Here is a 115,343-nt window from a genome sequence, read left to right on the forward strand (position 1 = left end):
CAGGACTGGCTGGCCGTCGCCGATGTTGCCCGGGCCGAGGGGCGCGACGCCGCGGGCACCGGTGCGGTGATCCGGTCCGCAGCACCGCTGACCCTGGACACCGCCGAAGCAGCCGCCGAACACCTCGTCACGGACACCGTGGAAGCGGAGTTCGCCGGTGGCCGGGTCACCGCGCGCCGGGAACGCAGGCTCGGCGCGATCCTGCTGGGCTCCACCCCGGTACGCCCGTCCGCCGAAGAGGGACGCGCCGCCGTCGCCCGCGCCCTGACGGTACAGGGGCTGGACCTGATAGGTTTCTCCGCGGCAGCCGACGCACTGCGCCGGCGCCTGGCCCTGCTCCACCGTGAGCTGGGGGAGCCGTGGCCGGACGTCAGCGAGCCGGCGCTGCTGGACCGGCTCCAGGACTGGCTCGGCCCCGAACTGGACGCACTGGCCCGCGGGGCATCCGCCAACAGCATCGACCTCACCGATGCGCTCCGGCGGCTGCTGCCCTGGCCGGACGCTTCCCGGCTGGGCGACCTCGTACCGGAACGGCTCCAGGTGCCCAGCGGTTCACGGGTCCGGATCGACTACCCGGATCCGGAGCACGACGACGGCCGGCCCGTGGTGGCGGTCAAGCTCCAGGAGTGCTTCGGATGGTCCGAAACCCCGCGGCTTGTGGAGGGACGCGTCCCGGTGCTCTTCCACCTGCTGTCCCCGGCGGGCAGGCCTCTTGCCGTCACCGACGACCTCGCGTCCTTCTGGTCCGGCCCCTATGCACAGGTCCGGTCCGAGATGCGCGGCCGGTACCCCAGGCACCCGTGGCCTGAGGACCCCTGGTCTGCCAAGGCCACTGCAAGGACAAAAGCCCGGATGTAACAGCGGGTGCGAGGACCGTCACACGGGAAGCTGCCGGGCGCCGTCGTCCCAGGGTTTTAGGCTTGAACTGCGGCTCATGTGCCTCCGGCCGCAGTGAAAGGTTCTTTGTTCCCCGTGCAGTTCCCCGTGCAGCAGCATCTCAGCAGCTTCCTCACCGTGCCTCCGGGGCGCGGGCACCGGGTGCCTGCCGTCCGCGTGGCGCTCGGGGTGTTCCTGCCGCTGCTGGTCCTGATCCTGCTGGGACGGACCGATCTCACGATGTGCGCCATCTTCGGTTCGCTGACCGGTATTTTCGGCCGTGCGGAACTGCACTGGCGGCGCCTGCAGCACCAGTCCCTGTCGGGCCTGCTGATGGTCCTGACCGTGGTGGCCGGCGTGTTCCTGTCCCTTTCCGGCGCGGATTCCTGGACTGTCGTGGGCGCAGGAACCCTAATTGCCGGCCTCATTGCGGTGGCGGCCAGTTATCTCAGGGTCCGGCCCGCTGGTCCGTTTACCTACATCTTCGCGTTCACCGCCACGTCCGCGGCGCCGTTCCCGGGCCGGTTGTGGGAAGCGGCGCTGACCGTGACGGGCAGCGTACTGCTCGCCGTAGTGCTGGGTTTTGCCGGCCGGCTGCACGCGCGCCGGCATACTCCGCGCCCGCTGCCGCCGTACCGGCCGCCGTCGTGGGGGCGGATCCTGCGTCACTCGGGCCGCTACGCCGTTGCCGTGGCCGCCGCCGGATCGGTCTCGGCCGGGCTTGGACTGGGGCACGGATACTGGGCGATGCTCGCCGCCTGTGCTCCGATCGCGGCGGTGGATGCAGCCGGGGGAGCGATCCGCGCCGTGCACTTCATCCTGGGCACCTACGCCGGTGTGCTGGTCTCTGCAGTGCTGCTCCAGGTCCAGTGGTCGCCGGTCGAGCTGGCGGTGCTGTTGGCCATGCTGCAGTTATGCGGGGAAATCTACGTGGTGCGGCACTACGGCCTGGCCATGGTGTTCCTGACGCCGGTGGCCCTGCTGATGACGGGGTTTGTCACTAGCCAGCCGGTGCTGGCGGTGACCTTGGACCGGGCCGTCCAAACGACCATCGGGGCGCTCGTGGCCGTGGCGGTCATTGCCGCCACCACCCGCAGGGGCTCGACGGCTGCTACTCCCTCGACGCGCTGAAGAGCTGTGCCGAGCCCTCGACGTCGGCCGTCGTCGGGTCACCCAGATAGAGCATGCTGGCACCCTGTTCCAAGTAGGTGCTCACGTCGCCCACCGAAACCATCGCTTCTCCCAGTGCGGCGAGCACAACGGTGAACCGTTCCAGCGGGATGGATGCGGTGCCGCCGTGGATCACGGTCCGGCGCAGGTCGAGATCTTCGCTCCAGAGCGGAATATGTTCCTGGCACTCATCAATACGCTCCACCTCAAGAGGTGCCGGGCCGGGCTGGCCGTTGTCCAGGACCTGCTGCAGCTCGGCAACGTCCACGTAGTCCGTGGTTAACCCGGCCTTCAGGGCATTGTCGGACAGGCCCATAACCACCAGCGCCTGCCCGGAAAGATAAGAGTGGAGGCAACCCGCGGGCGTAACCATGGCCTGTCCGGGCTCCAGCTTGAGGAGGTTCATGCAGATGGCTATGAGAATCCCGCGGTCGCCCGGGAAAAGCGGCTCAAGCCGGCGGAAAACGGCAGCAGCGTCTGCGGCGGGACCGTCCGTTTCCGCCACTCCGGCCATGGCGGCCCTGGTTTCCCTGAGTGCACGCGCAGTCTCGGAAGGCTCCATGCGGAGGAGGGCGTGCACCGGCATCTCATGCCGGAACGTCAATAAGGCGCGAAGCCATGGAAGGTCCACTCCGTCGGCAATGGCACGCAGTTCTTCCCTGCTGCGCTCTCCTGACAGCACGCGAAGGGGAGTGAGCGCTACCGCTACTTCAAACTTGGCGTACCTGTCCTTATAGTTCCGGTTTCCGGCGTTCAAGGGGACCCCGCGGGTCTGTTCACGGACATAACCGGCCAACGCCTGGTCCGGCCGCGGGTGCAGCTGGATCGGCTTGGGCACATCCGCGTCCAGGAGGTGCATCCGGAAAGGGATAGGGCGAGCCGGTACTTCCTCCGGATTGGAGAAATGGCGGGGGTGGGCCGTAAGAAGCCGATTGAGGGCACCGGGGAGGTCATCGGGATCCCAGGTAATGACGGCACCTGTGGCGGAAGGAGAATTTTCCCGGCTGCCCTGGCCGGGCTGCCCGGCGGCCTTGTCCCTCAGTGCATTCATTGCAGCTGCGGGGTTGCGGGTTTCCCTTACCAGACCGTAGACGGCAGTCACGAGTGCAACGCCTCCTTACGGATGGCAGGCGGGGTCAATACAACAAGGCGGGAGCAGGCTACCTTCAACTCAATTCACCGGGACCTTGCCCGATGTCGCTCATGGACACCAGGACGGCTTCCTTGGACACACGGAAAGATTTCCGTTCAAGTTTACCGGGTTTCCGACGCCGTGCGGAGGTTCCCGGGCTCCCGGTTTTCCGTGATCTCAGTTACCGGCCCGTATGACCTACTACTCCACCCACCCTCCTGCGCCATGCCGCCGGACACACAGTGGAAACCTCTCCGTGGTTAGATGCACTCGATGCAATAATTAACGAAATACTTACAAATCCGAAAGAAGCAGGTGCGGGGATGGAATACGCGGCGCGGTCGGTCCGAGGCACCTTCCGAGTGGACGGCTGAGCCGGTGGATTTCCTGATACTCCTGGTCGGGCTGCTTTTCGGAACCGTGCTGGCCGCAGGGATCGGTGAACGCATCCGGCTGCCGTACCCCGTACTGATGCTGATCTCATCGGCCCTGATCGCGTTCCTGCCGATCATCCCCGAAGTGCACATCAACCCTGAACTGATCCTCCCGCTGTTCCTTCCGCCGCTGCTCTTTGCGGCCGCGCAGCGCAGCTCCTGGTCCGTTTTCCGGCTGCGGTGGCGCTCCCTGGTGCTGCTGGCGGTGGCATTGGTGGCAGTCACTGTGGCCGTGGTGGCCGGTGTGTCCTGGATTATGGTGCCGGCGCTCGGGCTGCCGGCCGCGATTGCACTCGGAGCCATCGTTGCTCCGCCCGATCCGGTGGCCGTGGAAGCGGTTGCCGGTAAGGTCCGGATGCCGCGGCGGCTCATCACGGTGCTGCAGACCGAGGGCCTCTTCAACGACGCCATCGCCATTGTCATCTTCCAGGCAGCCGTCGCGGCGAGCACCAGCGGCGGGCACGTGGGCTGGGAGGTTGTGCCGGAATTCCTTATTGCCGCAGCCGGCGCCGTGGTGCTGGGCCTGGCGATGGCGTGGATCGTCGGCAGCCTGAACCGGTTCGTACCGAACCTGGTGGCACGTTCGGCATCCACCCTGGTTGCGCCCTTCGCCGTTTACCTGCTCGCCGAAGAAGTGCACTTCTCCGGAGTGGTCGCCGTCGTCGTCACCGCATTGGAACTCGGCCGGCGCGCCCGCCCCCAGGACTCGGAGGAGCGGCTGACCCGCACCGCTTTCTGGGATGTGGTGGAACTGCTGACCACCGGTGCGGCGTTTGGCCTGGTGGGAATCGAGATGCGGTACATCATCGAGGACGAGGGAGCCCAGCTGCTGAGTTTCATCCCCGGGATCGTGGCAGTGTGCGCAGCCGTGCTCATTGTCCGGTTCCTGTGGATGATGGCGATCTACCGGATGGGCGGGACCGAAAAGAACCATGTCCCGGGTTCGCTGAAAGAGGTCCTGGTCCTTTCCTGGTGCGGGATGCGCGGTCTGGCAACCCTGGCTCTTGCCCTCGCCCTGCCGGGCACCACGCTTGCCGGCGACCCGCTGCCCGGACGCAACTTCGTTGTGGCCTGCGCGTGCGCCGTCCTGGTGGTGACCCTGGTGCTGCCGGGATTGACCCTGCCTTGGCTGATGCGTGCCCTGAAGCTGCCTAACGACCACAAGGAGGCGGACCGGATGGAACGCGAGCTCGCGCTCCGGGCCGAACGGGTCGCCGTCGAGACCATGAAGCGCTCTGCGGCGATCCAGCAGCTGCCGCCGGACCGCCGCGCCGCACTGGCCAAGCGGATGGCCTCGCTGCATTCCATGCTGGAGAGCGACGAAGAGGATGAATCGCAGAAGATGCTGGACCGAAAGGCCACCCTGGAGATCATGGACGTGGTCCAGCGTGAAGCCATGGACGCCGCACGCCGGGAAGTACTCGAGGCCCGCCGGCAGCGCGGCATGGATCCGGAGGCCGTGGACCGTGTACTGCGCCGCCTGGATCTGCGCACCGTCACCATGGACCGTCCGGAACGCCACTAGACTTCCCGTACATGAGCAAGAACGTGGAATCGTGGCCGCATCTCGGCGTTGCCTGGCTGGTGCAGTCGGCTGCGGCCGCGGTGCTGGCCGTCACCGTCGTCGTGCTGCAGCTCTGGGTCTTTCCCGAAACCGTCCAGGCGATAGTGCTGCTGGCCCTGATCCTGGCCTCGGCGGTAATGCTGCTGCTCTCCGCGCCGTTGGTCTTCGAGTGGATCCGCAACCGGTTCCAGCGCAGCTGGGTGGTGCTGGTACTCACGGCAGCAGCCGCGATAGTGGGCGGGTGCTGGATGGTGGTGCTGTTTGTGCTCGGCTTCGGACTGCTGGTCACCGGGTTCTAGCCGCTTCCGGCCTCCGGCCCGGGTGCCCGGTTCAGCGCTGGGCGAATATCCGGCGGAACACGCCGGGCGGACGGGTACCGGCGTCGGGACAGGCAGCTGCCGCCGCATAGGATGGCAGGCCGGGCCCGCTGACGTGCCGTCCGTTTCCGCGCGCCGAACGCATGCGGCGCATCCGCATCATGAATAGGACCCTCCCTCTTTGAGTATCGATCCCTCCGCAAAACCCGTGCCTCCTGCCGGAACCTCCGGGCACGCGGCAACGACGCGGGCTCCGTCCACCCTGGATCCCCGCACCAAGACCGTGATCGGCCTGCTGCTGGTCTCCTCGTTCGTGGTCATCCTGAACGAAACAATCATGAGCGTGGCCCTGCCCCGGCTCATGGCTGACCTGGACATCACTGCCGGAACCGCCCAGTGGCTGACCACGGGCTTTATGCTGACGATGGCCGTGGTCATTCCGGCCACCGGCTTCCTGCTGCAGCGTTTTTCCATGCGCGGCCTGTTCCTGACCGCCATGTCCCTCTTCAGCGCCGGGACGCTGCTGGCAGCCCTGGCCCCCGGGTTCGGCACCCTGCTGGGCGGCCGGATCATCCAGGCCGGCGGCACCGCCATCATGCTGCCGCTGCTGATGACCACCGTCCTGAACGCTGTTCCGGCCCATAAGCGCGGACAGATGATGGGCACCATTTCCATCGTCATCGCAGTTGCACCCGCCATCGGCCCGACGGTCTCCGGCATCATCCTCAACGCGCTCGACTGGCGCTGGATGTTCTGGCTGGTCCTGCCCATTGCCCTGCTGTCGCTGGGCCTTGGCGCGTTGAAGATCCAGAATCTTACTGAAACCAAGCGCCTGCCGTTCGACGTGCTGTCGATCGTGTTGTCCACCTTCGCGTTCGGCGGGCTCATCTTCGGCCTCAGCAGCATCGGCGAGGCCGCTCAGGGCAAGGAACTGATGCCGCTGTGGATCCCGCTGACCGTCGGCGTCCTGGCCATGGCCGGCTTTGTGCTGCGCCAGCTGGTCCTCCAGCGTACCGACCGCGCCCTGATGGACCTGCGCACCTTCACCAGCAAGCCCTTCGTGGTGGCGATCATCATGGTCCTCGTGTCCATGATGGCGCTGTTCGGCTGCCTGATCGTGCTGCCCCTGTACCTGCAGAACGTCCTGGGCCTGGACACGCTTCGCACCGGCCTGCTGCTGCTCCCCGGCGGCGCCGTGATGGCCGTTCTCTCGCCGATTGTCGGCAACCTGTTTGACCGTTTCGGTCCGCGACCGCTGGTGGTTCCGGGCGCCCTGGTGCTCAGCGGTGCCCTGTGGGGGATGACCCTGCTGACGGAAGAAACCCCCGTGGGCCTCGTGATCCTGCTGCACTGCTTCCTGAACGCCGGGCTGGGGTTCATCTTCACTCCGCTGTTCACCTCGGCCCTGGGTTCGCTGGACAAGTCCCTGTACTCCCACGGCAGCGCCATCATCAACACGCTGCAGCAGCTTGCCGGTGCAGCGGGAACGGCCGTCTTCATCACCCTGATGACCACGGGCACGACGGCGGCCCTGGCCGACGGCGCGTCACCGGTCTCCGCTGCGGCCTCGGGCGTGCACACGGCGTTCTTCTGGGGAGCCGTTGTTTCGTTGGTGGCCGTCGCGGCGTCGTTCCTGGTCCGCCGGCCCACCAACGAACTGCCCGAGGGTGTGGCTATCCACTAAGGCCGTCGGCGCCGTCGGGTAGTACGGAGGCCGGTGATTTCCGGCAGCAGCGCTCCCGCCGAGTGTCCCCGGACCGCCCCCAACCACACTCCGGCGCCGTAGGCCAGATCATCCAGGCGGCGGGCCACAGCGAACCGGACGGGATCCAGCTCGGCCCCGGTGCGCCGGTACTCCACGGCAGCGTCCACCATTCCGGCGAGAAGCGCTGCCCGGCGCAGGCGACCGGAAAACAGGCAGCCCACGGCCGTCAGCGGCCACCAGTGCCGCAGCAGCAGCGCTGATCCCTGCCCCAGTGCAGCCAGGACGCCCTGTCCCACGAGGACTGATGCCAGCCGCAGGGGCTTTGGACTGCGCCGGAGGCGTCGGGCCAGTCGCAGGGCGGTGGCCGCCGCCAGAGCGGCGGCCACCGGCAGTGACCAGCGGCGCTGGGCCAAAAGGGCGAGAAGGAACGCGACGCTCCACGGTGCCAGCACCGCAGGGGCCACGTTGCTGCCGTGCCGCCGGGAAAGCTCGTGCGCCCCGGTCCCGTAGAACATCTTGCGTGCAAGCCACGGTACAAGCTCCCGCCGGTGCTCGTGCCGGGCAGCCACCGACGCGTCGTAACGCACGCGCTTGCCCTCACGGACCAGGTTCCAGACCAGATCCACGTCTTCCGCGACCCGCAGTTCGGCGCTGAATCCGCCTCCAAGCGCCTCCACGCGTCCCACCAGACACGCCGCGGGGAGCCATGACACCGTCCCGCGTGGATGCACCAGTGCCGGGCGCCTGCCCAGATCGAGGGAGGACCGGGAATCCTCATAACGGCAGATCCACCCGGCGTCATTGCCCGGATTCCAGCCCAGGATCCGCGGCGCAACAAGCGCTACGCCGGGATCGGCGAAATGCCGCAGCAGTGCAGGAACGGTCCCGGGATCCAGCACCATGTCGGAATCCACAAACGCCACGTAGGGTGTCCGGACCCGTGCCAGCCCGGCATTGCGGGCAGCCGCGGGCCCCGCGTTCACCGCCAGGGGAACATACTCGGCAGCGTAGGCGGACGCGGCGTCGGCGATCGGCTGCGGGGACAGGGAAGCGTCATCCACCACCACCACGCGCTGTCCCGGACCGATACTCTGCAGCAGCCGGCGCAGGTGGTCCGGGCGGTCCCGCACGGGCACCACGAACGTCACTGCCTTGTCGGCCGGTGCCGCAAGGCTGGCGGCCGCGGGGTCGGCCATCCCGAAGGCAAGCAGTTTCTCCGCCAGCTCTGCGGAAGGGCCGTCGCTGACCGAGAAGCCGCCTGTTGCGAGCAGATCCCGTGCCGCCGCGCCTGGGAACAGTACGCGCAGGGGAGAACCGCCGGTGAGCACCTGCGCCCTGCCGCCCACCCGGACGCTGTCGGAGAGCCGGATGCCGAAGCCGATGGGAAGGCCGGTCACGGAACTGCCGCCGGCAGAGGCTGGAGACACCCGTAGCGATCCGGAGCGCCGGACAGGCGGGCGGCCACGGCCCCGGCGGCGCCCGCGAGGAGCTCCTGCCCTTCCGCCGCGGAGGCCCCGGCCGGGTCGCCCAGGACGCCGAGCGGGGAGACAGCCTTCACGCCGCGGGACCGCAGCACCGGCATCAGCTCGGGAAGCGGGCGTATGTTGCCGCAGACTGCCCGGTCCAGGCGGACGTTCCCGGGCGATAAATACAGCATCAGCGACGTTTCCGTCCGGCCCGCATGGGCATCCCCGGGTCCGAAGGTACAGGGCACCCATCCGACCGAGTGGTTCTCGGCAAGCAGCTGCCCCACCGCCCGGACCAGTCCCGCAGCGTTTCCTCCGTGTGCGTTGACGAAGACAATCCGGCGCGCCCAGGTCGAAAGCGAGCGGACCAGCTCCACCAGCATCAGGTTCAGTGCCTCATGTCCCAGCGACACCGTGCCGGGAAAGTCCTGATGCTCCCCGCTGGCACCATAGGCCAGCGCCGGGGCGACGACGACGTCGGCCCGCCGGGTCATCGCGGCAGCCTCCGCCGCGACCGCCGCCGCAATCACGGTATCCGTGTCCAGCGGCAGGTGCGGGCCGTGCTGTTCGGTGGAGCCGGTGGGCACCAGGACCGTGGCCCCCTTGCGGACCTCCGGCCAGGTCCGTGCAGCCAGGCTCCACGACGTCGGCGGCAAGGGCGTGGACGGTGCCACTCAGCTTTCCCTGTCCTTGGGCGGGTCTCCCACTGACCTGGTGAACCCGGGCGGAATGACCAGGTCCTCGGGACGCAGTTCATGGATGGAGGTCTTCCCCAGCCCCCGCAGGGCGGAGTCCAAGCCGCCCTGGAGAATGTCCAGGACGTTCTCCACCCCTGCCTGGCCGTTCGCGGCCAGGCCCCAGAGGTAGGCCCGGCCGATCATCACGGCCCGGGCACCCAGGGCCAACGCCTTGGCCACGTCGCTGCCGCGCCGGATACCCCCGTCGAGCAGCACCTCAACCTGGCCGCCGACGGCCTGGGCGACGGCGGGGAGGAGCCGGATGGTGGCCGGGGTGCCGTCGAGGTTGTTGCCGCCGTGGTTGGAGACAGACAGTGCGGTGACGCCGGCGTCGACCGCCCGGCGGGCATCATCCACGCGTGTGACGCCCTTGAGCATAAACGGCCCTCCCCACGTCTCGCGCAGCCAGGCCACGTCCTCCCAGGTAGGCGGCGGGGTCTGCATCCACTCGCCGTACGCCCCGAAGAAGGTGGGGGCTTCACCTCCCGGCGGGACCAGGTTCGGCACCGTCAGGTCCGGTACCCGGCCGGACCGGGCAAAAGCCAGCAGCCAGCGGGGATGCGGAATGACTTCCGGAGCCAGTCGGGTCATGGCCTTCAGCGTCATCTTTTCCGGGATCACCGGGCTGCCCCAGTCCCGGCCGTTGGAGAAGGACCAGTCCAGAGTGGAGATCAGTCCCGTGGCACCGGCGGCCCGGGCACGCTCCATCCGCTGGACCATCGCCTCCCGCGTTCCGCTCCAGTACATCTGGAAGAACAGCTGGGGAGCAGCCGCTCCTACCTGTTCCACGGGTTTACTGGCGAACGAACTCAGGCTCATCACGGTGCCGCGGTTTGCTGCCGCACGTGCCACTGCTACCTCGCCCTCGGGGTGCACGGCCTGCACTCCGGTGGGGGAGATGATCACCGGCAGCGCGATTTGCTGCCCCATGACCGTGGTGGTCAGGTCGCGCTTTGCGGACTGTCCGACCACGTGCGGGGCGAAGCCCAGCTCCGAAAACGCGGCAATGTTGTCCTCCACGGTGACGCCGCGCTCCGACCCGGCGACCAGGGCTCCGTAGACGGACTTCGGCAGGTTTCTCTTAGCACGGCGCTGGGCCTCGGCAACGGTTTCGAACCAGGGATTGGTGAACATGGCACTGCCTTTCATGGTTGAGACTGGATCTTCAGGTCGCGAACACTGCGCTTACGGCAGGTGCAACGTCCCGGTAGGTATGGATGGTTCGGGCGGTACCGCGTCCTTCCCGGGCGAGCTCACGGCCCAGTTCGACGTCGGTTTCGGCACTGGTGTCGATCAGGACGTCCAGCCGAGGCAGGCGTGCAGCGGCAATCCGGGGATCCGGGCCGGCGTTGTGGACGCAGTCCGAGAGCAGCAGCACCCTCGCGTCCCTGACCGGGATCCGCAGCAGTTCACGATGGGCGAGCTCCAGCGGAAAGCTGATGTTGGTGAGCCCCCGGGCCGGGATGCGCAGCAGCGTGTCCAACAGCTCCATCGGCTTCAGCTCGGAGCCCAGCGGCAGCAGCAGGGCGGCATCGGACCAGAAGGCAATAACTGCCAGCGCGTCGCGGTGCAGTTCGGCGGCCAACGCCCCCACAGTGGCGGCGGCCGTCTGCAGGCGTTCGCCCTTCATCGACCCCGAAACGTCCACCGCGAGCACCACGGACCGGCGGGTGCGCACCCGGTCCCGGACCACGATGTCTTCATCTTCGGGGACCGGCCGTTCGGCCAGCACTTCCAGTGTCCGGTCCAGATCGATGTCATCGCTGCCGCCCCGGTAGGGCAGACTGGCGAGCGATCCGCTGCCGCGGCGCGGCACCGCGTCCGCCCGCGGTCGGGGCACGGACAGCAGGGCGGCGATATGCCGCACCCGTGCGCGGACCGCCGGGTCCACAGGCACCGGGGTTACCTCGGCAGCGGCCGATGCAGCGGCATCATCGGTGAATCCCGGGCGGGATACCCCGGGAGGGGCCGCGCCGCCCGGACTGCGGCGGCGTGCTCCGGCAGGCTGGATCACCGCGCCCGGCCCACCGCCGGGCACCGGCTCAAACACGGAGGGATCCTCGGTCAGCTGTTTCGGGGCGCGGCGCAGCGGCGGGCGCCGGTCCGGCCTGCGCCCGGTGCGTCGCGACACCGGCGAATCGGCGGAAACCTCTCTTCAACCCGGTGCCGCCGCGGCAGGATTAAGGATGAAGTGGTCTTCCCAGATCTCCCGCAGCACCCGTTCAGGAGTCGTCTCGGCCGCTTCGTCCAGGTGGATCCGTCCCGAGAGGGAAACCGCCATCGCGTCATAGACCAACTCGCGGTAGCCGGCGCCACCCGGATCGGAGATCCTGCGGAGTCCGGCGAGCTGGCCGGACACCAGGACGCAGTCAATGGCGCCGCGGACGCTGGAGCCCTGGCGGATATCCGGATGGTTCCGGGTGGCGCGCGTCAGTGCCACGGCGTCGGCGATGAGGGCTTCTCCGAGTACCCCCGGCGCGCTGGTGCGCAGTGCCACGATGCCGCGCTCGGCGTCGTCGTCCTGATAGCCGACGGCGAGCCGGTTCAAACGGTCATGCACGGAAGTGGAAAGCCGGGTGGTGCCCTGGTTGTCGTAGGGATTCATGGACGCGATCACCCGGAATGTGTCCTGGGCCGGGATGTTGCCGACACGCGGGACCGCGATGGAACGGTCCGCCATGGCAGCCAGCAGCGTGTTGAGCGTGTCCTCCGGAGCCCGGTTGAATTCTTCGATGTAAAGGAATCCGCCGGTCTGCATTGCTTCCACCAGGGGACCGGCAACGAAGTTGTCCGCACTGTAGTCCTCGCGCAGTACCCGTGCCGGGTTGTGGTGTCCTACGAGTTTGGACGGGGTCAGATCCGCGTTCCCCTCGACGAAGAGCAGCGGAATGCCCCATTCGGCAGTGATGGCCTTGAGCATGGTGGTTTTGCTGGTGCCCGGAGGGCCCTCCAGGACAATGTCGCGGCCGGCGGCGACGGCCGCGAGCGTAAGTTCCAGCTCACGCTCGCGGCCGACGAGGTGCGCGGCGATGCGGTCCCGGGTGGCCCCGATATCCGTGGTCTGCACAGGGTTCCTTTCCCGGCCGGTCAGTGAACGGCGCCGCCGGCGTCGACCGGGATCTGGCCGCCGGAAACGTAGTAGGACTGGTCGGAGGCCAGCCATGCCACGGCGTTGGACACATGCTCGGGCTCGATCCACGCCTTGCCCATGGGATTGGTGCCCGCGAACGCCGCTTCGGCGTCCTCGGCCTGCGGATCGTCCAGTTCGGGCCGGAACAACTGATAGGTCTTCCGGTTCTTCACCATCGGGGTGTCCACGGAGTTCGGATGGATGGTGTTGACCCGGATCCCGAACGGGCCGAGCTCGTTGGCAAGCACCTTCATCAGGCCCACAACTGCATGCTTGGTGGTGGTGTACGCCGCGACGTTTGCCAGCCCCTTGAACCCGGCCAGCGAGGAAATGATGACCACTGAGCCGCCGGGGCCGGACGCGATCAGGTGCTCGGCGGCCGCCTTATAGGTATGCCAGACACCGGTGACGTTGATGTCCATCAGGTCCTGCCAGGACTGCTCGTCAACCTTGTGCGTGGCAGAACCGAAGGTGAAGATCCCGGCGTTGGCCACCACGATGTCCAGCCTGCCCAGCTGCGCCACCCCCTCGTTCACGGCCGCAGTGAGCGCCTCAATGTCGCGGACGTCGGCCTCCACCGCAACAATGCGTCGGTCCAGGGCTTCGACCTGCTGCGTTGTTTCCTTGAGATCCTCCGGGGTTGCCGGGGGATAGAAGTCCGTCACGGTGTCCACCGGTCCGCAGAGATCGACGGCGATGATGTCCGCCCCCTCCCGGGCCAGACGCAGCGCGTGTGCCCGTCCCTGGCCGCGGGCCGCACCGGTGATAAACGCTACTTTTCCTTCTAGGTTTCCCATGGTGCTTTCCTTTTCTGGGAGTGTGTTGCCGGTCGGTTTAGTACTGGGTAACCCCTGCATCCACGGTCATGGCCAGGGATGTCACGTAGCGGGCCTCGTCGGAGGCGAGGAACAGCACCGCATTGGAAATATCCGCCGGCTGTACGGCCTGGACGTCCAGCAGGTTGGTTGACATGGCGGCCAGCCGGGCGTGCTCCTCCAGCCAGACGGGAAAGGACTGCATGTCCTCGCCGCTGATCATGGTGGTCATCACCCCAGTGGGATGGATGGAATTGACCCGGATATGGTGTTCGGCCAGCTCCGTGGCAAAGGCCCGCATCAGTCCCACCACGCCGTGCTTGGCGGCCACATAGGGGGTCAGGAAGGGCAGTCCCTTCAGCCCTGCGGCGGAGCTGGTGAGAATGATGGAGCCGCCGCCCGCTTCCACCAGATGCGGGGCCGCCAGCTGTACCGTGTTCCACACCCCGGTGAGATTGATGCCGACGGTTTCCTCCCACATGTCCGGGGTGGTTTCATCCCAGGGCTTCATGATCATGATTCCGGCGTTCGCGACAACGATGTCCAGTCTGCCCAGCTCGGCCACGCCGGCGTCGAGCACCCGCTGCATGGCGGCCCGGTCCCGGACGTCGGCTTTCGCGGCCACGATCCGCCGGTCCAGGGCCTCCACCTCCTTGACCGTCTGCGCCAGGTCCTCTTCCGTGGCGGCCGGGTACTTCACACCCGGGACGGAGTCGCAGAGATCGACCGCGATGATGTCCGCGCCCTCCTGTGCCAGCCGGATGGCGTGGCTCCGGCCCTGACCGCGGGCGGCACCGGTGATGAACGCTACTTTTCCTTCGACACGCCCCATTGCGTGCTCCCTTCGATTGGTTTTAGTACTGGGTGTTGCCGGCGTCGACGGCCATCGCGAGCGAGGTCACGTAACGGGCCTCATCCGAGGCAAGGAAAAGCACGGCGTTGGATATGTCCACCGGCTGCGTAATGTCCACCGGCAGCAGGTTGGTCATCATGCCGCCGACCCGGGGGTGGGCTTCCAGCATTGAGCCCATGGCCGCCATCCCGTCGCCGGAAGCCATCGCCGTGTCGACACCGGTGGGATGCACCGTGTTGACCCGGATGTTGTGCTCGGCCAGTTCCGTGGCGAAAGCACGCATAATTCCCACCACGCCGTGCTTGGCTGCGACATAGGGGGTCAGGACCGGCAGTCCCTTCAGCCCCGCGGCGGAGCTGGTAAGAATGATGGAGCCGCCGCCCGCTTCCACCAGATGCGGGGCCGCCAGCTGTACCGTGTTCCACACCCCGGTCAGGTTGGTGCCCACGGTGTCGTTCCAGATCTCCGGGGTGACCTCGTTCCACGGCTTCATGATGCAGATGCCGGCGTTGGCCACCACGATGTCCAGCCGGCCGAGCTCCGCGACGCCGGTGTCGATGGCTTTCTGCAGGGCGGCCCGGTCCCGGACGTCGGCTTTGGTGGCGATGATGCGCCGGTCGAGTGCCTCAACTTCCTTGACGGTCTGGGCCAGATCTTCCTCCGTGGCCGACGGGTAGCCGACCCCCGGCAGGGTGTCGCAGAGGTCCACGGCGATGATGTCCGCGCCCTCCTGTGCCAGCCGGACTGCATGGCTGCGGCCCTGCCCCCGGGCAGCTCCGGTAATAAAAGCGACTTTTCCTTCTACACGCCCCATGGCATGCCTCCTGATTTTCGAAAGGGTTATTTCGCGGTTGATCCGGCGTCGATGGGAAGGGTCACGCCCGTGATGTACCGGGCCTCATCGGAAGCGAGGAACAGGACCGCGTTGGAAATGTCCACCGCGTCCACCCACTTGATGGGCAGCACATTCAAGGCTTGGAACCGTTCCCCGATCTGCTCGCGCGTCGGATTGTCCAGATCGGGTGCGAAGAGGTTGTAGGTGGCACTGTTGTGGATCATGTCCGTATCCACACTTGTGGGGTGCACGGAATTGACCCGGATCATGTCCGGCGCGAGCTCGAGCGCCAGGGCGCGCATCAACCCGACGACACCGTGCTTCGCAGACACGTAGTGCGCCAGGTTTGCGATGCCCATCAGTCCGGCGGTGGAGCTGGTCAGGATGATGGATCCGCCGTTCCCGCCGGCGCGCAGATGGGGGATGGCGGCCTTCGCCGTGTGCCAGACACCGGTCAGGTTGATGTCCAGCATGTCCCCCCATTCCTCATCAGTCAGCTCATCGACGGCGCCGAATCCCGCAATCCCTGCGTTGGCACTGACGATGTCCAGCCGCCCCAACTGGGCCACGCCGTCGTCGACCGCGGCCTTGAGCGCGCCGTAATCCCTGACGTCGGCTTCGAGAGCCACGATGCGGCGGTCCAGCGCCTCCACATCCTTGACGGTCTGCGCCAGGTCCTCAGGAGTAGCCATGGGATAGTGGACGGTGCCCACCTGGTCGCAGAGGTCGACGGCGATGATGTCCGCCCCTTCCTGCGCCAGCCGCAGCGCGTGGCTGCGTCCTTGCCCGCGGGCGGCTCCGGTAATGAATGCGACTTTGCCTTCAACACGCCCCATTGCGTGTACCTTCTTTCTTTTTTGCGAGCCGCCGGCTGCGGCCCGGATCTTAGGTGCCGCAGCTCCCGCCGCAGCCGGATGGAACAGGTGCAGGGTTGAAGCCCGCGAGCGGATCTTCAGCACAGGCACTGACCGGCGCGGTATCGGGCCGGCGCCGGGAGATGGTGACCGGCACGGGCCCGGTCCGAGGACGCGGGGGAGAGGTGCGGTGGGAATGGTCTCCGTCGGGGCGGGGCAGGGCTTCCCCGGCCCGCGCCTCGAGGGCTGCCTCGCCCAGTCCCCGGACGCACTCCGGGTCCGGTCCGTCCAGCGGCAGCCCCGTGAAGAACTTGGCCGCCATGCACCCGCCGCGGCACGTGTCGAAAAACGGGCAGCCGGAGCAGGCCCCGCCGGTCTGCGGGGAACGCAGCCGGGTAAAAAGCTCCGAGTGCCGCCATACCTCGGAGAACCCGCCGGGATTGCGGATGCTGCCGGCCAGGAACTCGTCGTGGATGGCAAAGGGACAGGCGTAAACGTCGCCCACCGGATCGATCAGGCAGACCACCCGGCCGGCACCGCACATATTCAGCCCCGGCAGGGATCCGCCGTACGCGGACAGGTGGAAGAAGGAATCGCCGGTGAGCACGTCCTCGCCGTGTTCCACCAGCCAGTCGTAGAGCTCCCGCTGCTGCGCGGCTGTAGGGTGCAGGTCGTCCCAAACATCGGCGCCGCGGCCGGACGGCCGCAGCCGGGTCAGGCGTAGCTGGGCCTGGTACTTGTCCGCAATGGCCTTGAACGGGTCCAGCTGGGGAATGTTCTGCCGGGTACAGACCACGGAGATCTTGAAACCGGTGAACCCTGCGTCGGCCATGTTCTGCATGGCGCGCAGCGCGGTGTCGAACGAACCGGGACCGCGGACGGCGTCATTGACGTCCGCGGTGGCCCCGTCAAGGGAAATCTGCACGTCGACGTAATCGCTCGCCGCGAGCCGGGCTGCCACGTCGGGAGTGATCTTCACGCCGTTGGTCGAGAACTTCACCCCCACGTGGTGGGCGGTGGCGTAGTCGACGAGCTCCCAGAAGTCCGGGCGGACCGTGGGCTCCCCGCCGCCGATGTTCACATAGAACACCTGCATTCTTTCGAGTTCGTCGATCACCGCCTTGCACTCCAGCGTGGTCAGTTCCCGGGGATCCCGCCGGCCGGAGCTGGAGAGACAGTGGACGCAGGAGAGGTTGCAGGCGTAGGTCAGTTCCCAGGTGAGGCAGATCGGAGCGTCGAGGCCGGTCTCGAACAGATCGACCAGGGTCCCCGGCCGGGGAGTGGAGAGCACCGTCATGGCGTCCTCTCGATCACCATATTTGAGGAGGCCAGTGCGCCCAGGGCCCGCTGGTAGCGGGGCAGGTCCGCGAGGTCGACGCCGGCGGACGCACAGGCCGCGCCGGCACTCGGCTCCGTACGCAGCTGCTGCACGATCGCCAGGAGGGTCGTGTCCTTGAGAAAGGACAGCCGGCGGGTGCCGAAGTGGTACAGCAGCGCGCCGAAAGGTTCCGGACGGACCGAGACCTGGGGGTGCAGCCGCCAGGGGAGGTTGAGATCAAACGTCTGCATTCCGCGCCGGTCCTAGTAAACGCCGCACATACCGTCGATGGAGACTTCCTCCACCAGCAGGTCCTCCGTGGCTTCCGGTTCCGCGCCGGTGCGTACGGGTCCTTCGGGGACGGAACCGGTGAGCGGGGTTGCAATCGGGTCTTGTGCAGCTCGCATTGGTGCTCCTTCTGGCAGAATCCGGCTTCGGCGGCGATACTCTGTGTGCCGGCGAGAGTAACGGCACCGAGTGCCATTGGGAAGAGGTAATTTCGTGGCAACTGCAGCGGCGTTGGGGAAATCGGAACGAGCCGGCAGGAAACCGGTCACTTCCAAGGCAGAGCTCAGCCATACGGCGCTGGTCCTCTTTGACCGGAAGGGTTTTGACCAGGTCACCGTGGATGAGATCGCTGCCGCAGCGGGGATAGGCAGGCGGACCTTTTTCCGGTACTTTCCGTCGAAGAACGATTTGCCGTGGGGAGACTTCGAGGAGCTCCTGGCCCGGATGGACGGGTACCTGGATTCGCTGCCGGAAACCGTGCCGCTGGCCAGCGCACTCTGCAATGCGGTCATTGAGTTCAACCGGCTGCCGCCCGAGGAGGTTCCGTATCACCGGCAGCGGATGGAACTCCTGCTGGGCGTTCCTACGCTGCTGGCACACTCCACATTGAGGTACGCTGCCTGGCGGCAGGTGGTGGCCAGGTTTGCCGGCAAGCGGCTGGATCTGCCGGAGAGCAGCCTCAAGCCCCAGGCGATCGCCTGGGCGCTCCTGGGCTTGTGCCTGGCGGCGTACGAGCAGTGGCTGGAAACAACGGACACGGAACTTACCGGGATCCTGCAGGAGTCTTTGAAGCTGTTTCCGGATGTTCTGGAGGGGCAGACCGAAGAATAACCGGTGCGGATGGGGGTGGACATGCCGGAGCACTACGACGTGGTTGTGGTGGGTGGCGGAGGTAGCGGAGTACCCCTCGCTGCCCGTGTGGCTGAGGATCCGGACCGCCGGGTGGCGCTGATTGAGGCAGGTCCGGCTCCGGGCGACCGGGCCGGGTACCCTTCAGAGCTTCTGGACGCGGGCACTGTGCAAGGCGCAATGCCCGGGCATCCCAACAACTGGTCCTTCCTGGCTGAACTCACTCCAGGCAGGCCGTATTCAATTGCCCGGGGCAGGATCCTCGGAGGATCGACGGCACTTAACGGGGGCTATTTTGTCCGTGCACCCAAGGAGGATTTTGACCAGTGGGCCCGAGTGGGAGGGCCGGCGTGGTCCTTTGCCGAGGCGACGAGGCTGTATTCGGCACTCGAAGCGGACCAGGACTTCGGGGCCGTGCCGGGGCACGGATCGGCGGGCCCGGTGCCGGTGCAGCGGCCGCCGCAGTCCCACAGCATCACCCGTGCCTTCCATCAGGCCGCCCGGGAACTAGGGTTCCCCGAGGAACCGGATAAGAACGCCGACGGTGAGCCCGGCGTCGGGCCGGTACCCATGAACGTGGCAGGAGGCCTCCGATGGAATACGGCGCTCACCTATCTGGTGTCCAGGGGTGTCCCCGCGAACCTGACCATTCTGGGGCAGACCAGAGTCCGCCGGGTCCTCTTCGAGGGCGCCCGTGCAGTGGGCGTCGAGGTGCATTCAGACGGGAAAGTATCGGTAATCCAGGGCAACGAGATAGTGCTCTGCGCCGGTGCCATCCAGTCGGCGCACCTGCTGCTGCTCTCAGGCATCGGGCCGGCAGCGGCCCTGCGGGCGCAAGGCATCCCTGTCACAGCCGACAGACCCGGCGTGGGAGCCGGTTTCACCGACCATCCGGAAGTCGCGGTCCGGTGGACCCCTCGGCGGGGCGTGGTGGACACCACGGTTCCACGCATCATGGAAAGCTCCCTGAATTTCAATGCCGGCGGGCAGCAGGCGAGCGGTGCGGGTGACCTGGAAATTCTGCCCATGTTGAAGCCGATGAGTTATCTGCTGTCAGCCGGCACCTCGCGGGTGGGCCGGGCGGGTCACCGCGAGGACCTGGAGTTCCTGGTTGCCCTCCAGGAGGAACATGCCAGAGGCCGGCTCACAATTTTGTCCGCCAATCCGGACGTCCAGCCGCGGCTCGAGTACAACTACCTGGCCGTGGAATCCGACCGGCAGCGGATGCGTTACGCGGTACGGACAGCCGTAGCCCTCCTTTCGACCCGCGCGTTCCGGCCACTGGTCGCCCGGATCACGGAACCATTGCCGGCCGTCTTGGCTCATGACCACCTCCTTGATGAGTGGATGCAGTCAAACCTGGGTACGGCCCTGCACATGAGCGGAACGGCCAGAATGGGACCGCGGCACGATCCGGATTCCGTTGTTGACTCTTTCGGCCGCGTCCACGGTATCCACGGACTCCGGGTGGCGGATACCTCGATCCTGCCTACGGCACCGCGGCGCGGACCGGCTGCCACAGCTGTCCTGATCGGCGAACTGGTAGCCGGCCATCTGCGCACCGGCGCATCCGGCCGCCCGGACCGCGCACCGGGCCAACCCACCACCCGGTAAAAACCGTCATTGACCGCTAATGTGATCCGCGCCATACTAAATGAACGATTAGTTAGCCCTTCCGTCAGGAGCCCCCATGACCGTCACGCAGACCGCGCGCCCAGCCTTCGACCCCACCGCAGTGGGCGACGTCGACGCTGACCTTTACCTTCTCGACGAACTGCTGGACGACGAGGCCCGCGACGTGCGGGACCGGGTCCGGGCGTTCGTTGACAACGATCTGCTGCCGGTCATCAACGACTACTGGGAGCGGGCAGAGGTCCCGTACGAGCTGGTGCCCAAGCTGGCCGCATTGAACATCGCCGGCGGCACCATCAAGGGGCACGGCTGCCCGGGGATGAGCCGGCTGGCCGCCTCTACCGCCGCGGCCGAGCTTGCCCGCGGCGACGGCTCCATCAACACGTTCTTCGGCGTGCACTCCGGCCTGGCGATGGGCAGCATCGACATGCTTGGCAGCGAGGAGCAGAAGCAGCGCTGGCTGCCCGCCATGGCCAGGTTCGAGAAGATCGGCGCGTTTGCCCTGACCGAGCCCACCCACGGGTCCGATTCGGTGTCGCTGGAAACCACCGCCCGCCGGGAGGGCGATTCCTACATTCTGAACGGCAACAAGCGGTGGATCGGCAACGCCAGCTTTGCCGACATCGTGATCATTTATGCCCGCGACGAAGCTGACGGTGCAGTCAAGGCGTTCGTGATGGAAAAGGATGCCGACGGCAACCACCCCGCCGGCTACCAGGCGACCGTAATCACCGGCAAGATCGGCAAGCGGGCCGTGCTGCAGCCGGACATCGTCATTGAGGACCTCCGCATTCCCGCGGAAAACCGCCTGGTAAACTGCAACTCGTTCAAGGACGTCAACAAGGTGCTGGCGGCCACCCGCGGGGGAGTCGCGTGGGAAGCGCTGGGGCATGCCGTGGCCGCCTACGAGATTGCCGTGGCGTATGCCAAGGACCGGGTGCAGTTTGGTCAGCCCCTTGCCGGGTTCCAGCTGGTGCAGAACAAGCTTGCGAACATGCTTGCCCAGGTCACCGCGATCAAGCTGACCTGTTTCCGTCTCAACGAGCTTGGCGACCAGGGAAAGATGACCGGCCCCATGGCGTCGATGGCCAAGATGTTCGCCGCCCGGCAGGGCCGCTGGGTCTGCTCGGAGGCCCGCGACATCATGGGCGGCAACGGCCTGCTCCTGGAAAACCACGTGGCCCGGCACCTGACCGACATGGAGGTGGTGTTCACCTATGAGGGCACCGATTCCATGCAGTCACTGATCCTGGGCCGGCACATCACCGGGCTGTCCGCGTTCGCTTAAGGCGGCTCGGCGGGTCAGCGGCGTCAGCGGACCCGCAGGCCCAGGACCTGCCCGGTGCCGGGGGTGGCCGGATCCATCACCTCCGGCCACTGGGCGGTCAGCATAAACAGCAGGCCGCCGTCGTTGCCTCCGATGGCGCAGGAGAAGCAGCCCTGGTCCAGCTGCACCGTTTCCACCACGCTCCCGCCCTCCCGGACCCGGACGCAGCGTTCGCCGGGCACCTCGGCAAACCAGATGCCCCCGGTGCCGTCCCAGCAGATGCCGTCGGGTGCGCTGCCCGAGACCGCTGCCCATTCCCCGGCAGGCGTGAGGGCGCCGTCGTCGGCAATAGCGAAGGACGTCAGGCGGCCGGCGTGGGACTCGGCGACCACGAGGCTGGCGCCGTCGTCGGAGACCAGCATGCCGTTGGGGAATGCCAGGCCGTCAGCCACCTGCACCACTGAGCCGTCCGGCCGGATGAGCGCGACGATCCCGCTGCTCTGCGGGTCGGCCGAATAGTCGTAGCCCAAGCCGTTCACATAGATGTTGCCGGAAGGGTGCACGGCAATCTCGTTCCAGGGGTGGTCCGACAGGCCGCTCAAATCCGCGTGCGGGACCAGCCCCGCATTGGGGATTTCCAGGAAGACGGTTCGGTCCGTCCCGGAGACCACGGCCATCCGCCCGTCCGGCAGCCAGTCAAAGCTGATGGGGAAGGACGGCACCGCCGTCACCCGCCGCACGTCCCCGTCCGGGCTCAGTGCGGAGATGGTCCCCGCCGTCCAGTCCGCGAACCAAAGTTCGTCGGCGTGCCAGCGGGCGGATTCACCCATGCCGATCCCGGAGACCAGCGTTGTCGGTTCAGCCATGCTGCACCTCGCTTGTTGAGGTTCGGGCTTCCAGTATGCCGGGCAGCCCGAAGCGGTCAACAGGGCTAGGGCTCCGCGGGTACGGCGGCGCCCAGCATCCGCAGCGCCAACCGGCTGTGGTGTTCCCCGATGCCGGCCGCGGTCTGCCGTCCGTCGCTGCGGTACCAACGCGCCACGTCCACGCAGAGGGAGAGCAGGGCCAGGACGGCAAGGCCGGTGTCCTCGATATCGAACAGGCCTTCCTGCCGTCCGCGGTCGACGACGGTCCGGAACTCCGCGTCCACGGACCGGCGGATCTTCAGCACCTCGGCCCGGTGGTCCTCCGTGAGGGCGGCAAGCTCGAAGTTCACCACGCTGGACTTGGTGCGGTTGGCTGCCTGCCACTGGACGAAGTCGCGCACCATGGTCGAGATCTGCTGCACCGGATCGCTGCTTGAGGCGGCACCGGAACGGACCAGTTCCAGGGTGCGCTCGTGCCCGAGGCGGGAAATGCTGTAGAGCAGCTCTTCCTTGGAACGGTGGTGGACATAGACGGCGCCGGGAGTGACCCCGGCGGCCGTGGCGATGTCGCGGGTGGTGGTGCCGTGGAATCCCTTCGCCGCGAAGGCCTCCGTGGCGGAATCCAGCAGGCGCTGGCCCGTACCTGTTGCGGGCACCTGTACCTCCGGATGATCAGCGGAATGAGCGTTCAGCAACCAGAGTAGCAGTGGGACCGGCTGCCGCTAGGCGAGTCGGGAACGGACGATCTCGCTCACGGTCTTGCCGTCAAACCGTCCGGCCACCTTCGCGGTGACGGGCTTCATGACCTGTCCCATCTGCCGCATCGACGGCTCTTCCCCGCCGGCACGCAGATCCGCGATTGCTTCATCCACAATGGCTTCCACGTCGGCCCGGGTCAGGGGAGCGGGCAGGTAGGCTTCGATGATTTCTGCCTCGGCCGCCTCCGCGGCAGCACGCTCGGTCTCACCGGCCTCCGTGTAGATCCCGGCGGTATCGCGGCGCTTGGCTGCTTCCTTCTGCAGCAGGGACACGATCTGGACGTCGTCGAGCTCCACCGGCGTCTTCCCGGACTTCTCCCGGGTAGTGATTTCGCCCAGTACATTGCGCACGGTGGTCAGGGCCACACGGTTGCCCGATTTCATGTGCGTCTTCATGTCCGCCTGCAGCTGCTCTTTCAAAGTGCCCATGGTCCCTCGTCCTTACGGTGATGTACTACTTTCCTTTCCATCGTCCCCTATCCGGGCGGGTCGAGCTCCACGGGGCGCCCGGACACGGTGAGCAGCAGGTCCAGGGCATCGGCTTCGATCTCGGTGCCGGCGCCCCACGCCGTCCCGGTGCGCCGGTCGACCAACCGCAGGCCCGCAGCCCGCTCGCGTCCTCCGCCGAACGCAACCGGGGTCCGGACCTGGTAGGCAAGGGCCTGGACAACCGCGGGTTCCGGATAGCTTCCGACGAGGCCGAGGGGGCGGCGGATGTCCTCACCATGCACGATCGCTTCAACCAGGCGGGTTGCCGGATTGACCGGCGGCGTCCGGGTCAGCTCCGACACCTCCCGCAGTGCGCGGAGGGTGCCCTGTGGGTCCTGCCGCTTTTCCCGCAGGACACCGTACTGGTTCAGGCGGTCGAAATTCAGGCGTGCGCCGAGCATGCCGCGTACGAAGCCAACCCTGCCGGTGCGTGCCGTGTCAACGAGATGGGCCAGGACATCATGGACGCTCCACCCGGGACAGAGCGAGGGCACCTCCCACTGTTCGGCCCGCAGCGGGGAGAGGTCCGCAGCGAGACGCCGCCGCTCAGCATGTACGGCCTCCCAGACTGCCGCCGTGGACTTCCGCAAGTCGGCTCCTTTGGTTGATAAGCACTCGGTACCTAAGGAAACTAAAGCATTTCGCCAGCGTCAACGCCTTCTTGCGGCGGCGGTCACAGCGTCCGGAATCACAGCGCAAAAGGGCCATAGTTGTCTTGAGGCAATCAAAACAACTGTTAGTGTTTTAGGTATGCAGAACGCGGCGGAAACAGCAGAAACCCTGGCCGGAAACATCCGGTCAGCGGGGCTGAAAGCCACGTCACAGCGCGCTGCAGTGCTGGGAGCGCTGCAGCGGGAACCGCATTCCAGCGCCGACAAGGTTCTGGCTTCCGTCCGAGCGGAACTGCCGGGCATTTCCGCGCAGGCCGTCTACGGCATCTTGTCCGCCTTTACCGAGGCCGGACTGGCCAGGCGGGTGGAGCCCGCCGGTTCGCCGGCACTGTACGAGTCGCGGGTGGGGGATAACCACCACCACCTGGTCTGCATCCGCTGCGGAGCCATCAAGGACGTCGACTGCGTGATCGGCCAGGCACCCTGCCTGACCCCGTCGGACGACTCCGGCTTTACCGTACTGGCTGCCGAAGTAACCTTCAGCGGCATCTGCAGCACCTGCGCCAAGCAGGCGGATTCCTCCGCCCGCTAACGCGCACCACCGCCCATACCTACGGCGGGCACCAATCAACGGCGACACATCCCGGGCTGAACGCTGCCCAAAAACCTGCCGCCGCGGCCCGAGTCTCACCCCAAGCGTCAACTGAGGAGACACCCATGACTACCTTGCTCAACCGAAACACCGCCGCGGCCACCACCGAAACCGCCGCCCCCCGCACAGCCGCCGCCGAAAGCACCCCGGCTCCCACGGCTTCTGCCGAACATGCCGCTTCGGCAACCCAGCCCCGTCGAGTGGGCACCTACACCAGCCGCTATGACTGCCCGCTGGGCACCCCGCGTGCCGAGGGGACCTACGTCTCCACCGGCCGCCGGGCGCTCACCCGCCCCCGCAACCTGGGCAGCTACGTGGACACCTCCACACACCTCAACCGCCGCCCCCAGAGCAGCTACACCCTGCGCGGCTAGTCCGGGCCGGCAGGCCGGCCTCCCGCCGCTGCGGCCGGCAGCAGCGGATAGGATGAATGGTCGTTGTCCCGCGGGGCGAGGAAACCAACCCCTTTGAGAGGACACCATGAGCCTGATCCGGCTGCAGGACGTCAATACTTCCTTCGAGAACAAGCAGGTGCTGCGTGAAGCGTTCCTGCGGCTCGAGCCCAAGGACCGGATCGGCCTGATCGGCCGGAACGGTTCCGGCAAATCCACCATCCTGAAGCTTGTCCTGGACCAGGTGCAGCCCGACTCCGGTACCGTGACCGTGGAACCGGGCGTGAAGATCGGCTACTTCTCCCAGTTCTCCGAACTGGACGGACAGGCGAGCATTGCCGAGGTCCTGGACTCCGTCTTCACGGAAATCAAGGACGTCGAGGCTGAGCTGGCGGGCATCGATGAAGCTATTGCTGCAGATCCCTCCGGCAAGGAAATGGACCGGCTCATCCGCCGCCAGTCGGAACTGTTCGAAACCATGGACCGGCTTGACGGCTGGGACTATCCGCGCCGCATTGACAGCGTGCTCACCACCCTCGGCTTCACCGCCGCGCACCGTGTCTGCCCCATCGACGCCCTGTCCGGCGGCTGGCGGAACCGCGCGGCACTGGCGAAGATCCTGCTGGAGCAGCCCGATGTGCTGCTGCTCGACGAACCCACCAACTACCTGGACGTGGCCGGCGTCGAATGGCTTGAGGGCTGGTTCCGCGACTTCCGGGGAGCGGCCATCATCGTCTCCCACGACCGGAAGTTCCTCGACGCCGTCGTAACCCGCATCATCGAGGTGGAGAACTTCCACCTGCACGAATACCCGGGGAACTTCGCCGAGTACGTGGTGCAGAAGCAGTTCCGCTTGAAGAACCTCCAGGCCCAGTTCGTCCACGAGGCGGAACTGCTGGCCTTTGAAGCCGAAGGCATTGCGGACCGCCGCGAGGCGGCCAAAGCCGGCGGGCGGCTCAGCACCCAGCTGGCCCGCATCAAGAAATCCCGCGCGCCCCGGCCCGTGGATGAAATCATCACCGGCATCTACGACGGCCTGCACGTCAAGGACGTACTCGGCCGCGTCCGCGGTGTGTCCAAGTCCTACGGGGAAAAGGTGCTCTTCGAGGACCTGAGCTTCGAGGTGAACAAGGGGGACCGCATCGCCGTCACCGGAACCAACGGCAGCGGCAAGACCACGCTGCTGCGCGTGCTCACGGGCGAAGAACAGCCCGACGCCGGCGACGTCACCTGGCCGAAGGGGCCGGCCATGGTTTCCTACAACAAGATGCTGGCGGAGCTCGACGACGCCGACACCGTCACCCACGCGGTGAACTCGCTGCCGGGATCCCTGGCCTTCAGCGCCACGAAAAAGTCCGTCAACCGCTTCCTGACGATGTTCCAGTTCTCCGAAGCGGACCTGGTGCAGAAGATCGGCAACCTCTCCGGCGGGCAGCGCGCCCGCGTCGCCATGGCCCAGTGCCTGCTTTCGGGCGCTCCCGTCCTGCTGCTGGACGAACCCACCAACCACCTGGACATGTCCAGCACGCAGGTCATGGAACGCGCCCTGCTGCATTTCCCGGGCGCCGTCATCGTGGTCAGCCACGACCGGTTCTTCACCGAAAAAATCGCCACCCGCTGGCTCGTCTTCGGTGCCGAGGGAGCGGAGCCCGGGCAGGTCACCATCCGCGAAGCCTAGGGGAGCCGACGCCGGTTCGGCGCGGCACCTGTCGGGGCGCCCGATGCCGAAGGTAATGTCGGGGGGTGTTTGACGGACCCAGCCTTGTCTTCCTTGCAGCCGGCCTAGCAGTTTTCCTTGCAGCAGTGCTGCCCAAGGTGCTGCGCAACGTTCCGGTTTCCATGCCCATGGTGTTCCTTGGTGCGGGCATGCTGACGTTCAGCCTCCTGAAGGACCTGCCGGACCCGGATCCGGTGCGCTATGGGGAATTCACCACGCACCTGACCGAGGTGTGCGTGATCATTTCCCTGATGGGCGCGGGACTGGCACTGGACCGGCCGGTCGGCTGGCGGCGGTGGTCCACCACCTGGCGGATGCTGGGCATTGCCATGCCGCTGAGCCTGCTGGGCCTGACCCTGCTGAACCTGTGGATCCTCGGACTGGGCCTGGCAGCGGCCGTCCTGCTGGCCGCGGCGCTGGCCCCGACCGATCCGGTCCTGGCCTCCGAAGTGCAGGTGGGCGAACCGGCCGACGACGAGGAAGAGGACTCGGAGCACGAAGCCGAGGACGAGGTCCGGTTCGGCCTGACTTCCGAAGCCGGGCTGAATGACGGCCTGGCCTTCCCGTTTGTCTACCTGGCCATCGGCATGAGCCTGGTGGGGACGGCGCCGTCGGACTGGTTCCCGCACTGGATCGCCGTGGACGTTTTCTGGCGGATCGGGATGGGTGTCCTCCTCGGCCTCGTCACCGGCAAGGTCCTGAGCCGCCTCTTCTTCTCCGCACGGCTGGAAAGCATCCGCCTTTCCAACCACTCCGAAGGCTTTGTGGCCCTGGCGGCCACGTTCCTGGCCTACGGCATCACCGAGATGCTGGACGGCTACGGTTTTGTTGCCGTCTTCGTCTGTGCCGTCACCATCCGGGCCGCTGAACGCACCCACGGCTACCACCGGGTGCTGCACAGCTACGTGGAGCAGCTGGAGCGGCTGCTGACAGTGGTCCTGCTGCTGCTGCTCGGCGGCGCCATTGCCCGCGGACTACTGTCAGGCGTCGGCTGGCGCGAGGTGGCGGTGGCCGCCGCATTCCTGCTCTTGGTCCGGCCCCTCGCCGGATGGGTGGGTCTGCTGGGCGGCCGGCCCGGCCCCCGCGAGCGGATGGCTATCGCCTTCTTCGGAGTCCGCGGCATCGGCTCCCTCTATTACCTCGGTTACGCGTTGGGCAAGGGGAACTTCGACGGCGCGGAGCAGCTGTGGGGCCTGCTTGGCCTGGTGGTGGCCTCATCCATCGTGCTGCACGGGATAACGGCAGCACCGGTGATCAACCGGTTGGACCGCATCCGCCGCAAGACGGCCGTGGAACGCTTCGGCGAAGAACGGCCGGATACGGCGGTCTAGCCCGAGCCTGCCCTTTCCGCCCGGCCGGCGCGCTGTTACCTTGGCGCCATGGGTACCCCCGTCCACGGCACGGAGGATCCCTGGCCCGCGGGACCAAGGGTGACGCCGCCGATACTGATGGCCCAGACCTGGGCCGGCACGGTTTTCCTCCACTGGCGCATTCCCGCGTCTGCTGCCGCCCCGTACATGCCGCCCGGCGTCGAACCGGATGTCTTCCACGGTTCCACCTGGGTGGGGCTCATCGGTTTCCGGGCGCCGCAGACCGAGCTCGGCAGGGTCTCCGTGCCGTTTTTCGGATCCTTCACCGAGGTTAATGTCCGCCTGTATTCGCGCGGCAGGGACGGCAGCCGGGGAGTGCTGTTCCTGAGCCTGGATGCCTCGAGGCTCGTCCCGGTGCTGGCCGCCCGTTCGCTGCGCATCCCGTACGTCTGGTCCCGCTGCCGTCCCACCCGTTCGGGGTGGGGGGTGGGGTACGACGTCGAGCGGTTCGGGAGGCAGGCCCGCTCGTCTTTCGCGGTGGTGCCGGACTATGCCCGGCAGGCTGACGATGAGCTGTCCGTCCTGCTCACGGCACGCTTCGGACTGCACGCGGCTTTCGCCGGCCGGACAGCGTTCATTCCCATCTCGCACCGGCCGTGGCCGCTGCATCCGGCACGGCTGACGCACTTTCACGATGAACTGGTGCCTGCGGCCGGACTTCCCGTCGAGGGGCCGCCGGACACGGTGCATTACTCGCCCGGGGTGCGGACCTTGTTCGGCAGTCCGCGACGGGTGGCCTGAGCCAGCTCCCGGCGCAGGCCGCGTTCGCCCTGCCGCATCAGCAGCGAGTGGGCGGCAGCGAAGGCCGGCCGTGCCACGGGGGTGAGCAGGCGCATCCAGCGCCGTGTGGGCCGTACCCGCCAGTCGATGTCCATCCGGGTCTGCGCTGCGTCATCGGGGGCGTTCCCGGGGGTGGCTGCCGCTATGGGGAACAGGCGGATCCTGCCGGTGCCCGCCAGGTCTCCGCCGGCGTCGAACTCTATGATCCGTGGCCGGACCGCGGCGGTGGGTTGGATGGTGATGGACAGGTCGTAGCCCAGGGCGGCACGGAAGCGCAGACGGACGGTAGTGGCCAGCAGCTGCGACGTTGGGTCTGCGGTATCGGCGCCCGGATCGGTGGCGAGGTCCTGGAGCGTGCAGCCGGGCCACCAGCGCGGCCAGCTCATTTCCGGGCTGGCCACGGTCTCCCACACCGCCTCGGGGGTCGCATTGAGCAGCCAGCTGGAGGGGAGGATGTAGAGACCGGGCATTAGTTCAGCATGCCATCCGGAATCTGTCCTGCCGAAACGGCACCGTACTTGGACAGCGCCGTACTTGGACAGCACCGTGCCGGGACCGATGCTTCGGTCCCGGCACGGTGTCCGGTGTTTAGCCGTTCTTTGCTGCCGGAGTCCTTGAAGGAACTCAGGGGCGGTAGGCCCGGGGCAGGTCGAAGCCCCGCTCCTCCATTACCGCGCGCAGCCGGGTGGGGTAGTCGGTGATGAGTCCGTCGACACCCAGGTCAATGAGCCGGTGCATGTCTGCCAGCTCATTGACGGTCCAGGGAATGACCGGCAGGCCGAGTTCGTGTGCCTCGGCGATCATCTCCGCTGTGACGGTGGTGTAGATGGGGGACAGCACGTCGTAACCCTGGGCATGGGCGGCACGGGCCACGGACCCGCCGAAGTCATCTATATCGATTCCGCCCAGCTGCGGCGCTGCGCCCGGCTGGCCTACGCCGAGGTCTTCCGGCGTGCTGGCCAATGCCACCCGCGTCAATTCCGGGGCGATCCGCTCGAGCAGGTTCAGGGTGGACCAGTCAAAGGACTGGATGGTGGTGCGGCGTTCCCGGTTCGCATCCCGGACCACGTCCACCACCGCCTCGGTCAGGGCCACACTGCCCGGCCCGCCGGCCTGGCCCTCCTCGACCTTGGTTTCGACATTGAACTGGATTTTGCGTGCACCGTATTCCCGGGCGAGGCGGTAGACATCGCTCAGCTCCGCAATCCGGTTGCCCTCCGCGACATCCTGCTCCGGGTAACCCGGCAGCTGCTGGTAGCCGCAGTTCAGGGTCTGGAGCTGCAAAAGGCTCAATTCCGCTACGCGGTCGCCCACGTAGGGGAATTCCGGATCCCCGGAAGTGGCAGGGGCCGTATCAGCGCATTTTGTGGTCAGGATGATGTCGTCGTGCCAGACGATCACCCGGCCGTCCTCGGTCAGGTGCGTGTCCAGTTCCAGGGTGGTGACGCCCAGTTCCAATGCGTGTGCGAAGGCTGCCAGGGACTCTTCGGTTACTTCGCCGCGTCCGCCGCGGTGCGCTTGGAGGTCAAAGTCCCGTTCCGTGCCGGAGCGCATCACCGAAACCATGACATCGAAGATGTTGGTGTTCTCGTAGACGCCCGTCAGCATTTCTGCGCCGGGTCCCATCGCGGTCAGGGGTACGTCGTCGCCCGTATGGCCGCCGGTAGTCCAATCGATCTGGAACTGCTGGTCGGAACCAGCGACGTCGAACGGACCTTCCTGCACCGGGCTGTCCGGGTTGGAAGCATCCCCCAGCGGTTCGATGGTCATACCGCCGGTCTGGTGGTCGCCGACGGTGATCAGCAGGGTATTGCCGTCCTGCTCGGCGAACTCCTTGGCCAGGGCGACGGAGTTGTCGAACTGGATGCCGGACTCGATGGTCAACGCCCCGTTATTGACATGGCTCATGGCGTCGATGCCTTCTTCCTCCACCATGAGGAAGAAGCCGTTGTCATCCTGGTTGTTATTCAGGACGTCAATGGCTTTCCGGGTCATTTCGGTCAGCGGAACCGTGGGCTCGTAAGCCTCTTCGACGTCGTCCCCGTACTGGAACATCTCCTCGTTCGCGAAGAGTCCCAGGAGCATGTCGCTATCTGCCGCCTGCAGGCCGGGCAGATCCCAGACGTATTCATACCCCTGGTCTTGGGCCTCTTCCACCAGGTTGCCCTCGGTGCCGGCACTTTCCTCGGATTCGTCCTCTGCGGGATTGTCGGGGTACCTGCCCGGATTGCCCGCCGGGTACCAGTAGTCCTCGCCGCCGCCCAGGATCACTTCCGGGTGGGAACTGCGCAGGAACTGGGCAGCGATGGCGCTCTGCTCATCCCGGTCCAGTACATGCGAGCCGAAAGCGGCGGGGGTTGCATCCGTAACCTGGGCGGTCGTAACCAGTCCGGAGGACTTTCCGAGCCGTTCGGCGATTTCCAGCGCCGAGGTCACGGGCTGCTGCTCCAGATCCACACCGATGGCGCCGTTGTAGGTTTTCACCCCGGTGGCCATGGACGTGGCCGCAGCGGCCGAGTCGGTGATGAAAGTGCCGGGATCCGCGGAGTTGGTGTGGACCCGGCCCACCTCGGGCAGCGAATCCATGGCCAGTTCCCCGCTCAGGCCTACCGAGGCCAGCCGGATGGCGTCGCGTTGAGCCGTCCCCATCCCGTCGCCGACCATCAGGATCACGTTGACGGCGTCGTCGTTCCCGTGCCCGCCGCCGTCGTCTGTCGGTGAGGGGGTCGGGGTCTTCGTTGGTGTGGGTGTTCCCGTAGGGGACGCGGTGGAGGTGGAAGTTGCGGTGGGAGTGGGTGTGGAAGTCTTGGTGGGTCCGGGGGAGCCGGTGGGATGGCCGTTCCCGCCGCCTATGCCCGGAAGCCCGGTACCTACGCCGCATCCCGCCAGGACGCAGATACCCAATATCGCCGTCGATAGTGTTTTAGCCGTCTTCTTCATGTGGTTTCCCCTGCGAGTGCCTAGCGATGGTTCCCCCTGACGCGTGCCAGACTTCGTGCACGCCAGGGGAGAGTCAACCGCAGGAACCGATAAAGGTTCCGGGCTGCAGGGGTTACTCGAAGGGCGTCGGATCTCCGGTTCCGCGCCGCACGATTTCCGGCGAGTCACCGGAGAAATCGATGACTGTTGTGGGCTCGGGGCCGCAGAACCCGGAATCGATGACGGCATCCACCTGGTGGTCCAGACGCTCCTTGATTTCCCAGCCCTGGGTCATGGGATCCTCATCGCCGGGCAGCAGCAGTGTGCTGGAGAGCAGCGGTTCGCCGAGGCCGTCCAGGATCGACTGCACCACCGTGTTGTCCGGGATGCGCACGCCGACGGTCCGCTTCTTGGGCTGGAGCAGCCACTTGGGCACTTCCTTCACCGCCGGCAGGATGAAGGTGTAGCTTCCGGGGGTGGCGGCCTTGATGCTGCGGAACACCGAGTTGTCCAGCTGCACGAACTGGCCCAGCTGCGCGAAGTTGCGGCAGACCAGGGTGAAGTGGTGCTTCTCGTCCAGCTGACGGATCTGCCGGATGCGTTCCAGTCCCTCCCGGTTGCCCAGCTGCACTCCCAGCGCATAGCAGGAGTCGGTGGGGTAGGCGATCAATCCGCCGGATTCGAGCAGGTTCACAATCTGGCCGATGGCCCTGGGCTGCGGGTTTTCCGGGTGTACGTCAAAGTATCTGGCCATCTCCACAGCCTACCGGTGGCGGCCGCTGACCGGGACTGACGGGGACTGCCTGCGAGCGCTCGCTGTCCGACGACGCTGTCCGACGACGCCGCCCGGCTATGCAGCCCGGATCAGATCCACCACTATCCTTTCGACGGCAGAGAGGTCCGCCTCAACAGGAGCACCTGCCAACGGCGGCGCAGTGGAACGATATGTGTGTCCGGTTGGGGTGGAGGTCTCCACCGTGTGGGCGGGTAGTGCGGGTGAGCCTTCCCCGGCCACGCCCGCCACGCCGGTTTCTGTGCCGGTTGCAGATGTTGCGCCGGGAGGTTTGATTACCTTCGCAGACCAGCCCGGCGCTTCCTTGGCGTGGTTGCACGCTTCGCAGAGTCCTTGTCCGTTCATGAGGCTGGTGGGACCTCCGTCGCTGTGCCGCCGGACATGGTCGAACGCTCGGATTGGAGCACCACACCACGGCATCCGGCAGGTGGCGTCCCGTGCAGCGATGAACCGGGCCAGGGAGGTGGGGAACAAGCGTGCCCGGGCGTCCATAGCGACCAGCTCGCCGGTTTCCGGAGCCGTGTACAGCCTGCGGATGAAGGTCTGGACATCCTTGGCGGGTCTGTCGCTCCGATCCCGAGGACGGCCCCTGTTCGTGCCGCCGGGCGGGGCGTCGCCGGTGCCATCGGCGTCACGACCGGCGTTCTCCCTGAACCGGCTCTCGCCCTTGCCCTTGCGGTTACCGTCATCGCGAACGCCCTTGGCCCCATCCCGACTGCGGACCAGATCCCTGGCCCATTGCGCCGGAACCGGACCGTAGCCAGGAACGAAAGCCGGTTCTGATTCTCCGGCCAGCAGCGTCCGGTCCGTCATCACCAGCTGGACCTCCACCTTCATGGCGTCCGCCTGTGTCTGACCGGTGATTCGGCCTACAAGTGTGTCCGCCATGATCTGGCCGCGGGTACGCCCGTCCCCGGCTGCGGCCAGCCGGTCTGCCTCACGGGAGAGGGCAGCGTAAACGCCTACACCTTGGGCGACCGGCAGAAGTCCCGTCAGGTACGTCATGGTGTCCGGCGCGGGACGGCAGGAAACGAAACGTTCGGATGCAGCCTTGGCCGCCCGGTTCACGGCAGCTTGCGGGTCCAGCCGGTAAGAGGCACCCCTGGCGCGGGAAATCAGCTGCCGATCTCCCAGGGTTTCCAGCAGCTCCGGATCCCCGGCCACTTCCGCATCCACGCGCTGCCGATCTTCTTTGCTTAGGCACGCGGTTTCACGCACCAGCAGTGTGGCCCGCCATTCGTTGATCTTTCCGTGGCTCAGGGCGTAGAGGGTGCAGGGCATGTCCTGCGTCAGGGCCTTGGCGAACCCCAGCAGGCGCCCGCCGCGGTTCGCCGAGTCCCTCCGGGCCAAAGCGATCTGCGAAGCTACGCCCCATCCCTGCTTGTCCCTAGGTACTCCCTCCAACGCCTGCTTCCGGCGCTGCGAGGCGTCAAACGCCGCGGCGGCCCGGGCCTGCGCTGCCGATGCTGCTGCCTTCAGCTCTTCAAGGGCACGAATCCGGTCGATCAGCTCTGTGTCCGGCTCTGGGGCATTCTCAGCGTCGCCATCCTCACTCAAAACGCCCACCCATGCGTTCACTAAGGCGCTGCTGACACGGGAGGGGTCAGCTCTAAAGTGGTGTTCCGCCGGACGATATTCGAACATGTGTTCGAGTCTATCGACGGTAAGCGGCAAGGAGAAGGAAGGAAATACCTGAACTACTACCTGTCTTTGCGGTCCGCTTAGCCGGGGTCAAATGCCTGGCCGGTTGCTGGTGCCGGGCGCGCGTTTCGGCCCTGACGGAGCCTCGGCCGCCAGATGTGGGGCGCGGGCTTCCGAGCGGGACCCGGGGGGGCTCACTCTCGGCTTCGGTGCTCGGCGGGATGGCTCCAACCAAGCCCTTATGTGGGCTCATAGGCGGAACGTGTGGGTTAGGTTCCCTGCCGCGGGTGCTCGCAGGTTGGTCCAACACTCCCGGGGGTGTGCTCACAGGCGGAAACTTGTCCTGAGGTTAGGCCCCGGAGTTCAGCACTCGCAGGCGGGCTCCCGACTCACCCTGGAGTTGTGCGCTCGCAGGACGAAGACCCAACCCGGCTTACCCCGACCTTCGGCGCTCGCAGGTGGAAGCCCCCCCCGAAGAGCCCCTAACCCAACCCCCGAAGCTCCCGGATCCGGCGCACCGAGTGCGCAGCCATCCTCAGTCGCGCACCTGAGTAGGGGATGCCGCCCCGCAGCCGCCAATACACGGCCAGCCAGACACACAAGGCCCGCTCAACCAGCCACAGTGGAGCCCACAGCGCCGACGACGGGCCGAACACCTGCCGGCCGCCGTCGCGCCGTCGCCCGTATTCTGCGGCTGCAGCGGCGGAAACGGCCAATGCCGCCAGGCGCAGAGGCTTCCGGGCACTCCAGCACAGCACCGGAAGCAGCGACAGCTCGGCAGCCAGCCGCAGCGGCTGGGCAAAATCGTCGTAGGCCTGACGCACGCGCTGCCGGAAGAAGAGCGCTGTGGAGGAGGGGAGCCGGGCGACAAACAGGTCATTGGCACGCACCTCCACACCGCCGGCCGCCCGGACGGTACGCAACAGTTCGAGGTTCTCGAACAACACGTCCCCGCTGTAGCCGCCGGCCTGCCGAAGGACCTCGGTCCGCACCGCGAGCGTTCCCGGGTAGTCGGCACCGAACGCACGGTTCAGGAGGATGCGGCCGGTATCCCACCGGGCATGCCACGGCAGGGGAGAGGGCGAGGAAAAGTAGTTCTGTGGACGCACGACGTCGGCCGCCTCCAACAGCGCGCAGATCCGTTCCAGCTGCTGCGGCGTGTAGCGGACGTCGTCGTCGGCAATGATGAGCTGCTGCCCCTCGGCCAGGTCGACGCCGGTGAGGACGCCGTCGACTTTGCCGTTCCGGCACTCGGGGTGCTTGGGTCGACAGTGGAACACTCCGGCAGGGAGGGCCCGCTCGTGACGGGAGTACAACTCGTCGCCGGAGCCGTCCACCACCAGGACCCGCACGTGCCTGCTGAGCAGTTCCAGATATTCCACCAGCTCGTTCAGGCCGGTGTCCTCTGCCCACTTCAGCGGCAGCAGGTACTCCAGTTGGGGGAGGCGGCGTTCCATGCCCGAAAGATATCCAACACCCCTGTTCGTAAGCAACCTTAGTAAAAGCCGCGTGTCCGCATGCCCCGGCCTGCCCGCCCGACGTAGAGTGGTCGGATGTTCGTGCTCATTGGATTCAAGACCGTGCTCTCATCACTCTTTTCGCGGCCGGCCACCTGCCAGTACTGCGGCGTCTACGCAGAGCAGTATGTGGAAGAGCGCGCTAACCGGTTGACGCTTTTCTTCATCCCCGTCCTCACCACCAGCCGCCGCTACGCCTTTACCTGCTCCAACTGCGGCCGCAGCACCGGGATCAACAAGTCGCAGAAGAACGCCCTGCAGCGGGGCTGAGCCGTTTCCGCACCGAAGGAATCAGGCCGCCGAACACCCTCCGGAACCGCCCGAGACTCTCCGGGAGAGCCGGGTGTCCCCGGCGCGCCGGAAAAGTCAATAGAATGAAAGAAGCACAACAGCTGTCGGCCCTGTTCTGGCCGCACCACAGACTTCCGGAATGCCGCCGTACGGCTGCCGTTCCACCCTGCAATCCGCTCCCCAACGAAAGAACCCTCATCCGTGAATAGAACACCTGCCGTCCTGAAAGCCCCCCGGGAACTCGCCAAGGGAACCATGCGTGTCATGAACCTCGGCGGCCTTGGCGAAATCGGCAGGAACATGACCGTTTTCGAATTCGACGGCAAGCTGCTGATCGTCGACTGCGGCGTGCTCTTCCCCGAAGAAGAACACCCGGGCGTAAACCTGATCCTGCCGGACTTCACCGCCATCCGCGACCGCCTGAACGACGTCGTCGCCGTGGTCCTGACGCACGGCCACGAAGACCACATCGGCGGCGTGCCGTACCTGCTTCGTGAGCGCTCCGACATCCCCATTGTCGGCTCCAAGCTGACCCTGGCGTTCATCGAGGCCAAGCTGAAGGAACACCGGATCAAGCCCAAGCTGATCCAGGTCAAGGAAGGCGACCGCCGCACCATTGGCGGCTTCGACCTTGAGTTCCTCGCCGTGAACCACTCCATCCCCGACGGCCTGGCCATCGCCATCCGCACGGCGGCCGGCATGGCGCTGCACACCGGCGACTTCAAGATGGACCAGTTCCCGCTGGACCGCCGCATCACCGACCTCACCGGCTTCGCCCGGCTGGGCGTGGAGGGCGTGGACCTGTTCTTGACCGACTCCACCAATGCCGAGGTCCCCGGCTTCATGGCTTCGGAGAAGGAACTGGCCCCGGCCATCGACACCGTGTTCCGCACCGCCCCGCGCCGGATCATCGTTTCCAGCTTCGCCAGCCACATCCACCGCATCCAGCAGGTCATCGACGCGGCATCGCGCTACAACCGCAAGGTCTCCTTCGTGGGCCGCTCGATGATCCGCAACATGACCATCGCCGAGGAACTGGGCTACCTGAACATCCCCAAGGGCATCCTGGTGGACTTCAAGTCGCTGCAGCGCACCGATGACCACAAGGTTGTGCTGATCTGCACCGGTTCGCAGGGCGAGCCCATGGCTGCCCTGTCCCGCATGGCCAACAAGGACCACCAGATCCGCATCCACGAGGGTGACACGGTGTTGATGGCCAGTTCGCTGATCCCGGGTAACGAGAACGCCATCTACGGCATCATCAACAACCTGACCAAGATCGGCGCCAATGTGGTGCACAAGGGCAATGCCAAGGTGCACGTCTCCGGTCACGCCAGCGCCGGCGAGCTCGCCTACTGCTACAACATCGTCAAGCCGCGCAACGTGATGCCGGTGCACGGGGAATGGCGCCACCTCAAGGCCAACGGAGCCATCGCAGAGGCGACCGGAATGGATCCCCGCGACGTGGTCATCGCGGAAAACGGCATGACCGTCGACCTGCGCCGCGGCCGTGCCACGATCTCCGGCAAGCACCAGGTGGACCTGGTCTTCGTGGACGGCGACAGCGTCGGCCATACCACTGAGGAGACCCTGAAGGAACGCATGCAGCTGGCCGAGGAAGGCGCCGTCACCGTCCTGGCCCTGGTCGACGCCGACACCGGCACCATCGCCGAGCCCGCCGAGTTCTTCACCAAGGGCTTCACCTGCAAGCCCGAGGACCTGCGCAAGGCGGAGGAAGCAGTGGAGAAGGCCCTGGCCAACGCCGCCGCGGGCAGCCGCCGCGGACCGAAGAGCGAGGACCTCGAAGACGTCATCGAGCGCGCCGTCGCCAACTGGATGCGCCGCTTCTACAACCGCACGCCGGCGATCACCGCGATTGTCGTTGACGCCTAAGCCGCCGCAGCTGTGAGGCTTTAGCCAGCACACCAAAGGAGGGGCCGTAAGTCGCACCAGCGACCTGCGGCCCCTCCTTTTGCACTGCCCGAAGTGCGGGTTTGCTGTGATCTTGTTCTCGCAGGGCTTCCGGGTCGGCCCCGCTGCGGGTTGCCCGGAGCGCGGAGCGGCACCGGCCCGATCCCAGTGCTGGAGCGGGATTCCGGCCCGCTTCGGGGACGCCGGATCCACCCGCCATTACCCGATGTGACTCATTCGGTCAAGACCCTTCACAGACAAACTCGATAACTTGTAGGGATGCGTCCCCCCACATCCTCATTCCTCGAGAGACTTTCCGTGCCCGGACGGTTAGTCGCGTTCCTCCTCGTAAGCCTGCTGGCCGGCGTGTTGGCCGCCAGCACCCTGATCCCCATGGCGGCAGTCGCAGCCACGGGCACGGACATGGCCGTCGGAGTGCTGGACCAGCTGCCCGACGAGCTGGAAACCGGCCCCCTGGACGAGGGATCGAAGATCTACAGCGCCGACGGCGTGCTGCTGGCCACCTTCTATGCCCAGAACCGGGTTCCGGTGGAGCTGGACGAGATGTCGCAGAGCATGCAGGACGCCATAGTCTCCATCGAGGACGCGCGCTTCTACGAGCACAACGGCATTGACTTCATGGGGATTGCCCGTGCCGTGGCCTCCAACGCCTCGGGCTCGAATACGCAGGGCGCCTCGACCCTGACCATGCAGTACGTGAACAACGTGCTGATCAGCCGTGACATCGCCTCCGGCAAGGGCGGCAGCGACCTTACGCTCAGCGGTACCAAGGACATGGGGGACAAGCTCCGGGAAGCCAAGCTCGCCGTCGCCGTGGAAAAGGAGTACTCGAAGGAGGAGATCCTCGAGGGCTACCTCAATATCGTGCTCTTCGGGGGACAGACCTACGGTGTGGAGGCTGCGGCCCAGAGCTACTTCGGCATCTCCGCCTCGGAGCTCAATCCGGCACAGTCGGCCATGCTGGCCGGCATGGTGCAGTCGCCCAGCCATTACAACCCGTTTACCAACCCCGAGGGGACGCAGGCACGCCGGGACACCGTGCTTGCGGCCATGCTGAAAAACGACAAGATCAGCCAGGCCGAGTATGACGAAGCGGTGGCAAGCGGACTGGACCTGAACCCGCAGACGGTGACCTCCGGATGCACGGGAGCCGAGATGGCGCAGTACTTCTGCAGCTATGTGGAACAGACCATCCTGCAGTCGGAAGCCTTCGGCGCCGACGTCAAAGAGCGCGCCAAGCTCCTGGCACGGGGCGGGCTGACCATCAGGACCACTCTGGACTCGAGGCTGCAGTCGCAGGCACAGAAGCAGATCGAAGCCCAGGTTCCGGTGGGGGATCCCTCCGGGGCCGGCTCTGCCATAGTTTCCGTGGAACCGGGTACGGGCAAGATCCTTGCCATGGCCCAGAACACCGAGTACACGCCGGAGCTTGGCAACGGTAAGACCCAGCTCAACTTCAACGTGGACGCGGACATGGGCGGCACCCCCTACGGTTTCCAGCCCGGCTCCACCATGAAGCCCTTCACCACCGCCGCCTGGCTGGCGGCCGGCCACGGACTCAACGACACCATCGACGCCACGCGCACGTCCTACCCGGCAGGCTTCGACTGGAAGGCCAGCTGCCTCGGCCCGAATGCGGAGTTCGACGAATGGAAATTCAAGAACGCCTCCGAGGGCTTTGAGAAGAAGATGACCGTTGCGGAGGGCCTCCGGCAGTCCGTCAACACGGCCACCGTGGCGCAGGCAGCCCAGCTCGACCTGTGCGACATCCGGGATACCGCCACCAGCATGGGTGTCCACCGAGCAGTGGACGGGGAACCCCTGGAAGTCACCAGTCCCTCCTTTGTCCTCGGCGGACAGGAAGTCTCCCCGCTGACCATCGCTTCGGCCTACGCCACCTTCGCCAGCGGCGGCGAGTACTGCAAGCCCACCGCCCTCACCGAGGTGACCGACGGTTCCGGCAACGCCTACGACGTCGACACAGCCGAATGCACCCGCGCCATCAGTGCGGACGTGGCCGCCGCCGTGACGCAGCCGCTGCAGAAACTGGTCGAGGGGTCACCGGGCAGCATCCACCCCATCGGCGTACCGGCCGCTGCCAAGACCGGCACCACCGACATGTCCGAGCAGACCTGGACCGTCGGCTACACCACCGGCATTGCCACGGCGTCCTGGGTGGGGAACTGGAACTCCTACTCCTCCCTGAACAACCAGGAGATCAACGGCGTCACCCGCTCCTACGTGGACGGATCCGCCATTGCCGGTGCCCAGTGGACCGACTACATGAGCGCCGTTGCCAAGCTCTACGAAGCGAAGGACTTCCCCTCCGTTCCGGACAGCATGCTCTAGGGCTAGATGCAGGTGCCGGTGTAGGGATCACACAGGGACTGGCCGGTGGGGACGGCGGCAACGCCGTCGCCGCCGGAGACCAGCCGGAGCGCACCCATCTCTTCGAGGGCGGTCAGCACGTTGAGGGTTTCAACCCCGCCCAGGTCAAACTCCTCCGCGATGTCCTGCGGCTGGACCCTGCCGTAGCGGCGGACGTAGTCAATGACGCGCTGCTGGGTGGAAAGCTCGGGCTTGGAATCGGCTGTTGAGGCCATGGTGTCCTTCTCTTGTCCGGTTGGTTCTCCTCTTTTAAGCGCCGCCGGCCGGGAGGAAATTCCCGAAGGTAAGCGTGCTGATGGCAGACTGTAAGAGGCATTACTCCACCACGCGAAGGGAACTAAACGCATGACGACGCCGGACTGGGTGGAGCACGTGGTGTGGTGGCAGGTCTATCCGCTGGGCTTTGCCGGAGCGGAAAAGTCTGCGCTCCCGGAGCAGGCCCCGGCACGGCACGGGCTGGCGCAGCTGGTCCATTGGCTCGATTACCTCGTGGAGATGGGGGCCTCCGGGCTTGCCCTCGGGCCGGTGTTTGCCTCCGAAACCCACGGGTACGACACCACCGACTATTACCGGATCGATTCCCGGCTCGGCGACGATGCCGACTTCGACGAACTGGTGGCCCAGGCGCACGCACGCGGGATCAGGGTGCTCCTTGACGGCGTCTTCAACCACACCGGCCGCTCCTTCGCCCCCTTCCGCCAGGCGCTCGAGCAGGGCCCGGGGGCGACGACGGCGGACTGGTTCAGCTTCACCTGGCCGGACGGCTGGACGCCGGGCACGGAGCCCGGGTATCGAGACTTCGAGGGCCATCACCACCTGGTGGCCCTGAATCATGCCGAGCCGGCGGTGGCGGACTTCGTGGCCGACGTGATGAAGCACTGGCTGCGCCGAGGTGCCGACGGCTGGCGGCTGGACGCTGCTTACGCCGTGCCGTCGTCGTTCTGGGCGCCCGTGCTGGATGACGTCCGCACGGAGTTCCCCGACGCCTACTTCGTGGGGGAGTACATCCACGGGGACTACCCGGCGGAGGTACGCGCCGGGCACCTGGATTCGGTGACCCAGTACGAACTGTGGAAGGCCGTCTGGAGTTCGCTGGCGGAAGCGAACTTCTACGAACTGTCCGCGGCGCTGGAGCGGCACAACACGTTCCTGGACACCTTTGTGCCGTTGACCTTTGTCGGCAACCATGACGTCACCCGCATCGCCAGCCGCCTGGCGCCGTCGGGCCGGCTCGCACACGCACTGGTGCTGCTGTTCACCCTGCCGGGCACCCCGACGGTGTACTACGGTGACGAGCAGGGCTACCGGGGCGACAAGGAGGACCGTGCCGGAGGGGACGACGACATCCGTCCGTCCTTCCCGGCTTCCCCCGGGGAGCTTTCCGCCGTGGGGCAGCCGCTGTACCACCTGCACCAGGAACTGATCGGCCTGCGCCGCCGGCACCACTGGGTGCATGCCGCCCGCACGCGGGTGCATTCGCTGGCCAACGAGCAGCTGGTCTACGAGGTGTTCGACGCCGCCCACTCGCTGTTCGTGGCCATGAACCTTGAGGACGCGTCGGTCACCGTACAGGTGCCCGAAGCTGCCCGGGACGTCCTGGCCGGCGCGGGCGGGCTGGACGTTCCGGGCAGGCGGCTGGCCCTGCCGGCGAACGGCTGGGCAATCCTGGCGCCGACCGGCGGCTAGTACAGCTTGATGGTTCCGCCGTCGGCCATGAGGGTCTGGCCGGTCAGGTACTGCGAATCCTCGCTGGCGAGGAACACCACGATGGGGGCAATGTCCGTTTCGGGATCGCCCAGGCGGCCCAGGGGTACGCCGTCGACGACTTCCTGGTAGGCCTCCGGGAAGGCCTGGCTCCACTGGACGATGCCGGGCGTCAGGGCGACGGGGGAAACCACGTTGACGCGGATGCCGTCCACGGCCCATTCATTGGCGGCCGTGCGGGAAATGGCGCGGATGGCTTCCTTTGCCGCGGCGTAGGCCACCTGGTTCGGCAGGCCCTTGATGCCGGCGCCGGAGCCGAAGTTGATGATGCTGCCCCGTGTCTTCTTCAGTTCCGGGTATGCCGCACGCATCAGGTGGAAGGTTGCCATGGTGCCCGTATTGAAGGACAGGTCCCAGATCTCCGGCGTGGTTTCCATGATGGGCGCCTGCTTGGACGCGTGCGCGTTGTTGACCAGGATGTCCAGGCCCCCGAAACGCTCGACGGTTTCGGCAACGATGGCAGCGGCGTTCTCGGGCTTGGAAATGTCCTTGGCGATGAAAATGACCTCGCCCTTGCCCTCAAGATCGGCCAGCAGCTTGTCGCCCTGCGCCTGGTCGATGTCCACCACTGCGACTTTGGCGCCTTCGGCAAGGAAACGGCGGACAATGCCCTGGCCGATTCCGCCGGCCCCGCCGGTGATGATGGCGGTCTTATTGCTGAGTTTCATTTTCTTCCTTCCATGAAACCGGGCGGGTAGGGCCGCCCGGAGCTTTGTTGAGGTCCTGTTCGACGCCGGCAATGAAGCTGGCGACGAAGAAGTCCAGTGAGCGGCGCGAGCCCGAATAGCTGATTCCCCGGGCCTGGAACCGGGCCGCCTGCGGGTGCTGCGCGACGGCGTCCGGCGCCCAGCGGAGGTGGCCGTCCGGCCCGGGGCCGTCTGCCTTCCCCGGGGGACCGAAGTGGGCAGCAGCCGTGATGGACGCAGTGCCGATCACGGCCGCGGAAATGCCCAGCAGGCAGTCGAAGCCTTCGTCCTCGGTCAGGCCGGCCGAGACCAGCCGGGAGAGCACCAGCTCCACCTCGGCCGGGGTGGCCATGTTCACGAGCCGGCGCGGAGTCAGCACAATGCGCAGCAGCCACGGGTGGGCGGTGAAGGCCCGCCACTGGGCATCGGCCAGGTGGCCCAGGGTTTCCTGCCACGACAGGTTCCGGGCAGGCAGGAGCGCGTAGTCCTTGGTGGCGGCATCGGCCATCAGCAGCAGCAGTGCGCTGCGGTCCGCCACATGGCGGTAAAGTGCCATTGCTGAAACCCCGAACTCCGCCGCAACCCTGCGCATGGAAACGGCATCCAGGCCGTCCGCGTCCGCTATCCGGACTGCGGCCGCAGCTATCGCGGCGGGGCTGAGGGGGTGGTTCCTGGACACGGCAGTTCCTTCGGTGGTTGTCAGTTTACAGTGTATACCGCGCCGGCCCGGCCATGTCCCGCCTCGGTGTCCCGGCGTCGCAATAGGCCGTTTGCATGGGCATTCCGTAAGGGTTTGGAGTGCCGGCGTGAGGAAACCGTGAGGATGGCCTTTTACGCCCGGGCCAGGGCATCTAATCGAATGCGGCACAAGGTGTGCCCGTGCTGCCAAAGCGGCGGCACGCTCAACGGCTGGGGGCAATTCCCGTGCTTGACGTTTTATTTGTAGTGGGCTTCGTAGGGCTTTTCGCTGCGTTTGTCCTGATGGCCGGGGCGGTGGAAAAGCTGTGATCGTTTTCAACGTCCTTGCACTCTGCCTCGGGGTGGCGGCCGTCGGCTATCTCCTGGTGGCACTTGTCCGACCGGAGCGGTTCTGATGGGCGGCTGGGTAACGGCCGCACAGGTACTCAGCCTGGTGGTCCTGCTCGCGGCGGTCTACCGGCCGCTGGGCGACTACATGGCCCGGCTTTACTCCTCCGAAAAACACCTCCGTGCGGAGCGCGGCTTCTACCGCCTGATCGGAGTGGACGGTTCCTCCGGCCAGGCCTGGCAGAGCTACCTGCGCGGAGTGCTGGTCTTCTCCGGGGCCAGCATGCTCCTGCTTTACCTGCTGCAGCGCCTCCAGCACCTGCTGCCGGGCTCGCTCGGCCTTCCGGCGGTGCCCGAGGCCCTGTCCTTCAACACTGCGGCTTCCTTCGTGGCCAACACCAACTGGCAGTCCTACTCGCCCGAGGTCACCATGGGATACGCGGTGCAGATGGCCGGCCTGGCGGTGCAGAACTTCCTGTCCGCAGCTGTGGGCCTGGCCGTGGCCGTGGCACTGATCCGCGGCCTGGCCGGCCGCAACTCATCCACCATCGGCAACTTCTGGGTGGATTTGACCCGCAGCGTGCTGCGGCTGCTGCTGCCCGGGGCTTTCCTGGGCGCCGTGGTGCTGATCCTCGGCGGCGTGATCCAGAACTTCAACGGCTTCACCTCCGTCACCAACCTTCTCGGCGGAACCTCCACGATCCCCGGCGGGCCGGTGGCCTCCCAGGAAGCCATTAAGCTGCTGGGCACCAACGGCGGCGGCTTCTTCAATGCCAACTCCGCGCACCCGTTTGAAAACCCCAGCGGGTGGACCAACCTGGTGGAAATCTTCCTGATGCTCGTCATCCCGTTCAGCCTGCCCCGCACGTTCGGCACCATGGTGGGGGACCGCAGGCAGGGTTACGCCATCCTGGCGGCCATGGCCTCCATCTTCACGGTTTCCCTAGCGGCCATGACCGCTTTCGAATTCGGTGCCGCGGACGGTGCAGCCGGTTCCATGGAAGGCAAGGAACAACGGTTCGGCATTGCCGCGTCGACGCTCTTTGGCTCCACCAGCACGCTGACGTCCACCGGTGCGGTGAACGCCATGCATGACAGCTTCAGCCCGCTGGGCGGCATGATGGCAATGCTGAACATGATGCTCGGCGAAGTGGCGCCGGGCGGCGTCGGGTCCGGGCTCTACGGCATGCTGATCCTGGCGATCATCACCGCGTTTGTGGCCGGGCTCCTGGTGGGACGCACTCCCGAGTACCTCGGCAAGAAAATCGGCCCGAGGGAAATCAAACTCGCCAGCCTCTACATCCTCACCATGCCCACCCTGGTCCTGGTCGGGACGGCGCTGAGCTTCGCGGTTCCCGGCATCCGGGCAGACATCGAGGGCACCTCCATCCTGAACACCGGACTCCACGGCTTCAGCGAGGTCCTGTACGCCTTCACGTCGGCAGCCAATAACAATGGCTCCGCGTTCGCCGGACTCACGGCCAACACACCGTGGCTAAACACTGCACTCGGCGTGGCCATGCTTGTGGGCCGCTTCCTGCCGATGGTCTTCGTGGTCGCCCTGGCCGGAGCCTTCGCCGAGCAGGGCAAGGTCCCCGCTTCGGCCGGCACCCTGCCCACCCACCGGCCGCAGTCCGTGACGCTGCTGTGCGGCGTCACCGTGATCGTGACTGCACTGACCTTCTTTCCCGTACTCGCGCTGGGTCCCCTGGCGGAAGGACTGCAATAACCATGTCCACACTTACCAAACCCCTGGAGTCCGAAGCGGCTTCGGAAGGGGCTCCCGCCGCCCGCGGCATAACCGCAGGCTCGCTGGCCGCCGCCCTGCCCGGAGCCTTCCGGAAACTGGACCCGCGGCTGATGGTCCGCACCCCGGTGATGTTTATCGTCGAAGCGGGTGCAGTACTGATCACCGCGATCGCCGTCGCAGAGCCCTTCCTCGGCGGCCCGCAGGACTCCGGCGGCACCCCCGTCCCCGGTGCTTTCTCCTGGCTGATTGCCGGCTGGCTCTGGGCCACCGTCATCTTTGCCAACCTCGCTGAAGCCGTGGCCGAGGGCCGCGGGAAGGCGCAGGCGGCCAGCCTGCGCAACAGCCGGGCCACCACCACCGCCTACCGGCTGGAGGGTTACGACTCCGGCCGCGATCCCGCCGGCCTCGGGGCAACCATCTCGGAGGTCCCCTCGGCCGACCTTGGGCTGGACGACGTAGTGGTGGTCGAGGCCGGGCAGATCATCCCCGGCGACGGCGACATCATTGACGGCATCGCGTCCGTGGACGAGTCGGCAATCACCGGCGAATCCGCCCCGGTCGTCCGCGAATCCGGCGGCGACCGCTCGGCGGTTACCGGCGGTACCCGGGTCCTGTCCGACCGGATTATTGTCCGGATCACCAGCAAGCCCGGGGAAACCTTCGTAGACCGGATGATCCGGCTCGTTGAAGGCGCCGCGCGGCAGAAGACGCCCAACGAAATTGCCCTGAACATCCTCCTGGCCACGCTGTCGCTCATCTTCATCGTGGTGGTGCTGACGCTGAACCCGCTGGCAAGCTACTCCTCCGCCACGGTCAGCATCCCCGTCCTGGTGGCCCTGCTGGTCTGCCTGATCCCCACCACCATCGGCGCGTTGCTTTCGGCCATCGGCATTGCCGGCATGGACCGCCTGGTCCAGCGCAACGTCCTGGCCATGTCCGGCCGTGCGGTGGAGGCCGCCGGTGACGTCACCACGCTGCTGCTCGACAAGACCGGCACCATCACGTACGGCAACCGCCAGGCCGCCGGGTTCATCCCGATCAACGGCACCGACAGCACCGACCTGATCGACGCCGCCGTGTTGTCCTCCTTCGGTGATCCCACCCCGGAGGGCAAGTCCGTTGTGGACCTGGCCGCCGCGAAGGGCTGCCGCCCGGAACCGCCGGCGGGCTCCACCAGTGTTCCCTTCACTGCCCAGACGCGGATGAGCGGCATGGACTTCCCCGACGGGGCGAAGATCCGCAAGGGCGCCTCCGCCGCCATCCTGGACTGGACGGCGGAGTCCGGCGGCATCGACGTCGACGTCCTGATCGCGGTCGAGGACCAGGTCAAGAAGATATCCACCGGCGGCGGTACTCCGCTGCTGGTGGCCGTTCGGGACGCCGACGGCGGCACCCGGGTGCTCGGTGTGATCCATCTGAAGGACGTGGTCAAAGACGGCCTGAAGGAACGCTTCACGCAGCTGCGGGCCATGGGCATCCGGACCGTGATGATCACCGGCGACAACCCTTACACCGCCAAGGCCATTGCCGCCGAGGCAGGCGTGGACGACTTCCTGGCCGAAGCCACCCCCGAGGACAAGATGGCCCTGATCCGCCGCGAACAGGCGGGCGGGCATCTGGTGGCCATGACGGGCGACGGCACCAACGACGCCCCGGCACTGGCCCAGGCCGACGTCGGCGTGGCCATGAACACCGGCACGTCCGCGGCCAAGGAAGCCGGCAACATGGTGGACCTGGACTCGGACCCCACCAAGCTGATCGACATTGTCGGGATCGGCAAACAGCTGCTTATTACCCGCGGCGCCCTGACCACCTTCTCGATCGCCAACGACATTGCCAAGTATTTCGCCATCATCCCGGCGATGTTCGTGGGAATTTTCCCCGGCCTTGCCGCACTGAACCTGATGCAGCTCCACTCTCCGGCCTCGGCCATCCTCTCCGCAGTGATCTTCAACGCGGTGATCATCGTGGCGCTGATTCCGCTGGCGCTGCGCGGCGTGAAGTACCGGGCTGCCGGATCCTCCTCGATCCTCAGCCGCAACCTGCTGATCTACGGGGTGGGCGGCGTAATTGCGCCGTTCATCGGCATCAAGCTCATTGACCTGCTGATCAGCCTGGTCCCGGGGTTCTGACATGGCAACCATCATCCGCACCATCCCCTTTACTAGGAGCAGGAAATGAACCCCGTCCGCAGCAGCATGCGCCAGCTTGGCGTCTCCCTCCGCGCCCTGGCGGTGCTTACGCTCCTGCTCGGCGTCGTATATCCGCTGGCAGTGGCCGGGATCGGCCAGGCCGCTCTGCACGGCCGGGCCAACGGTTCGATGGTCAGCAGCGGCGGCAGTGAAGTGGGATCCGAGCTGATCGGCCAGCCGTTCACGGACGCCGACGGCGCGGCGCTGCCCGAGTGGTTCCAGTCCCGGCCTTCCGCAGCGGGGGACGGGTACGACGGCGGTGCCTCCAGCGGTTCCAACCTCGGCCCGCTGAGCGAGGACCTGGCCGCCGCCGTAACGGAGCGCCGGGCCGCCGTGGCGGAGCTGGAAGGTGTGGCTCCGGAAGATGTCCCCGCCGATGCCGTCACGGCATCGGGGTCCGGACTGGATCCGCACATCAGCCCGGAATACGCCCGGATGCAGGTAGACCGGGTGGCCGCCGAACGCGGACTGGATCCGGAGCAGGTGCAGGCCCTGGTGGACGAGGCCACGCAGGCACCGTTCGCCGGAGTTCTCGGGAGCAGTACCGTCAACGTGTTGCTTTTGAACATTTCGCTGGCGGAGCTGGACACTTAGTCCATGACGCGAGGACAACTGAGGGTTTTTCTGGGGGCGGCACCCGGCGTGGGCAAGACCTACGCCATGCTCGAAGAGGGGCGCCGCCTCCGGGATGAGGGATCCGACGTCGTCATCGCACTGGTTGAAACGCATGGACGTGCCGGGACGGCCGCCGTGGCCGAAGGCCTGGAGACCGTCCCGCGCGCCGTCCTGCGCCACCGCGGGCTGGAACTGCAGGAGATGGACCTGCCTGCCGTCCTGGCCCGGGCGCCGGAATACGCGCTGGTGGATGAACTGGCCCATACCAACGTGCCCGGGCTGCAGCACGAGAAGCGGTGGCAGGACGTGCAGGCCCTGCTCGACGCCGGGATCAACGTCCTGTCCACCGTGAACATCCAGCACATCGATTCCCTGAACGACGTGATCGAGCAGATCACCGGCACCCTGCAGGCCGAAACCGTGCCGGACGCCGTCCTGCGCGGAGCCGAACAGGTGGAGCTGGTGGACCTCACGCCGCAGTCGCTGCGCGGGCGCCTGGCCGACGGCGTCATTTATCCCGCCGAACGGGTGGACGCGGCCCTGTCCAACTATTTCCGCCTCGGAAACCTGACGGCGCTGCGCGAACTGGCGCTGCTGTGGCTGGCCGACGAGGTGGATTCAGCCCTGAACCGCTACCGCGAAGAGCACGGCATCAGCAGCAAATGGGAGGCACGGGAGCGGGTGGTGGTGGCGCTCACCGGCGGCCCCGAAGGGCGCACCCTGCTGCGCCGCGGGGCACGGATTGCCGCCCGGTCCGCCGGCGGCAAGCTGCTGGCCGTCCACGTCTCCGGAGCCGACGGACTGCGCGGGCCGGAACCGGCAGAGCTGGCCGCACAGCGGCTCCTGGTGGAAAAGCTCGGCGGCAGCTTCCACCAGGTGGTGGGCAACGACGTTCCGCGTGCACTGGTGGACTTTGCCCGCAGCGTCAATGCCACCCAGCTGGTGGTGGGCGTCAGCCGGCGCCCCCGGATCGCCGCCCTGCTGTCCGGGCCGGGAATCGGCGCCACGGTCATCCGTGAGTCCGGCGACATTGACGTGCACATGGTCTCGCATTCGGCCGCCGCCCGGACCCTGGTGCTCCCGCATTTCGGCAGTGCCCTCTCGGTGCGCCGGCGCCTGCTGGGCTTCGCCTTCGCCCTGGTGGGCGGCCCGCTGCTCACGGCCGGACTGGTCACGGCCCGAAGTTCCGAAACGATCACCGGCGACGTGCTGAGCTACCAGCTGCTGGTCATCCTGGTGGCCCTGGTCGGCGGCATCTGGCCGGCGCTGTTCGCCGCCCTGCTCTCGGGCCTGACCCTGGACTTCTTCTTCATCCAGCCGCTCTACACCGTTACCGTGGCCACGCCGTCGCACATGCTTGCGCTGGGACTCTACGTCGTAAACGCGATGCTCGTCAGTTACGTCGTGGACGCCGCCGCCCGGCGCGCCCGCACCGCCCGGCGTTCGGCGTCGGAATCCGAGCTGCTGGCGTCCGTCGCCGGCAGCGTGCTGCGCGGGGAGGACGCACTGGGTGCCCTGGTGAGCCGCACCCGCGAGGCCTTCAATGTCAGCGCCGCACGTATCCGGTCAGAGGGTGAAGACCTGTATGCCGACGGCGACTGGCCGGCCTCCGTCTCGCCCGACGACCCCGCCCTGACCCGCCTGCCGGTCGGGGAGCGGTGCTTCCTGGACCTGTGGGGGCGCGAACTGGCGGCGTCTGACCGGCGGCTGCTGGCGGTCATCACCGCGCAGATGGAGGCAGCACTGGAACACCGGGAACTGACAGAAACCGCCAGGGGACTGGGCTCCCTGGCCGCGGCGGACAAGGTCCGCACGGCGCTGCTGGCCGCCGTCGGGCACGACCTGCGCCGTCCGCTGACCGCCGCGACCGCGGCCGTCACCGGCCTGCGGGCCACGGACGTCACCTGGTCCGAGCAGGACCGCAGCGAACTTCTTGCCACCGCCGAGGAATCGCTGGCCTCCCTTTCCGGCCTGGTCACCAGCCTGCTGGACGTGAGCAGGCTGCAGGCCGGCGTCGTCGGGGTGAGCCTGGAGCCGCTGAATGTCGTGGATGCGGTGCTGCCCGCGCTCGAGGAGCTGGAACTGGGCCCGGCGGACGTGGAACTGGAGATCCCCACGGTTCCCCGCGTGGTCCTGGCGGATCCGGTGCTGCTGCAGCGGGTGCTGGTCAACCTGCTGGCCAATGCGGTGCGCTTCAGCCCGGACGGCGTCAAATGCGTGCTGTCCGTCAGCGAGTTTGCCGGCCGGGTGGAAATCCGCGTCATAGACTCGGGACCGGGCGTTCCGGAGCAGCGGCGGGGTGAGATCTTTGTGCCCTTCCAGCGGCTCGGGGACATCGATAATTCAACCGGGCTCGGCCTGGGCCTGGCCCTGGCCAAGGGATTTACGGAAGGAATGGGCGGAACACTGGAAACCGAAGACACCCCCGGCGGCGGACTGACCATGGTCCTCTCACTGCCGGCCGCCAGGCACCGCGTCCCCGCGGGTGGACAACACTCCCCGGCGGTGGCCGGATGAAGATCCTGATCGCCGACGATGACGTGCAGATCCTCCGGGCACTGCGGATCACCCTGAGCGCCTACGGCTATGAGGTAGTGACAGCGGAAAGCGGCAGCGCCGCAATCCGGAAGGCCGTGGACACCCATCCGGACCTGTTGGTGCTGGACCTGGGCATGCCGGGGCTCAGCGGCATGGATGTCATCGAGGCCGTCCGTGGCTGGAGTGCCGTGCCCATCCTGGTGGTCTCGGGCCGGATCGACCCGGCGGACAAGGTCCGGGCGCTGGATCTGGGGGCGGATGACTACGTCACCAAACCCTTCTCCACCGAGGAGCTGCTGGCCCGGATCCGGGCGCTTTCCCGCCGATCGCCCGCGGCTGCCGGCCCCAGCGAAATCACGTTCGGAACGGTGCGGGTGGACCTCGCCGCGCGGCGCATCGCCCGGCTCGACGACGGCTCGGACATCCGCCTGACGCCCACCGAGTGGCGGTTCCTGTCCGAACTGCTCGCCCATCCGGGGATGCTGGTCACCCAGCAGGCGCTGCTGACCAATGTCTGGGGGCCGGGCACCACGGACTCGGGCTATCTGCGGCTGTACATCGGACAGCTGAGGCGGAAACTGGAGCGTGACCCTGCTGCTCCGGAGCACCTGCTGACCGAACACGGCATGGGCTACCGGTTTGTGCCCTGATGCGTCCGGGGGCTGACCGCTTAACGCAATGAGCGCCCGGCCCTTGCGGGTCGGACGCTCATTTTGGCGCTGTGGGGCTAGGAAGCCTTATGCGCGGTAGAACACGGGGCCGGAGCCGACGTTGACGGACTGGACTACGGTCTGGTTGCCGTTCCAGCCGCTGTGGATGGCCTCGCCGTTGCCGATGTAGATGGCAATGTGGGCCAGGCCCATGCCGCCGTCAGCGTAGTAGACCATGTCACCGGGCTCCGGGGTGGAGACCTGGGTGCCGTAGGCGGCCAGCTGTGCGGGACCGAGGTCTCCGACGCTGTGGCCTGCGGCGCGCAGGGCAACCTCAACCAGAACGGTGCAGTCCTGGGCTGCGCCCAGCTGCGACTGTGCCGAAGCCAGCATGATGGCATTGGTGCCGCTGGCTGCGGGGGTTGCTGCAGCCGGCGTGATGTTGGTGGACTGGGTGGTGACCACGCCGGTGTTGGCGGGCTCAACCGGTGCAGCTACTGCAGCTGCCGGAGCGGCGTAGAACGCAGCGGGTGCGGCAGCCGGAGCAGCTTCGCCGGCAACGGTGATGACGTCGCCGGGGTAGATGATGGATGCCAGGGACAAGCCGTTGAGTGCCAGGACGGAGTCCAGGCCAACGCCGTAAGCGGCGGAGATCTGGCCCAGGGTGTCACCGGATACAACGGTGTGGGTGGCGGCAGCAGCTGCGGGGGCAGCTACCGGTGCGGCTTCCACCGGTGCGGCAGCTACCGGAGCAGCCGGTGCAACGGCCTGTGCCGGGGTGTAGTTGTCGTTGGCGACAACACCGGCGGAGGCCGGTGCGGCCATACCGAGCATGATGCCGGAGCCGGCAACGACGACGGCTGCGGTGCTGCCGATGGTCCGTGCACGGCCTGCTGCGACGGTGTTCTCGGCGCGGTGGCGTCCACGAGTCTTGTTGAAAGTCATGTAATAACCTCTCCCGATACCTGCGAGGTGAGCTGTCGGATTCGGATGGGAGACACCCGGCCGCCGGTGAAACCGGAGACTTAACCCCAAGGATTCAAGGAACCCATAATTGGTTCCCCCGCCTCTGCCGTGGTTGTGCGTTCTGTGGACCCCGGGACCAGCGGCAGAGCTAGGTAACAAGCCCGGGGGAGCCGCATCAGAAAGCGGCATGGGTATAACCGTACAAGATAGTTACGGTTGGATAACCATTGTGTGATCTGCTTCTCTCAGGCGTGTGATCGGGGGCGCGATATGCTACCCGAAATAGGCCTCAACGGCCACTTCGGCCTGCTCCAGTCTCAATATTAACAGCGTCGCCCTTTATGCCGATCGGCCCGCAGTTTCCAGGCGGCGTGGCAGGTGTTACGCGTGTGATCCCACTGGTAACAGCTGTATCACTACTCCGGAAACGGCGTCCAGCCCGGGGCGACTTGGGGTCGGAGAAGTCCACCCTCCGGTACAGGAGTGACTGATGTTTTCCCCTGCGTCACAACCGCACCAGGGCACGGGCAAAAAGTGTCCGGGATCACTGAAATTTCCTCCAATCCAGCCCGCGGACGGAGGCAGCAGGCCGATTTCCCGGCCGGCGGAGACGGCGCGTAAGGTTGTTAGGCGGCCTTTCAATATGGGTCGTTTGTTCCGAGCAAACAGGAGAAGGCAGTGGCTGGCAGCGGTTCTAAATTATGGACTAGGGGATTTGTGCTGGCGATCATCACCAATCTCTTTATCTCACTGGTGTTTTATCTGTTGATGACCACCATGGCGCTCTATACGGTGCAGGAGTTCTCCGCATCCGACAGTGCCGCCGGATTCGCTTCCGGATCCTTCGTCCTCGGTGCCTTGGCGGCAAGGGTGTTCGCCGGCAAGTTCCTGGACTTCGTGGGGCGGCGGAGGCTGCTGGTCGTGAGCCTTGCGGTGTTCGTGGTCGCGTCGCTGCTGTACATCCCCGCGTCCAGCCTGGCGCTGCTCCTGACCGTCCGGATCCTGCACGGCATGGCATTCGGAGCGGCCAGCACGAGTATTTCCGCCTCCGTAATGGGATTGATTCCCGTCCACCGGCGGGGTGAGGGCACCGGCTACTTCGGCATCTCCACCACGCTGGCCACTGCAGTGGGCCCGTTCCTGGCCGTGTTCCTGGCGGAGTCCGTCAGTTACCGCGCGCTGTTCCTGTTTGCTGCCGGCTGCGCTGCCGTCGCACTGGTGTTGTCGCTGGTGCTGTCCCTGCCTGAACGCACGCCAACGGCCGAGGAACAGGAGAACAAGTGGCGGATGCACCTGACGGACATCATCGATCCGTCGGCCCTGGCCATTGCATCGGTGATGTTTATTGCCGGCGCGGCTTATGCCGGCATCCTCTCCTTCCTGAACTCCTACGCGCAGACAGAAGGCCTGGTGCTCGGCGCCAGCCTCTTCTTTGTGGTCTATGCGTGCGTGGTGCTGGTTTCACGGCTGTTTGTGGGGCGCATCCAGGACCGGCACGGCGACAACGCCGTGGTCTATCCCACGCTCGTGTCCTTCGCCGTCGGCCTGGCGCTGCTGGCCTACGCCCCCAATGACACGGTGCTGGCCCTGGCCGGCGTGTTCGTGGGGTTCGGCTTCGGTGCGCTGATGCCGTGTGCGCAGGCGATTGCCGTGACGACGGCGCCGCCGGCTCGAATCGGCCTGGCCACGTCCACGTTCTTCATCCTGATGGATGCCGGGGTGGGCCTTGGCCCGCTGCTGCTGGGAATGCTCCTGCCGCTGATGGGATTCCACGGCATGTACTGGGTGCTGGCCGCCGTCCTGCTGGCCTCCACGGTGCTGTACCACTTTGTCCACGGGCGGAAGAACTACCGGCCCGGCGCACCGTCGGAACCGGTACCGGCGAAGCCTGCCGCCTGACACGGTAACCTCTTTCCCACACTGTCCGATGAGGGAAAGCAGAGCCATGGCACGCGAGGAAACCACCTTGACCGTTCCCGGCCCGGAGGGGGAGCGGCAGGTCCGCATCTCCAGTCCAGGACGGGTCCTCTGGCCGAATCCCGGAATTACGAAACTGGATCTGGCCCGTTATCTCGCGGAGGTGGGCGAGGCATTCATCCGGGCCAACGGCGGCCGGCCCGTCTCGCTGGAGCGCTTTCCGGAGGGCATCGACGGCGAGGTGTTCTTTTCCAAGAATCCGCCGCGTGGAATGCCGGACTGGATGCGCGCCGTCACCGTGAAATACCCGAGCGCCCGTTCACACCCGCAGGTGGTGCTGGATGAGCCGGCCGCCGCGGTTTGGGCGGCCCAGATGAACACGGTGGTTTTCCATCCCTGGCCGTCACGGGCGGAAGACACCGACAACCCGGACCAGCTGCGGATCGACCTGGATCCCCAGCCGGGCACGGATTTCGACGACGCCGTGCGTCCGGCCCGGGAACTGCGGTCCATCCTCGCGGAGGCCGGGCTCGACGCGTTCATCAAGACCTCGGGCAACCGGGGCATCCACCTGTTCGCCCCGATCCGGCCGGAGCGTGAATTCCTGGACGTCCGGCACGCGGTGATTGCGGCGGCCAGGGAGGTGGAGCGCCGGATGCCGGACAAGGTGACCACGGCCTGGTGGAAGGAGGAGCGCGGCCAACGCGTGTTCGTGGACTTCAACCAGGCCAACCGCGACCGCACCATGGCCGGTGCGTACAGCCCCCGCGCGCTCCCGAACGCACCCGTCTCCTGCCCGATCACCTGGGATGAACTGGAACGGGTGCATCCGGGGGACTTCACGATGCAGACCGTCCCGGAGCGGCTGCGCACTGTCGGGGACCCTTGGGCGGAAATGTCAGCCCGGCCGGGGTCCATCGACGTCCTGCTGGACTGGTGGGAACGGGACCTGGCCGACGGGCTGGGCGAGCTGCCCTTCCCGCCGGACTATCCGAAGATGCCGGGAGAGCCGCCGCGGGTCCAGCCCAGCCGTGCCCGTCGGAAGGACTAGGCCTTCTGCACGGTGATGGACCACTCCGCGGGACCGCGCTTGGAGAAATCCGTGACCGGGTAACCGCTCTCCGCAGCCCAGCGCGGAATGGCGTCCGTGGCCTGGGTGCAGTCGAAGTGGATGACGAGTTCGTCGCCGCTCGTAAGCGTTGTCATGGCCTGCTTGGCCTCCACGAGGGGGAAGGGGCAGACGGATCCGTTGGTTTCCAGGGTGACCTGTGCCATGGTGTATTTCCTTTTCTAGCTTTTGGTGGGGGAATTAGACGCCGACGGGAACGCGTGCGGAGGCAGGCGCCGGGCGGCGGTTCATGATGGTGAGTTTCGCAGCCACGCCGGTGCCGAGGATCATGAAGATCAGCGCGGTCCAGCCCTGGAAGGTGAACTGGGCCGTCTGCACCATGGCGTTGCCGATGGTGCAGCCGCCGGCCAGGGCGGCGCCGATGCCCATCAGGGCACCGCCGCCGAGGCTCTTGACTGCCGTGGCGGCGTCGGGGACCCGGACCCGGAATTCGCCGCTGCCCTTGGCTGCGATGAAGGAGCCGAGCAGGATGCCGATGACCAGGTACACGCCCCAGTCCACGAGTTCGGCGTCGCCGGTGACCAGGTAGCTGACCAGCTTGGAGGAGGGGGTGGTGATGCCCAGGCCGTCCTCCCGGCCGGTGGCCCAGCTCAGCGGCCAGGCTGCCGTGGCAATGAGCCCGATGACAACGGCAGTGGCGAAGGCGTTCCACGGCTTTTCGAACAAGAGGTGCGCCAGTCCGGTTTTCGACGCCGGCAGGGAGGCCATGGCGAATTTCGGCTTGGCCAGGTGGTGCCGGACGGCCAGGGCCACCGCAGCCACAAGTACCGCCACGAACAGCCACGGGGAGATACCCAGGACGGAGTAGAAATTGCTCTGCTCCACGGTCACGGAGCGCATGGCGGTGTTGAAGCCGGCCAGGGGCCCGGTCTTCATGATCGCCGCGAACAGTGCGTAGGAGATCAGCGCCAGCCAGCTGCCGACCAGGCCCTCACCGGCGCGGTAGTAGGTTCCGGTGGCGCAGCCGCCGGCCAGCACGATGGCAAAGCCGAAGATGAAGCCGCCCACGATGGTCGCCAGCCAGGGGAACGCCTCGGCCTGCAGGGTAATGACGCCGGCAGCGTCCAAGGCGAATACGCCGACGCTCTGCACGGCCACAACCACCAGGAACGCGGTGAGCCAGCGGGTATTGCGTGTGACCCAGACATCCCGGAAGGCACCGGTGACGCAGAAGCGGCCCCGCTGCATAACGAATCCGAGTGCCAACCCGACCAGCAGGCCTGAAATAAGCATTGAAACTGCTCCTAGGAGAAAGGGGAGATGCCGCGGCAACGTGCCGCAGTTGAGCAACGCTAGTCCGGGTGCTTTCGGGCCGCCAAGGAATATGGCCCCGCATGTCCGCGGATTAAGCGCCGTGACGGCTTAGGTGGACAAAGGCGGCACCGGAGTGCACCACTTGACCGTGCCGCCCGCCTGCAGCCTTCCCGTCCGTGGCCGGGGGAAGCATGCGGTGGCAGAATCGGAGGGCAACGGACAACCGGCAGCCAGGACGCGATGTCGACTATTACAGTGGTGATCCCCTCCCATAACGACGCCGCCATGCTTGCTGCGTGCCTGCGCGCGGTGGCCCGGCAGACACGGCAGCCGGACGAGGTGCTGGTAGTGGACAACGCCAGTACCGATGCGACGGCGGACGTCTGCCGGGCAGCGGGCGTCCGCAGGATCTACGAGCCCGACGTCGGTGTCGCCTCCGCTACCTTCCGCGGCTTCGATGAGGCGGGCGGTGAATGGCTGGCCCGCCTGGACGCAGACTCGGTGCCTCCGCCGCACTGGCTGGAGCATCTGGAAGCGGATCTCCTCGAGGCCGGCAAAGACACCGCTGTCACCGGACCGGGGGAGTTCTACGGCTCCGGGCCGGTGGTCCGGTGGATAGCGGAAACCCTCTACATCGGCGGCTACCGCTGGTCCATGAACCTGTTGCTGGGGCACCCGCCGCTCTTCGGGTCCAACTTCGGCCTGCACCGGAGCATGTGGATACGGCTAAGGAACCGGGTGCACCGGGGAGATCCCCGCGTGCATGATGACCTGGACCTCTGTTATCAGCTTCGTCCCGGGATGTGGATCCGCTGGGACCCGGATCTGCGCGTAGGTGTATCCGCCCGGCCCTTTGACACGTGGCGCGGACTGGGGCGGCGGGTTTCCATGGCCTGGACTACGTTCAAGCTCGACTTCGAGCAGGAGCCGCCGTGCCGGCGTCGGCGGGAGCGTGCACGCAGCCTCAGCCGGCGGAATTGAACAGGTGCAGCAGGTCCCGCGTGAACTGGTAGGGCGATTCCTCGCTGGGGCTGTGTCCGCTGCCGTAGGACGCAAAGGATGCTCCGATACCGGCGGCGAACTCCCGGTGCAGCCGCAGCGGCCAGACATCATGCTCGCCCACGGCCACGAACTTCGGGAGGCGGGCCGCTCGAAGGTCCGCCCGCAGGTCCGGGGCGTGCCGCATCAGCCCCACCATGTCCCGGATGGAGTCCTTCCGGGTGCGGGTGAACCGGTGCGACACAAACGCCATCCGGCCGGGGGATGCCCCAATGAAGTTACGCTGCACGCCCCAGACAATCAGGTCCGCGCTGATCCGGTCCCCGACGAACGGGGCGGCCCAGCCGATACGGCTTACACCGCGGAAACTCTGGCCGCCGCCGGGCGGACAGCCAAGCAGGGTGATGCTGCGGAACAGGTCCGGCCGCTGCAGCAGGGCCAGTTGCGCCACGATGCCGGCGAACGAGTAGCCAACCACGTGGGCCGGGCCGCAGGCAGTCAGCACGGATATCAGGTCACCCGTGAACAGCTCGTAGTCGTACCGGTCCCGCGGCGGCCGCAGCTGCTCGGGGCCGGCGTCGGCGGACTCGTACTGGCCGGCGAGGTCGAAGCTGAAGGCGAAGTATCCCGCCGCTGCCAGCTCCGGCAGCATCAGTGAGAAGTCTTCCTTTGATCCCATGGCCCCGGGCACCAGGACCACCGCCGGACTCCCTGCGTCTCCCATGCTGATGGCCGCGAGGGACCCGCTGGGTGCCGGAAACCGGGAACTGACGCAACCGGCAGGAAGTGCGGACCAGTCGATGTCGCCGAGTTGCGCGTCTCGGGCGGCAGCAGGATCAGCCGGGGCAGCCGGTTCGGTGCGCAGCCTTGCACCCGGCCCCCGGCCGGCGAACCTCCCGCGTATCACCATGGCTAAAAGATAGCCGCCAACCTGGTCCGCGTCTGCTGAACCCGGGCCCGGGGAGCGCGGGGCGGGTCATTTCCGCGCGGCGCGGACAAGCAGGACAGCAGCCATCGGCCGCCGCGGTAGAATTTCGTTGCCTGCCCCGAAAATCCGCCCGACTCAGGAGCCGACGTTGCCCGCAAAGCGTAACCCCAACAAGTTCGTCTATCGAGGCATCGTATTTACGGGCCTCACTGCCCGCAGCCTCTTTAGGGTCCCCGTGATCCCCTCCGGCCTGGAGAACCTTCCGGCAGAGGAAGAAATCCGCGGCCTGAACCGGACCGTCGTCCCCGGCAAGGGCGCAGTGGTGGCCATCACGCACTTCGGCTACCTGGACTTTGCGTTCGCGGAGCTCCTGATGTGGAGGAAGCTGAAGGTCCACATGCGGTTCCTCGTCACCAAGAAAGCCACCAAGAAGAAGTTCGTCAAGGCTGTCTGTGACTGGTGCGAGCACGTGGTCGTGGACCGTGCCGACGGCGCAGCAGCCTACAAGGAATCCGTTGAAAAGCTGCGCGGCGGTGATTACCTTGCGGTCCTGCCCGAGGCAGGCGTCAGCCGCAGCTTCACCGTGCGGCAGCTGAAGACCGGCGCCGTGCGCATGGCCGCCGAAGCCGGTGTGCCGATCATTCCGGTATCGGTCTGGGGCGGTCACCGCATGCTGACCCGCGGACACGGCCTGAGCATCAAGGCCGCCTGGAAAAATCCGGTGCGCGTGCACGTAGGGGAAATGATCCGCGTTGAAACGGATGCCGACGTCGTCGAAGAGACCCGCCGGCTGCAGGAGGAACTGCAGGAGGGAATCGACTACTGCATCGATACCTACCCGGTGACGCCCGAGCCCGGAGCCTGGTGGATGCCGCGGAGCCGCGGCGGCAGCGCCATGGCCGTTGAGGAACAGCAGATCCTCGACGCCGCGGACCGAGAAAAGTACAAGATCACCGGTTAACACCGCAGAAACGACAACGGCAGCCGCAGGTGCGGCTGCCGTTGTCGTTGGTGGACCGGCTACAGGATCGGGTTGCCGCCGGTGACGGCAATCCGGGCACCGGAAATGTAGCTGCCGTCATCCGACGCGAGCAGGACGTAGGCCGGCGCCAGTTCGGCCGGCTGTCCCGGGCGTCCCAGCGGGGTGTCGGCCCCGAAGGAACCCACCTTGTCCGCGGGCATGGTGGCGGGAATCAGCGGGGTCCAGATGGGGCCGGGGGCCACGCTGTTGACGCGGATGCCCCGCTCGCCCAGCAGCTGGGACAGGCTGGCGGAGAAGTTGGCGATGGCGGACTTCGTGGCCGAGTACGGTGCCAGGGTGGGCACCGGCATGTCCGAGTTCACCGAGGAGGTCCCGATGATGGACGAACCCGGTGCCATGTGCGGCAGTGCAGCCTTGACCAGGTAGAACATCGCGTTGATGTTGACCTTGAAGGTGTACTCCCATTCCTCGTCCGGGATCTCCTCGATGGTTTCGTGATCCATCTGGAACGCGGCGTTGTGGATCAGGATGTCCACCTTGCCGAATTTTTCAACGGCCGTGCTGATGACCTTGCGGCACTGCTCGGCCGTGTCCAGGTCGCCCCGGACCAGGACGGCCCGGCGGCCGGCCTCTTCCACCAGGCGTGCGGTGTCCTGCGCGTCCTCGTCTTCACTCAGGTAGGAAATCAGGACGTCGGCGCCTTCGCGCGCATAGGCGATGGCCACAGCCCTGCCAATGCCGCTGTCGCCGCCGGTAATGACCGCCGCTTTGCCCTGGAGCTTGCCGCTGCCTCGGTACGAGTCTTCGCCGCAGTCGGGAACGGGCGTCATCTGCGCCTGGGTTCCGGGTACTTCCTGCTGCTGTTCCGGTTGGTTCATGGGGGAATCCTTCGGTTTGGCGTGGATAGGGGGACTATAGGGACGGCCGTGGCTGCAGCGCCGGAGAAGATCCCTGCCTAGGCGAGGGAATCCAGGGCCTCGGCAACCGGCGTCGAGCCGTTGTTGAACTCGATCGTTTTGCCGGCGGTGTCGGGGCGCTCGAGGACTTCGGCGGCCACGTGGGCAACGTCTTCGCGTGAAACGGACGTGCCCTCAACTCCTGCTCCCGTTTCGATCCGGCCGGTGCCGGGATCCATGGTCAGCGCGCTGGGGCCAAGGATGGTCCAGTTCAGGCCGCTGGCCCGCAGGTGCTCATCGGCGTCGGCCTTCGCTTCGGCGTAGGCAAAGAACCCGTCGTCTTCGGGAACCCCATGGTCCTTGCCGGCACCGAAGTAGGAAACCATCACATAGCGGCCGGCTCCGGCGGCTTCTGCGGCGTCCATGGAGCGGATCGCGGCGTCCCGGTCCACAGCGAAAGTGCGTTCGGGGGTGCCGCCCCCGGCTCCGGCGCTCCAGACGACGGCGTCCTGCCCGCGGAGCAGTTCGGTGATCTGGTCGGTGGAGAGGTTTTCCACGTCGGCGACGATGGCTTCCGCGCCGGTCTTTTCAACATCGGCTGCATGTTCCGGATTGCGGAAGAGCGAGGTGACGGTGTGACCCTTGTCGGTCAGCCGGCGGGCCAGGTGCAGGGCTACTTTTCCGTGACCTCCGATAATGGCGATGCGGGACATATGTTTCTCCTTTAGGTTGGTGACGGTCCTTCCACCATAAGCATGCTGTCGAATTTTTGCAGGGTTTCTGCCCCTGCCGTCCGCCAAGGGCTTAGCAGTTCGTGTGAATAGCATGGGCGGGGATAGCGGCGGCCTCCGGCGCTTGGTTATGATCGCGCTGGGCTCGAAAAACCGCGGAAGGAACGCTGTGGCAACAACTACGGCTCAGCCGGACCTCACTGTTTCGACGTCGGACGGAATGGTGCAGGGAATAGTGGTGAACGGTGTGCGGGCGTGGCGCGGAATCCCATACGCCGCCCCGCCCGTCGGCGACCTGCGGCTGCGCCTGCCCCGTCCGGTACAGCCGTGGGAGGGTGTCCTGGACGCAGGCCGGTACGGTCCCGTGCCGCCCCAGGAACCCGGACTGCCGTCCATGGGTGCGGGCCGGAAAACTCCAATGGACGAAGACTGCCTCACCATCAACGTCACCGCACCGTTGGACAATGCTCCGCCGCGCCCCGTCCTGGTGTATTTCTACGGCGGCGGATTCACCATCGGGGCCGCTTCTGCCGCAGCCTATGACGGCACGAATCTCGTGGAGCGCGGGGACGTGGTGTACGTCTGCATGAATTATCGGCTGGGAGCACTGGGGTTCATGGATTTCCGCCGGTATTCGACGCCGGAGCGGCCCTTCGACGTCAACGTCGGATTGGCGGACCAGGTCGCGGCCCTGCGCTGGGTGCAGCGCAACATTGCCGGCTTCGGAGGGGATCCGGAGAACGTGACGGTTTTCGGCGAGTCTGCCGGCGGCATGTCGATTACTGCGCTGATGTGCGTTCCGTCTGCCGAGGGGCTCTTCCACCGGGCCTTCGTGCAGAGCTCGGCACCGGCTACTGCCTACGGCCCCGGCCTGCCGGAAAAGTGGGCGGGCAGCCTGATCGAACTGCTGGGGGTCTCCGATGAGGAAGCACCGAATGCCTTGGCCTCGTTGCCTGCGGAGCGCCTGGTGAAGGCAGTCGGCCGGCTCACCCGCAAGGTCACACCGGAATCCGAGCCCGGAGCCCTGGCCGTGGCGCCGGTAGTCGACGGGGAATTCCTGCCGCTGCATCCCATCGATGCCTTCCGGACGGGCAAGGCACACCGGATCCCGCTCGTCATCGGCAATATGTTCCGCGAAGGTGCGTTGTTCGACCGGGTCCAGGACGTTCTCCCCACCACGGAGGAACGGATTGACACAATGTTTGCCCGCACGGAACCGGAGCTTAAGGCACGCGTCCTCGCCGCCTACCCCGGCTACCCCTCAAAGCACGCCGCCGTGGACGTAGGCGGCGATGTGGTCTTCTGGCTTCCCAGTGTCCAAGTGGCGGAAGGGCACTGCGCCTATGCGCCCACGTGGTCCTACCGGTTTGACTACGCCCCGCGGGTGGCGGGCCTGCTGGGGATCGGCGCCACCCACGGTATGGACACCCCGGCGGTGTTCGGCAACTACACCACCGGGCTTGGCCGTTTCCTGACGCTGCCGGGCAGCAAACGCACTACCGTTTCCGTTGGCAACCGGTTCCGCGGCGCGCTGCTGCGCTTTGCCCGCACCGGAAATCCGGGACTCTGGCCGGCCTACGGAATCGGGACGCGCGCAACCAAGGTCTTCGACGACACCGACCGTGTTGTGCAGGATCCCCACCGGAACCGCCGCGAGGCTTGGAACGGCTACCGCGGCTACCGCTGACCTAGACCGGCAGGTCCCGCAGCAGTCCGCCCAGGCGAAGAAGCTCCAGCGGTGCATGCTGGGCGAGCGAGAGGCCCACTATCTCCCCGGCATCGCCCAGGGCATCCATAATCCGAAGCAGGTCCGGCACCCGCACGCCCCGGGTGCCGTTACCCGTTGATCCCGTGAAATCCCTCCGGTCCAGCACATCCAGATCCACGTGGATGGCCAGCCTGGTTGCTCCGGTGAGTGCCAGCCAATCCAGGATGCGGCGGGTGTCCTCCGGGGTGTCCGTGATGCCCACGCTGGAAATGCCCAGCCGGTGCTTATTGGCCATGCCGGGATCCTGCCAGTCCTGCAGGCCGATGTGGAGGACGTTCGACGGCGCCACCATAGCCGGCAGCGCGGCCAGGAATTCGCCGTCGCCCGCCCCGGCGAGCGTCGACAGGGACATGGAACGGAACCCGGTATAACTGTCGCCAGGGATCCCGGTATCCGGGTGCGCGTCCACCCACAGCACCGCAAGGTCCGGTCCGTACCTGGCGGCCAGGTAGCTGAACGGCGCCACACTCACCGAACATTCCCCGCCGAAGGTCACCACTGACGCCGGATCGACTTCCGACACCAACCGGAGTCCTTCCCGCAGCTGGCGCAGGACCGCCTCGCGGGCATAGATGCCGTCCACCGTCTCCACTGCCTCATCCGATGTGTCGGTGCTGACCGGCACAAAGGCGGTGGGTCCTTCATGGGCGGGGGAGAGCAGCTCGAGCAGGGCCGGTCCCAGATGGTACGAAAGCTGGGTCTGGTGCGGCTGGCCCGCAGGCAGCGAACCGACGGCGCCTGCTCCGGCGGCGCCCTGCCACTGCGGAAAGATCAGCCGAAGGGCCCCGGGCCCGGATGGATGCATGGAGGTCATGATCGTCCTTAGGTGCGGAACAGGTGATTACCTTACCGCCGGCGACCCGGGCCGAGACAGGTGCGTGCACAAAATAGAATGGAGGAATGACTGCAACCCTCGTCGCCCGGGACCTTTCCGGCGGCCACGCCCACCGCACCCTTTTCGAGCATCTTTCCCTCACTGTCGCGCCGGGGGACGTCGTGGGCGTGGTGGGCGCGAACGGTGCCGGCAAATCGACGTTGCTGCGGTTGCTCGCCGGAGCGGCCGAACCGCAGGCCGGCACGGTCAGCACATCTCCCGCGGACGCCTTCGTGGGCTGGCTGCCGCAGGAGCACGAACGGCTGGCCGGGGAAACCGTCGGCGCGTATCTGGCCCGCCGTACCGGGGCGGCGGCTTCCACCGTTGCCATGGAGGCTGCTGCCGAAGCGCTGGGATCCGGACTCCCCGGAGCGGATGACACCTATGCGGCTGCACTGGACCGGTGGTTGGCGTCCGGTGCAGCCGACCTGGAAGACCGGGCACCCGCCGTACTGGCAGACCTTGGCCTGCAGCTCGGCCTGGACACCGAGATGGCCGGGCTTTCGGGCGGGCAGGCGGCACGCGTGGCGCTGGCCGCCCTGCTGCTGAGCCGCTTCGACATTGTCCTGCTCGACGAGCCCACCAATGACCTTGACCTGGACGGCCTGGCGCGCCTGGAACAGTTTGTCCGCGGACTCCGCGGCGGCGTCGTACTGGTGTCCCATGACCGTGAATTCCTCGCTCGGTGCGTAACCACCGTGGTGGAGCTGGACCTGGCGCAGAACAGCGTGGCGGTCTACGACGGCGGCTACGAGGCGTACCTGGAGGAACGCGCCGTCGCCCGCCGGCATGCCCGCGAGGCCTACGACGAGTTCGCTGACAAAAAAGCCGACCTGGTCTCCCGTGCCCGGACCACCCGGGAATGGAGTTCGCAGGGCGTGCGCAACGCCATGAAGAAGAACCCTGACAATGACAAGATCAGGCGCAAGGCCAGCACCGAATCATCCGAAAAGCAGGCACGTAAAGTCCGCCAGATGGAGTCACGCATCGCCCGGCTGGACGAGGTGGAGGAACCGCGCAAGGAATGGCAGCTGCAGCTGCGCATCGGATCGGCGCCCCGCTCCAGCTCAGTGGTGTCCACGTTGAACGACGCCGTGCTGGCCCGGGGCGGATTCACCCTCGGTCCGGTATCGGTACAGGTGAACGCCGGGGAGCGGATCGGCATCACCGGTCCCAACGGTGCCGGCAAGTCCACGCTGCTGCGGCTGCTGCTGGGACGCGAGGTGCCCGACGCCGGCACGGCCTCCCTGGGTGCCTCAGTCGCCGTGGGGGAAATCGATCAGGGCCGCGGCCAGCTTCCGGCCCATCTGCCGCTGGGGGAGGCCTTTGAGGCGGCCGTTCCGGAACTCTCGTCCGCGGAGGCACGCACCCTGCTGGCCAAGTTCGGACTCAAGGCCGATCAGGTGGCCAGCCGCGTCGACGCACTCTCCCCGGGGGAACGTACCCGCGCTTCGCTGGCCCTCCTGCAGGCCCGGGGCGTGAACCTGCTGGTCCTGGACGAGCCCACCAACCATCTGGACCTGCCCGCCATCGAGCAGCTCGAAGAGGCGCTGGAAAGCTACGAAGGGGCCCTGCTGCTGGTCTCCCACGACCGTCGACTGCTGGAAAATGTCCGCCTCGACACCCGCTGGGAAGTCACGGACGGAAAGGTCAGCGCAGCCTAGCCCCGGTTGCCGCCGGGTGTCGGTCGAATCCCGCGCCGGGCTTCGACCCGGCAGTACGGTGCCGGATGTGATACAAAGTATGCTGTGACGCATCCTTGGGAGGTGCGGAACGTAGGTCTCGGGCGATTTCACGGAAGAAGTGTCCTCATGGCTCCACGGATGGAATACCGCAGTGCCGCCTCAGCGGCCCGCGGAAGCGTCGGCAAAACGGATCAGCGCGGGTGCGCAGGGAATCCGGGCGCGCAGTTTGGCCGCGTCGGAACCGCCCTGTGAAGGCGTTAAGGTCGGGGGAAGTTCCCGTCCTGATCCTTGTCTGGATGTTGTGCGTCGGAACCGATTGGTCAACCGGCACAAAGATCGCCCTCAACGTCGCAGCAGTTGCTGGGTTCTGCCTTCGGGAAGCCATTGTGCACCGCCGCCTGGCGGCGAGGCCCGCCCATGGACGGCGCAGCGCCGGTTCCCGGCAGCTCGTCACTGCAGCCTAGGCGCCATAGCCTCGTCACCACAGCTTAGGCGCCTGCTCGTACAGCAGGACCAGGATGTTGGGCCGGGGACGGCCGGCAGCGGGTCCTGATCTGGTGGCCCCATCGACGCACGCCTATCGTAGGTAGTCGCAAGGCAGGGGTTCCCCGGCTGAAATGAGTCGATTGTGGCTATTGACGTTGCGTCACTGGTGGTTGAAACCGGCAGCGGGCTGGTACAGGGCATAGTGGACGACGGCGTGCGCACGTGGCGCGGCATTCCCTACGCGGCCCCGCCGGTCGGTGACTTCCGCCTCCGTGCACCGCAGCCGCCGCAGAGCTGGAGCGGTATCCGCGACGCCGGCAGCTTCGGGCCGGTTCCTCCTCAGTCCAAGGCGCCGAGCCTCACCGGAACCCGGCGCCGGGTGGCCATGGATGAGGACTGCCTGTCCCTGAATGTCTCTGCACCGCTGGAACCCGCGGACGGTCTGCTGCCGGTCCTGGTCTACCTCTACGGCGGGGCCTTCAGTTCCGGATCCTCGGCCGAGCCGACGTACCGGGGAACAAGACTGGTCCGGGACGGCGGCGTGCTCTACGTTTCGCTCAACTACCGCATCGGCGCACTGGGGTTCATGGACTTCCGCGCGTATTCGACGCCGGACCGACCCTTTGATACCAACATGGGCCTGCGGGACCAGGTCGCCGCTTTGGAATGGGTGCAGCAGAACATCGAAGCTTTCGGCGGAGACCCCAACAACGTCACCCTCTTCGGGGAATCCGCAGGCGGGCTCGCGGTCACCTCCCTGATGTGCGTTCCGAGCGCCCGGTCCCTGTTCCACCAGGCCTATGCGCAAAGCCCGGCACCATCGGCAGCCTATTCTCCGGAAATGCACGCCGGCTGGGCGGCTGACCTGCTGGAAATCCTCGGCGTCCCGCCCTCTGCTGCTGCCGACGCCCTGACCCGCCTGCCCGCGGCGAAACTGGTCAACGCCACCCGGAAACTGACCACGAAGATCGGCCCGGTCAAGCAACCCGGGTCCCTGAGCGTCTCACCGGTCATCGACGGCGACTTCCTGCCCAGATACCCCGTTGACATGTTCCTTTCCGGAGACTCGAATCCGGTTCCCCTGGTGCTGGGCACCATGGCCCGGGAAGGTGCGCTGTTCGCGAAGGTATCCAACATCCTGCCGTCCACGCCCGAACGGATCGAGAAGATGTTTGCCGGCACCGATCCGCAGGCCCGGGACCGGGTGGTGGCCGCGTATCCCGGCTATCCGTCCCGGCAGCGTTCAGTGGATATCAGCGGCGACCTGGTGTTCTGGTATCCCAGCCAAATGGTTGCCGAGGGACACTCACGCGTTGCGCCCACCTGGGCCTACCGCTACGACTACGCGACACCGGCAATGAACCTGCTGGGGTTCGGCGCCACCCATTCCTTCGATGTGCCGGTGATGTTCGGGGACATCGGCATCGGAACCGCAAAGGCCCTGACTCTGCTGGGTGGAGCAGAAGAGCTGAGAGCCCTGTCCAAACGCTTCCAGGGCTCGCTGCTGAGCCTGGCCCGGCATTCCCACCCCGGCAGCGACTGGCCGGCCTACGACGAAGCCCACCGGCAAACCCGCGTGTTCGACAAGCTGGACCGGATTGAGTCGGATCCGTTTCCCGAACGGCGCCGGGCCTGGACCGGCTACCGGGGCTACAACTGAACGTTCCCGGCACCCGTGCCCTCGGCGGCAGCCTCGTGAGAGCCTTAAGCCGGCTTAGAAAATTTTCCCGCACCCCCAGGCAAGGAGAGTTGGTTCCCATGAGCGAACATTACGACGTCGTGGTCCTCGGGGCCGGACCGGGCGGTTATGTGGCCGCCATCCGCGCGGCCCAACTGGGCTTGAAAACGGCAATAGTGGAGGAGAAATACTGGGGCGGCGTCTGCCTCAATGTCGGGTGCATTCCGTCCAAGGCGCTGCTGCGCAATGCCGAACTGGCCCAGATCTTCACCAACCAGGCCAAGACGTTCGGCATGAGCGGCGATGTCAGCTTTGATTACGGGGCGGCATTTGACCGCAGCCGACAGGTGGCCGACGGCCGGGTCAAGGGCGTCCACTTCCTGATGAAGAAGAACAAGATCACGGAATACGACGGCCACGGCGTCTTCACCGACGACCACACCCTCGAGGTGGACCTGTCCAAGGGCGGCAGCGAGACCATCACCTTCGACAACGCGATCATCGCCACCGGAACCTACGTACGGCTGCTGCCCGGCGTCGAACTGAGCGAGAACGTGGTCACCTACGAAGCCCAGATCATGGACCGGGACCTGCCGAAGAAAATGGTGATCGTCGGTGCCGGGGCCATCGGGATGGAATTCGGCTATGTGCTGCGGAGCTACGGCGTGGATGTCACCATCATCGAATTCCTGGACCGTGCCCTGCCCAACGAGGACGTGGACGTCTCCAAGGAAATTACCAAGCAGTACAAGAAGCTCGGCATCCCCATCCTCACCTCCACCAAGGTGGAAACCGTGAAGGACAACGGATCGTCCGTGACGGTGGCCTATACGGATAAGAACGGCCACCAGGGCAGCATCGAAGCTGACCGGGTGATGATGTCCATCGGCTTTGCCCCGCGTACCGAGGGTTTCGGCCTGGAGAAAACCGGGGTGGAACTCACGGAACGCGGCGCCGTCGGCATCGACGAGTACATGCGCACCAATGTCCCGCACATCTACGCCATCGGCGACATCACTGCCAAGCTCCAGCTTGCCCACGTGGCGGAGGCCATGGGCGTGGTGGCGGCAGAAACCATCGGCAAGGCCGAAACCCTGCCGCTGGGCGATTACCGCATGATGCCCCGTGCCACCTTCTGCCAGCCGCAGGTGGCAAGCTTCGGGCTCACCGAACAGCAGGCCCGCGACGAGGGCCATGACGTCCTAGTCAGCACCTTCCCGTTTACGGCCAACGGCAAGGCCCACGGGCTGGGCGAACCGGTGGGCTTCGTGAAACTGGTGGCCGACGCCAAGTACGGGGAGCTGCTGGGCGGGCACCTGATCGGCCCCGATGTTTCGGAACTGCTGCCGGAACTGACCCTGGCACAGAAGTGGGACCTGACAGCTGCCGAACTCGCCCGCAACGTGCACACCCACCCAACCCTCAGTGAGGCACTGCAGGAAGCTTTCCACGGACTGACCGGCCACATGATCAATTTCTAGCCGGGTACCGCTTTCCAGCGAGCGAAGGGCAATGCCATGAAGGCAGGCAGAATCGTTCTGGTCATCATTGGTTCCCTGCTGGTCCTTGCTGGACTGACGGCCGGGGTCGGTGCTGCTGCCTTGGGGATCCTCGCCGCGGCCCAGCGCGACGACGGCTACCTGTCCGTTCCCGAAGAGACCTACAGCGTCGGTTCCTACGCTCTGACCAGCCAGAGCTTCGAGGTGAGTCCGGGCGTCCGGCCGGAAGACAACGTCGCGACGGTCCAGGTCCGGGGAACCGACCCCGACGGCGAGCTGTTTATCGGGATTGCGTCCGAGGCCGACGTCGACCGGTACCTGGCCGGCGTCGCCCATTCGGAACTCGGGGACGTTACGTTCGAACCGTTCTCCGCGGAGTACGAGGAGATCGCGGGCACCGCCGCACCGGCCCAGCCGGGGGAGCAGGACTTCTGGGCCGCCTCTTCCGCAGGAGCCGGCACGCAGGAGCTTGCCTGGCCGCTGCAACAGGGCGAGTGGACCGTTGTCGTGATGAACGCCGACGCCACCCCCGGGGTCAGGGCGGACCTGCAGGCAGGCATCCGGTCGGATGTCCTGGGACCGCTCACCCTGTGGCTGGTCATCGGAGCCGTCATCCTGGTCCTCGGCGGCACGGCAGTGATCCTTGCTGCCATTCTGACCGGCCGGAAGCATGGCGGAGAATACCCCGGACCCAGCGGCGGGCACGGTCCCTACGGTTACGGAGCAGCCCCGGTTCCCGCTTCCGCACAGCTGGCCGCCGGAGGCACCGGGGCGCCGTATCCCGCCCGGCTCTACGGGGAACTGGACCCCGGGCTCTCCCGGTGGTTGTGGCTCGTGAAGTGGTTCCTGGCCATTCCGCACTACATCCTGCTGGCTTTCCTGTGGATCGCGTTCTGGGTAGCCACCGTCATTGCGGGTTTCGCCATCCTCTTCACTGCCCGTTATCCGCGGGCGCTCTTCGACTTCAACGTGGGGGTGCTGCGCTGGAGCTGGCGGGTGGCGTTCTATGCCTCAGGAGTGCTGGGCACGGACAGGTATCCGCCCTTCAGCCTGGAGCGGACCGACTATCCGGCCGATTTCGACGTCGCCTACCCGGAACGGCTTTCGCGGGGGCTGGTGCTGGTGAAGTGGTGGCTGCTGGTTATCCCGCAGGCGCTGATCGTGGGGGCGTTCACCGGGTCTGGCTATGTCATTGTGCGCCAAAACGGCCCGTTCGGCGGGTGGGACCGGAGCATGGGCGGCGGCGACGGCGGCTCAGCGGTGAACTGGGCAACGGACCCGGCCGGCGAAGGCCTGCGGTCCGCCGGCGGCTGGACAGTGGGCATATCCCTGCTGTCCCTGCTGGTCCTGGTTGCTGCAGTGGCACTGCTGTTCACCGGACGCTATCCGCGTCCGCTGTTCGACTTCGTTATGGGCCTGCAGCGGTGGTCCTACCGCGTCCTGGCGTACGCGGCGCTGATGCGTGACGAATACCCGCCGTTCCGGCTGGACCAGGGACCGGCTGATAGCCGCGACCTGCCGGCTGTCGGGGACGCGGCACGTTCCGGCTAGCCGGCCAATCCGCCGCCGGCGAGGCAATCCCTTGCAGCAGCAGCACCCGCTGCGGGACCCGGTAGGGCATACTGGCCGCATGACGAGCTTGGAAGGGCCGCTTTCCGACCCGCAGTCCGGAGTTTGGATCGCGGAGCGGCTTGCTGAGCCCGGTACGGTTGCGGGCACCGTCCCTGGCGGGTTTGAGGCCTACGCGCGGGTTTTCCACCCGATCCGGGCGCAGCTGCTGGGCTGGCAGCAGGACGGACCGGTGCGTGTTGAGTCCCGCCCCATGCGCTGGGAGGAGCTGGCGGGGGTGCGCGGCACGGTTGCCCACCCGATGATGCAATGGGCCGCCATTCTGGCCGGCTACCGCAATCCGGTATCGAACGAACCGGGGTGGCACTACGAAGACCCGCTGGTCGGCGCGCTCCCGGCGGGCACGCTGGCCGAGGTCAGCCGCGTCCTCGGCGCCCACACGCAAACCCCCGGCAGTTGCTTCGCCGGGCTGTGGGACGGGTACGGCTGGGTGGCCGGCAGCGGGGAAACCCTTTCCCGGTCCGGCGCCGGCGACCGGGAGGCGCTGCCGCAGCCCTTCCGGGGCTACGATTCCGTGGAGACGGTGCGCCGCCTCGAACTGCCGCTGCGCGACTACCTGTTGTTTACCGGCAGCCTGGCGGTCTTTGCCGAACCGGGCTGGCAGGAGCACAACGGCTGGGACCCGATCCAGAGCCCCAACCTGCTCTGGCCGGCCGACGGCGCATGGTTCCTGGCTTCCGAGATCGACTTCGACTCCACGATCGTGGGCGGGTCGGCGGACCTGATCCGGGACCTGCAGCAGGCCGCAGGGCTCGAAGCCATGGAGGTTCCGCCGGACGGTGACCTGACCCACCTCGGCGACCAGCTGAATGAGGCCCCGGACTGAAGCGGCGGCACCGCGCCCGGGAGCGCCGTCACAGCAGCGTCAGACACCTAACAGGGGTCTGTGAGCAAGGCATCCATCGATCCGGCCAACGGGCAACAGTCCTGTGGATAAGCTGAATATATGCCCCTTGAGAACATCAATTTCCATACCCGCAAGTGGGTCCGCCCCGAGGACCTGAACGCCAACGGCACCCTGTTCGGCGGCAGCCTGCTGCGCTGGATCGACGAAGAAGCCACGGTCTACGCCATCCTGCAGATGGGCAACGGCCGGGTGGTCACCAAATTCATGTCGGAGATCAACTTCGTCAGTTCCGCAGTTCAGGGCGACCTGATTGAAATGGGGCTCACCGCAACCAAGTTCGGCCGTACGTCGCTGACCATGCAGGCAGAAGTGCGGAACATGATCACCCGCCGCAGCATCCTCACGATCGACAAGATCGTGTTCGTCAACCTGAATGAGGAAGGCAAGCCCGTCCCGCACGGGTACACCACCATCAGTTACGACCGCGACCGGCTGCCTTCCCACCACATCCCGCCGGTGCCGTTCGGCGCGGAACCCTTCTCCGCCTAGCGCCCCGCCTGCCTGTTCCGGCCTGCCGCTGCCCGGGCCCGGCGGAAAATACTAAGGCATACTTAGTAATATGAGTCTTGAATTCCCCCTGCCGCAGGGGCACGCGGCAGACGGGAAACCACTGCGCATAGCCGTCCTGTCCCACCTGCACCACCCGATCTCCAGCCCGTTCCAGGGCGGGCTCGAAATGCACACCTCGCTGATGGCGGACGAGCTCGCCTCCCGCGGCCACGAGGTCACGCTCTTCGCCAAGGCCGGCTCCGTGTCCGCCGGCCGGGTGGTGGAGGTCCTCCCGGAAAACTTCGAATTCCGGCGCGGGTTGGCACCCGAACGAATGCAGCGGCAGCAGCAGGCCCTGGACGCCGCGCTGGGCTCCGCCGTTGCCGCGGTCCGGGACGGCGGTTTCGACGTCGTCGTGAACAACTCCTTGAGCCTGCTGCCCTACCTTCTGCTGGCGGATACGCCGATGCTGACCATCCTCCACACCCCGCCGCTGCCGTGGATTGTGGACGCCGTAGAGGACGGACGCGCGCCGCTCTCACCGCTGCACCGCTTCGTCAGTGTTTCGGCCCGCAACGCCACCGGCTGGTCCCCGTACCTGCCGGACCTGCACGTCGTCCACAACGGCATCCGGCTGGCGGACTGGCCCGCCGGCACCGGACGCAGTACCGGAACCGTAGTCTGGGCCGGACGGGTCACCCCCGAAAAGGGCCTTCACATAGCGATCGATGCGGCTCGGATGGCAGGCATGGAACTGCACTTTGCCGGGCCGATCAGCGATGCGAAGTATTTCGAACGCACCGTTGCACCGCACCTCGGCCGCGGGGTGCAGCACGTTGGCCACCTCGACCACCGGGAACTGGCCGCCTTCCTCGGTTCCGGAGAGGTCTTCATTGCCTCGCCTGTCTGGTCCGAGCCCTTCGGATTAACCGCGCTGGAGGCGATGGCCTGCGGTACGCCGGTGGCTGCCCTGCCGCTGGGTGCCATGCCCGAGATCATCGACGCCGACGCCGGCCGGCTCGCCGAAGGCCTCGGTGCAGATGCCCTGGCCGCTGCCGTCACGGATGCCCGCCGGCTCGACCGAGACCGGGTACGGAAATCCGCTGCGCGCTTCAGCGCGTCCGCCATGGTGGATTCCTACGAGGAACAAATGCGGTCACTGCTCGAGCCGGACGGACTACCGTCGGGCTCCGCCCTGCCCGCCGCCGGTCATCCCGACGCCGCCCTCGTGCCGTAACAGGAGCAGTACTTGCCTTCCTCCCGCATGCCGCGCGTGGCCTACTATGCGCACCATCACGGCACCGGACACCTGCGTCATGCCGCCAACATTGCCCGGCTGGGAGCCGTGGAGCTGCTTGTCACCGGCACCGCCCCGGCCGGAGGACCCCCGCGGCTGCCCGGTGGTGCGCGGTTTGCGCCGCTGCCGCCCGACGTCGGACCCGACGGTCCGTTCGCGCCCGGACCGGGGGAGTTCCTGCACTATGCGCCGGCTGGATCGGCGCTGCAGTCCCGCTTCAGCCGGCTGCACCGGCTCTGGGAGGAGTTTGCCCCGGACGTAGTGGTTGTGGATGTGTCCGTGGAGGTTGCCGCCTTTGCCCGGCTGGCGGGTTATCCGGTCATCCACCGCCGGATGCACGGGGAACGGACCGATCCGGCCCACCGTCTGGCCTACGACTCCGTTCACCGGCTCATCGCCTACTTCCCGGAAGCCATCGAGGATCCGGCGCATCTGCAGGCTTACGGCTCCAGGAGCACCTATCTGGGCATGCTCGCTCCGGACACCGCTCCCTCCGCCGGGCTCGTGCCGGTGCGGCCGCGGACCGTCGCGGTGCAGACCTCCCTGGGCGGAACCGGCGTGGCGCTGGCGGACGTGCTCGCCGCCGCCCGGCAGACCCCGGACTGGCAATGGGACGTGATGGGACATACCGCCGGCGCCCCGGGCGAGGTTCCCGCGAATGTGGCGCTGCTGGGCGTGGTGGCGGATCCGGGACACCGGCTGGCGGCCGCGGACGTGGTGGTTACCTCGGCCGGGCACAATGCTGTGGCCGCTGCGGCTGCCGCCCGCCGGCCGGCGCTGCTGATTCCCGAACCCCGGCCGTTCAGGGAACAGGCCGTGTTCGCCTCTTCGCTCGCTGCGGCCGGGGCCGCGGCCGCCGCAGGCTTCGCCTCAGTGGCGGACTGGCCGAGCCTGCTGGAAGAGCTGCGCGGATCCGATCCGCAGCTGCTGGCAAGGACCCTGCTGGTTTCTCCCGACGAGTTCCGGGACCGTTTCCTGGCCGCAGTTGGCTCGGCCGTGTCCGGTGTGGATTTGCAGGGGGAGGACGTTCCCGGCGGCGGGAACGTCAGTACGGTGCATTGACGCGGGCCGCGGCGAGTTCGTCCGGCGCCGGACGGCGCAGCAGCCGCAGGTCCCCGCCGTCGCGGTCCCAGGACACGTAGCCGTCCCGGGCAAAGGCATCGAGCCAGCCGGTCATCGGCCAGCTGCCCCATTTGCCCCGGAACGCCTTGGCGTTAATGACAATGGATTCCAGGTGCTGCAGCGGCGGCCGGTGCACGCCGTGGTGCTGGTGGAACATGGTTGCCCCGGAGAACGCCAGCGGGACCGCCTGCCGCTGCGCCGTGAAGGCGAAGTCGGTATCTTCGCCTCCGTACCCGGCAAAGGACTCGTCAAAGCCGCCGATCCGTTCGAAGGTCTCCCGGTGCACGGCAAACCCCAGCGACCAGAACAGCGCGTATTCCCGGGAAGCAATTGCCGGTTCCCCCTGCGCCGGTGCCAGGGCGGCACGTGCGTGGTGCGGCACGGAGTCCCGGATCAGCACCTGCTCGTCGCCGTCGGACACCCATGCCGGCACGTCCGCGTCCGCCGCGAGGTAGCGGGGGCAGGCCATGACCAGGCCGCCGGTCCGGTCCAGGTCCGACAGCAAATGCTCGAACATCCCGATACCGGGGATGCAGTCCACGTCGAGGAAGACCAGTGTCTCGCATTGCGCCGCAGCAGCTGCGGCATTCCTGCCTGCTCCCAGGGGCAGCGGTTCGCCGGGTCCCGACGCCGCATGGACCACCCGCAGCGGCACGTCACTGGGCGGGGGAACAGCCTCGGGCTGGTTCAGGTAGCAGACCACTATCTCGGTGGGCCGGCGGGTGGAGCGGCTGATCCCGCGGACGGCATTGGCCAGGTGGGCATCGCGTCCCGAGCTGATGATGAGCACCGAAAACGCCTGATCCGGGCCGGTCTGCTGCGGCTGCATTCGTTCCTTCCGCCGGGGGTGCCCTCCGCGGGCACCGCAAAATACTAAGTATACTGAAGACGGTTTTTTATCAGCGGCGAAAGAGGATGCGTGGGCAGGGCTGAAGGATCGAACATCAGGGTGGCGTCAGTGCCGCACAGCCAGGTCTATATCCGGCATACCGGCGCCGTCCCCGGTGAGCGGAACCCGGTGGTACGCCTGCCGGACCCGGACCCCCGCAACCCCGGCCAGTCCACGGAGGCGACGTGGTGGCCGCCGGTCATGCTGGACGCAGGCTGGATCCGGGAGAGCGCGGACAGCTTCGACCTGATGCACATCCACTTCGGCTTCGACGCCATTTCGCCCCAGGATCTGCAGGCGGTCACCGACGAGCTGAAGGCCCAGGGAAAACCGCTGGTCTACACGGTCCACGACCTGCGCAATCCGCACCACCTCACGCCGGAGGCACACGACGCGCAGCTGGACGTGCTGATCTCCGCAGCCGATGCGTTGATCACGCTCACCCCCGGGGCCGCGGCCGTCGTCGAGCGCCGGTGGGGCCGCCGCCCGCAGGTGCTGCCGCATCCGCACGTGGTGGATCTCGAGGAACTCGAGCGGCGCCAGGCCGTGCGGCTGGCAGCCGGTCCGCGTGAGGAGTTCCGCGTCGGGGTGCACCTGAAGAGCCTGCGTCCGAACATGATGGAGGGGGCGATTCTTCCGGACCTGCTCGACGCCGTGGAGCAGCTGCCCGGTGCCGTGCTGCAGGTGAACGGGCATCCGGACATCCTTACTCCCGGAGGGGACAAGTACCGCCCGGAACTGCACCGCTGGCTGTCTGAAGCCGCCGCGGCAGGACGGCTCGAACTGCAGGTCCGGGACTACTTCGACGAACCGCAGCTCTGGGACTACCTGTCGAGCCTGGATGTGTCCGTGCTGCCGTACCGGTTCGGCACCCACTCGGGCTGGCTGGAAGCGTGCACCGACCTGGGCACGGCCGTGCTGGCCCCGTCCTGCGGCTTCTACGCCCAGCAGCGCGCCGGTGTCACCGAATTCGTGCATAACGAGGACGGGCTCGATGCCCAGTCCCTGGCCAACGGCCTCAAGCAGGTGCATGCCGCCCGGAACCGGCCGGGAATGAGCCGGGCGGAGCGGACCGCCGAGCGCCGGATGGTCGCCGCAGCGCATGAGGAGCTCTACCGGTCCCTGCTCACGGACTAGGAGGATTCCCCGCCCGCCGGGCCGGCGCCGCGCAGTGCCTGTTCCAGTCCGGCCAGCAGGTCCGGCGTAAGGGGCGTGCCGGGGAACCGGGCCAGCCGGCGCAGCGGCATACTGCCCATGAGCGCCAGCGCGTCGGCCATGCCGCCCGTGCCGGTTCCGCCCGCAGCATCTGTGCTGCTGCGGTCTGCGCCGCCCAGCAGCGTACGCCCCAGCGGATGGGCCAGCCACTCCGAGATGGTCGAATCGAGGGTCAGCGGGGCCGCCGTGCCGTCGGTGCCCGGCAGGTCAATGGTTCCGCTGAGCCGGATATCCCGGGAGGAGGATCCGACGTCGATCCGGTAGGTTCCGGCGTCGGTAATCCACCGGTGCGACGCCGGGTCGAACCTCGCCAGGTCCGGCAGCGGTACCGTCAACGCAACAGGAGCCGAGGCCCCGGGTTCGAGGAAGAGCTTGCGGAAGGCCCGGAGCTCGCGGGGCGGCCGTACCGCGGGTCCCGCGGGAGCGCCCGAGTACACCTGCAGGACTTCGGCGCCGGCCCGGCTGCCGGTATTCGTGAGCGTTGCCTCGACTGCCAGGACCGGCCCCATGTCCGTGTCCGCTAGGCGGAGGGCCAGGCCGGTGTAGTCGAAAGCGGTATAGGACAGCCCGTGGCCGAAGGCGAAGGCCGGTTCGATGGCCCGCGCGTCGTACCAGCGGTAGCCCACCAGCACCCCTTCGCCGTAGCGGACGGTGCCCGCCTCGCCGGGATAGTTTCCAAAGGCCGGAGTATCTTCGATCCGCCGCGGAAAGGTTTCGGCCAGTTTTCCGGAGGGGTTGACGTCTCCCAGCAGGACATCCGCCAGTGCTTCGCCTCCGGCCTGGCCGGGCAGCCACGCCTCCAGTACGGCCGGCACCTGCTCCACCCACCCGGTCTCCACTGCCCCGCCGTTGAACAGGACCACCACGGTCCAGGGATTTGCGGCGGTCACCGCCCGCAGCAGCGCCAACTGGTTCTCCGGCAGTGCCAGGTCCGGTCGGTCGAATCCCTCCGACTCCTTGTCCTCGGGCAGGCCTAGGAAGAACAGCACCGCGTCCGCCGCGGCGGCAGCGGTCTCCGCTTCGGTCACCAGCTCCGGGTCGGGCGTTCCGTCGAGCCGGTAACCGGCGGCAAAGACGGCTGCAGCGGTCCGCTCGGACAGGACCTCCAGCGGGACGCTCACCCGTGTGGGGGTCACCTGCGAGGAACCGGCCCCCTGGTACCGGGGGGTGCGGGCCAGCTCGCCCACCACGGCCAGCCGCAGGTCGGGGGAGAACGGCAGGATTCCGCCCTCGTTTTTCAGCAGCACCATGGATGCCGCAGCTGCCTCGCGTGCCAGCTGGTGGTGTCCGTCCAGGTCCGCATCGTTGTGCGCCGGCGCGGCGGTGCGGTCTGCCAGCTGCAGCAGCCGCGCCACGGATGAATCCACCATCTGCTGGTTGACGGTGCCGGCGACCAGGCCGGCCTGCAGTTCCGCCAGCCCCAGCCCGCCGCTGGCGGGCATCTCCAGGTCCAGTCCGGCGTCGAGTGCGGCCGCCCGGTCGGTGACCGCACCCCAGTCGGACATCACCAGGCCGTCGAAACCCCACTCACCGCGCAGGACCGTCTCCAGCAGCCAGGCGTTCTCCGCGGCGTGGATGCCGTTGACCTTGTTGTAGGCAGCCATCAGGGTCCACGGGTGCGCGGTCCGGACCACCGTTTCGAAAGCCCTGAGGTAAATCTCGTACAGGGTACGTTCGTCCACCGCCGCGTTAATGCGCATCCGGTCCGCTTCCTGGTTGTTCGCGGCGAAGTGCTTGGGGCAGGCCGCCACCCCCTCGGCCTGGAGCGCGCGGATCCAGGCAGCCCCCAGGGCGCCGGCAAGCAGCGGGTCTTCGGAGAAGTACTCGAAGTTGCGTCCGCACAGGGGAGTGCGCTTGATGTTCAGCCCCGGTCCCAGCACGACGTCGACATACGCGGCTGCCGCTTCCCTCGCCGTCGCGGTGCCGAGACGGGCCAGCAGGTCCGTATCCCATGAGCACGCCGTCAGGCATTCGGCTGGGAAGCAGGTGGCAGGAAGCGCGTCGCCGATTCCCGGCTCGGTGTCGCTGCGCGGACGCCGGATGCCGTGCGGCCCGTCGGAGAGCACCAGGGGCCGGAGCCCTGCCGCCGGGGCAGCGGCGGTGCTCCAGAAGGAGGCTCCGGACAGCAGGACGGGTCTTTCGTCCGGCGGGAGAGAGGACACCCGCTCCCGCAGCGAGGCAGCGGACGGCTGGTCAGGTGAGGACATCGGCATGTGCCGGAGTCTAGGTCCCGGCCGCGGCCGGGAGAAGAGCACCGGACGGCTGAAGCGGTACAGGTGCCGTACAGGTGCGGAGCCTGTCGGCGGAACCTGCCCTGCCGCTAGTGTTTCGGTAACGAACAGCACCGGCAGAACCGGAGTCCTCGTGGACGGAGCAGACCAATGATCAGCCAGCTGGACCGTTACCGGCAGATCGCCGAAATCCTCTCCCGCAACGGCCTCGGCTTCCTGGTGTCCGCCCTCGGCCTGGAGGGCAGGCTGCCGTTCCGCCGCCAGCAGGCAGCCGAGCCGGGGGCGAAGCCCCGCACCCGTCCGGAGTACCTGCGTACGGCCCTCGAGGAGCTGGGCCCCACGTATGTGAAAATGGGCCAGCTGCTCTCCACCCGCCCGGACCTGCTGCCCCCGGAGTACCAGCGGGAGCTGGCGAAGCTGCAGGATGACGCCGAAGCGGTCCCGTGGCCGCAGATCGCCGACGAGCTGCGGCAGGAACTGGGCGGAGACCCGCTGGAGGTCTTCCGGTCCTTCGACACCACGGTCATGGCAAGCGCCTCGATCGGACAGGTCTACGCCGCCGTCCTCAAAGACGGCACCGAGGTGGTGGTCAAGGTGCGCCGGCCCGGCATCGCCGCCCAGGTGGAGCAGGACCTGGAAATCCTGCAGAACCTGGCCAATGCGGCCGGCAAGCGCTGGGAAGCCGCCCGCGACTACGATCTCACCGGGCTGATGGACGAGTTCGCCGCCACGCTCCGCTCGGAACTGGACTATCTCCAGGAAGGCCGCAATGCGGACCGGTTCCAGGCCAACTTCCAGGACGACGCCGCGATCACCATTCCCGCCGTCTATTGGGACCACAGCACCTCCCGGGTCCTCACGATGGACCGGATCCGGGGAATGAAGGTCACGGACGTTGCCGCGCTCGACGCCGCCGGGATCGACCGACCGGCGCTGGCGGTGTCCGCGGCACGCGTTGAAATGAAGATGGTCTTCGACGACGGGTTTTTCCATGCGGACCCGCACCCGGGAAACCTTTTCGTTCAGCCCGGCGGCCGGGTGGGGCTGATCGACTTCGGGATGGTGGGCGAGGTGGACGAGAAGCTGCGCAGCCAGCTGTCCGCCCTGTTCATCGGCATCGTGCGCAAGGATCCCGAACGGATCACCAATGCGCTGGTCCGGATCAACGCCTCAGGGATGCGGGTGAACCGGGTGAAGCTGAGGATGGACCTTGGTCCGCTGATCCGCCTGTATTCGGGCAAGGATCTGGCTTCGGCACCGGTGGGAACCATCATCACCACCGGGCTCGGCATCCTGCGCACGCACCACATCCAGCTGCCGCGGGAAATGGCGCTGCTGCTGAGGATGCTGATCATGACCGAGGGAATGGGCGAGGTATTGGATCCCCGGTTCCGGCTGGGCCCCACCCTGGGCCCCTATGCCCGCAGGATGGCGGTTCACCAGCTGAACCCGGTGAACTACGCCCGCAGGCTCGGCCGCGCCGGAACCGAGGTCCTGGAGCTGGGTGCTGAACTGCCGGACCAGGCGCGCCGGCTGCTCAGCACCCTGGAAATCGAGGGAGTGGAGGTCCACCTCCGCGGCGAGGAACTGCTGCCGCTGGTAATGCGGCTGGAGCGCGTGGGAAACCGGCTGGTGGCGGCAATCTTCGCATCGGCGTTTATCCGTGGCGTGGGGGAGCTGACACTGGGTGATTCGTCCCGCTGGAAATCGTGGCAGGCACCGCTGATGAGTGCCGGGCTCGCATCGACGGGGGCATTGGGCGGATACATCGCCTGGACTTCGCGCCGGGCCCGGCTGCGCGGCTTATGACACTGCGGAACGTGACACCGGCGGCGCATACGACGCAGGGCCGGGGCGGGAAATGTTCCCACCCCGGCCCTGCGGGTAATGCGGTTGCCGCCTCCTATGCAGTGGCCGGGCGCACCGGGGCGGCGGTCTTGTCCAGGTGCAGACCCAGTTCCGCTGTCGGGGTGTGTGCGGTCTCCTTGGCGGTGAGGGCGGAAATCGCGGCGATGGCGCAGATAGCGCCGGTGAACATGCTGGTGACTACCCATCCGCCGGGTTCCAGTCCGCCGATGGCAGCAACGATGGACGGTGCAAAACCGGCCATCAGGAAGCCGAGCTGCGTGCCGATGGCGAGGCCGGAGAAGCGGACCTTGGCGCTGAACATCTCTCCGTAGAAGGACGGCCAGACGGCGTTCGCCGCCGCGTAGCCGCAGGAGAATACCGCCACGGAAAGGGCGAACTGCAGCAGGGTGTTACCGGACTCCATGGACAGCAGGTAGAACGGCATGATCACCGCACTTGATACCGCACCGTAGATGAAGACCGGACGGCGCCCGATCCGGTCGGCCAGCCGGCCGAACAGCGGCTGCGTGAACAGCGCGAAGACGTTGCCGGCGACCACGAGCCAGAGCGTAATGTTCGCGTCCACGTCGCCCACCTCGGTGCCGTACTTGATGGCCAGCGTTCCGTAGACGGTGGAAACCGCCGCGATGAAGGCGCAGCAGATGACCCGCAGCACGTCGCGCCAGTGGTCCTTCAGCAGGACGCCCACCGGCAGCTTCACGATCTCGTTGCGTTCCTTGGCCTCCGTGAAGGTGGGGGTTTCATGCAGGGAGCGGCGGATGAAGTAGGTGACTACGACAACCACGGCGCTCAGCCAGAACGGAATGCGCCAGCCGATGCCGTACTTGATGTCGTCCGGCAGGGCAACCACGGGAATGAACACCAGTGCGGCAAGGATCTGTCCGCCCTGGGTGCCGGTCAGGGTCCAGGACGTGAAGAACGAGCGGCGGTTGTCCGGCGCGTGTTCCAGGGTCATGGAACTGGCGCCGGCCTGCTCGCCGGCGGCGGAAAGCCCCTGCATCAGGCGGCAGAAGACCAGCAGGACGGGAGCCCACCAGCCGATCGTGTTGAAGTCCGGCAGGCAGCCGATCAGGAAGGTGGACCCGCCCATCAGCAGGAGGGTGAACATCAGGACTTTCTGGCGGCCCACCCGGTCGCCGAAGTGTCCGAGGATAACGGCGCCGACCGGACGGGCAATATAGGCGAAACCGAAGGTGGCGAGCGACATAACGCTGGCCTGGGTGTCGGCGTCCGGGAAGAACACGCGCGGGAAAATGAGCGCGGCAGCGGAACCGAAGATAAAGAAGTCGTAGTACTCGACGGCACTGCCCATAAAGCTGGCAGTGGCGGCCTTGCGCGGGGTCTTGCCCGTTGCTGGTCCAGCGGGGGCGGATGCGTCCATTGCATCTCTCCTGACGTGGGCTGAGGTTGGGGGGGTGGGCGACGTGTGCGGTATTGGATTGTGCGGCGTTTGTGTACGGCATCGACTTGTGCGGCATCACTTGTGCGGAATGCGCACTTGTGTGCATTCTCCGTACGCTTGAAGTAATGTAGCCCACAGTTAAGGGTCCGGCAAGCAGCGACGCATATGAGTCCTGCGTGGTCGAAAGGGCACCGCCGCCCACAGTTAGGCACCGGAAGGAACAGCGCCATGAGCGGCACCGAGGAATCATTCGTTGTCGGGTTGATCGGGGAAGGCATCACCGCTTCCCTCACCCCGCCCATGCATGAAAGGGAGGCCGATCATCAGGGGCTGCGCTACATTTACCGGCCGATTGACCTCACAAAGCTGGGCCGTCCGGGCACCGACGTCGGAGCGCTGCTGCGCGCCGGCCGGGACCTGGGCTTCAACGCCTTCAATGTGACGCATCCCTGCAAGCAGCTGGTCCTGGCCGAACTCGATGAAGTGTCCGACGACGCCGCGCGGCTAGGCGCAGTCAACACCGTCCTGATCCGCGACGGCAGGTTCATCGGGCACAACACCGATTTCTCCGGCTTCGGCGGAGCACTGGCCGGCGGATTGCCGGACGCCAAGCTGGACGCGGTGGTCCAGCTCGGCGTAGGCGGGGCAGGAGCGGCCGTGGCCTATGCCCTGCTCAAGGCGGGCACCGGCCGGCTGACCCTGCTGGACCTGGACCCCCTGCGCGCTGCGGAACGCGCCGCAGCACTGTCCGGGCTCTTCCCGGACCGGGAGATTATCTCCGGCACGCCGGCAGACCTTGCAGCCGTCCTGCCCGGAGCCGACGGCCTGGTCCATGCCACACCGGTGGGGATGCATTCCCATCCCGGCCTCGCCGTGGACCTGGACCTGCTCAGCCCCTCCCAGTGGGTGGCCGACGTCGTCTACCGTCCGGTGGAAACGGAACTGATCCGCGGCGCACAGGCGCGGGGCTGCAGTGTGCTGGACGGCGGCCGGATGGCCGTGGGCCAGGCCGTGGACGCCTTTGAGCTGATTACCGGCATCCGGCCCGACGCGGCGCGGATGCTCACCCACTTCCACGAACTGATTAGCCAGGGCCGCTGAGGGCCGGGGACCGGAGCACCATGCGCACGTCAATTGCCACCGTCTGCCTGAGCGGGACGCTCGAAGAGAAAATGCGTGCCTGCGCCGATGCAGGTTTCGACGGCATTGAAATCTTCGAACCGGACCTCTTAGTGTCCCCGTCCAGCCCGGAGCAGATCCGCGCCCTGGCGGACACCCTGGGCCTGACCCTGGACCTGTACCAGCCGTTCCGCGACTTCGAAGGCGTCGAAGCACCCCTGCTGGAAGCCAACCTGGACCGGGCCCGGGCAAAGTTCGAACTGATGAACCGCCTGGGCATCGAAACCATGCTCCTGTGCAGCAACGTGGGCACTGCCACCATCGACGACGACGCCGCGGCGGCGGACCAGCTGCGCCGGCTGGGTGAACTGGCGGCCGGCTACGGGGTGAAGGTTGCCTACGAAGCACTGGCCTGGGGGCGCTACGTGAATGACTTCGAGCATGCCCAGCGCATAGTGGACCTGGCCGACCACCCGCAGATCGGCACCTGCCTGGACAGCTTCCATATCCTCTCCCGCGGCTGGGACCCGGCCGCGATCGAAAAAATCCCGGCGGAGAAGATCTTCTTCGTCCAACTCGCCGACGCGCCGGAACTGTCCCTGGACGTCCTCTCCTGGAGCCGGCACTACCGGGTCTTTCCCGGGGAGGGCGCGTTCGACCTGGTGCGGTTCATGGCCCACCTGGTCCGCAGCGGCTACAACGGGCCCGTCTCCCTGGAGATCTTCAACGACGTCTTCCGGCAGACGGCCGAGGACCGCACGGCGGTGGACGCCATGCGGTCCCTGATCTGGCTGGAGGAGCGTACGGCGTCGTACCTCAAAGAGCACGACGGCGGCACGCACTATCCGATGTCCCTCGCGACCCTGCCGAGCGTGGCCGAGCCCACCGGGTTCAACTTCGCCGAGGTCAAGGCCGGGAACCCGGACGCCGTCTCCGCACTCCTGTATCAGCTGGGCTTCAGCTTCGCCGGCGGACACCGGACCAAACCAGTGCAGCTGTGGACCTCCGGCGCGGCCCGCGTGATCATCAACGGGCAGCAGGCCGGCGGCATGGAACCGGGGATCTCGGCACTGGGCCTGGACGTGCAGGACCCGCAGGCCGCTGCCTCCCGCGCCGTGCAGCTGCGGGCACGGCCGGTAAGCCGGCGCAGCCAGGCGGACGAGCAGGTTCTCCAGGCCGTGTTTGCTCCGGACTCCACGGAGGTCTTCCTCTGCGAAGCCACCGCCGACGGCACTGCCGCGTGGGCGGACGAGTTCGGACCCGCGGTGCAGCAGGGGCCCGGGGGAACCGCCGGGCAGCCGGCACAGCCGCTGATTTCGGCCATTGACCACATCAACCTGTCCCAGCCCTGGCAGCACTTCGACGAAGCGGTGCTCTTCTACGAGTCCACGCTTTCCCTGACCCCTATCGCCTCGCAGGAGGTCCCCAGCCCCATGGGGCTGGTCCGCAGCCAGGTGATGCGCAGCGCCGACGGCGGGGTGCGGCTGGCGTTGAACATTGCCCCGTTGATCGTGGAATCCGGGCCCGGCGGCGGGGAATACCCCCAGCATGTGGCTTTCACCTCCACCGACCTGGTCGCCACGGCCCGTCAGGCCGCCGAAAGGGGCCTGCAGTTCCTGCCGGTTCCTGCCAACTACTATGAGGACCTGGCAGCCCGCTTCCGGCTGAATCCGGGCTTCCTGGCGGAACTGCAGGAGCTGAACCTGCTCTATGACCGTGACGGTGACGGCGAATTCCTGCACTTCTACACGGGCACGGTGGGTAACGTGTTCTTCGAAGTGGTGGAACGGCGCGGCGGGTATGAAGGTTACGGTGCACCCAACGCACCCGTCCGGCTGGCTTCCCAGTACCTGGCGTCCCGGGGGGAGCCGAAACGGAAGGCGGGTTAAGTGGAGGGCGCAGACGGCTATTACGTGAAATCAGTGGAGAAGGCCTTTGCCGTGCTGGGCGCCTTCACGCTGAACGTGCCCGAACATACGGTCAGCTCCGCGGCCGCGGCCGCAGGCATCAGCCGGGCTGCGTCGCGCCGCTTCCTGCTCACCCTCCGGGACCTGGGCTACCTGGGCTTTGACGGAACCACCTTCCGCCTGGCGCCGAGGACCCTCGACATCGGGTCCTCGTTCCTGGCGCATCTCGCCCTGCCGCACACCGCGGAACCGCACCTGAAGCAGCTCTCCGCAGACCTGGGTGAGACGACGTCGCTGTGCATCCTGGACGGGACCGACGTCGTTTATGTTTCGCGCATCACTTCCCCCCGGCTGGTGCGGGTGGCGGTCAACGTCGGGACCCGGTTCCCAGCCTGGGCCACGTCGATGGGCAGGGTGCTGCTGGCGTCCCTGCCCGAGGCGGAGCAGGAAGACTATTTCAGCACCGTGGAGCTGCTGCCTTACACCGGGCGCACCGTCCGCAGCATCCAGGAGCTGAGGGCGTCCGTACGCGAGGCCGGCGAGCGGGGCTGGTCACGGGTGGCTGATGAACTGGAGGACGGCCTGCGGGGCGTGGCCGTTCCGGTCCGGAGCGGCGACGGCACAGTGGTCGCGGCCGCCAACGTGTCGCTGCAGCTGCACAGCGCCGAGCGCGTGGAGGAGACGGTGCTTCCGCCGCTGCGCGCCGCCGCAGACCGGATAGGCCGGGACCTGGGCTAGTCGCTGTACTCGCTGGCCTTGTAGATGCTCAGGCCCAGCGCCGCGGCAACCTGGGCCACCGCAGCCTGGGCCTTGACGCTGTTGCCCACCTCGTCCAGCGGCGGCGCAAACCCGGCAATCGCCAGCTTGCCGGGCATGATGGCCAGGATTCCCCCGCCCACGCCGGACTTTCCCGGCAGTCCCACGCGGTAGGCCCAGTCACCGGAGGCGGTATACATCCCTTCCATGGTCATCTCGGCCAGCATGGCCGGGATGTTGGCAGCCTGCACTACCCGGTCCCCGCTCAAGGGATTGATTCCCTTGTTGGCGATGGTGGCTCCCATGGCGGCCAGGTCCCGGGCGGTGACGAGGGTGGAGCACTGCCGGGTATACACATCACAGGCTTCCATCGGATCCGAATACATGGTGCCGCCCGAGTACAGCAGCCAGGCAATCGCCCGGTTGTGGAAGTTAGTGGACTGCTCGGAGTTATTCACCTCGTCACTCAGCGTGATTCTCCGGCCGGCAAATGCGCTCTGGACCTGCAGGATCGCCTCCCACCGATCCTCGGCGTTGTCGCCGGGAATCAGGGAAACCGTAGACATGGCCCCGGCATTGACCAAGGGCGAAACCGGTGTGTCACCGTGCAGTACAACGGAGATCACCGAGTTGAACGGTTCCCCGGTCGGATCCGCACCCACCTTTTCCTGGAAGGTTTCCAGCCCCACCTGTTCCATGGCCCACGCCATGGAGAACACCTTGGAAATGGATTCCAGGGCGAATTCGAAGCCTGTGTCACCGGCTTCGAACAACGCTCCGTCCGCGGTCATCGCACAAACCCCGAAGAGGTCCGGGTTCACGGACGCCAGGTACGGGATGTAGCTGGCGTTCCTGCCCCCGGAGTCGTTACGGTGGTCTGCGTACGCCGTCCGGACCGCCGATTCAATGGCGGCATCATCGAGTTTCATACCGCCGAGCTCCCGCCGCGCCCGCCGCCGTCGTCGTGCGAGAACATCACCGGCGAACCGGAGGATTCCGCTTCCCGGGTCAACTGCTGGGTCGAAACACTCGACTCGGTGACCGTCCCGGGATGCGAATGCTCAATCTGCCACGTGAACGGAACGAACTCGCTGGTCGGGTCCCGCCAGTGCGGCTTGCGGAAGGCGTAGATAAGGAACGGCAGGATTACCATCACCACCGCCCCGCCCACCAGGATGCCCACGTACACTTCCGGGGATCCCACAGTGATTTGGTCGGGCGGGATGAAGCTGAAGGCGAAAGCCATCAGTGAACCAAGGAAACCCACGCCGCCGATAATCCACATCCCGACGTCGCCTCCGGGCACCCGGTAGGGCCGCGGACGGTTCGGCTGGCTGTAGCGCAGGTAAATCGCGGCAGCGAACATCAGCATGTACATGATGAGGTACAGGATCACTGTCAGCTGGCTCAGGATCTGGTAGGCGGCCTGAACCGAGGGCAGCACCACGTAGGTCAGTCCCAGGCCGGTGACCATAAAGGCCTGGAAGAACAGGATGTGGGTGCCCATTCCGTTCTTGTTGGTGTGCTGCCAGAAGCGGGGGAGGTAGCCTGCCTTCGCCACGGCGAGCATGCCCGTTGACGGACCTGCCACCCAGGTCACCACTCCGGCGAGGACACCGATCAGGAGCATAAACGCGACTATGGGTCCTGCCCAGCCAATGCCGGCCCATTCAAACATGTCGTTGTAGGAGGTCAGCAGGCTCTGGGTGAGGTTGATATCGGCCTGGGGCACCACGAACGCGATGGCCAGGGTTCCCAGCACGAAGATGATGACCGTCCCTGCCGCCGCGGTCAGCACCGCAATCGGGTAGTCGCGGGTGGGGTTCTTGACCTCTTTGACGTGGATCGCGTTCATTTCCATGCCGGCGTAGAAAAGGAAAATCGATGCTGCGAGCACCACGTTGGAGAAGTTGCCGAAGTCGGGAATGAGTTCGCCCCAGCCCAGCTGGATCTGCGGGGTGTTGCCGGCAAAGAAATAGGAGAAGCCAAGGATGATCAAAATGGCGGCCGGAATGATGGTTCCGACGATGCCGCCCCACTGGCTCACCCGGGAGAAGGCCTTCGCGCCGCGGAAAGCAATGAACGTGGCCAGCCAGTAGACCACCAGGACCACTGCGAGGACAAAGAATTTATTTCCTGCCAGCTGCGCATCCAGGCTCTGGCTGTCCCCGGTGTAGGCGAGTGAAACCGCGCCGAACGTCAGCACGGTGGGGAACCAGATGGTGACCTCGATGAAGAGCATAAACATGGCAAGGAACGCCCACCGTGGTCCGAAGGCCTCGCCGACCCAGCGGAATACGCCGCCCGTTTCCGGCCATCCGGTGGCCAGCTCCGCAGCCACAATCGAGACCGGAATCAGGAAGACGACGGCGGCCAGGACGTAGTAGAAAATCGAGCTCAGGCCGTACTCGGCCTCGGACGGAAGTCCGCGGAGGCTGACCACGGCCACAATGTTCATCACTGCCAGGGCACCGATGGTGATCTGGGCGTTCTGCTTCGACTTCGCCCGCTGCCGGCCCGATCCGGACGGATTTGCTGCCTTCGAATCGCTCATTCAGCCCACCTCTTTGATTAGTGATGGAATCCGGGGTGCTCCGCCTCGCGGGGCATGGGGGCGCTCAGGTGTTCCAGATACGTCGTTTCCCGACGGATGTCTGCCAGCAGTTTCTCGGCCAGGTCCATGCTCAGCCCGTTGCGGACCACAATCCGTTCCACCGTCAGGTTCGAGAGGTTGTCCGGCAAGGGATAGGCGGGCACGAGCCACCCCCTGGTGCGGAGCCGCTCCGCCAGGTCATACAGGTTCCACTTGTCCGTGTATCCATCCTTCAACCGCCAGGCGAACACCGGAATGTCGGAGCCGTCGTTCCACAGTTCGAAGGGGCCAAGCTCCGCGATCGCGCCCGACAGGTGCAGAGCCACGTCCTGCGATGCCTGCTGGATCCGTGCATAGCCCTCGCGGCCCAGGCGCAGGAACAAGTAAAACTGCAGGACGACCTGCGCACCGGGGCGCGAGAAGTTGAGGGCAAAGGTCGGCATATCGCCGCCCAGGTAGCTCACGTAGAAAATCAGGTCCTCCGGAAGCCACTGCCGTTCCCGCCAGACCACCCAGCCGAGGCCGGGATAGACCAGTCCGTATTTGTGGCCGGAGGTGCTGATCGAGTGGACCCTTTCCAGCCGGAAGTCCCACTCCAGATCCTGTTGGATAAACGGAGCGATCATGGCGCCGGACGCCCCGTCCACGTGGATGGGAATGTCGAGGCCGGTGGAGGACTGGATCTCGTCGAGCTTGGCGGCGATCTGCTTCACCGGCTCATACATGCCGGTGTAGGTCACGCCCATGATGGCGACGACGCCGATGGTGTTTTCATCGACGTAGTTCTCCAACTCGAAGCCGTCCAGGCATTTGTGCTCTTCACTGATGGGCACCAGCCGCGGCTCGACGTCGAAGTAGTTGCAGAACTTCTCCCAGCACACCTGGACCGCTGAACTCATCACCAGGTTCGGCTTATCAGTGGGTTTTCCCTCGCTGCGGCGCCGATGCTGCCAAAGCCGTTTGAACGCCAGCCCGCCCAGCATGCAGGCTTCGGAAGAACCGACCGTCGAGGTGCCGATGGAGTTCTCCGGGGAAGGGGAATGCCACAGATCGGCGAGGATCCGCCAGCAGTTCTGCTCAATCTGGGCAGTCTGCGGGTATTCATCCTTGTCGATCATGTTCTTGTCGAACGTCTCGCTGTAGAGCCGGTTCGCGTGGTCGTCCATCCAGGTGCTGACAAAGGTCGCCAGGTTCAGGCGTGCATTGCCGTCCAGCATGGTTTCGTCGTGGACAATCTGGTACGCCGTTTCCGGCAGCATTTCACTGTCATTCAGCCGGAACTTCGGGGCGGCGGTTTCCTCGCCCGGCCGGGCAAAAAGTGGATTGACGGAAAGTGAATCAGGATCATTCTGCGCCATTTTTGTCAGCCTCTCATCGACGGTATGCCTACTGCCATCAAGCCGTAGTGAACGGCGGTGGGGTCCTCACAGGGCTGCGCGCAGAAAAAACTCTACGCGCGCCGAAAATCCATGACTAGGGTTCGGATGCCGGGGGCCGGGACCACAAGCAAAACGGCGGCGAAACCCTGTCCCCGGCCCGGGTTTTGCCGGTTTTCCATTGAGGACCGCCGGGCAGCGGACGTACCCTTGCGGCACCGTTCATTCCGCCCGGCGCCGCAGCGCCCCGGCAGCTCCAATTAGCTCCAGCGCCGCCGGACCGGGCAACAGAGAAGGAGATATCCATGGCTTCCCTTGCACGCCGCGAGCGTTTTGAACTGCCCGACCAGGTCCGCAAATTCTTCGAGGGGGACTGGGAGGTTCCGGCCTTCCCGGTCGAGGAATACCAGGACGGTTCGGCCATGGTGATCCGGGCCGAACTGCCCAACATCAATCCCGAACAGGACCTGGACGTCACGGTCAGCGACGGTGTCCTGCACATCAAGGGGGAGCGGAAGGAGCAAACGGAGCACAAGGGACGGCACGGCTATCGTTCGGAGTTCCGTTACGGGTCCTTCACCCGGGAAATAGCCCTGCCCTCCGGAGCCAGCCAGGACAATGTCACTGCCACCTACAACGACGGTGTGCTGGAAATCCGCGTGCCGGTCCCGGAGGTTGGACCGACATCAACCAAGGTTCCCATCTCGCGGGGCTAGGGCCCCCGCCGAGCTGAACCCGAAGGACCGGCATGACTGCCCCGCATGCGGCACGCAAGGGCGCGCGCAGGTTCCCCGACTGGCTGATGATTGCCACGCTGGGATGCGGGGGCATAGTTGTCTCGCTCGAAAAAACGGCAGTGGTTCCGCTGCTGCCGGAATACCCCCGGATCTTCGGGGTCACCTCCGACGACGTGTCCTGGCTGGTCACCGTAACGCTGCTCTCCGCGGCGGTGGCAACGCCCATCGTCTCCCGGCTGGCGGACATGTACGGCAAACGCCGGATGCTGCTGGTGGCCATGGCCCTGATGGTTGCCGGCGCCTTCACGGCCTCCATCGGCGGGACTTTCGCGTGGGCCCTGGTGGGCCGCGGGCTGCAGGGTTTCGCCGGTGCGGTCATACCGGTGGGGATCAGCATCCTCCGGGATGCCCTGCCGCAGAAGAAGATCGCCGGCGCCGTGTCACTGATGAGTGCCAGCTTCGGCATCGGCAGCGCCTTAGGCCTGCCCCTTGCCGGGCTGGTCTATGAGCGGTTGGGCTGGCAGGGCACCTTTTGGGTAGTGGGCGTGATCGGCGCGGTGCTGATTGCCGCCGTCGTCGTCTTCGTCCCGGAGTCGAAGGTCCGCAGTCCGGCACCGTTTGACTACGTCGGGGCCGTGCTGCTGTCGGCGGCCATGACCGCCGTATTGCTGGCCATTACCAAGGGCGGGGTCTGGGGCTGGACCAGTTATCCGGTCCTGGGCCTTTTTGCCGCCGCCGCCGTCTGCTTCGCACTCTGGTTTCCGGCGGAGCTGCGCAACGGACAGCCCCTGGTGGACCTGCGGACGTCTACCCGCCGTCCGGTTCTGCTCACCAACATCGGGGCCGTTCTAGTGGGCTTCTCCATGTACGCGAACATGCTGGTCACTACGCAGCAGCTGCAGCTCTCGAAGGAAACCGGCTACGGGTTCGGGCTGAGCGTGCTGACGGCCGGGCTCACCATGATCCCGTCAGGGCTGGCGATGGTGGCGGTTGCCCCGGTTTCGGCGCGCATCACCAACACCTACGGAGCAAAGGTCACCCTGGTGACCGGCTGCGCCGTTATGGCTGCGGGGTATCTGGCACGCGTCCTCTTTGTACAGACGGTTCCGGAAATCATCACCGGGGCCGTGATTGTGTCGGTCGGCACGGCAATCTCCATGGCCGCCATGCCCACCATCATCATGAGCAACGTCCCACTGACCGACACTGCGGCGGCCAACGGCCTCAACACCCTGCTCCGGTCCGTAGGCACCTCCACCTGCAGCGCAGCAGTGGCCACTATCCTGGCCTCGCTGACAATAAGCACCGGCGGCAGCACATTCCCCGCACTGGACGCGTTCCGGACCATCTTCGTTCTGGCAGGCCTGGCCGCCCTGGCCGCCACCGGCGTCGCCTGTCTGATTCCCCGGTCCCGCCGGCATGAGGCCACGCATCCGGACCTGCATGCCGTTGCGGGACAGGGGCAGCCGCAGCCGGAGGAAAAGCGGGAGCTCATGGTCCGCGGACGGCTGCTGTCGGCCGCGGACGGCAGGCCCGTGGGCCGGGGGACCGTCACTGTGCTGGACAGCGCGGGCGGGCCGGTGGACTGGGACCGCGCGGACCAGGACGGCGGTTATGCCGTCCTGCTCCCCGGCGACGGCCAATACGTCATGGTCGCGAGCCAGGCCCGCTGGCTGCCGGTTTCGGAGGTACTGGCCATCCGGGGCACGGCCGTACACCACGACATCCACTTCCGCCGGCAACTGGCCCTCACCGGACGGATCCGGCATGCCGGCCGTGCCGTCGCGGATGCGCTGGTGATTCTGGTCCGGCCGGGTGGAGAGGTATCTGCCTCGGCCCGCTCGGACAGCAGAGGCAACTACGAACTGCCCCTGCCCGGACCCGGCGAGTATGTCCTCAGCATCATTGAACCGGACGCTCATACCACGCACACCCGGAGCGTGGTCCTGCCCGCACCGGACACCGTGATCGACGTCGAACTCGGAGGGCGTGAGCCCCGCACCGGCCTGAGGATCTGACCCTGGCCGCCCATCAGGGAGAGCAAGGGCACATCCGCCGCTTTGGTACGCGCCTGTCCGAGCGCATACGATCAATCTGGCGTAAAGCGGGCGTCGGCAGCGAAACACGTGCCGAGGGATGTCCCGCTGCGCGGATTCTTTCACTCGTCTTTAGTTAGGGTATGCGGTGGACCTCACCCTTATGGTCGCGCTGGTGATCGCGCTAGCACTATTCTTCGACTTCACCAACGGCTTTCATGACACCGCCAACGCGATGGCTACCCCCATCGCCACCGGCGCCATCAAGCCAAAAACCGCCGTCGCTCTGGCGGCCGTGCTCAACCTGGTAGGTGCTTTCCTCTCAACGGAGGTAGCCAAAACCATCTCCGGCGGACTCATCAAGGAAGGTGAGGGCGGGATCCAGATAACCCCGGTCATGATCTTCGCCGGCCTGATGGGTGCAGTCATCTGGAACCTGATCACCTGGCTGCGGGGACTGCCCAGCAGTTCCTCCCACGCCCTGTTCGGCGGCCTCATCGGTGCCGCCATAGTCGGTGCGGGATTCGGTTCGGTGGATTACTCCGTGCTGATGTCCAAGGTTGTCCTGCCGGCGCTGATCGCTCCGTGCATCGCCCTGTTCGTGGCCTACCTCGCCACCAAGCTGGCGTACCGGATCACCCGCCGGCATGATCCCGATTCGGGCAACAAGCTGCCCCGCAAGCGCGGCGGCTTCCGCTACGCCCAGATCTTCTCCTCCTCCCTTGTCGCCCTGGCTCACGGCACCAACGACGCCCAGAAGACCATGGGTGTGATCACCCTTGTCCTCGTTGCCGGCGGCCTGCAGACTTCCGGAACCGGCCCCGAGTTCTGGGTGGTCGCAGCCTGTGCCATTGCCATTGCCGCCGGAACCTACGCCGGTGGCTGGCGCATCATCCGCACCATGGGAACCGGCCTGACCGAGGTCAAGCCGGCACAGGGCTTTGCTGCCGAAACCAGTACGGCCGCTGCCATCCTGGCGTCGTCCCACCTGGGCTTCGCACTGTCCACCACACAGGTTGCCTCCGGCTCCGTCATCGGTTCGGGCCTGGGCCGCAAGGGCGCCGAGGTCCGCTGGGGCACCGCGGGTAAGGTCGGCGCCGGCTGGCTCCTCACGCTTCCCGCCGCCGCCGTTATGGGTGCCATCGCGGCGCTCATCGCGTCCCTGGGCACTGCAGGTGTGGTTGCAATCTCCATCCTTGGCACCCTCACCATCCTGGGCATCTTCCTGTGGTCCCGCCGCAGCCCGGTCAACCACGACAACGCCGTAAGCGACATTGAAAATGCCGGCGAAGTAGTCCGCATCAAGAAGCGCCGCGGCAAGAACAACCGCAAGGGCAAGAACGGCAGCACCGGCAAGAACAACAACTCCGGTAAGGGCGGAAACACCGCTGCCGGGGTCAAGGTCAAGGAAGGTTCCAAATGAACATCCACTGGATGGACTACCTGACGGTTTTCGGCGTCACGCTCCTCGCCGCGCTGACCGTGGTCTGCATCTATTCGTTCGGGGTTCGCCTGTACGCGGTCTCGCTCGATGCGGAGACCGGCTCCACCCCGCGCAACCGCGTTGCCCTGGCGAAGGCAGGGGCGTTCGCCTGCTTCGCGCTCAGCGCTGTAGCCGTACTGTTCGGTATCTACCTGATCGTTCCCGCGCTGCACGGCTAATACTTCAGCACCACAGAAAAGGCCCGCAGGATCAGTTGATCCTGCGGGCCTTTTACGTTGGCGGTGCTTAGTTCTGCGAAGCAGCCTCGTAGAACGGGTAATCCGTGTAGCCCTCGGGTCCAAAGGAGTAGAAGGTCGTCGCGTCAGGGGTGTTCAGCGGCAGGTCTTCCTGCCAGCGGCGCACCAGGTCCGGGTTGGCGATGGCGGGACGGCCAACGACGACGGCGTCGCCGAGCCCGTCGTCCATGATGGCCAGGGCTTCCTCGCGGGTGGTGAGGGGACCGAAGCCGGTGTTGAGCAGTACCTTGCCGCCGAAGCGGGTGCGGAGGGCCTGCACCAGCTCGCCGGCGGGATCACGGTGCAGGATGCTCAGGTAGGCGAGGCCGAGCGGGGCGATGGCATCCAGCAGGGCGCCGTAGGTGGCAAGCACGTCCTCCGGGTCCATTTCCAGGCAGCCCTGGACATTGTGTTCGGGCGAAATACGCAGGCCCACCCGGTCGGCGCCGATCTCGGCCGCGACTGCCTGAAGCGTTTCGATGACGAACCGTGCACGGTTCTCCGGGCTTCCGCCGTAATTGTCCGTGCGCCGGTTAGCTACCGGAGAGAGGAATTCGTGCAGCAGGTAGCCGTTGGCTCCGTGCAGCTCCACGCCGTCGAACCCGGCGTCCACCGCTGCCCGGGACCCGCGCACGAAGTCCGCGGTCACGGAAGCCAGTTCCTCGGTTTCCAGTGCGCGCGGCACTGTGTAGGCCTGCTTGCCGTCATATGTGTGGGACATGCCGTCCACGGCGATGGCACTCGGGGCTACCAGGTCGACGCCGCCGTTGATGTTCGGATGGGTCACCCGGCCGGCATGCATGACCTGCGCGACGATCCGGCCGCCGGCGTTATGCACGGCGTCGGTGACACTGCGCCAGCCTTCCAGCTGCTCGGGGTCCACGAGCCCGGGCTGTCCGGGGAATCCCTGCCCTTCACGGCTGGGATACGTTCCTTCGCTGACGATCAGGCCCAGCGAGGCGCGCTGGCTGTAGTGCTCAACCATCATCGGACCCGGGATGCCTTCGCGTCCGGCCCGCTGGCGGGTCAGCGGCGCCATCACGAGGCGGTTGGACAGTTCAAGGCTGCCGGCGGTCATCGGGGAAAACAGGCTCACTAAGTAACTCTTCCTATAGGTCGCCGCTGACCTGCGCCCGCGTAGGCGGTGCTGACAGCGGCAGTGTGGTTCCGTAGGCGGCAACCCGGCGCCCCGCAAACCTATTCCTCGGGTGGCGCCGACTGTGGCGGAGCCCATACCTGTCTGACCATCGGCTGGCTACCATGGCGGCATGGTGAGGACTGTCTACTACGCCTCGATATCCCTTGACGGATTCACCGCCGACAGTGCGCCCGGCGGCGAATCCGCCAAGGCGGAAAATGACCGGTTCCGGGTGGCCGAATCGCCGGCGAACGCCGGCGCCGTCGTGATGGGGGCGGGGACCTATGCCCGGCTGCAGCGGCAGGTCGGGGAGGGCGGCGCCGGCGCGTGGGACTGTCCGCCCGGGCCCGTCTGGGTCTACACGCATCACGAGTTTCCCGCGGTCCCCGGCGCGGACATCATGTTTGTCCGCGGTCCGGTGGGGGAATTCGCGGCGGACATCGCGGACTCGGCCAACGGTTCAGACGTGTGGCTGCGGGGCGCGGACCTGGCCGGCCAGTACCTGCATCACGGACTGCTGGACGAACTGCGCCTGATGGTGCATCCGGTCCTGCTCGGGCAGGGCCGTCCGCTGCTGCCCCTTGCCGCGGAACGGCCGGCGCTGCTGCTCAGCGCCCGCCGGTCCGCCGACGGCAGCATGCGGCTCTGTTACGGATTCGGTGCAACTGAAGAGCCCTAGCGGGACTCGCGGATCATGTTCGTGATGCGGGCCGTGGACAGCCTGCGGCCCTCCTCATCGGTCATGACCACTTCGTGCGTGGTGAGGGTGTTGCCCAGATGCACGGCGGTGGCCGTTCCGGTGACCAGCCCCGAGGACACGGACCGGTGGTGCGTGGCACCGATTTCTATCCCGACGGCGTGCCGCCCGGGTCCGGCATGGATACCGGCTCCGAAGGAGCCGAGGGTCTCCGCGAGGACAAGGTGCGCGCCGCCGTGCAGGATGCCCGCCACCTGTTCGTTGCCCTCGACCGGCATGGTGGCCACCAGCCGGTCCGCTGACATCTCGAGGAAGCGGATGCCCAGCTTCGCCACCAGCCGGCCCACGCCGTGCGCAGCCAGCCAGTCATGCATCTCCTCCGGGACACCGGCGTCGATAAGTTCCTGCTTGTGGGGGTTGGTGTCCGCCTGACGGCCGGCAGGGCCCGGCGTGAAAATCTCGCTCATGGCAACTAGGCTTGCATTTGTGAGTGAATCTACCAAACTGGCCACGACCCCCCTTAGCGGCAACATTACGAGCGACACGGAAGACGGCGGCAAGAGCAGCGTTAATAACGGCACCACCGCCGTCGAAAACCCGGCCACCCCGGGTACAGCACCCGCCTCCCTGGGAACCGTGAATGCCGGGGGACACAACCGGCTGCTGGTGATCGACGGGCACTCCATGGCGTTCCGGGCCTTCTACGCGCTCCCGGCCGAGAACTTCTCCACCGACACCGGCCAGCACACCAACGCCGTCTACGGTTTCACCTCCATGCTGATCAACCTGATCAAGGAGGAGAAACCCACTCACGTGGCCGTGGCCTTCGATCTGGACACCCCTACATTCCGGTCAGAGGAATACACCGAGTACAAGGGCGGCCGGAACAAGACGCCCGAGGAGTTCCACGGACAGATCGACCTGATCATCAAGGTCATGGAAGCCATGCGCATTCCCACGCTGTCCATGGACGGCTACGAAGCGGATGACATCCTTGCAACCCTGGCCGAGAAGGCGTCGGCCCTCAACTGGGACGTCATGGTCGTCTCGGGGGACCGGGATGCCTTCCAGCTGGTGGATGACCACGTCACGGTGTTCTACCCCAAGAAGGGTGTTTCCGACCTGCCGCGCATGGACGCCGCAGCTGTGGAAGCCAAATACCTGGTTCCGCCGGACAAGTACTCCGACCTCGCCGCACTGGTGGGCGAGAGCGCGGACAACCTGCCCGGCGTCCCGGGCGTGGGGCCCAAGACCGCTGCCAAGTGGATCAAGCTTTACGGCGGGCTCGAAGGCATCCTCGAGAACCTCGACTCCATCAAGGGCAAGGTAGGCGACTCCCTGCGCGAGAACATCGAGGACGTGAAGCGGAACCGGCGCCTGAACCGGCTGCTTCGTGACCTGGACCTGCCGGTGGACCTGGAGGCCATGGCCGCCCAGCGGCCGGACCGGGAGGCCATTGAGGAACTCTTTGACGCCCTGCAGTTCAACGCGCTGCGCAAACGGCTCTTCGACGTCTACGGGGAAGATGAGGGCGAGGCCGCCGCGCACCCCGAAGTGGCCGCCCCTGAACACAGCATCATCACCGACGCCGCGGAACTGGACGGCTGGTTCCGTGCCGGCAACCAGGCCCGCACCGCGGTGCAGTTGGTGACGGAGGGTGCCGCCGGGGCGCGCGACGTCGTCGGCCTCGCCCTGGTGACGGACGCATCGGCGGCCTACGTACCCCTTGCCGAGCTCGACGCCGCCGCCGAACAGGTGCTTGCGGCCTGGCTGGCGGACCGAGATGCACCCAAGGTGGTGCACGATTTCAAGGAAGCCTACAAGGCACTGGCAGCCCGCGGCCTGCACCTGGCCGGCGAGGTCGATGACACCGCAATCTCGGGCTACCTGATCCAGCCGGACCGCCGCAGCTACGAGTTGGCGGACCTGGCCCAGTACCACCTGAAGATGAACATTGTTCCCGCGGCGGCCGCCAGCAACCAGCTGGAACTGTCCCTCGGGGACGAAGACGCGGCAACACCCGCCGTGTCCAAGGCGTTTGCCGCCCTGCGGCTCAGCGAGCACTTTGCGGGCCAGCTCGTGGAGCGCGGCGCCAACCAGCTGCTCGGCGGGCTGGAACTTCCGTTGTCCGAGGTCCTCGCCGAAATGGAGCTTGCCGGTATTGCGGTGTCCTCCGAGAAGCTGGACCGGCTGCTGGACGATTTCAGCGCCACCATCACCCGCGCGAGTGACGAGGCCTTCCGGATCATCGGCAAGGAAATCAACCTCGGGTCCCCGAAGCAGCTGCAGGCCGTCCTCTTTGACGAACTCGGCCTGCCGAAGACCAAGAAGATCAAGACCGGGTACTCCACCGACGCCGATGCGCTGACGGACCTGATCGTGAAGACCGGACATCCGTTCCTGGAGCAGCTGCTCGCCTTCCGCGACGCGTCCAAGCTGCGCTCCACCGTAGAGGGCCTGCGGAAGTCCGTCGCCGACGACGGCCGCATCCACACCACCTATGCCCAGACAGTGGCCGCCACCGGACGGCTGTCCTCGGTGAACCCGAACCTGCAGAACATCCCGATCCGCTCCGAAGAGGGCCGCCGCATCCGCGAAGTCTTCGTGGTCGGTGAAGGCTACGATTCGCTGCTCACCGCGGACTACTCGCAGATTGAAATGCGGATCATGGCCCACCTCTCCGGCGACGAAGGGCTGATTTCCGCCTTCCAGGCGGGCGAGGACCTGCACCGCTTCGTCGGGTCGCACGTGTTCAACGTGGCCCCCGAAGAGGTCACCAGTGCTATGCGCTCCAAGGTCAAGGCAATGTCCTACGGCCTGGTCTACGGGCTCAGTTCCTTCGGCCTGTCCAAGCAGCTGGCCATCCCGGTGGACGAGGCCAGGACCCTCATCCGTGACTACTTCGAGCGGTTCGGTGCCGTGCGCGATTACCTGCGCGGCGTCGTCGAGCAGGCCCGCAAGGACGGGTTCACCTCCACCATCGAGGGCCGCCGCCGCTACCTGCCGGACCTGTCCAGCGACAACCGGCAGCTGCGCGAAATGGCCGAACGGGCAGCACTCAATGCCCCCATCCAGGGATCCGCGGCGGACATCATCAAGAAGGCCATGCTCGGTGTGGACAGTGAGCTGAAGGCGCAGGGGCTGAAATCCCGGATGCTGCTGCAGGTCCATGATGAACTGGTCCTCGAAGTCGCCGCAGGGGAGCGGGACGCGGTGGAGAAGCTGGTGCGGGCCCAGATGGGCTCCGCGGCGGACCTGTCCGTTCCGCTGGATGTCTCCGTCGGCGAGGGCATCAGCTGGCACGAGGCCGGGCACTAGGCGCTGCCGCCTAAACACAGGGGGAACCATGGGTACGGACCACAGCACGGACAGCACCACGGACGGGCTGCGGTTCGCTTCCTTCCCGGCCGGGTACGACGCCGCGGACCCGGCCAAGGCGGACGAGCGGACCGCCGGGTGGTTCGACGCCGTTAACCTGGGCTTCCACGAGGACCGCACCAAAGAGGAGCGGCTGCCTGCCCAGGTGGACGGTTACCTGCGGGACGGCCGCATCCTGACCGCGGTGTACGACGATCGCCTGCCGGAGTACGCCTGGAACCCGGCAGTGCCCGTGGCGACCTACGGGACCATGGTCAATGACCTGAACGTCGGTGGAAGTGAATTGCTGCCCACGCACCTGGTCACGGCGGTCACCGTCCGGCCCACGCACCGGCGCCGGGGTATCCTGCGGCGGATGATTACCGCGGACCTCACCCGGGCCAAAGACTCCGGCCTGGCGCTGGCCGCCCTCACGGCGTCCGAGGCAACCATCTACGGGCGCTTCGGGTTCGGAGCTGCCACCTCCACCGCCGGCGTCGAACTGGACACCCGCGGCGGCCTCGAATTCACGGCCCCGCCGCGTGGCAGCATCGCGATTGCCGACGCCGATAAGCTCCGGGGGCTCGTGCCGGAAATCTTCCGGGCACACCTGGAACGCACGTTCGGCGCCCTGGGGCGGCAGTATGCGTACGCCATGCGTGCTGCCGGGAAGTGGAGCGGGGAAAACACTGAACCGGACACGGCCGTGCGCAGTGTCCTCCGGTACAACGCCGACGGCGTCCCGGACGGATATGCGGCCTACAAGTCGCTGGGCTGGCAGAACGAGCCGCATACGGTGAAGATCACCGACCTGGTGGCGGCCAGCGACGAGGCCTACCGCGAGCTGTGGCGCTACCTCGGATCCATCGACCTGGTGGACCGGCTGACCTTCTCCGAGGCCCCGGTCGAGGATCCGCTGCCCTGGATGCTGACTGACCGGCGGCGCTACAAGGTAAAGCACGTCGAGGACGTCCTGTGGCTGCGGATCCTGGATCCCGCGGCCGCACTAGGGGCCCGCGGATACTTCGGCGACGGCGCCGTAGTGCTCGACGTCGAAGATCCGATGGCGCTGGCAGCGGGAACTTTCCTGCTCGAGGTACGCGGCGGCGTCGGAACCGCACGTCCGGCCGCAGCCGGGGAACACGCGGATACGCCGCGGGTGCAGCTGACTGCCGCTGCACTCGGTTCCCTGTACCTGGGGGCCGTGAGTGCGCGGACCCTGGCGGCAGCCGGATCAGTGCAGGCCGGGGACGCTGCCCTAGGCGTACTGGACGAGCTGTTTTCGGCCGGGCCGGCGCCTTACTGCAGCACGCATTTCTAACCACTTGCGTGGCGGGCAGGTATTTTTCCACCGCGGCCCAGCTGTTCCCTTTGACCTGCGTTGGCGGGTCCGGCTAGACTGATCGGGCGCGTAATAGCGCAAGTTATAACCAATCCTGTCCATCTCCGGGCAAACAAGCTGTTCGTCCTCGGCACTTTCGTGCCTTTGGCATTCACTTGGGCAAGTATCTTGCCTGCGGGGGCCACCCGGCCCAACCGCCGGTTAGTGGAAACCAGTCCGGAATACAAAACAACTTCCACATCGGAGTCCCAACTACATGACCATCACCACCAACGAGAAGTCCGGTACCCCGCAGGTCGCCATCAACGACATCGGTACTGCCGAGGACTTCCTCGCCGCGATTGACGCAACGATCAAGTACTTCAACGACGGCGATCTCGTCGAAGGTACCGTTGTCAAGGTTGACCGCGACGAGGTCCTGCTCGACATCGGTTACAAGACCGAGGGTGTCATCCCTTCCCGCGAGCTTTCCATCAAGCACGACGTTGATCCCGGAGACGTTGTCTCCGTCGGCGATCAGGTCGAAGCCCTGGTGCTCACCAAGGAAGACAAAGAAGGCCGTCTGATCCTCTCCAAGAAGCGTGCTCAGTACGAGCGTGCCTGGGGCGACATCGAGAAGGTCAAGGAAGAAGACGGCGTCGTTACCGGTACCGTCATCGAGGTTGTCAAGGGTGGTCTTATCCTCGACATCGGGCTGCGCGGCTTCCTGCCGGCATCCCTCGTGGAGATGCGTCGCGTCCGCGACCTGGCTCCGTACATCGGTCAGCAGATCGAAGCCAAGATCATCGAGCTGGACAAGAACCGCAACAACGTTGTTCTGTCCCGCCGTGCCTGGCTCGAGCAGACCCAGTCCGAGGTTCGTTCCACGTTCCTCAACAAGCTGGAAAAGGGCCAGGTTCGTCCCGGCGTTGTTTCCTCCATCGTCAACTTCGGTGCGTTCGTGGACCTTGGCGGCGTAGACGGCCTCGTTCACGTTTCCGAGCTGTCCTGGAAGCACATCGACCACCCCTCCGAGGTTGTCGAAGTTGGCCAGGAAGTCACCGTTGAGGTTCTGGAAGTTGACCTTGACCGCGAGCGTGTCTCCCTGTCGCTGAAGGCTACGCAGGAAGATCCGTGGCAGACCTTCGCCCGCACCCACGCCCTCGGCCAGGTTGTTCCGGGTAAGGTCACCAAGCTGGTTCCGTTCGGTGCGTTCGTTCGCGTCGAAGACGGCATCGAAGGCCTGGTCCACATCTCCGAACTGGCTGTCCGCCACGTGGAGCTCGCCGAGCAGGTTGTCTCCGTTGGTGACGAACTGTTCGTCAAGGTCATCGACATCGACCTCGAGCGTCGCCGCATCTCGCTGTCCCTCAAGCAGGCCAACGAGGGCGTCGATCCCGAGGGCACCGAGTTCGATCCGGCTCTGTACGGCATGGCCGCAGAGTACGACGAAGCCGGCAACTACAAGTACCCGGAGGGCTTCGACCCCGAGTCCAACGAATGGCTCGAAGGCTACGAAACCCAGCGCGCCGCTTGGGAGCAGCAGTACGCTGATGCCCAGGCACGTTGGGAAGCCCACAAGAAGCAGGTCGCCCAGCACAACTCCGAGGACATCGCTGCTGCTTCGGAATCCACCGATTCCGGCACCACCAGCTACTCCTCCGAGCCGGCCGTTGCCGAGACGGGTGCCGGCACGCTGGCTTCCGACGAAGCCCTGGCTGCACTGCGCGAGAAGCTCACGGGAAACTAATTCCCACTGGTTCCGCTGTCCGGTAAGCCGGACCGTGTAACTGCCTAAAGCGGGCCTCCACTTCGGTGGGGGCCCGCTTTTGCGTGTGCGGGCGTGTCTGTGTGCGGACCAGCCTGCGGCCACCCTAGGGTAGGCCGGAGAACGGTTTTTCGATGTCGATCAGGGGGAGATCATGGCGGAACAAGGGGACCGGCCGGGGCAGGGGCCGTTTGTGCCGCCGCAGCAGTCTTATCCGCAGCAGTTTTCCCCGCAAACGCCTTACGGCCACCCGGCGAAGGCCAGATCCGGTGCCGAGTTTGCTGCCCTGATGACCGCCTCGGTACTCACCGTCTTAGTTGGTGCCTATACCACGCTCGTGGCATTCGTTGTCTTTATCAATCTCGGCATGACGCAGGGCGCTTCCGATGAGTCCGGGGAACGAGCGAAATACGAGGTTATGTCCCTGTTTCTGTGCCCCGGCCCGTTCGTCGCCTTGGGCCTTGCGTGGGGCGGCTATGCCGTGCTCCGCCGGTTGAAGCATCCGACGGCGGCGCGGTGGTGGTTCGGTGCGGCACTGCTCGTCTGGTTCATGCTGTTCCTGTTCTGGCTGGGTCCGGAAGTGGCGTTCCCCATGACGGGTTCTGTATGAGGAACTTCAACATCACCGCGGAGAATTACGACCAGCTGGTGGCGCAGGCCCTGTCCGCGGCGAGGGCCTACGAACAGACCGACATCGAGGAAATGCCGGACGACCGGTTCGACATTCTGCTGGCAGCTATCCTGGCCTACGAAACGGCCAACGGCATCTCCGCCTCCCACGGGCTGCACTCGGCTGTCGGCCATGGGGGAGCCGAAGGCGGGAACGTCGAGCATGCCTCGCCGGCCGGGTCGTTGGAAAAGCCCGGCGAGGAGAAGGTCATCGAGTTCGCCGCTGCGCATCCCGATGCAGTGGTTGAACCGAAAATCGACGGTATGGCAATTATCGTCCGCTATAGGGACGGGCGCCTCTTTTCCGCTGCCACGCGGGGCGACGGCTACACCGGTGAAGACGTCACCGTCAAGGTCCGCGGCGTCGAAGGGCTGCCGGAAGCCGCCGGTACAGGCGACTTCGAAGTCCGCGGGGAGCTGTACCTGAACGAGGCGAACCTGGGACAGGCCAACGCGATCCGCGCCGCGGCGGGCCAGGCGCCGTTTCGGAACGCCCGCAACGGCGTAGCCGGAATGCTGAACAAGGACGGCAGCACCTACGCCGGACTGTTCTCCTTCGCGGCATACACGCTCGGCGGGGACGCCGACCACCTGGACGCGATGCAGGAACTTTCAGCCCTGGGCTTCACGACGGCGCGTTCCCTGCTGCCGCAGGTCGTCCTGGCTGCGGATGACCCGATGGCAGCGGTCGCTGCCCTGGGTGCGGTCCGTTCTGACCTGGGTTTCCCCATCGACGGCGCCGTCCTGAAGGTGCCCGCTGCCGCAGATCGGAAAGCCCTGGGGGAGGGACCGCATGCCCCCAAGTGGGCGGTGGCCTACAAGTACCCGCCGGTGCAGGTGCCTGCCGTCATTGAAGACATAGAACTCGAGATCGGTAAGACCGGACGGCTGTCCATCCGTGCGCGGTTCACGCCCGTGGACGTGGACGGTTCCACGATCGGATACGCCTCCCTGCACAACGTCCAGGACCTGTTGAAGAAGGACATCCGCGTCGGGGACACGGTCATGGCGTACAAGGCCAACGACGTCATTCCGCAGGTCCACCTGCCGCGGGCGGACCTTCGGGACCCGTCTTCCCTCCCGTGGGAACCGCCGGCCGGCTGTCCAAAATGCGGCCGGGACTTCGATAAGTCCACCGAGCTGTGGCGGTGCACAAATCCCGAATGCTCGGTTTCCGGGCGGATTTCCTACGCAGTCTCCCGCGACGCCGGGTTGGATATTGACGGCGTCGGCGGCTCCACCGGGGACGCCCTTATCGAAGCGGATCTGGTCCGGGATGTCTCGGACATCTTCCACCTGACCGAGGATCAGCTAGCCAACCTGAGGCTGGGCACGGGAGAACCGGGTGCGGACCGGCTGCTCGGGGTTAAGAAGGCCAAAAAAATCATGGCCGAAATTGAGCAGGCCAAGTCCCGGCCGCTGAACCGGGTTATCACCGCCCTGGCCATGCGCTACGCCGGACGGACCTTCGGCCGCCGGCTGGCCGCACGCTTCGGGACGATGGAGAACCTCCGGTGCGCGTCGGTGGAAGAGCTCGCGGGTGTCGAAGGCATCGGCAAGGCCAAGGCGGAAGTTATCCATGCAGCACTGAAGGACAACGGGCCGGTCATTGACCGCCTGGCCGCGGCCGGGGTGAATATGGGCACCCCGGCGGCCGCACCATTGAAGGCTGCCAGGGCAGCCAGGCTGACCACCCCTGAGGGGGAGGCCATGAATGTGGTCATCACCGGCTCTCTGAAGGGCAGCGCGCTGGGCTCCCTGACCCGGGCGGGTGCCCTGGAACTAATCGAAGCCCATGGAGGCCGCGCAGCCGGTTCGGTCTCGAAAACCACGTCCCTCTTGGTGTGTGCCGAGCCGGGAAGCAGTAAGTTCCTCCGCGCGCAGGAGCTGGGCATCAAGATCGTCACGCCGGACGAGTTCGCGCAGATACTCGAAGGCCACTGAGAGCATCTAGGCCGAGTCCCGGACCACCAGCGATGTCGGCAGGCGGTTCACCCGTTCAGTGGGCCGGCCTTCTATCAGGTCCACCAGGACCTCCGCCATCTTTCCACCGAGGGCGGTAATCGGGTGGTGAATGGTCGTCAGGGCAGGACTAAGGCTGGTGGCGTAGTAGTCGTCGTCGAAGCCCACCACGGCGACATCCTCCGGGATGCGCAGCCCCCGTTCCTGCAGCACCGAATAAGCACCCGACGCCATCTGGTCGTTTGCCGCGAAGACCGCGTCGATGTTCCTGCCGCGGTCCAGCAGGCGGCGCATCGCGGCCGCTCCGGAGGCCACGGTAAAGTCTCCGGTCTCCACCAGGGCGTCATCCAGGCCTGCGCGGCGGACTTCGGCCCGCCAGCCGGCGAGCCGGTCCACACCTGCAAGCATGTCCTGCGGCCCGGCGATCGTGGCAATGCTCCGCCGTCCGGCGCCGGTGAGCCTGGCCGTGGCAGCCGCAGCGCCTTCCTCATTGTCCACTTCCACGAAGTAGCTCTGACCGGCGTCCACCAGGGGACGCCCGGCGAAAACGACCGGCAGCTGACCGTTCAACCGCTCCCAGGAATGGTCGCCCGTGTGGTGCGAAACCACCAGGACGCCGTCCACGTTTCCGCCCAGCAGGTAGCGGCGGGTTTTCTCCGGGTTGGATTCCGAGGAGGTCACCATGTTGAGCATGTACTCGGTGGTGTTCAGGTAACGGGCAATTCCTTCCACCACGCTGGCGAAGAAGGGATCCGCAAAGACCTTGGAGGTGGACTCCGGAACGAGCAGCGTCACCGTATACGTCCGCCGGCTGGCCAAGGTCCGGGCGGCGCGGTTGGGGACATAGTTCAGCGCCCGGACGGCCTTTTCCACCGAGTCGGCCATGCTCGGGTCAACGGAAGGCGAACCGTTGACCACCCGGGACACCGTGGCCCTGGAAACGCCGGCCAGGGCGGCCACCATTTCCAGGGTCGGGGCGGGGCGCGCCTGGCCGGATTCAGCACTCACAGTTTTCTCCTACGCGACTGAGGGCCGAGACGCCCGATCGGTGCCCAGTTTACGGGACGTCACACCATCGAGGCGGTAGCCGTCCCACGGGTGCCGGAATCCTCGTCCCGGCTGGCCGCGATCAGCCGGCTGTAGGCAAGGCCGCTGTCCTTGACCGTGCGTTCCTGGGTGTCGTAATCCACCCGGACAATACCGAAACGCTTGCTGTAGCCCCAGGACCACTCGAAGTTGTCCATCAAGGACCACACGAAGTAGCCGCGGACGTCTGCTCCCGCGTCAATCGCACGGCCGACCGCGGCGATGTGGTCCATGATGAAGCCGGTGCGTTCGGCATCCGGCACGCTTCCGTCATCGCTCACGACGTCGTCGTAGGCAGCCCCGTTTTCGGTGATGTACAGCGGCGGCAGGTCCGTGTACTCCTCGCCCAGGCGGACCAGGAGCCGGCGGAGCCCGTCGGGGTTGACCTCCCAGCCCATGGCGGTACGGGGCAGGCCGCGGCTCGGGAACGTGATGTGTTCGGCGCCGATCCAGGGGGAGGCCACGGGCCGCCCGGCGCCGCCGGAATGGCCGTCGGCGCCGCTGGTGTCCGGGTGTCCGCTGATCTGGTCATCGTGGTAATGGTTCACTCCCAGGAAATCGATGGGGGTCCCGATGATCTCCAGGTCGCCCGGACGGATGGCCTCGGCCAAACCAAACGGCTCCAGGTCCTTCAGCGAATCCTCCGGATAGGCGCCCCGAAGGATGGGGTCGAGGAAGATGCGGTTCTGCAGGGAGTCAAAGAGCCGTGCCGCTTCCAGGTCCACGGGGTCGGAGGCATCCCGCGGGATGGAGTTGCTGAGGTTCAGCGTGATGCCCAGCTGCTGGGCGCCGCGGGAACGGAGTTCGTTGACAGCCATGCCGTGGGCGAGGTGCTGATGGTGGACCGCTGCGATGGCGGCGCGGGGTTCCTGCCGGCCCGGAGCGTGTACCCCGGATCCGTAGCCCAGCAGGGACGAGCAGAACGGTTCGTTGAAGGTGGTCCAATGCTGCACCCGGTCCCCAAGGGCGGAGTAAACATCATTCGCGTACTCAACAAAGCGGTACGCAGTGTCCCGGTTGGCCCAGCCGCCCTTCTCTTCCAGGGCCTGCGGCAGATCCCAGTGGTAGAGGGTGAGCCAGGGCAGGATCCCGGCGCCGAGCAGTTCATCCACCAGGCGGGAGTAGAAGTCCAGCCCAGCACTGCTGGTGCCCCGGTCTCCCGGCCGCACCCGTGCCCAGCTGGTGGAGAAGCGGTAGGAGTCCAGTCCAAGGTCCTTCATCAGGGCGACGTCGGCAGGCATGCGGTGGTAATGGTCCACTGCAACTGCCGGGGTGTCGAGATTCTTCACGTTTCCGGGGGTCCGGGCGAACGTGTCCCACACGGAGTCTTCCTTGCCGTCCTCCCATGCGGCTCCTTCGACCTGGGCCGCCGCTGTGGCGGATCCCCAGATAAAACCCGCTGGAAAATTCCTTCGCTCCGTGGCGTTGTTCGTCATTAACCCTTCACTGCTCCCTGCATGATTCCGGATATAAGTTGTTTTCCTGCCACCGCGAAAAGGATGAGCAGGGGAATGGTTGCCAGCACGGCACCGGTAAGGACCACCGCGTAGTCGGTATACCGGTTGGACTGCAGCTGGCTTAGAGCGGTCTGGAGGGTGGGGTTGCCGGCGTCGAGTACAAGCATCGGCCACAGGAAGTCCGTCCACGCAGACATAAACGTAAACAGGCTGAGGATGGCCATTGCCGGCCTCGCCGCGGGCAGGGCCACATGCCAGAACGTCTTGATCATGTTGGCGCCGTCCATCCGCGCGGACTCGATCAGTTCGTCCGGAATGACATCCACCAGGTACTGGCGCATAAAGAACACGCCGAAGGCCGTCACGAGCGTCGGGATGATGACGGCACCGATATCACCGGTCCAGCCGTAGTGCCGCATCACCATAAACAGGGGAATGATTCCGAGCTGGGTCGGAATGGCCATGGTTGCCACCACTGCGACCATCAGCCCGTTGTTCCCGCGGAAACGCAGCTTCGCGAAGGCGTACCCCGCCAAGGTGGAGAACATCACGACGGAAACAGTGATGATGGTCGAGATCAGGATGCTGTTCCACAACGCCGTCCAGAACGGAATGGTGTCGAATACCTCGGCAACGTTCTTCCAGAAATTCCCGCCTGGCAGCAACGGAGGCCAGGTAAGGCTCAGCGCTTCATTGGACCGGCTGCCCACCACTGCGGACCACCACAGCGGGTAGGCGGAACCGATGAAGAAAGCGAGCAGCAGGCCGTAGGTCAGATAGCCGGGGCGAAGGCCGTTGCCCAGGATCCGGTGCCGCAGCGCCGGGCGGCGGCGCGGGGCCCGCGGTTGGGTCCTCGGCGCGGTCTTTTCGACGATACTCACTTTTGCTTCCCTTTCACTGCGGGCCGGCGGCGCTGCCGTTTGCCGTCGGATGACGCTATCCGCCTGGACAAGGCCAGATTGAGGACTCCGAAAAGAATGATGATGAGGAACAGCAGCCAGGCAATGGCCGATGCAGCTCCGAAATCCTGCCGCTGGAAGGCCATCTCCCACAGGTAAAGAACGGTGGTCTGGAACTCGCGCTCCGGGCCGCCGGCATACGTGGGATCGAAGAGGCGCGGCTCGGTGAAGATCTGCAGTCCTCCGATCGTGGAGGTGATGACCACGAAGATCATGGTGGGCCGGATGCTCGGCAGGGTAATGCTGAAGAAGCGCCGGATGGCACCGGCTCCGTCGATAGCGGCGGATTCGTAAATATCGCGCGGAACTGCCTGCATGGCGGCCAGGAGGATCAGCGCGTTGTAGCCGGTCCACCGCCAGTTGACCATGGATGCCACCGCCACGTGGCTGGGAAAGGTTTCGGTCCGCCACATGATCGGATCTATGCCGAAGTTGCTCAGCACGCTGTTAATGAGGCCATGCTGCTCGTTGAACATGTAGGTGAAAATCAGGGCTACGGCAACCGGCGTCACCACGTAGGGGATGAGCACGCTCATGCGCCAGAACGTCTTGCCCCGGATGTTCTGGTCAAGGACTGCGGCTATCACCAGGGCGCCCGCCAGCTGCGGAATCGCCGAGAGCAGGAAAATGCTCATCGTGTTGAAAAGCGAGTTCCAGAAGAAGCGGTCGGCGAGGACCTCGGCGAAGTTCCCCAGTCCGATAAAGTCGCCCTGGCCCTTCAGGAGGTGCCAGTCGTACAGCGAAACGTAGAACGTGTAGACCAGCGGAAACAGGCCCACCAGTGCGAAGAGCACGAAAAACGGTGAAATGTACAGGTAGGGAGAGGCTTTGACGTCCCAGACGTTCAGGCGCTGCCTAAACGTGGGTTTGATTTTCTCCGGCGGCGCGGCGGGCGCGGGCGGCTTCATGGTTACGGTCATATCGATTCTCACAGTCCATCAGGGGGCCTCCGGTTCCCCGGAGGCCCCGCTGGGTACTAGTCCTTGACTACCAGCTCGTTCAGGAGTTGAACTGCTTCATTCCAGGCACCCTCGCCGTCGACCTTGCCCGAATCAAGCTGGGTCAGTGCCACACCGAAGACCTTTTCCTGGATTACCGAATCGTCCGGGCCCTTGAACTGGGCGACCACGCCTTCTGCGCGGGAAGCCAGGATCGCGCCGGTCGGGGCGTTGTTGAACATCGGATTGGGAGTTGCATCCTCCGCCAGCTGTTCCTGCGCCTCAATGGTGCTGGGGAAGTTGTTGGCGGCCGCCGACTGCTTCACCTGCTGCTCGGGAGCGGTGAGCCAGGCTGCGAGTTTCGCCGCTTCCTCCTTGTGCTCGGAGGTTTCGGGGACTGCCAGGAACGCGCCGCCCCAGTTCGATGCACCGCCGGGGAAGACATCGGCGAAGTCCCAGCCCGAGTCCGCGCCGCCGCCGGCCGATTCCAGCTGTTCCTGGATGGTGCCCAGCATCCAGCCCGGGCACACGAAGGTGGCGAAGGAGCCGTCAGTGAACGCCTTGCCGGTTCCCCAGTCCCACTTGGTTTCGTTGGCGGAGAGGCCTGCCTGGGTTCCGGCAGCAAGCTGCATGAACTGTTCCTTCATGGCGTCATTGCCTTCGATGTTCAAGTCACCGTCGGCAGTGTAGTAGCCCTCCTTCATCTGGTTCACCATGGAGTTCCAGACGAATCCGGACTGGTCGTACCAGGCCTTGCCGGTCTTCTCGTGGTACTGGTTGCCAAGTTCGAAGTAGGTGTCCCAGGTTGCGTCGTCGCCGCCGAAGAGTTCCGCTACGGCTTCGCGGTCGCTCGGCAGGCCGGCTTCCTCGAACAGCTTGCCGTTGTAGCACAGGCCCTGCGGTCCGATATCGGTGCCGTAGCCGATGACACGGCCGTCGGCGTCGGTGCCCTGCTTGTACTTCCAGTCCACCCAGTTGTCCTTGATATCTTCCGCGCCGTACTCGTTCAGGTCCACGAACTGGTCCGAGACGTCCATGACCGCACCGAGCCAGCCCTCTTCGAGGGCCACCACGTCGCTGACGCCGGAACCGGCCGCCAGCTTGGTGAAGAGGTCCGTCTGCGCATTGGCGCCGCGGTCGATGTTGTTGGCCTGGATGTCGATGCCGGGGTTGGCTTCCTCGTATTCGGCATACAGATCGTCATAGCCGAAGGTTCCGAAGGTGGTGACGGTCAGCTTCAGGGGATTGTCTTCACTGGCAGCTTCGCTGTCGCCGCCGCCGCAGCCAACGGCCAGCAGGGCTACTACGGCAGCACCTGCAATCGCCGCCGCGGGATGTCGGAAATTCTTCACGGTCACTCCTTTGTGTGTGGGTAAAGCAGTTGATGATCCCGGGTGGTAGACCGTGCCTGGTGCTCGGGTGGCGTGATCCGACGAAAGCGGGAGGAAAGAAAAGTGGTTCCTGCGGCGGGAGCGGAGTCTGAGAGAGCGCTCTCTACGCGTCGGTTACAGGCTAGGAGTGATCTGCGCCACTGTCAAGAGAGCGCTCTCTGGTGCACAAAAAGGCGTCCCCGGGCAGGCCGGGGACGGGATGCGGCGGTGCGGCCTTTAGCGCCGGGTGCTGACCGTGACCGTGAACTTCGGGTTGCGGGCCACTTCACGGGTGGGACCGACCAGCCTGGCCAGGGCGGGCTTATACAACAGGTGGCTGTTCCAAACCGTCCAGAGCTCCCCGCCGGGCTGCAGGACACGTCCGGCATCGGCAAAAAGCTTGAGCGCGATGCCGGCATGTACCGCGGCACCGATGTGGAACGGCGGGTTCAGGACCACCAGTTCTTCCGAGCGGTCCGGCAGCGGGCCCAGCGCATCGGCCCGGGTGACGACGGCGCGGTCCGCCACGCCGTTGGCGGCCAGGGTGCGGGCGGCGGAGGCGGCAGCAGCGGCTGACTGGTCGGTGGCCAGCACCGTGAGGTCCGGCCTGGTCAGTGCGAGGTAGGCGGCAATGGTGCCGGTCCCGCAGCCAAGGTCCACGGCGCGCCGGGCCGCGCGGGCCTGGGCCAGGTGTGGCAGCAGGAACCGGGTGCCGGGATCCAGTGCAGTTCCGCCGAACGCAGCGCCGTAGGCCCAGAGTTCCAGCGGCTGCGCCAGGCCGACGTCGTGCCGTTGGGAGACCGGAAAGGCCGGTTCCGGGAGCTGCTCCGGCGGAAGGGGCGAGGCCGCCGTCAGGACCCTGGATTTCTGCCGGCCGAGCCCGGCGGTGACGGAGCCGAAGTAGCGGGCGAGGACCTCGTTCATGGCCGGGGTCATGTGTTTGACCCGTCCGCCGGCGTAGACCGTCACATCCGGTGCGGCGTTGGCCGCGATCAGCGCAGCGATCTCTTCCAGGGCGGCAAGCGAGCGGGGGAGCCGCAGCAGCACCAGGCGGGCGCCTTCGGCCAGCGGCGCCGTGAGGGCATGGTGGCTGAAAACGTCCGGCAACCCCAGGTCCGCGGCGTTGGCATCAAGCGCCTGTTCGCCGCTCAGCGGATCCTGGTGGACACGCAGGCGTCGCAGTCCATGCCGGGCCGCGGCTCCGAGCGTGAGCGCGCCGTAGGAATCGCCGATGACGACGACGCCGGGCTGGTCCGGGTTTGCTGCTCCGGAAAGGTCCGGCGCGGCCGTGTCCAGCAGAAGGGTGTCGGCGGCGTCCCAGGCCTGCAGGTTGGGGGCTTCGACGTCCGGCCTGCGGCGCAGGCGGGAAAAGTCGAAGTCGGTCCGGCCCGGTGCGGGGTCAGTCACGGTCGATCCATTCTGTTCCGAGGGGGACCGGTTCGGAGGCTCCGGCGGTCAGGGAAGCGAGCCTGGCATGGAAGGCAGCCAGGGCGTCGGGGGTGTCCGGCAGGGCAACGTTGATGGAGGCACCGGCGGCCAAATAATCGGTGCCCAGCACACTGATGCCTGCGGTCCGGAGGTCGTTTTCCAACCGTCCGGCCGCTGAGTGCCCGGCCGGGATGCCGTAAAGCTGCATCCGCCGGCGCCGCAGCAGGGGCGCGGTGTCGAGGGCCGAGGAGACGGACTCGGAGTAGGCACGCACCAGCCCGCCCGCACCGAGCAGGATCCCGCCGAAGTAGCGGACGGTCACGGCGGTGATGTCGCTGAGGTCGGTCGCTCCGTTGAAGGTCTCCCGTTTGGTGAGCGCTTCCAGCATCGGGATACCGGCGGTGCCGGACGGTTCGCCGTCGTCGCTGGAGCGTTGGACCTCGCGCGCGGGGCCCAGCACGAAGGCGCTGCAGTGGTGCCGGGCATCGTGGAACTCGCGGCGCAGGTCCGCCACCAGGGCGCGCGCCTGCTCTTCGGTTTCGGTGCGGCGCAGCACGGTGATGAAGCGTGAGCGTCGGATTTCAAGTTCAGCGCGGTGTTCACGGGCGACGGTGGTGTAGCGCCCCGCCGCCGCGTCGATATCGCTCACCCTTCCAGTCTAGTAGGCGGTTCCGGTCCGCGACGGCGGTAGGGTGGGGGCATGCTCAAGGTTGGACTCACCGGCGGGATTGCTGCCGGAAAATCCCTGGTCGCGCGGACCCTCGTCCAGTGCGGCGCCGTGCTGGTGGACGCCGATGCCCTGGCCCGTGAAGTGGTGGAGCCGGGCACGGAAGGCATGGCCGCCGTCGTCGAGGCCTTCGGCCCTCGGATCCTGGCCGCTGACGGCTCGCTGGACCGCCCGGCGCTGGCCGCAGTGGTCTTCGGCGACGAGGAACGCCGCGCCGTGCTGAACGGCATCATCCATCCGCTGGTCCGGGCGCGGGCAGCGCAGCTTGCGGCGGAGGCCCCGCCGGACGGGATCCTGGTCCAGGACATCCCGTTGCTGGTGGAAACCGGCCAGGCCGGGAACTTCGATTTTGTCCTCGTGGTCGAGGCACCCGAGGATGTCCGGCTGGACCGCATGGTCCGGATGCGGGGGATGGATCCCGAGGCCGCACGCGCCCGCATCGCGGCGCAGGCAACTCCCGAACAGCGGGCGGAGGCGGCCGACGTCGTCCTGCACAACACCGGCACGCCCGAGGAACTGGTGTCCGCCGTACGCCGGCTGTGGGAGACCCGGCTGGTGCCGCTGAACGAGGCGCGGAGCCGGGCTGGACGCTAGTTCAGCCCCTAGCAAAGCGGACCACGGCTGTCCGCATAGCGGAGTAGTTTTATAGGCATGAGTCTTGCGCAGGACATCAAGAGAGTCGTGGCACCGTTTGAGGTCATCAGTGACTACAAGCCCGCCGGTGACCAGCCCACCGCCATCAAGGAACTGGCCGAGCGGATCAATGCCGGCGAGAAGGACGTTGTGCTGCTCGGTGCCACCGGTACCGGTAAGAGCGCGACGGCGGCCTGGCTGGTGGAGCAGGTGCAGCGGCCCACGCTGGTAATGGTGCAGAACAAGACGCTGGCCGCCCAGCTGGCCAACGAGTTCCGGGAGCTGCTGCCCAACAACGCGGTGGAGTACTTCGTCTCCTACTACGACTACTACCAGCCCGAAGCCTATGTCCCGCAGACGGACACCTTCATCGAGAAGGATTCCTCCATCAATGAGGAAGTCGAACGCCTGCGCCACTCGGCCACCAATGCCCTGCTGACCCGGCGCGACGTCATCGTGGTGGCGACCGTGTCCTGCATTTACGGCCTGGGCACCCCGGAAGAGTACATCGAGGCGATGGTGACCCTGCGCCGGGGCCAGCAGATGAACCGCGATGACCTGCTGCGCCGGTTCGTAGCCATGCAGTACGTCCGCAATGACATGGACTTCCACCGCGGCACCTTCCGCGTCCGCGGCGACACCGTGGAAATCATCCCGATGTACGAAGAGAACGCGATCCGCGTTGAATTCTTCGGCGACGAGATCGAGAACATCTACACCCTTCATCCGCTGACCGGCGACGTCATCCATGAAGAGACGGAGATGTACGTTTTCCCGGCGTCGCACTACGTGGCCGGCGAGGACCGGATGCACCGTGCCATCCGCCAGATCGAGGACGAGCTCCAGGTGCGGCTGAAGGAACTGGAATCGCAGAACAAGCTGGTGGAAGCGCAGCGGCTGCGGATGCGGACCACCTATGACCTCGAAATGATGCAGCAGATGGGCTTCTGCAACGGCATCGAGAACTACTCGCGGCACATCGACGGCCGCGGCCCGGGCACCGCCCCGCACTGCCTGCTGGACTACTTCCCGGACGACTTCCTGCTGGTGGTGGACGAATCCCACGTCACCATTCCGCAGATCGGTGCCATGTACGAAGGCGACATGTCCCGCAAGCGCACCCTGGTGGACCACGGCTTCCGGCTGCCCTCGGCCATGGACAACCGCCC

At 66.4% G+C, this 115,343-nt stretch carries 100 protein-coding genes and 1 riboswitch (2 of these 101 cut by a window edge); of the genes, 53 read left to right on the top strand and 47 right to left on the bottom strand.

The features are described 5' to 3' along the window. On the top strand, positions 1 to 858 hold the 3' end of the coding sequence (gene hrpB, locus N2K98_RS08340; RefSeq protein WP_255865505.1) for an ATP-dependent helicase HrpB. 1,797 nt of this gene lie to the left of the window's left edge; 858 of the gene's 2,655 nt are visible here — the last part of the coding sequence; its start codon lies beyond the left edge, outside the window; its stop codon occupies positions 856 to 858. 114 nt (positions 859 to 972) lie between these two features. Beyond that, positions 973 to 2,007 carry an FUSC family protein gene (locus N2K98_RS08345; protein ID WP_255865506.1) on the top strand — a complete coding sequence of 345 codons (1,035 nt, stop codon included), beginning with the start codon at positions 973 to 975 and terminating at the stop codon, positions 2,005 to 2,007. Here the strand turns inward: N2K98_RS08345 and N2K98_RS08350 are convergent. Beyond that, a complete protein-coding gene (locus N2K98_RS08350; protein WP_255865507.1) occupies positions 1,988 to 3,148 on the bottom strand; it encodes a cupin domain-containing protein in 1,161 nt (386 codons plus the stop codon). The genes N2K98_RS08345 and N2K98_RS08350 overlap by 20 nt on opposite strands. A gap of 408 nt (positions 3,149 to 3,556) precedes the next feature. On the opposite strand from N2K98_RS08350, the gene N2K98_RS08355 reads away from it, so the two are divergent. The 3 genes from N2K98_RS08355 (at position 3,557) to N2K98_RS08365 (ending at position 7,177) form a co-directional block, all read left to right on the top strand. Beyond that, a complete protein-coding gene (locus tag N2K98_RS08355) occupies positions 3,557 to 5,137 on the top strand; it encodes a Na+/H+ antiporter (protein ID WP_255797838.1) in 1,581 nt (526 codons plus the stop codon). Between the two features lie 11 nt (positions 5,138 to 5,148). Then, positions 5,149 to 5,475: a hypothetical protein gene (locus tag N2K98_RS08360; protein ID WP_255797837.1), complete on the top strand. Its 327-nt coding sequence runs from the start codon at positions 5,149 to 5,151 to the stop codon at positions 5,473 to 5,475. Between the two features lie 199 nt (positions 5,476 to 5,674). Continuing rightward, complete coding sequence (locus N2K98_RS08365; RefSeq protein WP_407079879.1) at positions 5,675 to 7,177, top strand: MDR family MFS transporter; 1,503 nt, start codon at positions 5,675 to 5,677, stop codon at positions 7,175 to 7,177. On the opposite strand, the gene mftF is transcribed toward N2K98_RS08365, so the two are convergent. Genes mftF through mftA form a run of 12 tightly spaced genes read right to left on the bottom strand, consistent with a single transcriptional unit; the run spans position 7,174 to position 17,613 of the window. Further along, positions 7,174 to 8,595 carry a mycofactocin biosynthesis glycosyltransferase MftF gene (gene mftF / locus N2K98_RS08370; RefSeq protein WP_255865508.1) on the bottom strand — a complete coding sequence of 474 codons (1,422 nt, stop codon included), beginning with the start codon at positions 8,593 to 8,595 and terminating at the stop codon, positions 7,174 to 7,176. The two genes, N2K98_RS08365 and mftF, sit on opposite strands and share 4 nt — an antisense overlap. Next, entirely contained in the window at positions 8,592 to 9,338 is a 747-nt protein-coding gene (mftE, locus tag N2K98_RS08375; RefSeq protein WP_255865509.1) for a mycofactocin biosynthesis peptidyl-dipeptidase MftE, read from the bottom strand. Before mftE ends, mftF begins: the two co-directional genes overlap by 4 nt. After that, positions 9,339 to 10,535 (bottom strand): pre-mycofactocin synthase MftD, encoded by a 1,197-nt coding sequence (gene mftD / locus N2K98_RS08380; protein WP_255797834.1) that lies wholly within the window; start codon positions 10,533 to 10,535, stop codon positions 9,339 to 9,341. 31 nt (positions 10,536 to 10,566) lie between these two features. Further along, positions 10,567 to 11,532 carry a vWA domain-containing protein gene (locus N2K98_RS08385; protein WP_255865510.1) on the bottom strand — a complete coding sequence of 322 codons (966 nt, stop codon included), beginning with the start codon at positions 11,530 to 11,532 and terminating at the stop codon, positions 10,567 to 10,569. A 24-nt stretch (positions 11,533 to 11,556) separates the two neighbouring features. Beyond that, the gene (locus tag N2K98_RS08390; RefSeq protein ID WP_255865511.1) at positions 11,557 to 12,468 is read right to left on the bottom strand and encodes an AAA family ATPase; all 912 of its coding nucleotides are present in this window, start codon (positions 12,466 to 12,468) and stop codon (positions 11,557 to 11,559) included. Between the two features lie 20 nt (positions 12,469 to 12,488). After that, entirely contained in the window at positions 12,489 to 13,328 is an 840-nt protein-coding gene (locus tag N2K98_RS08395; RefSeq protein ID WP_255797831.1) for a mycofactocin-coupled SDR family oxidoreductase, read from the bottom strand. 37 nt (positions 13,329 to 13,365) lie between these two features. Next, the gene (locus N2K98_RS08400; protein ID WP_255865512.1) at positions 13,366 to 14,178 is read right to left on the bottom strand and encodes a mycofactocin-coupled SDR family oxidoreductase; all 813 of its coding nucleotides are present in this window, start codon (positions 14,176 to 14,178) and stop codon (positions 13,366 to 13,368) included. A gap of 22 nt (positions 14,179 to 14,200) precedes the next feature. Next, positions 14,201 to 15,013 (bottom strand): mycofactocin-coupled SDR family oxidoreductase, encoded by an 813-nt coding sequence (locus tag N2K98_RS08405; protein WP_255865513.1) that lies wholly within the window; start codon positions 15,011 to 15,013, stop codon positions 14,201 to 14,203. Positions 15,014 to 15,039: 26 nt separating this feature from the next. Then, complete coding sequence (locus N2K98_RS08410) at positions 15,040 to 15,870, bottom strand: mycofactocin-coupled SDR family oxidoreductase (RefSeq protein WP_255865514.1); 831 nt, start codon at positions 15,868 to 15,870, stop codon at positions 15,040 to 15,042. A gap of 49 nt (positions 15,871 to 15,919) precedes the next feature. Continuing rightward, complete coding sequence (mftC, locus tag N2K98_RS08415; RefSeq protein WP_255865515.1) at positions 15,920 to 17,185, bottom strand: mycofactocin radical SAM maturase; 1,266 nt, start codon at positions 17,183 to 17,185, stop codon at positions 15,920 to 15,922. After that, positions 17,182 to 17,457, bottom strand: a complete 276-nt coding sequence (gene mftB, locus N2K98_RS08420; RefSeq protein WP_255797826.1) for a mycofactocin biosynthesis chaperone MftB — start codon at positions 17,455 to 17,457, stop codon at positions 17,182 to 17,184. The genes mftC and mftB overlap by 4 nt, the downstream gene beginning before the upstream one ends. A 12-nt stretch (positions 17,458 to 17,469) precedes the next feature. Continuing rightward, positions 17,470 to 17,613, bottom strand: a complete 144-nt coding sequence (gene mftA, locus N2K98_RS08425; RefSeq protein ID WP_255865516.1) for a mycofactocin precursor MftA — start codon at positions 17,611 to 17,613, stop codon at positions 17,470 to 17,472. A 94-nt stretch (positions 17,614 to 17,707) separates the two neighbouring features. Between mftA and mftR the strand changes: the two genes are divergently transcribed. From mftR to N2K98_RS08440, 3 genes are all read left to right on the top strand, one after another. Then, positions 17,708 to 18,325 (top strand): mycofactocin system transcriptional regulator, encoded by a 618-nt coding sequence (gene mftR, locus N2K98_RS08430; RefSeq protein WP_255797824.1) that lies wholly within the window; start codon positions 17,708 to 17,710, stop codon positions 18,323 to 18,325. Between the two features lie 21 nt (positions 18,326 to 18,346). Next, complete coding sequence (gene mftG / locus N2K98_RS08435) at positions 18,347 to 19,957, top strand: mycofactocin dehydrogenase MftG (protein WP_255865517.1); 1,611 nt, start codon at positions 18,347 to 18,349, stop codon at positions 19,955 to 19,957. 76 nt (positions 19,958 to 20,033) lie between these two features. Next, on the top strand, positions 20,034 to 21,263 hold the full coding sequence (locus N2K98_RS08440; RefSeq protein ID WP_255865518.1) for an acyl-CoA dehydrogenase family protein: 1,230 nt from the start codon (positions 20,034 to 20,036) through the stop codon (positions 21,261 to 21,263). 23 nt (positions 21,264 to 21,286) lie between these two features. Here the strand turns inward: N2K98_RS08440 and N2K98_RS08445 are convergent, their stop codons facing one another. The 4 genes from N2K98_RS08445 to N2K98_RS08460 all read right to left on the bottom strand — a co-directional run bounded on the left by N2K98_RS08445 (position 21,287) and on the right by N2K98_RS08460 (position 23,945). Beyond that, positions 21,287 to 22,108, bottom strand: a complete 822-nt coding sequence (locus N2K98_RS08445) for an SMP-30/gluconolactonase/LRE family protein (RefSeq protein WP_255865519.1) — start codon at positions 22,106 to 22,108, stop codon at positions 21,287 to 21,289. Positions 22,109 to 22,173: 65 nt separating this feature from the next. Beyond that, positions 22,174 to 22,764 (bottom strand): TetR/AcrR family transcriptional regulator, encoded by a 591-nt coding sequence (locus N2K98_RS08450; protein ID WP_255797820.1) that lies wholly within the window; start codon positions 22,762 to 22,764, stop codon positions 22,174 to 22,176. A gap of 66 nt (positions 22,765 to 22,830) precedes the next feature. Beyond that, positions 22,831 to 23,295, bottom strand: a complete 465-nt coding sequence (locus N2K98_RS08455; protein WP_229952037.1) for a GatB/YqeY domain-containing protein — start codon at positions 23,293 to 23,295, stop codon at positions 22,831 to 22,833. 47 nt (positions 23,296 to 23,342) lie between these two features. Further along, positions 23,343 to 23,945 carry a maleylpyruvate isomerase family mycothiol-dependent enzyme gene (locus N2K98_RS08460; protein WP_255865520.1) on the bottom strand — a complete coding sequence of 201 codons (603 nt, stop codon included), beginning with the start codon at positions 23,943 to 23,945 and terminating at the stop codon, positions 23,343 to 23,345. 160 nt (positions 23,946 to 24,105) lie between these two features. Here N2K98_RS08460 and N2K98_RS08465 point away from each other — a divergent pair, with 160 nt between their 5' ends. The 5 genes from N2K98_RS08465 to N2K98_RS08485 all read left to right on the top strand — a co-directional run bounded on the left by N2K98_RS08465 (position 24,106) and on the right by N2K98_RS08485 (position 28,838). Further along, positions 24,106 to 24,558 (top strand): Fur family transcriptional regulator, encoded by a 453-nt coding sequence (locus N2K98_RS08465; RefSeq protein WP_255797817.1) that lies wholly within the window; start codon positions 24,106 to 24,108, stop codon positions 24,556 to 24,558. A gap of 125 nt (positions 24,559 to 24,683) precedes the next feature. Beyond that, positions 24,684 to 24,992 carry a hypothetical protein gene (locus tag N2K98_RS08470; protein ID WP_255865521.1) on the top strand — a complete coding sequence of 103 codons (309 nt, stop codon included), beginning with the start codon at positions 24,684 to 24,686 and terminating at the stop codon, positions 24,990 to 24,992. Positions 24,993 to 25,098: 106 nt separating this feature from the next. Next, positions 25,099 to 26,688: an ABC-F family ATP-binding cassette domain-containing protein gene (locus N2K98_RS08475; protein ID WP_255865522.1), complete on the top strand. Its 1,590-nt coding sequence runs from the start codon at positions 25,099 to 25,101 to the stop codon at positions 26,686 to 26,688. A gap of 65 nt (positions 26,689 to 26,753) precedes the next feature. Beyond that, entirely contained in the window at positions 26,754 to 28,058 is a 1,305-nt protein-coding gene (locus N2K98_RS08480) for a cation:proton antiporter (RefSeq protein ID WP_255865523.1), read from the top strand. 48 nt (positions 28,059 to 28,106) lie between these two features. After that, the gene (locus N2K98_RS08485; RefSeq protein ID WP_255865524.1) at positions 28,107 to 28,838 is read left to right on the top strand and encodes a YqjF family protein; all 732 of its coding nucleotides are present in this window, start codon (positions 28,107 to 28,109) and stop codon (positions 28,836 to 28,838) included. Here the strand turns inward: N2K98_RS08485 and N2K98_RS08490 are convergent. The 5 genes from N2K98_RS08490 to N2K98_RS08510 form a co-directional block, all read right to left on the bottom strand. Beyond that, on the bottom strand, positions 28,787 to 29,347 hold the full coding sequence (locus N2K98_RS08490; protein WP_255865525.1) for an SRPBCC family protein: 561 nt from the start codon (positions 29,345 to 29,347) through the stop codon (positions 28,787 to 28,789). The genes N2K98_RS08485 and N2K98_RS08490 overlap by 52 nt on opposite strands. Positions 29,348 to 29,501: 154 nt before the next feature. After that, positions 29,502 to 31,817 carry an alkaline phosphatase gene (locus tag N2K98_RS08495; RefSeq protein ID WP_255865526.1) on the bottom strand — a complete coding sequence of 772 codons (2,316 nt, stop codon included), beginning with the start codon at positions 31,815 to 31,817 and terminating at the stop codon, positions 29,502 to 29,504. Positions 31,818 to 31,929: 112 nt separating this feature from the next. After that, the gene (locus N2K98_RS08500; RefSeq protein ID WP_255797810.1) at positions 31,930 to 32,550 is read right to left on the bottom strand and encodes an L-threonylcarbamoyladenylate synthase; all 621 of its coding nucleotides are present in this window, start codon (positions 32,548 to 32,550) and stop codon (positions 31,930 to 31,932) included. A 96-nt stretch (positions 32,551 to 32,646) separates the two neighbouring features. Continuing rightward, positions 32,647 to 34,146 (bottom strand): HNH endonuclease, encoded by a 1,500-nt coding sequence (locus tag N2K98_RS08505; RefSeq protein WP_255865527.1) that lies wholly within the window; start codon positions 34,144 to 34,146, stop codon positions 32,647 to 32,649. A 566-nt stretch (positions 34,147 to 34,712) separates the two neighbouring features. Continuing rightward, positions 34,713 to 35,687: a glycosyltransferase gene (locus tag N2K98_RS08510; protein ID WP_255865528.1), complete on the bottom strand. Its 975-nt coding sequence runs from the start codon at positions 35,685 to 35,687 to the stop codon at positions 34,713 to 34,715. Between the two features lie 96 nt (positions 35,688 to 35,783). Here N2K98_RS08510 and N2K98_RS08515 point away from each other — a divergent pair, with 96 nt between their 5' ends. From N2K98_RS08515 to N2K98_RS08525, 3 genes are all read left to right on the top strand, one after another. Then, positions 35,784 to 36,017 carry a zinc-ribbon domain-containing protein gene (locus N2K98_RS08515; RefSeq protein ID WP_229952025.1) on the top strand — a complete coding sequence of 78 codons (234 nt, stop codon included), beginning with the start codon at positions 35,784 to 35,786 and terminating at the stop codon, positions 36,015 to 36,017. A gap of 276 nt (positions 36,018 to 36,293) precedes the next feature. Further along, the gene (locus tag N2K98_RS08520; RefSeq protein ID WP_255798162.1) at positions 36,294 to 37,931 is read left to right on the top strand and encodes a ribonuclease J; all 1,638 of its coding nucleotides are present in this window, start codon (positions 36,294 to 36,296) and stop codon (positions 37,929 to 37,931) included. A gap of 336 nt (positions 37,932 to 38,267) precedes the next feature. Then, positions 38,268 to 40,319 (top strand): transglycosylase domain-containing protein, encoded by a 2,052-nt coding sequence (locus N2K98_RS08525; protein ID WP_255865529.1) that lies wholly within the window; start codon positions 38,268 to 38,270, stop codon positions 40,317 to 40,319. Positions 40,320 to 40,321: 2 nt separating this feature from the next. Here N2K98_RS08525 and N2K98_RS08530 read toward each other — a convergent pair whose 3' ends face one another. Next, complete coding sequence (locus N2K98_RS08530; RefSeq protein ID WP_255797806.1) at positions 40,322 to 40,573, bottom strand: helix-turn-helix domain-containing protein; 252 nt, start codon at positions 40,571 to 40,573, stop codon at positions 40,322 to 40,324. Between the two features lie 130 nt (positions 40,574 to 40,703). Here N2K98_RS08530 and N2K98_RS08535 point away from each other — a divergent pair, with 130 nt between their 5' ends. Beyond that, on the top strand, positions 40,704 to 42,044 hold the full coding sequence (locus N2K98_RS08535) for an alpha-amylase family glycosyl hydrolase (protein ID WP_255865530.1): 1,341 nt from the start codon (positions 40,704 to 40,706) through the stop codon (positions 42,042 to 42,044). On the opposite strand, the gene N2K98_RS08540 is transcribed toward N2K98_RS08535, so the two are convergent. After that, the gene (locus N2K98_RS08540) at positions 42,041 to 42,790 is read right to left on the bottom strand and encodes an SDR family NAD(P)-dependent oxidoreductase (RefSeq protein ID WP_255797804.1); all 750 of its coding nucleotides are present in this window, start codon (positions 42,788 to 42,790) and stop codon (positions 42,041 to 42,043) included. The two genes, N2K98_RS08535 and N2K98_RS08540, sit on opposite strands and share 4 nt — an antisense overlap. Further along, the gene (locus N2K98_RS08545; RefSeq protein WP_255797803.1) at positions 42,774 to 43,487 is read right to left on the bottom strand and encodes a TetR/AcrR family transcriptional regulator; all 714 of its coding nucleotides are present in this window, start codon (positions 43,485 to 43,487) and stop codon (positions 42,774 to 42,776) included. Before N2K98_RS08545 ends, N2K98_RS08540 begins: the two co-directional genes overlap by 17 nt. A 325-nt stretch (positions 43,488 to 43,812) precedes the next feature. Here N2K98_RS08545 and N2K98_RS08550 point away from each other — a divergent pair, with 325 nt between their 5' ends. Genes N2K98_RS08550 through N2K98_RS08575 form a run of 6 tightly spaced genes read left to right on the top strand, consistent with a single transcriptional unit; the run spans position 43,813 to position 51,579 of the window. Continuing rightward, entirely contained in the window at positions 43,813 to 43,902 is a 90-nt protein-coding gene (locus N2K98_RS08550; protein ID WP_227921892.1) for a potassium-transporting ATPase subunit F, read from the top strand. Then, complete coding sequence (gene kdpA, locus N2K98_RS08555) at positions 43,902 to 45,563, top strand: potassium-transporting ATPase subunit KdpA (RefSeq protein WP_255797802.1); 1,662 nt, start codon at positions 43,902 to 43,904, stop codon at positions 45,561 to 45,563. The genes N2K98_RS08550 and kdpA overlap by 1 nt, the downstream gene beginning before the upstream one ends. A gap of 2 nt (positions 45,564 to 45,565) precedes the next feature. Then, the gene (gene kdpB / locus N2K98_RS08560; RefSeq protein WP_255797801.1) at positions 45,566 to 47,716 is read left to right on the top strand and encodes a potassium-transporting ATPase subunit KdpB; all 2,151 of its coding nucleotides are present in this window, start codon (positions 45,566 to 45,568) and stop codon (positions 47,714 to 47,716) included. Positions 47,717 to 47,761: 45 nt separating this feature from the next. Further along, complete coding sequence (kdpC, locus tag N2K98_RS08565; protein WP_255797800.1) at positions 47,762 to 48,370, top strand: potassium-transporting ATPase subunit KdpC; 609 nt, start codon at positions 47,762 to 47,764, stop codon at positions 48,368 to 48,370. A 3-nt stretch (positions 48,371 to 48,373) separates the two neighbouring features. Next, positions 48,374 to 50,908, top strand: a complete 2,535-nt coding sequence (locus tag N2K98_RS08570) for an ATP-binding protein (protein WP_255865531.1) — start codon at positions 48,374 to 48,376, stop codon at positions 50,906 to 50,908. Next, positions 50,905 to 51,579, top strand: coding sequence for a response regulator (locus N2K98_RS08575; protein WP_255797798.1), 675 nt, complete (start codon positions 50,905 to 50,907; stop codon positions 51,577 to 51,579). Before N2K98_RS08570 ends, N2K98_RS08575 begins: the two co-directional genes overlap by 4 nt. Positions 51,580 to 51,666: 87 nt before the next feature. On the opposite strand, the gene N2K98_RS08580 is transcribed toward N2K98_RS08575, so the two are convergent. Further along, positions 51,667 to 52,524, bottom strand: a complete 858-nt coding sequence (locus tag N2K98_RS08580; RefSeq protein ID WP_255865532.1) for a LysM peptidoglycan-binding domain-containing protein — start codon at positions 52,522 to 52,524, stop codon at positions 51,667 to 51,669. 3 nt (positions 52,525 to 52,527) lie between these two features. Further along, positions 52,528 to 52,674, bottom strand: a riboswitch (cyclic di-AMP (ydaO/yuaA leader). 588 nt (positions 52,675 to 53,262) lie between these two features. Between N2K98_RS08580 and N2K98_RS08585 the strand changes: the two genes are divergently transcribed. Both N2K98_RS08585 and ligD read left to right on the top strand, forming a co-directional pair. Beyond that, positions 53,263 to 54,444 (top strand): MFS transporter, encoded by a 1,182-nt coding sequence (locus tag N2K98_RS08585; RefSeq protein ID WP_255865533.1) that lies wholly within the window; start codon positions 53,263 to 53,265, stop codon positions 54,442 to 54,444. A 46-nt stretch (positions 54,445 to 54,490) separates the two neighbouring features. Continuing rightward, a complete protein-coding gene (ligD, locus tag N2K98_RS08590; protein ID WP_255865534.1) occupies positions 54,491 to 55,513 on the top strand; it encodes a non-homologous end-joining DNA ligase in 1,023 nt (340 codons plus the stop codon). Here the strand turns inward: ligD and N2K98_RS08595 are convergent. After that, positions 55,510 to 55,737: a sulfurtransferase TusA family protein gene (locus N2K98_RS08595; RefSeq protein WP_229952011.1), complete on the bottom strand. Its 228-nt coding sequence runs from the start codon at positions 55,735 to 55,737 to the stop codon at positions 55,510 to 55,512. The two genes, ligD and N2K98_RS08595, sit on opposite strands and share 4 nt — an antisense overlap. A 34-nt stretch (positions 55,738 to 55,771) precedes the next feature. Next, positions 55,772 to 56,824 carry a YeeE/YedE family protein gene (locus tag N2K98_RS08600; RefSeq protein WP_255865535.1) on the bottom strand — a complete coding sequence of 351 codons (1,053 nt, stop codon included), beginning with the start codon at positions 56,822 to 56,824 and terminating at the stop codon, positions 55,772 to 55,774. Between the two features lie 261 nt (positions 56,825 to 57,085). Between N2K98_RS08600 and N2K98_RS08605 the strand changes: the two genes are divergently transcribed. Continuing rightward, a complete protein-coding gene (locus tag N2K98_RS08605) occupies positions 57,086 to 57,826 on the top strand; it encodes a glycosyltransferase family 2 protein (protein ID WP_255865536.1) in 741 nt (246 codons plus the stop codon). Here the strand turns inward: N2K98_RS08605 and N2K98_RS08610 are convergent. After that, entirely contained in the window at positions 57,810 to 58,754 is a 945-nt protein-coding gene (locus N2K98_RS08610; protein ID WP_255865537.1) for an alpha/beta fold hydrolase, read from the bottom strand. The two genes, N2K98_RS08605 and N2K98_RS08610, sit on opposite strands and share 17 nt — an antisense overlap. Positions 58,755 to 58,920: 166 nt before the next feature. Here N2K98_RS08610 and N2K98_RS08615 point away from each other — a divergent pair, with 166 nt between their 5' ends. Next, a complete protein-coding gene (locus N2K98_RS08615) occupies positions 58,921 to 59,733 on the top strand; it encodes a lysophospholipid acyltransferase family protein (RefSeq protein ID WP_255797791.1) in 813 nt (270 codons plus the stop codon). Positions 59,734 to 59,792: 59 nt separating this feature from the next. On the opposite strand, the gene N2K98_RS08620 is transcribed toward N2K98_RS08615, so the two are convergent. After that, a complete protein-coding gene (locus N2K98_RS08620; RefSeq protein WP_255865538.1) occupies positions 59,793 to 60,632 on the bottom strand; it encodes an SDR family oxidoreductase in 840 nt (279 codons plus the stop codon). Positions 60,633 to 60,709: 77 nt separating this feature from the next. Next, on the bottom strand, positions 60,710 to 61,363 hold the full coding sequence (locus tag N2K98_RS08625) for an SDR family oxidoreductase (RefSeq protein ID WP_255865539.1): 654 nt from the start codon (positions 61,361 to 61,363) through the stop codon (positions 60,710 to 60,712). Between the two features lie 187 nt (positions 61,364 to 61,550). Between N2K98_RS08625 and N2K98_RS08630 the strand changes: the two genes are divergently transcribed. After that, entirely contained in the window at positions 61,551 to 63,068 is a 1,518-nt protein-coding gene (locus N2K98_RS08630; RefSeq protein ID WP_255865540.1) for a carboxylesterase/lipase family protein, read from the top strand. A 1-nt stretch (position 63,069) separates the two neighbouring features. Here the strand turns inward: N2K98_RS08630 and N2K98_RS08635 are convergent, their stop codons facing one another. Beyond that, a complete protein-coding gene (locus N2K98_RS08635; RefSeq protein WP_255865541.1) occupies positions 63,070 to 63,963 on the bottom strand; it encodes an arginase family protein in 894 nt (297 codons plus the stop codon). Positions 63,964 to 64,049: 86 nt separating this feature from the next. Here N2K98_RS08635 and abc-f point away from each other — a divergent pair, with 86 nt between their 5' ends. The 8 genes from abc-f (at position 64,050) to N2K98_RS08675 (ending at position 74,755) form a co-directional block, all read left to right on the top strand. After that, on the top strand, positions 64,050 to 65,687 hold the full coding sequence (gene abc-f / locus N2K98_RS08640; RefSeq protein WP_255865542.1) for a ribosomal protection-like ABC-F family protein: 1,638 nt from the start codon (positions 64,050 to 64,052) through the stop codon (positions 65,685 to 65,687). Positions 65,688 to 66,336: 649 nt separating this feature from the next. Further along, positions 66,337 to 67,854, top strand: coding sequence for a carboxylesterase/lipase family protein (locus N2K98_RS08645; protein WP_255797785.1), 1,518 nt, complete (start codon positions 66,337 to 66,339; stop codon positions 67,852 to 67,854). A 98-nt stretch (positions 67,855 to 67,952) separates the two neighbouring features. Beyond that, positions 67,953 to 69,353, top strand: coding sequence for a dihydrolipoyl dehydrogenase (gene lpdA / locus N2K98_RS08650; protein WP_255865543.1), 1,401 nt, complete (start codon positions 67,953 to 67,955; stop codon positions 69,351 to 69,353). A 36-nt stretch (positions 69,354 to 69,389) separates the two neighbouring features. Further along, positions 69,390 to 70,922, top strand: coding sequence for a DUF4389 domain-containing protein (locus N2K98_RS08655; protein ID WP_255865544.1), 1,533 nt, complete (start codon positions 69,390 to 69,392; stop codon positions 70,920 to 70,922). Between the two features lie 79 nt (positions 70,923 to 71,001). Then, a complete protein-coding gene (locus tag N2K98_RS08660; RefSeq protein WP_255865545.1) occupies positions 71,002 to 71,826 on the top strand; it encodes a hypothetical protein in 825 nt (274 codons plus the stop codon). Between the two features lie 120 nt (positions 71,827 to 71,946). After that, positions 71,947 to 72,396, top strand: coding sequence for an acyl-CoA thioesterase (locus N2K98_RS08665; protein WP_227921835.1), 450 nt, complete (start codon positions 71,947 to 71,949; stop codon positions 72,394 to 72,396). Between the two features lie 70 nt (positions 72,397 to 72,466). Then, positions 72,467 to 73,633: a glycosyltransferase gene (locus N2K98_RS08670; RefSeq protein WP_255865546.1), complete on the top strand. Its 1,167-nt coding sequence runs from the start codon at positions 72,467 to 72,469 to the stop codon at positions 73,631 to 73,633. Positions 73,634 to 73,645: 12 nt separating this feature from the next. Beyond that, positions 73,646 to 74,755: a glycosyltransferase gene (locus N2K98_RS08675; RefSeq protein ID WP_255865547.1), complete on the top strand. Its 1,110-nt coding sequence runs from the start codon at positions 73,646 to 73,648 to the stop codon at positions 74,753 to 74,755. Here the strand turns inward: N2K98_RS08675 and N2K98_RS08680 are convergent. Further along, the gene (locus tag N2K98_RS08680) at positions 74,739 to 75,644 is read right to left on the bottom strand and encodes a glycosyltransferase family 2 protein (protein ID WP_255865548.1); all 906 of its coding nucleotides are present in this window, start codon (positions 75,642 to 75,644) and stop codon (positions 74,739 to 74,741) included. The two genes, N2K98_RS08675 and N2K98_RS08680, sit on opposite strands and share 17 nt — an antisense overlap. A gap of 90 nt (positions 75,645 to 75,734) precedes the next feature. Between N2K98_RS08680 and N2K98_RS08685 the strand changes: the two genes are divergently transcribed. Beyond that, entirely contained in the window at positions 75,735 to 76,841 is a 1,107-nt protein-coding gene (locus N2K98_RS08685) for a glycosyltransferase family protein (RefSeq protein WP_255865549.1), read from the top strand. Here N2K98_RS08685 and N2K98_RS08690 read toward each other — a convergent pair. Beyond that, on the bottom strand, positions 76,838 to 79,132 hold the full coding sequence (locus N2K98_RS08690; RefSeq protein ID WP_255865550.1) for a glycoside hydrolase family 3 C-terminal domain-containing protein: 2,295 nt from the start codon (positions 79,130 to 79,132) through the stop codon (positions 76,838 to 76,840). The genes N2K98_RS08685 and N2K98_RS08690 overlap by 4 nt on opposite strands. A gap of 168 nt (positions 79,133 to 79,300) precedes the next feature. On the opposite strand from N2K98_RS08690, the gene N2K98_RS08695 reads away from it, so the two are divergent. Next, the gene (locus tag N2K98_RS08695) at positions 79,301 to 80,959 is read left to right on the top strand and encodes an ABC1 kinase family protein (RefSeq protein WP_255865551.1); all 1,659 of its coding nucleotides are present in this window, start codon (positions 79,301 to 79,303) and stop codon (positions 80,957 to 80,959) included. A 94-nt stretch (positions 80,960 to 81,053) separates the two neighbouring features. On the opposite strand, the gene N2K98_RS08700 is transcribed toward N2K98_RS08695, so the two are convergent. Next, positions 81,054 to 82,400, bottom strand: coding sequence for an MFS transporter (locus N2K98_RS08700; protein ID WP_255797775.1), 1,347 nt, complete (start codon positions 82,398 to 82,400; stop codon positions 81,054 to 81,056). 249 nt (positions 82,401 to 82,649) lie between these two features. On the opposite strand from N2K98_RS08700, the gene N2K98_RS08705 reads away from it, so the two are divergent. Genes N2K98_RS08705 through N2K98_RS08715 form a run of 3 tightly spaced genes read left to right on the top strand, consistent with a single transcriptional unit; the run spans position 82,650 to position 86,185 of the window. Continuing rightward, on the top strand, positions 82,650 to 83,522 hold the full coding sequence (locus N2K98_RS08705) for a shikimate dehydrogenase (protein ID WP_255865552.1): 873 nt from the start codon (positions 82,650 to 82,652) through the stop codon (positions 83,520 to 83,522). Between the two features lie 20 nt (positions 83,523 to 83,542). Beyond that, entirely contained in the window at positions 83,543 to 85,429 is a 1,887-nt protein-coding gene (locus N2K98_RS08710) for a bifunctional sugar phosphate isomerase/epimerase/4-hydroxyphenylpyruvate dioxygenase family protein (protein ID WP_255865553.1), read from the top strand. Further along, positions 85,430 to 86,185, top strand: a complete 756-nt coding sequence (locus N2K98_RS08715; RefSeq protein ID WP_255797772.1) for an IclR family transcriptional regulator domain-containing protein — start codon at positions 85,430 to 85,432, stop codon at positions 86,183 to 86,185. Here N2K98_RS08715 and glsA read toward each other — a convergent pair. The 3 genes from glsA to N2K98_RS08730 are packed head-to-tail and all read right to left on the bottom strand — an operon-like array spanning position 86,182 to position 90,154. Continuing rightward, positions 86,182 to 87,132: a glutaminase A gene (gene glsA, locus N2K98_RS08720; protein ID WP_255797771.1), complete on the bottom strand. Its 951-nt coding sequence runs from the start codon at positions 87,130 to 87,132 to the stop codon at positions 86,182 to 86,184. The genes N2K98_RS08715 and glsA overlap by 4 nt on opposite strands. Then, entirely contained in the window at positions 87,129 to 88,757 is a 1,629-nt protein-coding gene (gene gadC, locus N2K98_RS08725) for a putative glutamine/gamma-aminobutyrate antiporter GadC (RefSeq protein ID WP_255865554.1), read from the bottom strand. The genes glsA and gadC overlap by 4 nt, the downstream gene beginning before the upstream one ends. Positions 88,758 to 88,774: 17 nt before the next feature. After that, positions 88,775 to 90,154, bottom strand: a complete 1,380-nt coding sequence (locus N2K98_RS08730) for a glutamate decarboxylase (protein ID WP_255865555.1) — start codon at positions 90,152 to 90,154, stop codon at positions 88,775 to 88,777. Positions 90,155 to 90,477: 323 nt separating this feature from the next. On the opposite strand from N2K98_RS08730, the gene N2K98_RS08735 reads away from it, so the two are divergent. The 4 genes from N2K98_RS08735 (at position 90,478) to N2K98_RS08750 (ending at position 94,607) form a co-directional block, all read left to right on the top strand. After that, positions 90,478 to 90,888 (top strand): Hsp20/alpha crystallin family protein, encoded by a 411-nt coding sequence (locus N2K98_RS08735; RefSeq protein WP_229951982.1) that lies wholly within the window; start codon positions 90,478 to 90,480, stop codon positions 90,886 to 90,888. A gap of 32 nt (positions 90,889 to 90,920) precedes the next feature. Continuing rightward, complete coding sequence (locus tag N2K98_RS08740; protein WP_255865556.1) at positions 90,921 to 92,927, top strand: MFS transporter; 2,007 nt, start codon at positions 90,921 to 90,923, stop codon at positions 92,925 to 92,927. Between the two features lie 166 nt (positions 92,928 to 93,093). After that, positions 93,094 to 94,368, top strand: coding sequence for an inorganic phosphate transporter (locus N2K98_RS08745; protein ID WP_255865557.1), 1,275 nt, complete (start codon positions 93,094 to 93,096; stop codon positions 94,366 to 94,368). Next, positions 94,365 to 94,607 (top strand): hypothetical protein, encoded by a 243-nt coding sequence (locus N2K98_RS08750; RefSeq protein WP_231703681.1) that lies wholly within the window; start codon positions 94,365 to 94,367, stop codon positions 94,605 to 94,607. The genes N2K98_RS08745 and N2K98_RS08750 overlap by 4 nt, the downstream gene beginning before the upstream one ends. A gap of 67 nt (positions 94,608 to 94,674) precedes the next feature. Here N2K98_RS08750 and N2K98_RS08755 read toward each other — a convergent pair whose 3' ends face one another. Further along, entirely contained in the window at positions 94,675 to 95,760 is a 1,086-nt protein-coding gene (locus tag N2K98_RS08755; protein WP_255865558.1) for an alkene reductase, read from the bottom strand. Positions 95,761 to 95,932: 172 nt separating this feature from the next. Between N2K98_RS08755 and N2K98_RS08760 the strand changes: the two genes are divergently transcribed. Continuing rightward, positions 95,933 to 96,481: a dihydrofolate reductase family protein gene (locus tag N2K98_RS08760; RefSeq protein WP_255865559.1), complete on the top strand. Its 549-nt coding sequence runs from the start codon at positions 95,933 to 95,935 to the stop codon at positions 96,479 to 96,481. Here N2K98_RS08760 and N2K98_RS08765 read toward each other — a convergent pair. Further along, positions 96,478 to 96,966: a hotdog fold thioesterase gene (locus N2K98_RS08765; RefSeq protein ID WP_255797764.1), complete on the bottom strand. Its 489-nt coding sequence runs from the start codon at positions 96,964 to 96,966 to the stop codon at positions 96,478 to 96,480. The two genes, N2K98_RS08760 and N2K98_RS08765, sit on opposite strands and share 4 nt — an antisense overlap. A gap of 19 nt (positions 96,967 to 96,985) precedes the next feature. On the opposite strand from N2K98_RS08765, the gene polA reads away from it, so the two are divergent. The 5 genes from polA (at position 96,986) to ligA (ending at position 105,558) form a co-directional block, all read left to right on the top strand. Beyond that, entirely contained in the window at positions 96,986 to 99,817 is a 2,832-nt protein-coding gene (gene polA / locus N2K98_RS08770; protein WP_370646411.1) for a DNA polymerase I, read from the top strand. Positions 99,818 to 99,845: 28 nt separating this feature from the next. Then, positions 99,846 to 101,177: a GNAT family N-acetyltransferase gene (locus N2K98_RS08775; RefSeq protein ID WP_255865560.1), complete on the top strand. Its 1,332-nt coding sequence runs from the start codon at positions 99,846 to 99,848 to the stop codon at positions 101,175 to 101,177. 277 nt (positions 101,178 to 101,454) lie between these two features. Further along, complete coding sequence (gene rpsA, locus N2K98_RS08780; protein WP_227921792.1) at positions 101,455 to 102,927, top strand: 30S ribosomal protein S1; 1,473 nt, start codon at positions 101,455 to 101,457, stop codon at positions 102,925 to 102,927. Positions 102,928 to 103,099: 172 nt separating this feature from the next. After that, positions 103,100 to 103,555 (top strand): hypothetical protein, encoded by a 456-nt coding sequence (locus N2K98_RS08785; protein WP_255865561.1) that lies wholly within the window; start codon positions 103,100 to 103,102, stop codon positions 103,553 to 103,555. Further along, on the top strand, positions 103,552 to 105,558 hold the full coding sequence (gene ligA, locus N2K98_RS08790; RefSeq protein WP_255865563.1) for an NAD-dependent DNA ligase LigA: 2,007 nt from the start codon (positions 103,552 to 103,554) through the stop codon (positions 105,556 to 105,558). The genes N2K98_RS08785 and ligA overlap by 4 nt, the downstream gene beginning before the upstream one ends. A gap of 6 nt (positions 105,559 to 105,564) precedes the next feature. Here the strand turns inward: ligA and N2K98_RS08795 are convergent, their stop codons facing one another. The 7 genes from N2K98_RS08795 to N2K98_RS08825 all read right to left on the bottom strand — a co-directional run bounded on the left by N2K98_RS08795 (position 105,565) and on the right by N2K98_RS08825 (position 113,463). Next, entirely contained in the window at positions 105,565 to 106,539 is a 975-nt protein-coding gene (locus N2K98_RS08795; protein ID WP_257794499.1) for a LacI family DNA-binding transcriptional regulator, read from the bottom strand. A 104-nt stretch (positions 106,540 to 106,643) separates the two neighbouring features. Then, positions 106,644 to 108,098: a GH1 family beta-glucosidase gene (locus N2K98_RS08800; RefSeq protein WP_255865565.1), complete on the bottom strand. Its 1,455-nt coding sequence runs from the start codon at positions 108,096 to 108,098 to the stop codon at positions 106,644 to 106,646. Beyond that, positions 108,098 to 109,000: a carbohydrate ABC transporter permease gene (locus tag N2K98_RS08805; RefSeq protein ID WP_374200041.1), complete on the bottom strand. Its 903-nt coding sequence runs from the start codon at positions 108,998 to 109,000 to the stop codon at positions 108,098 to 108,100. The genes N2K98_RS08800 and N2K98_RS08805 overlap by 1 nt, the downstream gene beginning before the upstream one ends. Beyond that, positions 108,997 to 109,998, bottom strand: a complete 1,002-nt coding sequence (locus tag N2K98_RS08810) for a carbohydrate ABC transporter permease (RefSeq protein ID WP_255797757.1) — start codon at positions 109,996 to 109,998, stop codon at positions 108,997 to 108,999. Before N2K98_RS08810 ends, N2K98_RS08805 begins: the two co-directional genes overlap by 4 nt. 56 nt (positions 109,999 to 110,054) lie before the next feature. Further along, positions 110,055 to 111,368 (bottom strand): ABC transporter substrate-binding protein, encoded by a 1,314-nt coding sequence (locus tag N2K98_RS08815; RefSeq protein WP_255797756.1) that lies wholly within the window; start codon positions 111,366 to 111,368, stop codon positions 110,055 to 110,057. A 255-nt stretch (positions 111,369 to 111,623) separates the two neighbouring features. Then, positions 111,624 to 112,793 carry a class I SAM-dependent methyltransferase gene (locus N2K98_RS08820; protein WP_255865566.1) on the bottom strand — a complete coding sequence of 390 codons (1,170 nt, stop codon included), beginning with the start codon at positions 112,791 to 112,793 and terminating at the stop codon, positions 111,624 to 111,626. Beyond that, positions 112,786 to 113,463, bottom strand: coding sequence for an IMPACT family protein (locus tag N2K98_RS08825; protein ID WP_255865567.1), 678 nt, complete (start codon positions 113,461 to 113,463; stop codon positions 112,786 to 112,788). Before N2K98_RS08825 ends, N2K98_RS08820 begins: the two co-directional genes overlap by 8 nt. A 51-nt stretch (positions 113,464 to 113,514) precedes the next feature. On the opposite strand from N2K98_RS08825, the gene coaE reads away from it, so the two are divergent. Beyond that, positions 113,515 to 114,135, top strand: a complete 621-nt coding sequence (gene coaE, locus N2K98_RS08830) for a dephospho-CoA kinase (protein WP_255865568.1) — start codon at positions 113,515 to 113,517, stop codon at positions 114,133 to 114,135. Between the two features lie 57 nt (positions 114,136 to 114,192). Then, positions 114,193 to 115,343, top strand: the 5' portion of a protein-coding gene (gene uvrB, locus N2K98_RS08835; protein WP_255797752.1) for an excinuclease ABC subunit UvrB. 928 nt of this gene lie beyond the right edge of the window; 1,151 of the gene's 2,079 nt are visible here — the first part of the coding sequence; its start codon is at positions 114,193 to 114,195; its stop codon lies beyond the right edge, outside the window.

It is taken from the genome of Arthrobacter jinronghuae, assembly GCF_025244825.1.
Lineage (GTDB): Bacteria > Actinomycetota > Actinomycetes > Actinomycetales > Micrococcaceae > Arthrobacter_B > Arthrobacter_B jinronghuae.

What these genes read in the sequence shown, in the direction of transcription:
- N2K98_RS08360 (WP_255797837.1), top strand. Translation starts at nt 5,149, where the DNA reads ATGAGCAAGAACGTGGAATCGTGGCCGCATCTCGGCGTTGCCTGGCTG.
- mftD (WP_255797834.1), bottom strand. Translation starts at nt 10,535, where the DNA reads ATGTTCACCAATCCCTGGTTCGAAACCGTTGCCGAGGCCCAGCGCCGT.
- N2K98_RS08395 (WP_255797831.1), bottom strand. Translation starts at nt 13,328, where the DNA reads ATGGGAAACCTAGAAGGAAAAGTAGCGTTTATCACCGGTGCGGCCCGC.
- N2K98_RS08400 (WP_255865512.1), bottom strand. Translation starts at nt 14,178, where the DNA reads ATGGGGCGTGTCGAAGGAAAAGTAGCGTTCATCACCGGTGCCGCCCGC.
- N2K98_RS08405 (WP_255865513.1), bottom strand. Translation starts at nt 15,013, where the DNA reads ATGGGGCGTGTAGAAGGAAAAGTCGCTTTTATTACCGGAGCTGCCCGG.
- N2K98_RS08410 (WP_255865514.1), bottom strand. Translation starts at nt 15,870, where the DNA reads ATGGGGCGTGTTGAAGGCAAAGTCGCATTCATTACCGGAGCCGCCCGC.
- mftC (WP_255865515.1), bottom strand. Translation starts at nt 17,185, where the DNA reads ATGACGGTGCTCTCCACTCCCCGGCCGGGGACCCTGGTCGATCTGTTC.
- mftB (WP_255797826.1), bottom strand. Translation starts at nt 17,457, where the DNA reads ATGCAGACGTTTGATCTCAACCTCCCCTGGCGGCTGCACCCCCAGGTC.
- mftA (WP_255865516.1), bottom strand. Translation starts at nt 17,613, where the DNA reads ATGCGAGCTGCACAAGACCCGATTGCAACCCCGCTCACCGGTTCCGTC.
- mftG (WP_255865517.1), top strand. Translation starts at nt 18,347, where the DNA reads ATGCCGGAGCACTACGACGTGGTTGTGGTGGGTGGCGGAGGTAGCGGA.
- N2K98_RS08440 (WP_255865518.1), top strand. Translation starts at nt 20,034, where the DNA reads ATGACCGTCACGCAGACCGCGCGCCCAGCCTTCGACCCCACCGCAGTG.
- N2K98_RS08445 (WP_255865519.1), bottom strand. Translation starts at nt 22,108, where the DNA reads ATGGCTGAACCGACAACGCTGGTCTCCGGGATCGGCATGGGTGAATCC.
- N2K98_RS08455 (WP_229952037.1), bottom strand. Translation starts at nt 23,295, where the DNA reads ATGGGCACTTTGAAAGAGCAGCTGCAGGCGGACATGAAGACGCACATG.
- N2K98_RS08465 (WP_255797817.1), top strand. Translation starts at nt 24,106, where the DNA reads ATGCAGAACGCGGCGGAAACAGCAGAAACCCTGGCCGGAAACATCCGG.
- N2K98_RS08470 (WP_255865521.1), top strand. Translation starts at nt 24,684, where the DNA reads ATGACTACCTTGCTCAACCGAAACACCGCCGCGGCCACCACCGAAACC.
- N2K98_RS08475 (WP_255865522.1), top strand. Translation starts at nt 25,099, where the DNA reads ATGAGCCTGATCCGGCTGCAGGACGTCAATACTTCCTTCGAGAACAAG.
- N2K98_RS08485 (WP_255865524.1), top strand. Translation starts at nt 28,107, where the DNA reads ATGGGTACCCCCGTCCACGGCACGGAGGATCCCTGGCCCGCGGGACCA.
- N2K98_RS08490 (WP_255865525.1), bottom strand. Translation starts at nt 29,347, where the DNA reads ATGCCCGGTCTCTACATCCTCCCCTCCAGCTGGCTGCTCAATGCGACC.
- N2K98_RS08495 (WP_255865526.1), bottom strand. Translation starts at nt 31,817, where the DNA reads ATGAAGAAGACGGCTAAAACACTATCGACGGCGATATTGGGTATCTGC.
- N2K98_RS08500 (WP_255797810.1), bottom strand. Translation starts at nt 32,550, where the DNA reads ATGGCCAGATACTTTGACGTACACCCGGAAAACCCGCAGCCCAGGGCC.
- N2K98_RS08510 (WP_255865528.1), bottom strand. Translation starts at nt 35,687, where the DNA reads ATGGAACGCCGCCTCCCCCAACTGGAGTACCTGCTGCCGCTGAAGTGG.
- N2K98_RS08515 (WP_229952025.1), top strand. Translation starts at nt 35,784, where the DNA reads ATGTTCGTGCTCATTGGATTCAAGACCGTGCTCTCATCACTCTTTTCG.
- N2K98_RS08520 (WP_255798162.1), top strand. Translation starts at nt 36,294, where the DNA reads ATGCGTGTCATGAACCTCGGCGGCCTTGGCGAAATCGGCAGGAACATG.
- N2K98_RS08530 (WP_255797806.1), bottom strand. Translation starts at nt 40,573, where the DNA reads ATGGCCTCAACAGCCGATTCCAAGCCCGAGCTTTCCACCCAGCAGCGC.
- N2K98_RS08535 (WP_255865530.1), top strand. Translation starts at nt 40,704, where the DNA reads ATGACGACGCCGGACTGGGTGGAGCACGTGGTGTGGTGGCAGGTCTAT.
- N2K98_RS08540 (WP_255797804.1), bottom strand. Translation starts at nt 42,790, where the DNA reads ATGAAACTCAGCAATAAGACCGCCATCATCACCGGCGGGGCCGGCGGA.
- kdpA (WP_255797802.1), top strand. Translation starts at nt 43,902, where the DNA reads ATGGGCGGCTGGGTAACGGCCGCACAGGTACTCAGCCTGGTGGTCCTG.
- kdpB (WP_255797801.1), top strand. Translation starts at nt 45,566, where the DNA reads ATGTCCACACTTACCAAACCCCTGGAGTCCGAAGCGGCTTCGGAAGGG.
- kdpC (WP_255797800.1), top strand. Translation starts at nt 47,762, where the DNA reads ATGAACCCCGTCCGCAGCAGCATGCGCCAGCTTGGCGTCTCCCTCCGC.
- N2K98_RS08570 (WP_255865531.1), top strand. Translation starts at nt 48,374, where the DNA reads ATGACGCGAGGACAACTGAGGGTTTTTCTGGGGGCGGCACCCGGCGTG.
- N2K98_RS08575 (WP_255797798.1), top strand. Translation starts at nt 50,905, where the DNA reads ATGAAGATCCTGATCGCCGACGATGACGTGCAGATCCTCCGGGCACTG.
- N2K98_RS08580 (WP_255865532.1), bottom strand. Translation starts at nt 52,524, where the DNA reads ATGACTTTCAACAAGACTCGTGGACGCCACCGCGCCGAGAACACCGTC.
- ligD (WP_255865534.1), top strand. Translation starts at nt 54,491, where the DNA reads ATGGCACGCGAGGAAACCACCTTGACCGTTCCCGGCCCGGAGGGGGAG.
- N2K98_RS08595 (WP_229952011.1), bottom strand. Translation starts at nt 55,737, where the DNA reads ATGGCACAGGTCACCCTGGAAACCAACGGATCCGTCTGCCCCTTCCCC.
- N2K98_RS08600 (WP_255865535.1), bottom strand. Translation starts at nt 56,824, where the DNA reads ATGCTTATTTCAGGCCTGCTGGTCGGGTTGGCACTCGGATTCGTTATG.
- N2K98_RS08605 (WP_255865536.1), top strand. Translation starts at nt 57,086, where the DNA reads ATGTCGACTATTACAGTGGTGATCCCCTCCCATAACGACGCCGCCATG.
- N2K98_RS08610 (WP_255865537.1), bottom strand. Translation starts at nt 58,754, where the DNA reads ATGGTGATACGCGGGAGGTTCGCCGGCCGGGGGCCGGGTGCAAGGCTG.
- N2K98_RS08620 (WP_255865538.1), bottom strand. Translation starts at nt 60,632, where the DNA reads ATGAACCAACCGGAACAGCAGCAGGAAGTACCCGGAACCCAGGCGCAG.
- N2K98_RS08625 (WP_255865539.1), bottom strand. Translation starts at nt 61,363, where the DNA reads ATGTCCCGCATCGCCATTATCGGAGGTCACGGAAAAGTAGCCCTGCAC.
- N2K98_RS08635 (WP_255865541.1), bottom strand. Translation starts at nt 63,963, where the DNA reads ATGACCTCCATGCATCCATCCGGGCCCGGGGCCCTTCGGCTGATCTTT.
- abc-f (WP_255865542.1), top strand. Translation starts at nt 64,050, where the DNA reads ATGACTGCAACCCTCGTCGCCCGGGACCTTTCCGGCGGCCACGCCCAC.
- lpdA (WP_255865543.1), top strand. Translation starts at nt 67,953, where the DNA reads ATGAGCGAACATTACGACGTCGTGGTCCTCGGGGCCGGACCGGGCGGT.
- N2K98_RS08655 (WP_255865544.1), top strand. Translation starts at nt 69,390, where the DNA reads ATGAAGGCAGGCAGAATCGTTCTGGTCATCATTGGTTCCCTGCTGGTC.
- N2K98_RS08660 (WP_255865545.1), top strand. Translation starts at nt 71,002, where the DNA reads ATGACGAGCTTGGAAGGGCCGCTTTCCGACCCGCAGTCCGGAGTTTGG.
- N2K98_RS08665 (WP_227921835.1), top strand. Translation starts at nt 71,947, where the DNA reads ATGCCCCTTGAGAACATCAATTTCCATACCCGCAAGTGGGTCCGCCCC.
- N2K98_RS08670 (WP_255865546.1), top strand. Translation starts at nt 72,467, where the DNA reads ATGAGTCTTGAATTCCCCCTGCCGCAGGGGCACGCGGCAGACGGGAAA.
- N2K98_RS08680 (WP_255865548.1), bottom strand. Translation starts at nt 75,644, where the DNA reads ATGCAGCCGCAGCAGACCGGCCCGGATCAGGCGTTTTCGGTGCTCATC.
- N2K98_RS08690 (WP_255865550.1), bottom strand. Translation starts at nt 79,132, where the DNA reads ATGCCGATGTCCTCACCTGACCAGCCGTCCGCTGCCTCGCTGCGGGAG.
- N2K98_RS08695 (WP_255865551.1), top strand. Translation starts at nt 79,301, where the DNA reads ATGATCAGCCAGCTGGACCGTTACCGGCAGATCGCCGAAATCCTCTCC.
- N2K98_RS08700 (WP_255797775.1), bottom strand. Translation starts at nt 82,400, where the DNA reads ATGGACGCATCCGCCCCCGCTGGACCAGCAACGGGCAAGACCCCGCGC.
- N2K98_RS08705 (WP_255865552.1), top strand. Translation starts at nt 82,650, where the DNA reads ATGAGCGGCACCGAGGAATCATTCGTTGTCGGGTTGATCGGGGAAGGC.
- N2K98_RS08710 (WP_255865553.1), top strand. Translation starts at nt 83,543, where the DNA reads ATGCGCACGTCAATTGCCACCGTCTGCCTGAGCGGGACGCTCGAAGAG.
- glsA (WP_255797771.1), bottom strand. Translation starts at nt 87,132, where the DNA reads ATGAAACTCGATGATGCCGCCATTGAATCGGCGGTCCGGACGGCGTAC.
- gadC (WP_255865554.1), bottom strand. Translation starts at nt 88,757, where the DNA reads ATGAGCGATTCGAAGGCAGCAAATCCGTCCGGATCGGGCCGGCAGCGG.
- N2K98_RS08730 (WP_255865555.1), bottom strand. Translation starts at nt 90,154, where the DNA reads ATGGCGCAGAATGATCCTGATTCACTTTCCGTCAATCCACTTTTTGCC.
- N2K98_RS08735 (WP_229951982.1), top strand. Translation starts at nt 90,478, where the DNA reads ATGGCTTCCCTTGCACGCCGCGAGCGTTTTGAACTGCCCGACCAGGTC.
- N2K98_RS08740 (WP_255865556.1), top strand. Translation starts at nt 90,921, where the DNA reads ATGACTGCCCCGCATGCGGCACGCAAGGGCGCGCGCAGGTTCCCCGAC.
- N2K98_RS08750 (WP_231703681.1), top strand. Translation starts at nt 94,365, where the DNA reads ATGAACATCCACTGGATGGACTACCTGACGGTTTTCGGCGTCACGCTC.
- N2K98_RS08760 (WP_255865559.1), top strand. Translation starts at nt 95,933, where the DNA reads ATGGTGAGGACTGTCTACTACGCCTCGATATCCCTTGACGGATTCACC.
- N2K98_RS08765 (WP_255797764.1), bottom strand. Translation starts at nt 96,966, where the DNA reads ATGAGCGAGATTTTCACGCCGGGCCCTGCCGGCCGTCAGGCGGACACC.
- N2K98_RS08775 (WP_255865560.1), top strand. Translation starts at nt 99,846, where the DNA reads ATGGGTACGGACCACAGCACGGACAGCACCACGGACGGGCTGCGGTTC.
- rpsA (WP_227921792.1), top strand. Translation starts at nt 101,455, where the DNA reads ATGACCATCACCACCAACGAGAAGTCCGGTACCCCGCAGGTCGCCATC.
- N2K98_RS08785 (WP_255865561.1), top strand. Translation starts at nt 103,100, where the DNA reads ATGGCGGAACAAGGGGACCGGCCGGGGCAGGGGCCGTTTGTGCCGCCG.
- ligA (WP_255865563.1), top strand. Translation starts at nt 103,552, where the DNA reads ATGAGGAACTTCAACATCACCGCGGAGAATTACGACCAGCTGGTGGCG.
- N2K98_RS08795 (WP_257794499.1), bottom strand. Translation starts at nt 106,539, where the DNA reads ATGGTGGCCGCCCTGGCCGGCGTTTCCAGGGCCACGGTGTCCCGGGTG.
- N2K98_RS08800 (WP_255865565.1), bottom strand. Translation starts at nt 108,098, where the DNA reads ATGACGAACAACGCCACGGAGCGAAGGAATTTTCCAGCGGGTTTTATC.
- N2K98_RS08810 (WP_255797757.1), bottom strand. Translation starts at nt 109,998, where the DNA reads ATGACCGTAACCATGAAGCCGCCCGCGCCCGCCGCGCCGCCGGAGAAA.
- coaE (WP_255865568.1), top strand. Translation starts at nt 113,515, where the DNA reads ATGCTCAAGGTTGGACTCACCGGCGGGATTGCTGCCGGAAAATCCCTG.